At 30.5% G+C, this 115,343-nt stretch carries 96 protein-coding genes and 2 tRNA genes (1 of these 98 running past the window's edge); 39 read left to right on the top strand and 59 right to left on the bottom strand.

Annotated elements, in window-relative coordinates:
* From VJY32_RS05280 to VJY32_RS05260, 5 genes are all read right to left on the bottom strand, one after another.
* On the bottom strand, positions 1–512 hold the 5' portion of the coding sequence (locus VJY32_RS05280; RefSeq protein ID WP_353676852.1) for a hypothetical protein. 79 nt of this gene lie to the left of the window's left edge; the window shows 512 of its 591 coding nt (coding positions 1–512); it begins with the start codon at positions 510–512; its stop codon lies beyond the left edge, outside the window.
* Positions 513–578: 66 nt separating this feature from the next.
* Complete coding sequence (gene nosZ / locus VJY32_RS05275) at positions 579–2,477, bottom strand: Sec-dependent nitrous-oxide reductase (protein ID WP_353677063.1); 1,899 nt, start codon at positions 2,475–2,477, stop codon at positions 579–581.
* Between the two features lie 58 nt (positions 2,478–2,535).
* Positions 2,536–3,000, bottom strand: coding sequence for a c-type cytochrome (locus tag VJY32_RS05270; RefSeq protein ID WP_353676851.1), 465 nt, complete (start codon positions 2,998–3,000; stop codon positions 2,536–2,538).
* A gap of 11 nt (positions 3,001–3,011) precedes the next feature.
* Complete coding sequence (ric, locus tag VJY32_RS05265; protein ID WP_353676850.1) at positions 3,012–3,764, bottom strand: iron-sulfur cluster repair di-iron protein; 753 nt, start codon at positions 3,762–3,764, stop codon at positions 3,012–3,014.
* 49 nt (positions 3,765–3,813) lie between these two features.
* Positions 3,814–4,215, bottom strand: coding sequence for an RrF2 family transcriptional regulator (locus VJY32_RS05260; protein ID WP_353676849.1), 402 nt, complete (start codon positions 4,213–4,215; stop codon positions 3,814–3,816).
* Positions 4,216–4,409: 194 nt separating this feature from the next.
* On the opposite strand from VJY32_RS05260, the gene VJY32_RS05255 reads away from it, so the two are divergent.
* The 4 genes from VJY32_RS05255 (at position 4,410) to VJY32_RS05240 (ending at position 8,884) form a co-directional block, all read left to right on the top strand.
* Complete coding sequence (locus VJY32_RS05255) at positions 4,410–5,504, top strand: 4Fe-4S binding protein (RefSeq protein ID WP_353676848.1); 1,095 nt, start codon at positions 4,410–4,412, stop codon at positions 5,502–5,504.
* Positions 5,488–6,114, top strand: a complete 627-nt coding sequence (nrfH, locus tag VJY32_RS05250; protein ID WP_353676847.1) for a cytochrome c nitrite reductase small subunit — start codon at positions 5,488–5,490, stop codon at positions 6,112–6,114. The genes VJY32_RS05255 and nrfH overlap by 17 nt, the downstream gene beginning before the upstream one ends.
* Before the next feature lie 11 nt (positions 6,115–6,125).
* The gene (gene nrfA, locus VJY32_RS05245; protein WP_353676846.1) at positions 6,126–7,610 is read left to right on the top strand and encodes an ammonia-forming cytochrome c nitrite reductase; all 1,485 of its coding nucleotides are present in this window, start codon (positions 6,126–6,128) and stop codon (positions 7,608–7,610) included.
* 62 nt (positions 7,611–7,672) lie between these two features.
* Positions 7,673–8,884, top strand: a complete 1,212-nt coding sequence (locus tag VJY32_RS05240) for an alginate export family protein (protein WP_353676845.1) — start codon at positions 7,673–7,675, stop codon at positions 8,882–8,884.
* Positions 8,885–8,999: 115 nt separating this feature from the next.
* Here the strand turns inward: VJY32_RS05240 and VJY32_RS05235 are convergent, their stop codons facing one another.
* Together VJY32_RS05235 and VJY32_RS05230 are read right to left on the bottom strand one after the other, a co-directional pair.
* A complete protein-coding gene (locus tag VJY32_RS05235) occupies positions 9,000–10,253 on the bottom strand; it encodes an MgtC/SapB family protein (protein WP_353676844.1) in 1,254 nt (417 codons plus the stop codon).
* A gap of 82 nt (positions 10,254–10,335) precedes the next feature.
* A complete protein-coding gene (locus VJY32_RS05230; protein ID WP_353676843.1) occupies positions 10,336–10,845 on the bottom strand; it encodes a nitroreductase family protein in 510 nt (169 codons plus the stop codon).
* A 99-nt stretch (positions 10,846–10,944) separates the two neighbouring features.
* Here VJY32_RS05230 and VJY32_RS05225 point away from each other — a divergent pair, with 99 nt between their 5' ends.
* On the top strand, positions 10,945–11,367 hold the full coding sequence (locus tag VJY32_RS05225) for a secondary thiamine-phosphate synthase enzyme YjbQ (protein ID WP_353676842.1): 423 nt from the start codon (positions 10,945–10,947) through the stop codon (positions 11,365–11,367).
* Positions 11,368–11,382: 15 nt separating this feature from the next.
* Here the strand turns inward: VJY32_RS05225 and VJY32_RS05220 are convergent, their stop codons facing one another.
* Positions 11,383–12,771: an AGE family epimerase/isomerase gene (locus tag VJY32_RS05220; RefSeq protein WP_353676841.1), complete on the bottom strand. Its 1,389-nt coding sequence runs from the start codon at positions 12,769–12,771 to the stop codon at positions 11,383–11,385.
* Positions 12,772–13,051: 280 nt separating this feature from the next.
* On the opposite strand from VJY32_RS05220, the gene VJY32_RS05215 reads away from it, so the two are divergent.
* The 10 genes from VJY32_RS05215 (at position 13,052) to VJY32_RS05170 (ending at position 27,928) form a co-directional block, all read left to right on the top strand.
* Positions 13,052–14,869: a cellulase family glycosylhydrolase gene (locus VJY32_RS05215; RefSeq protein ID WP_353676840.1), complete on the top strand. Its 1,818-nt coding sequence runs from the start codon at positions 13,052–13,054 to the stop codon at positions 14,867–14,869.
* Between the two features lie 60 nt (positions 14,870–14,929).
* Positions 14,930–15,742, top strand: a complete 813-nt coding sequence (locus VJY32_RS05210) for an alpha/beta hydrolase (RefSeq protein WP_353676839.1) — start codon at positions 14,930–14,932, stop codon at positions 15,740–15,742.
* A gap of 30 nt (positions 15,743–15,772) precedes the next feature.
* The gene (locus VJY32_RS05205) at positions 15,773–17,791 is read left to right on the top strand and encodes a sialate O-acetylesterase (RefSeq protein WP_353676838.1); all 2,019 of its coding nucleotides are present in this window, start codon (positions 15,773–15,775) and stop codon (positions 17,789–17,791) included.
* A gap of 18 nt (positions 17,792–17,809) precedes the next feature.
* Positions 17,810–18,862 (top strand): glycoside hydrolase family 5 protein, encoded by a 1,053-nt coding sequence (locus VJY32_RS05200; protein WP_353676837.1) that lies wholly within the window; start codon positions 17,810–17,812, stop codon positions 18,860–18,862.
* 473 nt (positions 18,863–19,335) lie between these two features.
* A complete protein-coding gene (locus tag VJY32_RS05195; RefSeq protein WP_353676836.1) occupies positions 19,336–20,925 on the top strand; it encodes a glycoside hydrolase family 28 protein in 1,590 nt (529 codons plus the stop codon).
* A 62-nt stretch (positions 20,926–20,987) separates the two neighbouring features.
* Positions 20,988–22,298 carry an extracellular solute-binding protein gene (locus tag VJY32_RS05190; protein WP_353676835.1) on the top strand — a complete coding sequence of 437 codons (1,311 nt, stop codon included), beginning with the start codon at positions 20,988–20,990 and terminating at the stop codon, positions 22,296–22,298.
* 5 nt (positions 22,299–22,303) lie between these two features.
* Positions 22,304–23,803, top strand: a complete 1,500-nt coding sequence (locus tag VJY32_RS05185) for an ATP-binding protein (protein ID WP_353676834.1) — start codon at positions 22,304–22,306, stop codon at positions 23,801–23,803.
* Positions 23,796–25,253 (top strand): sigma-54-dependent transcriptional regulator, encoded by a 1,458-nt coding sequence (locus tag VJY32_RS05180; RefSeq protein WP_353676833.1) that lies wholly within the window; start codon positions 23,796–23,798, stop codon positions 25,251–25,253. The genes VJY32_RS05185 and VJY32_RS05180 overlap by 8 nt, the downstream gene beginning before the upstream one ends.
* A gap of 95 nt (positions 25,254–25,348) precedes the next feature.
* Positions 25,349–26,704: a glycoside hydrolase 5 family protein gene (locus VJY32_RS05175; RefSeq protein WP_353676832.1), complete on the top strand. Its 1,356-nt coding sequence runs from the start codon at positions 25,349–25,351 to the stop codon at positions 26,702–26,704.
* A 15-nt stretch (positions 26,705–26,719) separates the two neighbouring features.
* On the top strand, positions 26,720–27,928 hold the full coding sequence (locus VJY32_RS05170; RefSeq protein ID WP_353676831.1) for a glycoside hydrolase family 26 protein: 1,209 nt from the start codon (positions 26,720–26,722) through the stop codon (positions 27,926–27,928).
* An 849-nt stretch (positions 27,929–28,777) separates the two neighbouring features.
* Here VJY32_RS05170 and VJY32_RS05165 read toward each other — a convergent pair.
* The 6 genes from VJY32_RS05165 to VJY32_RS05140 all read right to left on the bottom strand — a co-directional run bounded on the left by VJY32_RS05165 (position 28,778) and on the right by VJY32_RS05140 (position 40,433).
* Positions 28,778–30,763 (bottom strand): M1 family aminopeptidase, encoded by a 1,986-nt coding sequence (locus tag VJY32_RS05165; RefSeq protein WP_353676830.1) that lies wholly within the window; start codon positions 30,761–30,763, stop codon positions 28,778–28,780.
* 97 nt (positions 30,764–30,860) lie between these two features.
* Positions 30,861–31,268, bottom strand: a complete 408-nt coding sequence (gene mce, locus VJY32_RS05160) for a methylmalonyl-CoA epimerase (RefSeq protein ID WP_353676829.1) — start codon at positions 31,266–31,268, stop codon at positions 30,861–30,863.
* Between the two features lie 165 nt (positions 31,269–31,433).
* Positions 31,434–32,000 (bottom strand): outer membrane protein, encoded by a 567-nt coding sequence (locus VJY32_RS05155; protein ID WP_353676828.1) that lies wholly within the window; start codon positions 31,998–32,000, stop codon positions 31,434–31,436.
* A gap of 69 nt (positions 32,001–32,069) precedes the next feature.
* Entirely contained in the window at positions 32,070–32,624 is a 555-nt protein-coding gene (locus VJY32_RS05150; protein WP_353676827.1) for a hypothetical protein, read from the bottom strand.
* A 27-nt stretch (positions 32,625–32,651) separates the two neighbouring features.
* Complete coding sequence (locus VJY32_RS05145; RefSeq protein ID WP_353676826.1) at positions 32,652–33,893, bottom strand: DUF6242 domain-containing protein; 1,242 nt, start codon at positions 33,891–33,893, stop codon at positions 32,652–32,654.
* A gap of 9 nt (positions 33,894–33,902) precedes the next feature.
* On the bottom strand, positions 33,903–40,433 hold the full coding sequence (locus VJY32_RS05140; protein ID WP_353676825.1) for a vWA domain-containing protein: 6,531 nt from the start codon (positions 40,431–40,433) through the stop codon (positions 33,903–33,905).
* 300 nt (positions 40,434–40,733) lie between these two features.
* On the opposite strand from VJY32_RS05140, the gene VJY32_RS05135 reads away from it, so the two are divergent.
* Positions 40,734–40,805, top strand: a tRNA-Asn gene (locus VJY32_RS05135).
* A 136-nt stretch (positions 40,806–40,941) separates the two neighbouring features.
* On the top strand, positions 40,942–41,154 hold the full coding sequence (locus VJY32_RS05130; protein ID WP_353676824.1) for a cold-shock protein: 213 nt from the start codon (positions 40,942–40,944) through the stop codon (positions 41,152–41,154).
* Between the two features lie 48 nt (positions 41,155–41,202).
* Here the strand turns inward: VJY32_RS05130 and msrA are convergent, their stop codons facing one another.
* On the bottom strand, positions 41,203–41,754 hold the full coding sequence (gene msrA, locus VJY32_RS05125) for a peptide-methionine (S)-S-oxide reductase MsrA (RefSeq protein ID WP_353676823.1): 552 nt from the start codon (positions 41,752–41,754) through the stop codon (positions 41,203–41,205).
* Positions 41,755–41,980: 226 nt separating this feature from the next.
* On the opposite strand from msrA, the gene VJY32_RS05120 reads away from it, so the two are divergent.
* Together VJY32_RS05120 and VJY32_RS05115 are read left to right on the top strand one after the other, a co-directional pair.
* Positions 41,981–43,177 (top strand): lamin tail domain-containing protein, encoded by a 1,197-nt coding sequence (locus tag VJY32_RS05120; protein ID WP_353676822.1) that lies wholly within the window; start codon positions 41,981–41,983, stop codon positions 43,175–43,177.
* Positions 43,178–43,232: 55 nt separating this feature from the next.
* Entirely contained in the window at positions 43,233–43,436 is a 204-nt protein-coding gene (locus tag VJY32_RS05115; protein WP_353676821.1) for a YgaP family membrane protein, read from the top strand.
* A 281-nt stretch (positions 43,437–43,717) separates the two neighbouring features.
* Here the strand turns inward: VJY32_RS05115 and VJY32_RS05110 are convergent, their stop codons facing one another.
* Genes VJY32_RS05110 through VJY32_RS05100 form a run of 3 tightly spaced genes read right to left on the bottom strand, consistent with a single transcriptional unit; the run spans position 43,718 to position 45,161 of the window.
* A complete protein-coding gene (locus tag VJY32_RS05110; RefSeq protein WP_353676820.1) occupies positions 43,718–43,951 on the bottom strand; it encodes a zf-HC2 domain-containing protein in 234 nt (77 codons plus the stop codon).
* Positions 43,944–44,522 carry an RNA polymerase sigma factor gene (locus tag VJY32_RS05105; protein ID WP_353676819.1) on the bottom strand — a complete coding sequence of 193 codons (579 nt, stop codon included), beginning with the start codon at positions 44,520–44,522 and terminating at the stop codon, positions 43,944–43,946. The genes VJY32_RS05110 and VJY32_RS05105 overlap by 8 nt, the downstream gene beginning before the upstream one ends.
* A gap of 15 nt (positions 44,523–44,537) precedes the next feature.
* The gene (locus tag VJY32_RS05100; protein ID WP_353676818.1) at positions 44,538–45,161 is read right to left on the bottom strand and encodes a DNA-3-methyladenine glycosylase family protein; all 624 of its coding nucleotides are present in this window, start codon (positions 45,159–45,161) and stop codon (positions 44,538–44,540) included.
* Between the two features lie 6 nt (positions 45,162–45,167).
* Here VJY32_RS05100 and VJY32_RS05095 point away from each other — a divergent pair, with 6 nt between their 5' ends.
* The 5 genes from VJY32_RS05095 to prfA all read left to right on the top strand — a co-directional run bounded on the left by VJY32_RS05095 (position 45,168) and on the right by prfA (position 51,569).
* Positions 45,168–47,477: an ATP-binding protein gene (locus VJY32_RS05095; protein WP_353676817.1), complete on the top strand. Its 2,310-nt coding sequence runs from the start codon at positions 45,168–45,170 to the stop codon at positions 47,475–47,477.
* 44 nt (positions 47,478–47,521) lie between these two features.
* Positions 47,522–48,427: a tRNA (adenosine(37)-N6)-dimethylallyltransferase MiaA gene (gene miaA, locus VJY32_RS05090; RefSeq protein ID WP_353676816.1), complete on the top strand. Its 906-nt coding sequence runs from the start codon at positions 47,522–47,524 to the stop codon at positions 48,425–48,427.
* Positions 48,424–49,773, top strand: coding sequence for a glycosyltransferase family 2 protein (locus tag VJY32_RS05085; protein WP_353676815.1), 1,350 nt, complete (start codon positions 48,424–48,426; stop codon positions 49,771–49,773). The genes miaA and VJY32_RS05085 overlap by 4 nt, the downstream gene beginning before the upstream one ends.
* 22 nt (positions 49,774–49,795) lie before the next feature.
* Positions 49,796–50,419 carry an SOS response-associated peptidase gene (locus VJY32_RS05080; RefSeq protein ID WP_353676814.1) on the top strand — a complete coding sequence of 208 codons (624 nt, stop codon included), beginning with the start codon at positions 49,796–49,798 and terminating at the stop codon, positions 50,417–50,419.
* Positions 50,420–50,498: 79 nt separating this feature from the next.
* Positions 50,499–51,569: a peptide chain release factor 1 gene (gene prfA / locus VJY32_RS05075; RefSeq protein ID WP_353676813.1), complete on the top strand. Its 1,071-nt coding sequence runs from the start codon at positions 50,499–50,501 to the stop codon at positions 51,567–51,569.
* A gap of 18 nt (positions 51,570–51,587) precedes the next feature.
* On the opposite strand, the gene VJY32_RS05070 is transcribed toward prfA, so the two are convergent.
* The 21 genes from VJY32_RS05070 to VJY32_RS04970 all read right to left on the bottom strand — a co-directional run bounded on the left by VJY32_RS05070 (position 51,588) and on the right by VJY32_RS04970 (position 71,610).
* Positions 51,588–52,352 (bottom strand): cytidylyltransferase domain-containing protein, encoded by a 765-nt coding sequence (locus VJY32_RS05070; protein ID WP_353676812.1) that lies wholly within the window; start codon positions 52,350–52,352, stop codon positions 51,588–51,590.
* Positions 52,353–52,655: 303 nt separating this feature from the next.
* Positions 52,656–52,955 carry a hypothetical protein gene (locus tag VJY32_RS05065; protein WP_353676811.1) on the bottom strand — a complete coding sequence of 100 codons (300 nt, stop codon included), beginning with the start codon at positions 52,953–52,955 and terminating at the stop codon, positions 52,656–52,658.
* Entirely contained in the window at positions 52,952–53,245 is a 294-nt protein-coding gene (locus VJY32_RS05060) for a nucleotidyltransferase family protein (RefSeq protein WP_353676810.1), read from the bottom strand. Before VJY32_RS05060 ends, VJY32_RS05065 begins: the two co-directional genes overlap by 4 nt.
* 97 nt (positions 53,246–53,342) lie before the next feature.
* Positions 53,343–54,377 carry a pseudaminic acid synthase gene (pseI, locus tag VJY32_RS05055; protein WP_353676809.1) on the bottom strand — a complete coding sequence of 345 codons (1,035 nt, stop codon included), beginning with the start codon at positions 54,375–54,377 and terminating at the stop codon, positions 53,343–53,345.
* A 1-nt stretch (position 54,378) separates the two neighbouring features.
* Positions 54,379–55,845, bottom strand: coding sequence for a UDP-2,4-diacetamido-2,4,6-trideoxy-beta-L-altropyranose hydrolase (gene pseG / locus VJY32_RS05050; protein WP_353676808.1), 1,467 nt, complete (start codon positions 55,843–55,845; stop codon positions 54,379–54,381).
* Complete coding sequence (gene pseC, locus VJY32_RS05045; RefSeq protein WP_353676807.1) at positions 55,842–57,020, bottom strand: UDP-4-amino-4,6-dideoxy-N-acetyl-beta-L-altrosamine transaminase; 1,179 nt, start codon at positions 57,018–57,020, stop codon at positions 55,842–55,844. Before pseC ends, pseG begins: the two co-directional genes overlap by 4 nt.
* Complete coding sequence (gene pseB, locus VJY32_RS05040; RefSeq protein ID WP_353676806.1) at positions 57,021–58,073, bottom strand: UDP-N-acetylglucosamine 4,6-dehydratase (inverting); 1,053 nt, start codon at positions 58,071–58,073, stop codon at positions 57,021–57,023.
* A 97-nt stretch (positions 58,074–58,170) separates the two neighbouring features.
* Positions 58,171–58,572, bottom strand: coding sequence for a type VII toxin-antitoxin system HepT family RNase toxin (gene hepT, locus VJY32_RS05035; protein ID WP_353676805.1), 402 nt, complete (start codon positions 58,570–58,572; stop codon positions 58,171–58,173).
* On the bottom strand, positions 58,573–58,983 hold the full coding sequence (mntA, locus tag VJY32_RS05030; protein WP_353676804.1) for a type VII toxin-antitoxin system MntA family adenylyltransferase antitoxin: 411 nt from the start codon (positions 58,981–58,983) through the stop codon (positions 58,573–58,575).
* A gap of 105 nt (positions 58,984–59,088) precedes the next feature.
* Positions 59,089–59,274, bottom strand: coding sequence for a hypothetical protein (locus VJY32_RS05025; RefSeq protein ID WP_353676803.1), 186 nt, complete (start codon positions 59,272–59,274; stop codon positions 59,089–59,091).
* The gene (locus VJY32_RS05020; protein ID WP_353676802.1) at positions 59,252–59,521 is read right to left on the bottom strand and encodes an ATP-binding protein; all 270 of its coding nucleotides are present in this window, start codon (positions 59,519–59,521) and stop codon (positions 59,252–59,254) included. Before VJY32_RS05020 ends, VJY32_RS05025 begins: the two co-directional genes overlap by 23 nt.
* 55 nt (positions 59,522–59,576) lie before the next feature.
* Positions 59,577–59,942 carry an ATP-binding protein gene (locus VJY32_RS05015; protein WP_353676801.1) on the bottom strand — a complete coding sequence of 122 codons (366 nt, stop codon included), beginning with the start codon at positions 59,940–59,942 and terminating at the stop codon, positions 59,577–59,579.
* A gap of 197 nt (positions 59,943–60,139) precedes the next feature.
* Entirely contained in the window at positions 60,140–60,211 is a 72-nt protein-coding gene (locus tag VJY32_RS05010) for a hypothetical protein (protein ID WP_353677062.1), read from the bottom strand.
* A gap of 341 nt (positions 60,212–60,552) precedes the next feature.
* Positions 60,553–61,800, bottom strand: coding sequence for a YCF48-related protein (locus VJY32_RS05005; protein WP_353676800.1), 1,248 nt, complete (start codon positions 61,798–61,800; stop codon positions 60,553–60,555).
* 112 nt (positions 61,801–61,912) lie between these two features.
* A complete protein-coding gene (locus tag VJY32_RS05000; protein WP_353676799.1) occupies positions 61,913–63,244 on the bottom strand; it encodes a BFO_1060 family glycosyltransferase in 1,332 nt (443 codons plus the stop codon).
* A 25-nt stretch (positions 63,245–63,269) separates the two neighbouring features.
* On the bottom strand, positions 63,270–64,634 hold the full coding sequence (locus tag VJY32_RS04995) for a glycosyltransferase family protein (protein WP_353676798.1): 1,365 nt from the start codon (positions 64,632–64,634) through the stop codon (positions 63,270–63,272).
* A complete protein-coding gene (locus tag VJY32_RS04990) occupies positions 64,624–66,105 on the bottom strand; it encodes a lipopolysaccharide biosynthesis protein (protein WP_353676797.1) in 1,482 nt (493 codons plus the stop codon). Before VJY32_RS04990 ends, VJY32_RS04995 begins: the two co-directional genes overlap by 11 nt.
* 4 nt (positions 66,106–66,109) lie before the next feature.
* The gene (locus tag VJY32_RS04985) at positions 66,110–68,626 is read right to left on the bottom strand and encodes a YfhO family protein (RefSeq protein ID WP_353676796.1); all 2,517 of its coding nucleotides are present in this window, start codon (positions 68,624–68,626) and stop codon (positions 66,110–66,112) included.
* Between the two features lie 349 nt (positions 68,627–68,975).
* Positions 68,976–70,259: a glycosyltransferase gene (locus tag VJY32_RS04980; RefSeq protein WP_353676795.1), complete on the bottom strand. Its 1,284-nt coding sequence runs from the start codon at positions 70,257–70,259 to the stop codon at positions 68,976–68,978.
* Between the two features lie 81 nt (positions 70,260–70,340).
* The gene (locus tag VJY32_RS04975) at positions 70,341–70,535 is read right to left on the bottom strand and encodes a hypothetical protein (protein WP_353676794.1); all 195 of its coding nucleotides are present in this window, start codon (positions 70,533–70,535) and stop codon (positions 70,341–70,343) included.
* 19 nt (positions 70,536–70,554) lie between these two features.
* On the bottom strand, positions 70,555–71,610 hold the full coding sequence (locus VJY32_RS04970; RefSeq protein WP_353676793.1) for an NAD-dependent epimerase/dehydratase family protein: 1,056 nt from the start codon (positions 71,608–71,610) through the stop codon (positions 70,555–70,557).
* A 228-nt stretch (positions 71,611–71,838) separates the two neighbouring features.
* Here VJY32_RS04970 and VJY32_RS04965 point away from each other — a divergent pair, with 228 nt between their 5' ends.
* On the top strand, positions 71,839–73,080 hold the full coding sequence (locus VJY32_RS04965) for a serpin family protein (protein ID WP_353676792.1): 1,242 nt from the start codon (positions 71,839–71,841) through the stop codon (positions 73,078–73,080).
* 289 nt (positions 73,081–73,369) lie between these two features.
* Here VJY32_RS04965 and VJY32_RS04960 read toward each other — a convergent pair whose 3' ends face one another.
* Positions 73,370–74,431, bottom strand: a complete 1,062-nt coding sequence (locus VJY32_RS04960; protein WP_353676791.1) for a glycosyltransferase family 2 protein — start codon at positions 74,429–74,431, stop codon at positions 73,370–73,372.
* A gap of 581 nt (positions 74,432–75,012) precedes the next feature.
* Here VJY32_RS04960 and VJY32_RS04955 point away from each other — a divergent pair.
* Positions 75,013–75,354 carry a hypothetical protein gene (locus tag VJY32_RS04955; protein WP_353676790.1) on the top strand — a complete coding sequence of 114 codons (342 nt, stop codon included), beginning with the start codon at positions 75,013–75,015 and terminating at the stop codon, positions 75,352–75,354.
* Positions 75,329–75,571, top strand: a complete 243-nt coding sequence (locus VJY32_RS04950; RefSeq protein WP_353676789.1) for a hypothetical protein — start codon at positions 75,329–75,331, stop codon at positions 75,569–75,571. Before VJY32_RS04955 ends, VJY32_RS04950 begins: the two co-directional genes overlap by 26 nt.
* Here the strand turns inward: VJY32_RS04950 and VJY32_RS04945 are convergent.
* Positions 75,534–76,439, bottom strand: coding sequence for an ABC transporter substrate-binding protein (locus VJY32_RS04945; RefSeq protein ID WP_353676788.1), 906 nt, complete (start codon positions 76,437–76,439; stop codon positions 75,534–75,536). The genes VJY32_RS04950 and VJY32_RS04945 overlap by 38 nt on opposite strands.
* A 90-nt stretch (positions 76,440–76,529) precedes the next feature.
* Between VJY32_RS04945 and VJY32_RS04940 the strand changes: the two genes are divergently transcribed.
* From VJY32_RS04940 to VJY32_RS04930, 3 genes are all read left to right on the top strand, one after another.
* A tRNA-Lys gene (locus VJY32_RS04940) sits at positions 76,530–76,605 on the top strand.
* A gap of 365 nt (positions 76,606–76,970) precedes the next feature.
* The gene (locus VJY32_RS04935) at positions 76,971–79,967 is read left to right on the top strand and encodes a TonB-dependent receptor (protein WP_353676787.1); all 2,997 of its coding nucleotides are present in this window, start codon (positions 76,971–76,973) and stop codon (positions 79,965–79,967) included.
* A 65-nt stretch (positions 79,968–80,032) separates the two neighbouring features.
* Positions 80,033–82,576 carry a T9SS type A sorting domain-containing protein gene (locus VJY32_RS04930; RefSeq protein WP_353676786.1) on the top strand — a complete coding sequence of 848 codons (2,544 nt, stop codon included), beginning with the start codon at positions 80,033–80,035 and terminating at the stop codon, positions 82,574–82,576.
* A gap of 73 nt (positions 82,577–82,649) precedes the next feature.
* Here VJY32_RS04930 and VJY32_RS04925 read toward each other — a convergent pair whose 3' ends face one another.
* The 7 genes from VJY32_RS04925 to VJY32_RS04895 form a co-directional block, all read right to left on the bottom strand.
* Entirely contained in the window at positions 82,650–83,852 is a 1,203-nt protein-coding gene (locus VJY32_RS04925) for a glycoside hydrolase family 27 protein (RefSeq protein WP_353676785.1), read from the bottom strand.
* Positions 83,853–83,869: 17 nt separating this feature from the next.
* Positions 83,870–85,228: an AGE family epimerase/isomerase gene (locus tag VJY32_RS04920; RefSeq protein WP_353676784.1), complete on the bottom strand. Its 1,359-nt coding sequence runs from the start codon at positions 85,226–85,228 to the stop codon at positions 83,870–83,872.
* 22 nt (positions 85,229–85,250) lie between these two features.
* Positions 85,251–86,102, bottom strand: coding sequence for an RraA family protein (locus tag VJY32_RS04915; RefSeq protein ID WP_353676783.1), 852 nt, complete (start codon positions 86,100–86,102; stop codon positions 85,251–85,253).
* A 385-nt stretch (positions 86,103–86,487) separates the two neighbouring features.
* Positions 86,488–86,610: a hypothetical protein gene (locus VJY32_RS04910; protein WP_353676782.1), complete on the bottom strand. Its 123-nt coding sequence runs from the start codon at positions 86,608–86,610 to the stop codon at positions 86,488–86,490.
* Positions 86,611–86,746: 136 nt separating this feature from the next.
* Positions 86,747–87,736, bottom strand: a complete 990-nt coding sequence (locus tag VJY32_RS04905) for an SDR family oxidoreductase (protein WP_353676781.1) — start codon at positions 87,734–87,736, stop codon at positions 86,747–86,749.
* 35 nt (positions 87,737–87,771) lie between these two features.
* On the bottom strand, positions 87,772–88,968 hold the full coding sequence (locus VJY32_RS04900; protein ID WP_353676780.1) for a hypothetical protein: 1,197 nt from the start codon (positions 88,966–88,968) through the stop codon (positions 87,772–87,774).
* A 123-nt stretch (positions 88,969–89,091) separates the two neighbouring features.
* Entirely contained in the window at positions 89,092–89,937 is an 846-nt protein-coding gene (locus tag VJY32_RS04895) for an energy transducer TonB (RefSeq protein WP_353676779.1), read from the bottom strand.
* Positions 89,938–90,631: 694 nt separating this feature from the next.
* On the opposite strand from VJY32_RS04895, the gene VJY32_RS04890 reads away from it, so the two are divergent.
* On the top strand, positions 90,632–91,471 hold the full coding sequence (locus VJY32_RS04890; protein ID WP_353676778.1) for a hypothetical protein: 840 nt from the start codon (positions 90,632–90,634) through the stop codon (positions 91,469–91,471).
* On the opposite strand, the gene VJY32_RS04885 is transcribed toward VJY32_RS04890, so the two are convergent.
* Positions 91,468–92,808: a PhoH family protein gene (locus tag VJY32_RS04885; protein WP_353676777.1), complete on the bottom strand. Its 1,341-nt coding sequence runs from the start codon at positions 92,806–92,808 to the stop codon at positions 91,468–91,470. The two genes, VJY32_RS04890 and VJY32_RS04885, sit on opposite strands and share 4 nt — an antisense overlap.
* A 149-nt stretch (positions 92,809–92,957) precedes the next feature.
* Between VJY32_RS04885 and VJY32_RS04880 the strand changes: the two genes are divergently transcribed.
* A complete protein-coding gene (locus VJY32_RS04880; RefSeq protein WP_353676776.1) occupies positions 92,958–94,322 on the top strand; it encodes an NAD-dependent succinate-semialdehyde dehydrogenase in 1,365 nt (454 codons plus the stop codon).
* A gap of 15 nt (positions 94,323–94,337) precedes the next feature.
* Here the strand turns inward: VJY32_RS04880 and VJY32_RS04875 are convergent, their stop codons facing one another.
* Positions 94,338–95,537, bottom strand: coding sequence for a pyridoxal phosphate-dependent aminotransferase (locus VJY32_RS04875; protein WP_353676775.1), 1,200 nt, complete (start codon positions 95,535–95,537; stop codon positions 94,338–94,340).
* Between the two features lie 55 nt (positions 95,538–95,592).
* Complete coding sequence (locus VJY32_RS04870) at positions 95,593–98,244, bottom strand: DUF5916 domain-containing protein (RefSeq protein ID WP_353676774.1); 2,652 nt, start codon at positions 98,242–98,244, stop codon at positions 95,593–95,595.
* Positions 98,245–98,790: 546 nt separating this feature from the next.
* Between VJY32_RS04870 and rpmH the strand changes: the two genes are divergently transcribed.
* From rpmH to VJY32_RS04845, 5 genes are read left to right on the top strand one after another with little or no spacing between them, the layout of a single operon-like run.
* Positions 98,791–98,937: a 50S ribosomal protein L34 gene (gene rpmH / locus VJY32_RS04865; RefSeq protein WP_353676773.1), complete on the top strand. Its 147-nt coding sequence runs from the start codon at positions 98,791–98,793 to the stop codon at positions 98,935–98,937.
* 35 nt (positions 98,938–98,972) lie between these two features.
* The gene (gene rnpA / locus VJY32_RS04860; RefSeq protein WP_353676772.1) at positions 98,973–99,371 is read left to right on the top strand and encodes a ribonuclease P protein component; all 399 of its coding nucleotides are present in this window, start codon (positions 98,973–98,975) and stop codon (positions 99,369–99,371) included.
* Positions 99,372–99,373: 2 nt separating this feature from the next.
* Complete coding sequence (gene yidD, locus VJY32_RS04855) at positions 99,374–99,583, top strand: membrane protein insertion efficiency factor YidD (RefSeq protein ID WP_353676771.1); 210 nt, start codon at positions 99,374–99,376, stop codon at positions 99,581–99,583.
* 14 nt (positions 99,584–99,597) lie between these two features.
* Positions 99,598–101,445, top strand: coding sequence for a membrane protein insertase YidC (gene yidC, locus VJY32_RS04850; protein ID WP_353676770.1), 1,848 nt, complete (start codon positions 99,598–99,600; stop codon positions 101,443–101,445).
* 20 nt (positions 101,446–101,465) lie between these two features.
* Positions 101,466–104,159 (top strand): BamA/TamA family outer membrane protein, encoded by a 2,694-nt coding sequence (locus VJY32_RS04845; RefSeq protein WP_353676769.1) that lies wholly within the window; start codon positions 101,466–101,468, stop codon positions 104,157–104,159.
* A gap of 37 nt (positions 104,160–104,196) precedes the next feature.
* On the opposite strand, the gene VJY32_RS04840 is transcribed toward VJY32_RS04845, so the two are convergent.
* The 6 genes from VJY32_RS04840 to alaS form a co-directional block, all read right to left on the bottom strand.
* Positions 104,197–104,748: a hypothetical protein gene (locus tag VJY32_RS04840; RefSeq protein WP_353676768.1), complete on the bottom strand. Its 552-nt coding sequence runs from the start codon at positions 104,746–104,748 to the stop codon at positions 104,197–104,199.
* 8 nt (positions 104,749–104,756) lie between these two features.
* Positions 104,757–106,202 carry a 23S rRNA (uracil(1939)-C(5))-methyltransferase RlmD gene (rlmD, locus tag VJY32_RS04835; RefSeq protein WP_353676767.1) on the bottom strand — a complete coding sequence of 482 codons (1,446 nt, stop codon included), beginning with the start codon at positions 106,200–106,202 and terminating at the stop codon, positions 104,757–104,759.
* Positions 106,199–106,906: a class I SAM-dependent methyltransferase gene (locus tag VJY32_RS04830; RefSeq protein ID WP_353676766.1), complete on the bottom strand. Its 708-nt coding sequence runs from the start codon at positions 106,904–106,906 to the stop codon at positions 106,199–106,201. Before VJY32_RS04830 ends, rlmD begins: the two co-directional genes overlap by 4 nt.
* 12 nt (positions 106,907–106,918) lie before the next feature.
* Positions 106,919–108,010, bottom strand: a complete 1,092-nt coding sequence (locus tag VJY32_RS04825) for an ATP-binding response regulator (RefSeq protein WP_353676765.1) — start codon at positions 108,008–108,010, stop codon at positions 106,919–106,921.
* The gene (locus VJY32_RS04820; RefSeq protein ID WP_353676764.1) at positions 108,011–109,351 is read right to left on the bottom strand and encodes a sigma-54-dependent transcriptional regulator; all 1,341 of its coding nucleotides are present in this window, start codon (positions 109,349–109,351) and stop codon (positions 108,011–108,013) included. It lies immediately after the preceding gene.
* Between the two features lie 110 nt (positions 109,352–109,461).
* On the bottom strand, positions 109,462–112,074 hold the full coding sequence (gene alaS, locus VJY32_RS04815; RefSeq protein ID WP_353676763.1) for an alanine--tRNA ligase: 2,613 nt from the start codon (positions 112,072–112,074) through the stop codon (positions 109,462–109,464).
* A gap of 351 nt (positions 112,075–112,425) precedes the next feature.
* Here alaS and VJY32_RS04810 point away from each other — a divergent pair, with 351 nt between their 5' ends.
* Positions 112,426–113,004, top strand: a complete 579-nt coding sequence (locus VJY32_RS04810; RefSeq protein WP_353676762.1) for an RNA polymerase sigma factor — start codon at positions 112,426–112,428, stop codon at positions 113,002–113,004.
* Positions 113,005–113,009: 5 nt separating this feature from the next.
* Positions 113,010–114,044 (top strand): anti-sigma factor, encoded by a 1,035-nt coding sequence (locus VJY32_RS04805; protein WP_353676761.1) that lies wholly within the window; start codon positions 113,010–113,012, stop codon positions 114,042–114,044.
* Here the strand turns inward: VJY32_RS04805 and VJY32_RS04800 are convergent, their stop codons facing one another.
* Positions 114,045–114,545 carry a hypothetical protein gene (locus VJY32_RS04800; RefSeq protein ID WP_353676760.1) on the bottom strand — a complete coding sequence of 167 codons (501 nt, stop codon included), beginning with the start codon at positions 114,543–114,545 and terminating at the stop codon, positions 114,045–114,047.
* Positions 114,529–115,212, bottom strand: coding sequence for a PspC domain-containing protein (locus tag VJY32_RS04795; protein WP_353676759.1), 684 nt, complete (start codon positions 115,210–115,212; stop codon positions 114,529–114,531). The genes VJY32_RS04800 and VJY32_RS04795 overlap by 17 nt, the downstream gene beginning before the upstream one ends.
* Positions 115,213–115,343: the final 131 nt, after the last annotated feature.

The raw sequence follows: 115,343 nt of genomic DNA, 5'->3' as shown, positions 1-115,343 counted from the left end.
TAACTTCCAATATCTGGAGAAGAAGTAGTTTGCATATTTAATAATTGTTTAGTCCCGATTAGCGGCGGTTGATATGACATCCCAGGTACTTTTATTGGTGCATTTGGATTTAGATTATGACCATAATCATATTCCCATAAGTAGAAATCATATAATCCAATAAAAAGTGTTATTAACAAAAAAGCCGACCAGGTTATTACTAAAAATTTTTTATTAACAATAGAAGTAATAATTCCAAATAAAATAAAGAACAAAATTATGTAAGGCATAATTTTCAGTTCTGGAATTGAATCTGGTTCAATTAATTTCATCCCGATGTAGTGGTTTAATTTATTAATATTATCAAGATCATATTCATTTACACCGGTAATTTTATCTATCCATATTCTTAACCCAATTCCTTCTGGATATTGAGGAGCGTTTAAATCGATTTTCCAAATTGGGAAAAAATAAGCCATTGCAATTAACACAACCGAGATTAACATTAAAATTCTTGATTTATTTGTTAACATTTTTTCCTCAGAATTTAGACCGCGGATTAATTTTCAACATTAATAAAATAATCCGCGGTCAATTTTTTAATTATAACTAATTTTTACATTACTGTTCGCAGGAGAAACTCTAACATAGCCTTGCATTTCCTGATGAAGAGCGGAGCAGAAATCTGTACAATAAAATGGATAAATACCAGGCTTTTGTGGTATCCACAATATTGATTTTGTTTGTCCAGGCATAATCAGCAACTCTGAATTATTTAATCCTTTCACTGTAAATCCATGCGGAATGTCCCAGTCTTGTTCAAGATTTGTAACATGAAAATATACTTTATCGCCAACTTTAATGCCTTCAATATTATCAGGCTTAAAATGTGTTCTTGATGCTGTCATATAAACATGTACTTCGTTTCCATTGCGCACAACTTTAGTTTCTTTTTCACTCTTTGTTTTGTATGGATTATTGTTCTTTTCGAGTTCATAAAATTTCTTGTTGTTTTTCATAAGAATTTCAGCTGGAATAGCTTGAGCATAATGCGGTTCGCCGACAGTAGGGAAATCAAGAAGTAATTTCATTTTGTCACCTGAAATATCAATCAATTGTGCTGATTGACATAGTTCTGGTCCGGTTGGTAAATATCTGTCTTTGGTAATTTTATTTAATGCCACAACATATTTACCCCAAGGTTTTTTGCTATCGCCGCCGGGAATCATTAAATGTCCAATTGAATAGTAAGTTGGAATTCTATCAACTACTTCCCATGTTCCTAATTTCCATTTTACTATTTCAGAAGAAATAAATGCAGAAGTATAAGCATATCCCTTTCCATCAAATTCAGTATGTAGCGGGCCTAAACCCGGATTTTCAACTTCGCCTGCGATTACAGATTCGTATCTTAAAATTGGTATGCCATCAATTTCACCAATGAAATCTTTATTCTCGATTGCCTTCAGCATTTTTGAAAATGAATGGACTGGAATAACAGTTGCAAGTTTTCCGCCAGCCACAATATATTCACCGCTTGGGTCTACATCGACACCGTGCGGAGATTTGGGAGTGGGCAAGTAATAAATTATACCGGGGCATTCTTTTGGATTAAGTATTAGCACTTTAGAATTTTTTTCTGAAAATGCATGTTGTTTTTCTTCATCGAAATAATTATGATAATATTCTGCATCAATCATTCTTGCTTTACCCGAAGCAACATATTTTTCTGCTTCCTTCCAATTTACAGCTGCAATAAAATCCTTATCATTTTTAGAAGCATTAATCTCGAGCAAAGTATTAGCCTGTTCACTATTGTATGAAGTAAAAAATGCCCATCCGTGTGAAGGGCCTTTGCCAGCATGAGCCAAATCATAATCAAAGCCCGGAACTAGTATTTGAAATGCTAAATTCATTTTACCGGAATTTTGATCAACTTTAATAAATGAAAGAGTACCCTTAAAATTTTCTTTATAAGAAGAAATCTCTACATCACGATTTGGAACTGGGATACTAAATCGAGTTGAAGCAACTACATATTCAGTATTCTCTGTAATGAAGGGAGAACCATGATTTCCAGCAGAATTTGGTATTTCAATAATTTCTGATGTTTCAAAAGTTCTCAAGTCAATTCTTGCAACTCTAGGAGTGTTGTTAGCATTAATAAATATCCAGCGTCCATCAGGCACACCATTAGTTTGAGATAACTCGGGGTGATGTGCGTCATCCCATGGAACAAAACCATAAGAAGTAATTAACATTGCTTTTGTTTCTTCAGAATAACCATAACCAGTTTCAGGGTTTTGTGAAAATACATTAATTATTTTGAACAAACGTCCTGATGGTAATCCATAAACAGAAATATTACCATTAAAGCCACCGGACATAAATGCATAAAATTCATCATATTTACCAGGAGCTACATAAACTTTTGATGCTGCGTCGGAGAAATTAGCGGATTCCTTCGACTGCGAACAATTATAAAGAAAAGCAATCAAGATGATTGATGGAATTAATAAATAAATGATTTTACGTGTTTTCACTTTGTACCTCCTTTTATTTAGCTTCGGAGCGTAAATATTCTAAGATTTTTCTTGCATCATCTTTTGTTACATTTTGAAATGTCATTTGTGTTGCAAACTGACCCAATAATTTTTTAGCCTCAGGATGTTTTTGTGTCATCTCCTGAGGATTAAGAATCATATTCATAATATATTCTGGAGTTCTTCTTTTTGTAACATCACGAAGTGCGGGACCGGTATATCTTTCGTCAAGCTTATGGCATTGGATGCATTTTTCTTCAAAAATTTTTTTGCCGCTTTCTGCCATAATTTGATCAATTGATGGAGGAATATTTAATTTTTCTTTAATGGGTCCTATACCATTTTCATATTCGAAAACAGTTAAACCAGCTTTAATTGCAAGTCTTTCTTTTTCAGGATCATTTGAATTTGATTCTCCTCCTCCGCAAGCTAAAGTAAATAATGTGATTAATAAAAATGCAATGATTTGTTTTTTCATTTTATCTCCTATTATTGATTGAGTAATTTGTCTTCTAATTCAATTGCTTTTGGAAAAAGAATATTATTTTCGAGATGAATGTGTTTGTGTATATCTTTTTCAAAATCATTCAATTCATCATAAGTTAAGGAAAATGTTGTGCAGGCGTCTTCAGGCAAACTATAATTATTAGTTATCTTACGAATAGTATGTATAATATTTCCAGCATTATCGTGTTCTAATTCCATTTGTCTTATTGGATTTTTAATTGAACCGTAACCCTGCGTTTTTGGTCTTTCATTAAATTTTTCTGTATCAACCAAATATTTGATAAGCGGAAAAAGTATTTTTTCTTCTTTTATCATATGATTCTCAAGTTCAAGTGATAACTGTTCAAATAATGATTTAACCTCAGATAAATAAAAATATTTTTGACCATGCTTTGATATAACTTTTTCAAGATGCATTTTTATCTTTGGAATTGAATTTCGGACGTATGAATGGTGAACATTAACAATATGATTTATTAAATCAATTAGATTCCATTCAATAAAATTTTCATTCGGTAGAACTTCTTGATCAAAAGTATTGATAAGCTCATTAAGAATTTCATCCGGTTCAATATTCTTCTCTGTTAAAACTTCTTGTAGCGTGAGTTTTCCATTGCAGCAAAAATCAATATTATATTTTTCAAAAATTTCTGCTGTTTTAATATTCAATGATACTAGCTCTTTCAGCTGCAAATTAATTAGTTCCTGTGGTTGGTTTATATTGACAGAATTCATATTGCCTCCTTTTATTAAGTATTTATAGTCTGATTTATTTATAAAAAAATTATTTCATCAAATTTCCGGTGAGAGAATAGTTTCTTAGAATATTATTAAATCTATCAGTGAATTCTTTCCAGCTATCACAAAAAGGACAGCCTTTATTTTCACAGAATTGAACCATATCAAACAAACATGAATTATAATTTTCATTATAACCTAATATTCTAAAAACATCTTCATATTTTATTTTGTCTGGTGAAACAGCCAAATAAAAACCTCCACCTTTGCCTTTTTTTGATTTAAGAATTCCATGATAAACTAATGACTGCATTATTTTTGAAATAAACTCTTTTGGCACACTTAATTCTGCTGCAATTTTAGCTGCCGATATAATTTCGTTACTATTTAATTTAGAGAAGTATAGCAGTGCTTTCACACCATGTTTTATTTTACTGTTGAGAAACATTAATATCAGAATTTTTATTCTGTAATAACTTAATTATATTTTTATAAGATGTCAAGTATTATTTTATTTATTTTGATAAACTATTATTTTTGAACTTTCATTACTTGCAACAAAAAATTTGACTAATTAAAAAATTGAATATATTTTAATAACAGATATTTTAATCTGTTTATAAATTGCTATTAAAGATTAATATGAAAATAATTAAGAACACCGAAAAGCCAATTCAAAAATATAGATTCCTAATCCAATCCTTATTTGCTTTATTGTGTGTATGGATTGGAATAGAGTTTACAATATTTGTTAAATCACTCGAAGCCGATAATGTAAATTCAATTGCATATCGTCCACCTGGTGTAGAAGGATTTTTACCAATTTCTTCATTAATGAGTGTTTACTATTTTCTTCTTACAGGAGAAATTCATTATGCTCATCCTGCTGGATTTTTTATTTTCATTGCAATTGTTATTGTATCATTTATTGCTGGGAAATCATTTTGCAGCTGGTTGTGCCCAATTGGATTTTTATCCGAAATGATCGGCGACTTTGGAGAAAGATTCTGGAAAAAATTATTCAAAAAAAGAGTAAAACTTCCTAATATTATTGATTTTCCGCTTCGTTCATTAAAATACCTTTTACTTGGATTTTTTATTTATGCTATTTTCTTTTCGATGACAGTTACAGCTTTGCGTGCATTTTTAGACAGCCCATACAATTTAGTGGCAGATATAAAAATGTATTATTTCTTTGCTAAGGTTAGTCGGTTTTCCCTCACTGTAATTTTAATTCTTTTTGTGTTATCAATTTTTATAAGAAATTTTTGGTGCAGATATTTATGTCCATATGGTGCTTTGCTCGGATTGATAGGCTTATTAAGTCCTATTAAAATTAAAAGAGAAACAAAAAGCTGTATCGATTGTGGGTTATGTGCAAAGGCGTGTCCATCATTTATTAAAGTTGATAAAGTAATAACAGTTCGTTCGGATGAATGCTCCATGTGCTTTAATTGTGTAGATGCCTGTCCTGTAGCAGATACCCTCGAAGTTAAAACCAAAATTTTTGAAAAAAAATTATCAAAAATATTTGTAGCACTAACTATTGTAATTACTTATATTGTAATTACTGGAATTGGAATACTGGCTGGGCAATGGCAAAATAAAATTTCAAAGAACGAATATTTAATACTCCACAAAAATATTGATAAATTGGGTCACCCGACGAGCATAAAAGATATTGAAGAACTTAACAGAACATCAGAATCTAAGGTGTTATATGAAAAATCAAAATAAATTTGGTTTAATAAGAAAATTAATTCATATTCTAACTCCACCAGAGAAATGGCAGTTTACTGTAATTATTTTGCTTGGGATATTATTTGGTCTGGGTCTTCATGTTATTTATATCTCCAATGCTATTTCATACATATCTGATGATCCAAAAGTTTGTGTAAATTGTCATATTATGGTTCCAGAATATGCTACATGGGAGCGGGGAAGTCATGGTAAGGTAACAACATGCAATGATTGTCATGTTCCACAGGATAATATTCTTAGAAAATATTGGTTTAAAGCCAATGATGGTTTAAGACACGCAACAATTTTTACATTAAGATTAGAACCACAAGTAATTCAAATTAAAGAAGCTGGCAAAAGAGCAGTTCAAGAAAATTGTATTAGATGCCATACAAATCAAATTCACCCAATCAGTTTAAGAGCAATAAATAACCGAAGCGTAGCAGATCAAACAGAAAAATACTGTTGGGATTGTCATCGAGAAACTCCGCACGGAAAAATTCACAGTCTTTCTTCTACTCCATATGCAAGGGTACCAAAGTTAGAACCAATTATGCCGGAATGGATTTCAAAATTTATCGAAGAAGAAAAAGATAAAAATAAATAAAGGGTATATTTATGAAACCAATTCAAGAAATTATAAAAAGCAGGCCATGGGTTGCATGGTTATTATTTTTTGCAACCGTAATTATTGTTTTCTTTATTGGTTTATTTGCTTCTTCAATTGTAGAAAGAAGGAGCGAAGCTTTTACACTTCAAGTTGTAAAACCAATTGCAGAATGGGAACCACGCAACGAAGTGTGGGGAGAAAATTATCCCCGCGAATATGAAACCTATCTTCGAACACTGGACACAACTTTTGCAAGTAAATATGCAGGCTCTGTTACAAGAGACTATTTAGAGATGTCACCCGAACTTGTTATCATGTGGGCAGGTTATCCATTTTCTAAAGATTATAAAACACCGCGAGGTCATGCATACGCAGTTAAAGATATTCGGTTAACATTAAGAACCGGCGGCAATAAAATCAGTCCAATGCCGGCAACATGCTGGACATGCAAGAGTACTGATGTTCCTCGTGTTATGGCAAGAGATGGCGTGGAAGAATTCTATAAAGGTAAATGGATTGAAAAGGGTCACGAATTTGTAAATCCAATTGGCTGCCAGGATTGTCACGACCCTAAAACAATGGATTTAAGAATTACACGTCCAGCTTTGATTGAAGCTTTCCAGAGATTAGGAAAAGACATAAAGAATTTTACACATAATGAAATGCGTTCATTGGTTTGTGCACAATGCCATGTTGAATATTATTTTAAAGGGGAGGGAAAATATTTAACATTTCCATGGGATAAAGGATTTAGTGCAGATGCAATGGAAAAATATTATGATGAATTAGAATTTTCAGATTGGACTCATGCTTTGAGCAAAGCTCCTATGTTGAAAGCTCAACATCCAGATTATGAATTATACATGACTGGAGTTCATGCTGATAGAGGAGTATCCTGTGCAGATTGTCATATGCCTTATAAAACAGAAGGCGGTGTTAAATTTACAGACCATCATATTCAAAGCCCATTAAACAACGTTGAAAATTCCTGCCAAGTGTGTCATCGTGAAAAAACACAAAAATTAATTCAAAATGTAAATGAACGACAGGACAAAATTAATGAGTTAAGAAAACTTGCAGAAAAATCAATAGCTGCAGCACATATCGAAGCAAAGATTGCGTGGGATAATGGTGCAACAGAATCAGAAATGAAAAATGCTTTGAAATTAATCAGACATGCACAATGGCGATGGGACTGGGTTGCAGCTGCCAATGGAATGGGTTTTCATTCGCCAGTTGAAGCTTTAAGAGTGCTCGGCACTGCAATTCAAAAAGCAGAAGAAGCACGCAAGGAAATTGCTCTGGTTCTTGTTAAACATGGTGTTAAATATCCTGTTGCATTGCCGGATATTTCAACAAAAGAAAAAGCTCAAAAATATATTGGACTTGATATGAAAGAACTTGAAGACGATAAAAATAATTTTCTAAAAACTACTGTGGTTGAATGGGATAAGAAAGCTAAAGAACGTCAAGGCTCTCTTAAAAGTTATTGAGTTTTACTAATCTAAAATTTTGTTAAAAAATGACTTTTAACAATTAAAATTGAGAGGCAATTATGAAAAGTTTTTTTGCAATAATCATTTTTATTTTTTCTTTTATGAATTTGTATTCTCAAGATAATTTAAAATTCTCTTTTCAAATTAGACCAAGATTTGAAATCGACAATAAAGATTTCAAATCATCATCAAATCCAAATACATTTACTCAATTAAGAACAAGATTGGGATTATCTTTCAAACCTGTAAAAAATCTTTATGGAGTTATTCAAGTTCAAGACTCAAGAACATTTGGAGAAGAACAATCAACCTTGTCTAATTCAAAAAATCTTGATGTGCATCAGGCTTACTTTTTAATTAATGATATTTTCAATCTTCCAATTGACATTAAAGTTGGGAGAATGGAATTATCATATGGTTCAGAAAAATTTATTGGTCCAGTAAGCTGGAGTAATATTGGAAGGGCTTTTGACGGAGGAATTATTACCCTCAAAAATAAAAGTTTCAAAGCAGAAATTTTTGCGATTCGTGAGTTTGAGAAATTTAATCCATCAGATTCAATGGACCAGAATATTTATGGATTATTTACAGATTTATACTTATCGAGTGCTTATAAAATTCAGCCTTTTGTTATCTGGCAAAGAGTTAATCCAACAAATTATCTCGACAGAGCAACAGCAGGATTATATGTCAAAGGCGACTTAGGAAGATTCCAGCATGAATTAGATTTTGGTTATCAGTTTGGGAAAGCATTTTTATTTAATAGAAAACAAGATGTAAATGCTTTAACTTTTTCCATTAACGGGAATTACACATTCAGAAGTAATTGTAAACCAACTGTTGGTTTGCAATTTGATTATGCAAGCGGTGATAATAATCCTGTTGATAATAATTATAAAACTTATACTTCACTATATCCAACAGGTCACAAATTTTATGGTTATATGGATTACTTTATTAATATTCAAAACGATACTTATGGATTAGGTATAATGGATTTTATTGGTAAATTTAACTTCACACCTTTTAATGGATTAACAATTCATTTCAATTATCATATCTTCAAATCTGCTCAGGATTATAAATTGATTTCCAATAAAACTGCAAATGATTTTGGTTCTGAATTCGATTTTCTAATTAACTATAAATATAATGAGTATGTAAACTTTGAAGGTGGAGCATCGTTATTTTTCCCTGGAGAAATTTTCAAAGAAAAAAGAGGTAAAGATAATTCAACATGGTTTTATCTAATGGCAGTTATTAATATTTAATTAACATAAAGAAAGGTTGACTAAAAAGTAAAATATTTAAAAAAGAATGCAGAAAAATGAATTGATTTTTGTGGATTGTTCTATTTGAAAATTACTTTTTAGTCGACCTTATTTTTTATAAAAGTGTAAATAATATGATTGGAATGTGAGATAAAGTCAAAAAACCAAATCGGTAAATAGATTCTTTTCTTGTATCCGTCGAGAGATAAGAAAAATAAATTCCTTTCATTATTGTATTGCTCATCATCGCAATTAATATTGCAGATACAAGAATATTAATCCCAAAGTTTGAAGAGCTAATCAAAGACAAAATAAATGGGTCAATATCTGTAACACCAACTACAGCGGAAAGCGTAAGAACCCCAGATTTGCCAAAATACATTTTTACCCATCCAGTTATAATAGATAATACAACAAATAACACAGCAAACATTAAAGCTGGTCTTATTTCAAATGGATTTTGTAAATTTTGTGATTCTTTATTGAAATAAGATTTACCTGAATGTGTTTTTAGTTTATAAAATGATAAGCCAAATCCAATCAAACTTAGTATAATCAATTGCCATCCGATGTAAATCAAAATAGATGGACTGATTATAAGAATCAAAATTAAAACTCTTAAATACATTACACTGGATGCAATTAATGAACCTTGAAGTGCATTTTTTGAAATAGTGTTATTTTTTTGTGCCATTCTACCATAAGCAATTGCAACAGCGGTGCTTGAAACTATTCCGCCTACTAAACCAGATAATCTAAATCCAATGTGGTCCCCAAATCTTTTAGATAAGAAATATCCAATAAATCCAAGAGAAGAGACAATTATTACAATTTTCCAGATTTTAGAAGGATTAAGATTGTAGATAGTATAATTTTTATCTGGCAGAACAGGAAGAATAATTAATGTAACAAGAAGAAATTTCAAAACGGCAAGAAATTCAACCCGGTCCAGTTTTTCGACCATTTCTTCCAGTCTTGATTTTTCAGAAAGTAGAATTGTGTTAATAATTCCAAGAGCCATTGAAGCCCAGATATCAACAAGAAATGCAAGCGCGCCTACGATGAATGTTACAAGTGCAGTTACTTCACTTGTAACACCAAGTCTTTCTGTCTGGACTTTTGTGAAATAAGAGATGGCAGTAAGACCAGAAACAGCAATCAACCCAATAGGCAGTATAGCTTGAACTCCAATGTGATAAAGCCATGCACATCCAAATCCGAGCATACTAATTATTGGATATGTTCTAATTCCACCAAGTACAATTTTCTTTTGCCTGGTTTTGCTGCTTTCACGTTCTAGACCTACCAGAAAACCAAGAGCTAATGCAACAATGAATCGTAATTGTTCAGTCCATTCAATAGAAAACATTTTCAATAATTTTATTTATTCGCAAATTGCTCAAAAATATTTGAATTGTAAAGTAAGCAAAGCCGTAACATCAGTTTTTAATTTACCATTTATTGTAATGAATTCTTTCTGGTTTAAATCTATCCGGTTTTTCTTTCGATTCATTAGGATAACCAATTGCAACAAGTGAAACAGGAATTATATTTTCTGGAAGCTCAAAAAATTTTGATAGAGCACTCATTCTTTCTTTGCGTGGATAGACACCTAACCAGACTGCACCTAAACCTAAATCGTGAGCTGCTAATAATAAGTTTTGAGTAGCTGCAGCGCAATTAATTGCAATATAGCCTTCTGTTTTTTCTAATGTTGAATCTCCGCATATCATAATTGCAAGCGGGGCTTCGTAACACATATCTGCATAAGGATGAAGACGAGGAATTTCATCAAGCTTATTTCTGTCGTTAATAACGATAAAATGCCACGGTTGAGTATTTCTTGCAGAAGGTGCATACATTGCTGCTTGAAGCATTTTAATTATCAGTTCTTCTGCAATTTCCTTGTTCTTAAATTTTCTTATACTTCTTCTTGTAAATATGGCTTCGAGAGTTTCCATATTTAACTTTTTTTTGATGCAAATTAATAAATTTTTTAATGTTGATTACATGATATTTAAATTGCTATCTTATAATTGAATAACTTAATAAGTGGAAATATGATAATTCAAAAAGAAATTACATTGAAAGCCAAGCCACGTGGATTTCATTTAATTACGAATGAAATTCTAAATTGCATTCCTGAAATTAGAAATATTAATACTGGCATTGCCCATATATTTATTAAACACACTTCTGCTTCTTTAACGATAAATGAAAATGCAGACCCTACTGTTCGTTCGGATATGGAAACATACTTTAATAAAATTGTTCCTGAAAATGTTAGCTATTTTGAACATACACTTGAAGGGTCTGATGATATGACTTCTCATATAAAAAGTACAATTATAGGCAGTTCATTAATTATTCCAATTACAAATGGCAAATTTAATATTGGAACTTGGCAGGGAATTTATTTATGTGAACATAGAAATTATGGCGGACCAAGAAAAATTGTAATAACACTTTTAGGTGAAAGTTGATTTAGTTAAAGACTGTCATAAATTTACTGCTATATTTTTCCAGTGATTGATAAAATTTTCATGTTCATATTTAATTTTTTTAAAACTATCTAATTTAAAAAGTTCACAATCGTCATCTGCAAGCATAGAAATACAATTCATAAGAGCTCTTCCATTGTGATATGTAGCTTTCCAGATATTTCCTTTTGGTTCAGTTTTGTAAAATGGTTCTTTTTCAAGACTGCCCCAGTACCAATCTCCATGTTCATAATCAATCAAATATTTTTTTATATACTCCCATTCTTTAAGAAAAAGTTTATAATATTTTTTTTCATTTGGAAAGATTTTTGAAAAAATTAATAAAACATTAAGAGCTTCAGCTTGCTGCCACCAGGTTTTTGTATCTTTTATAATTTTACATTTGCCATTTTCTGTAAAATAATAACCCTCGTCAAAAAATCCGCCGTTTACTTTGTCCCATCCATTTTCAATTGCATGGTCTAACATTTTTTTAGCAGTGCGTAATGTTTCGGTATCATCATTAAGTCCAAGAGCATAAGAAGCTTCGAGCATCAGATAAGCCGTTTCATAGTCATGTCCAAAAGAAACATGGTCTAATTTATAATTTGCTTCAAGAATTTCTTTTGATTTGTTCCTAAATGATAGAGGAGTCCAATCTCTTTCAAAAAATAGTTGAAGATAACCCTTGGGATTTACAATAACATCTCGAATTAATTTTAATAGTTCCAGTAATCGATTGTATAATTTCTCGTGTTTCCAGACATGATATAATTCTGTAAAAGCTTCAAGCAAGTGAATTGAAGAATTTTGATCTTTATAACCGACTTCTAATTCATCGGTAGCTTTTGATTTATAAGCACTTGATTTATCGAATGGGGTTCCTTCTCTTCTAAGAAATTGGAAATATCCTTTGTATTCCTCATCATATGCGTGTTTATCCAGCCATTCAAAAGCATCAATTGCTGCGTTGAGAACTTTTTTGTCCTTGGTAATATCATACAAAGCAGATAATGCATAAATTGCAAATGCATTTCCATAAGCTCGTTTTTCATCAAACCAACCTTCTATGTCAGTAGTGCTTCCATCACGACTTCTAATTTGATAAAATCCTCCATATTTATCGTCCCACATTTTTTCTGTGAGAAATTTAAATCCATGGAGGGAATATTCGTAATATTTATCGCTATTGAAAAACTTTGCTGCTTTTGCTGTAGTCCACATATGCCTGGCTTGTGTTACTACCATTTTTTCCTGCGATGGCATTAGTTTAAAGTCATATGAAATATTTGTAAAATAGCCTCCGTATTCTTTATCAATAGCTAATGGATACCACTTTTCTAATAAATTCTTTGTTAATTCTTCAAACATATCTTTACATACTTTTAAGTTGTTACCTTTTTCCATTATACTCTATATTCGTGATTGTTTTATTATGCAAATTTTATGCTAATAAAAAAGTATTATTATGATGAAATTTAATGAGGGTATTTTTTACAATATGATAATGATTTTATTAAAATAATAAAGAGATGGCTTCCCAGGGCTTGTTTTTTAGTGTACTAAATTGAAATTACTGCGGCATAGTTTTAGAAGTTAAAATTAGGTTGGTTCTTAAGAATTATTTAATGAGTGTAATTAAACTTTAAGAAGAAAATCACCACAATAAAAAATTCAAGGTGAAATTATGCGCAAGAAAATATTTATTCTATTAATTGTTGCTGTAAGCTTTTTATTCCCTCAATGTGCTTCAAGCCAATTTACTTCCTTTGTTGTAAGAAAAAATGATAAACTATATGATAATGATAAGGAACTAAGATTTATTTCTTTTAATATTCCTAATCTTCATTACATCGAAGATTATTTACCTTTTGATTCAACAAATCCATGGCGTCTTCCAGATGAATTTGAAATACGTGATGCATTAACCTCGATTAAGCATCTTGGTGGAAAAGTAGCAAGAATGTATGTGTTATCTGTTCGAAGAGATATTGATTCGCCCGATGTAATTCGACATGTTGAAGGACCTGGAAAATTTAACGAAGAAGCATTCAAAGCGCTTGATAAAGTCTTACAAGTAGCAAATGAAGTTGGGGTTAGAGTAATTATTCCTTTTGTTGATAACTGGCATTGGTGGGGTGGACCAAGAGAATATGCAGCTTTTCGAGGTAAAGATAGAGATGAGTTTTGGACGGATCCTGAAATTATTGCCGATTTTAAGAAAACCATAGAATTCACTATCAATAGAAAAAATACTTTTACAGGAATTTTATACAAGGACGACAAAGCAATTCTTGGCTGGGAAACTGGCAACGAATTAAATGCTCCAATCCAGTGGACAAAAGAAATTGCTGCTTATATAAAAAGTCTTGATAAAAATCATCTTGTAATTGAAGGAAGAAATTCACCTGATTTATCAGTAGAAGCAATTGAAGATACAAATATTGATGTAGTTACTACTCATCATTATAGAAATACAAAATCAAATCTTGAAAAAATTGTTGCTAATCAAAAATTAGCAAAAGGTAAAAAGCCTTATATTGTTGGTGAATATGGAATTGTACCTCCTCAAGAAATTCGCGCAATTTCAGATACAATTATAAATCAAGGTTTAGCTGGTGGAATGTTATGGAGTTTGAGATTTCATAATCGTGAAGGAGGCTTTTATCATCATTATGAATACAATAATGTTGCAGCATACCGCTGGCCTGGATTTAATGATGGGAATTGGTATGACGAAAAGTTAATATTAAACTTAATTCGTGAAAAAGCTTATCAAATTGATGGATTGTCAGTTCCACCTCTTCCAATTCCTGAAAAACCAAAACTTCTTGATATTAATGATGTATCTGAAATTTCATGGCAGGGTTCGGCAGGTGCTCAAGCTTATATTATTGAAAGAAAAGAAGAATATGTTGATGAATGGAAAGTAATTGCAGATAATATTGATGATGCAAGGTATCAATATCGACCATTATTTAATGATGAAACAGCAGAAATAGGGAAAAGATATTTTTATCGTATTGCAGCTAAAAATGAATCTGGTATTTCTGATTATTCAAATATTGTTGGGCCTGTGGAAGTAAAATTCAAAAAAATTGTTGACGAAATGGAAAATTTCGATAAAGTATTTCAAAAAGATGGTGAATTTCAATTGCTAACTTATCAGGATATACGCCGAGCAAAAGAAGATAGAAGCCGATTAACAGGCAGTACAGGAAGTTATATCATTTATAAATCGCCTATGAATATCACAGAAGTGAAAGTTGACTTCTTTTTATCAGATGAGGACGGAGACATTAGAGTTGCTGCTGGAAGTGACATTAATAATTTATCAGAAATTATTTACGAAAAACAAATTTTTAAATTCGGAAAAAATGACTACAATTTTTTTGATGCAGTAAGATATACTTCAGTTAATTTACCTGAAAATTCAAGATTTGTTAAAATCACATTAAATGATGGGGTTCAAATTAGCAGAGTAGAAATAAAATATCAGCCATAAGTTAAAATCATAAAAATCTTTATTCATAAAATAAATTAAATAATGACGAAAAAATTAAATATGTTATGCATTATTTTATCAATTGTGTTTTTATTTAACTATAAGGCAGACAGCAGCCCGGCAATATATAATCCTTCTGAAATTAAAAGTGTAAAAATATTTTCCGAGAATGTAAGGGATACTTTTGTTATCGATATTTCTTTACCTGAAAGCTATTTTGAACATAGGAATCAAAGTTTTCCTGTTTTATATATGACAGATGGTTACTGGAGACGAGGGCAACATAATCCAATTCATGAGATGGCTAAAAAGGAAAATATAAGAGAATTAATTATAGTTGGGATTGGATATCCTGATAGCTACAATCCTAACAGTATCAGAGTGCGCGACTTAATTGTGCGGGCAGATTTTTTTCTTGATTTTATAATAAAAGAATTAATTCCATACATCGATAAAAATTATCGGACAAATAGTGAAAGAACACTGTGGGGCTCTTCTTTTGGTGGTTTCTTTGGCATGTATGTTTTATTTAATTATGCTGAAAAAACAAAAGGAATATTTCAGAACTATATAATTGCAAGTCCAGCTGCAAAAGAAAAAACTTATTACAAAGGAGAATATCTTGATTTGTTTGCATTAGAAAAAATTCTTTATTCAAAAACAAAAGAAATAAAAGCAAATTTATACATAACAGTTGGAGGTAATGAGGAGCCAGTTCGATTTTTAAATCCATTTAAGGAGCTAATAAAAATTCTTGAAGAAAGAGATTACAAAAATTTTTATATGAAATCATTTATTAATCCGGGTAAAGATCATTACACTGTGTGGGAGCCTACACTATATGAAGGAATTAGGTTATTTTTGAGTAAGTAAAAATTATTACAACAAATCTGAGGAATGAATATGAGAATACTATTACTTCTTCTTGTCCTTTTTTCATTTACAAATGCTCAAACAGAAAAGAAAAGTCAAATTGAAATGCCTGCAATATTTTCTGACAATATGATACTTCAACAGAAATCACTTGTGCCAATATGGGGCAAAGCAGAACCTAAGTCCAGTGTAAAGATCACAACATCATGGAAACAAGCTGCTCAGGTTTTAGCAGATGAAAATGGCAACTGGATAATGAAAATTAAAACTCCTAGAGCAGGTGGACCTTATGAAATGAAAATTGAAATTGGTGATTCAACTATTGTTTACAGGAATATATTAATTGGTGAAGTTTGGTTATGTTCAGGGCAATCGAACATGGAAATGCCGCTTGCTGGCTGGCCTCCGAGAGATACAATATTCGGTTCGGCTAAAGAAATTCAAAATGCAGATAATTCGAACATTAGATTTTTTACTGTAGCCCGCACAGTATCTAACAAACCAGAATTTAACTGCAATGGGACCTGGGTGGAATCTAATCCTGAAACCGCAGCCCGATTTAGTGCAACAGCTTATTTCTTTGGAAAAAAACTTTATCAAGAATTAAAAGTTCCTATCGGGCTAATTCATTCAAGCTGGGGTGGAACTCCCGTAGAAGCATGGACAAGTGGAAAATATATCTCTAAGGTTGAACAATACAAAGATTTTATAGAAAAATTAAATAACAGTAGAGATGAAATTGAAAAACTTTATAAATGGCTTAATACAAAACCAATAGTTGATATTTCGAAAAGGGGGGCAGAAACCCGATGGCAAAACTTAGAATTTCAGGATTCTGCTTGTGCAGAAATCAATTTTGATGATTCACGCTGGAAAGAAATTATTCTTCCTCAAAATTGGGAAAGAACTGAAGTCGGAAGCTTCGATGGTGTAATCTGGTTTAGAAAAAAAATTGAAATACCCGAATCATGGGTGAATAAGGAATTAATTTTAGAATTGGGTCCAATTGATGATATGGATATTACATTTGTCAATGGAATTAAAATCGCTGGTTATGAAGCTGAAGGTTACTGGCAAATTGATAGAATTTATTCAATTCCATCAGAAATTGTAAAAGAAAAAAATTTGACAATTGCAGTGCGTGTAATTGATACTCAAGGAGGTGGCGGAATCTGGGGTGCTCCTGAAAAAATGAAAATTCATCCTAAAGATTCTGATGAAACAATTTCTCTTGCAGGTAATTGGAAATATTTACCCGTTGCAGAATATTTAAGCGGTAAATTTTATGTCATTGGTGCTGCTAACGAAGAATATTTCAACCGTCCTAAACTTTCTGTTGATTTATCATCAAATACTCCGACTACACTTTACAATGGTATGATTGCACCATTAATTCCTTATAGAATAAAAGGTGTAATCTGGTATCAGGGAGAATCAAACACTAACAATCCAGAACTTTATAAAACTTTGTTCCCATTAATGATAAAAAACTGGAGAGAAGATTGGAAGCAAGGAAATTTCCCATTCTATTATGTTCAGATAGCTCCTTATAATTATGGACAATGGACTCAATCACAAAAATTAAGAGAAGCACAACTTCAAACACTTTCTGTGCCTAAAACTGGAATGGTTGTAACACTTGATATTGGCAATCCTGATAATATTCATCCTGGTAATAAAAAAGATGTTGGAGAAAGACTTGCTTTATGGGCGCTTGCTAAAGATTATAGCAAAGATGTTGTTTATTCAGGACCAATTTATAGATCAATGAAAATTGTTAAAGACAAAATTGAATTAACATTTGATTATGTTGATGGTGGATTGGTATTAAAAGAAAGAAATGGGGAGAATAACTTTTTAATAGCTGGAGAAGATAAAGTATTCAAGAAAGCAACGGTTAAAATTTCCGGAAAAAAATTAATTGTGTTTAGTCCAGAAATAAAAAATCCTGTTGCAGTAAGATATTGCTGGGATAATACTTCAGAAGCAACTTTGTTTAATAAAGCAGGTTTACCGGCTTCTTCATTCAGAACAGATAATTGGGAATAAACATTAAAGGGATGTAATATGAAATCTATCTTTTTGAAAATATTCTTAATAATTTTATTGATGCAGATTCAATTTGCAAATGCACAGCAGCGTAAATATCGTGCTTGGTGGAATGAACAATACTTAAACAAACCTTATGAAAGTCCAAATAACAAAAAACTACCATTAATCAAAGTAGCAGGAAATAGATTTGTAAACGAAAAAGGGGATACAATTTTATTGCGGGGACTTTCCATTTCTGACCCTGACAAAATAGAAAATCAAGGTTACTGGAATAAAAAACTTTTTGAAAAGGTCAAAGAGTTAGGGACTCAATTAGTTCGAATTCCAATTCATCCAGTTGCTTGGAGGGAACGAACACCTGAAAAATATCTAAAATTAATTGATCAAGCTGTTGAATGGTGTACTGATTTAGAAATGTATATTATTATTGATTGGCATACAATCGGTAATCTTGAAATGGAATTGTTTCAAGACCCAATGTATGAAACAACTAAAAAAGAAACATATGAATTTTGGAGAACTATTGCGCGTAGATATAGCGGTAGCAATACAATTGCTTTTTATGAATTATTTAATGAACCAACACTTTATTTTAACCAGTTAGGGGTTGCATCATGGAGTGATTGGAAAAAAACAAATGAAAATATTATTAAACTTATTAGAGCTTATGATAAAGAAACAATTCCACTTGTCGCAGGTTTTGATTGGGCATATGATTTAACTCCACTCCTAATTGAGCCAATTAATGCAGAAAATATTGCTTATGTAACTCATCCATATCCACACAAAAGAAATAAACCATGGGAACCAAAGTGGGAAGAAAATTTTGGTTTTGCTGCAAGTCATTATCCAATTATTGCTACTGAAATTGGTTTTACTTTAGGAGATGAATCAATTAATGCAAATGGCGAATATGGAAATGCAATTATAAATTATCTTGAATCAAAAGGAATTAGCTGGGTTGCCTGGGTTTTTGACCCCGAATGGTATCCAAGCATGATAAAATCCTGGGAATCATTTGAATTAACAGAATGTGGTGAGTTCTTTAAACAAGCTATGAAAAAGTGAAAGTTTATTTTGAATTCATTCCCCGTTCTCTTGAGAAAAGGTAAAGGGAGGTTCGAAAAGAGTAACAGATGAACAAATAAAATTAAGTAAAAACAGAAGAGAATAATTTTTGAACAATCGACCTTCTCTTAAAAAGAGAAGGGGTGCGTTCCCTCTCTTTCTAAGAGAGGGATAAAGGGAGAGTTCAATAAGAATAAAGTGTTAAAAAAAACAACAAATTTTGTATATGTATGATAATTTTTAAATAATTAATACAAACATTGTTCTTTCTCATAATTAGTTAATGTAAAATTATTATTTCTAAAAGAGGGATAAAAGAGAAAGTTAAAAAAATAAATTAAGTAAAAATATTTCGAAAATTTTGTAGTAGAAAGAATTATGAATGAATTTGAATGAAAGCAGAAATTTTTAATAAAGTTAGTAGAAGGTAAAAATAATCCATGTAATTATAATTTTCATTTACCAATAAAATTATGAATAAATTATTCAAAATAATTTTATTAATTTTTTTTACAACTATTACAACATTATATTCACAACAGTATAATGTTCTTCACTACGGTGCTATTGGGGATGGAAAAACCTTAAACACTTCTGCAATTCAGAGGGCAATTGACGACTGTGCTTCAAATGGCGGTGGTACAGTTTATATCCCTGCAGGAATATTTGTGAGTGGTGCTATTCAATTAAAATCAAATGTTACGCTTTATCTTGAAAATGGCGCGGTACTTTTAGGTTCCTCAAATCTAAGCGACTATTATATTGACAGCATAAGAGTTGGATTAATCTTTACAAAAAATTCTGATAATGTGGTAATTACAGGTGATGGCATAATTGACGGAAATGGTGACTTATTTAACTATACCAATCAAAGAAAAAAATTTCTTCCTCCTGAACTTCGATTGTTTACTCGTCAAAAAGAAAATTATTGTCCCGACGATGCAGAAATTCAAGATGGTCCAGTTGAACCTCATCCGCAGAGACCATATCAAATGATTATATTTTCTAATTGCAATAATGTCAAAGTTCATGGTGTTACAATAAAAAATTCACCATTCTGGACTTTACATCTTGCAGATTGCAATGGAGTGATAATTAACAATGTAAGAATTCATAATAATGTTTTAATTGCAAATAGTGATGGAATTGATTGCACTTCCTGTAGTAATGTTGTGATTTCTAATTGTGAAATAATTGGAGGAGACGATGCAATTGTTCTAAATAGTTACAGCACTCATTTTGAATTGCCCGGTTTTCAGAATTTAAAACGACCATCTGAAAATATTGTCGTAAGTAATTGTATTCTGATGTCACGTTCCAGCGGTATAAGAATTGGAGGTATAGACCACAATTACATGAAGAATTATTCTTTCAATAACATTGTAATCTACAATTCAAATCGTGGAATTGGTTTATTTACCGGAATTGAAGGATGGATTGAAAATGTTTCTTTCTCTGATATAATTATTGAAACTCGTTTGCATACAGGCGACTGGTGGGGCAAAGCAGAACCAATTCATATTCAATCAGTTCCCACAACAAAAGGAAGAAAATCTGGAATAATTAAAGATGTTCGTTTTCATAACATCAAAGCTAATAGTGAAAATGGAATAATTCTTTATGCTTATGAAAAAGGCAGCATATCAAACATTACATTTGATGGATTAGAATTATTTATTAAAAATGGTCCTCTGCAAAAAAGTTATGGCGGAAATATTGATTTGCGCCCAACTGCTTTCCAAGATTTGAATTTATTCTGTCATGACATACCTGGAATTTACTTGAAAAATGTAAAAGACATTTTTATTTCAAACTCCACACTCGAATTTGAAAATAATATGGAAGATTTTTTCAAATATGGAATCTGGGCAGAAGGATTTGAAAATATTACAATTAATGGATTAAAAGGAACCCCTCCACCTGCAACAAGAGACATAATGTTTTATCTTGAAAATGGAAAAGATTTTAAGATATTCAACAGTATTATAAAAGCAACATCTGAAAAATTTATAAGAAAGAAGAATGTAACTAAAATTGCATTGAAAAATATTTTCTTTGAATAACAAATTTATAATGCATTATTTTAATTGTTTATATGAATGACGAATAATTATGGAAATCTGGTATGATTACTATTAAACAAAAATGGGGGTTCGCACTTTTACTGTTCCTTGCACTTATTTATCTGGGAATTTTTTATCTTCAAAGGAGTAGAGTTCAAAATAATCCTGTTACCGAAATTTATTTTGCAGATAGAATTACAGCAGCTCACCGTGTTTTAATTGATGAATACAATAAATTAATGGAAGGAAAAGTTAGAGTAATTCCTATTGATTTTCCTCATTTTGATTTTAGCACAAATGAAAGAAAAGAAGTCTTAGCAAGGTCTTTAAGAGGGACAGGAGATGGAATTGATATATTTGCTGTTGATATAATCTGGGTTCAAAGATTTGCAAAATGGTGTGAACCTCTCGATAAATATTTTTCTGAGGACGAAAAAAATAAAATTTTGCCATTAGCTTTAGAATCCTGCTATTCAAATGGTGAACTCGTTTCCGTTCCGCTTAATCGTGTACAGGGTGTTCTATATTATCGAGAAGATTTACTTAATAAACTGAAAAATGGAAAAGAAATAATTAAGAAGATTCATAATAATATAACATGGCAGGATTTTATTAAAATAAAAGAAAAAATAAAAATTGATTATCCATTTTACATTTTTCCAGCCGCAGATTATGAAGGGTTTATATGTATTTTTATGGAATTATTGTTAAGTCAAAATCCTGATTATTTCCATCAATATGGATTTAACCTTGACAGACCTGAAGCACAAAAAGCTTTACAACTGCTTGTTGATTTTATTTATAAATATAAAATTACTCCGCGTGATGTAATTAAATTTACAGAAATACCAAGTTATGCTTATTTTATAAAAAATGATGGATTGTTCATTAGAGGATGGCCAAGCTACGATAAAGATTTTAAAGAGTCCCCAATCGATTCGTCAAAAGAAAAGTATTTGAGAAAAGCTCCTCTGCCATACTTTCAAAATGGGAAACCTACATCAATAATGGGTGGCTGGAATTTGATGGTATCAAAATTCTCTGATAAAAAAGAAGCAGCTGTTGACTTTGTAAAATTTTTATTGAGTGAAAAATCTCAGGAAATATTTTATCGTTTAAGCGGTCATTATCCAGTAATTAAAAAATTTTATTATGATTCTTCATTTGTCAAAAAATATCCTGAGTTTAGAGAAATTCGTAAGTTAATTAAGTCTGCAATACATAGACCGGCTCACGAGGAATATACTCGTTATTCAAAAATTATGTCTTACTATTTTGAACAGGCATTAACAAAAAAAATAAGTGTTGAAGAAGCTCTGATTAAAGCAACAAATTCAATTCAGTATGAAAAAAATATAATTAAAGAATATTAACCATTATGGTTCGACAAAAAGTAAAAAGTAAATTTTCAAAGTATAGATTTGAAATTAAACATGTAACTGCCTTCCTGTTTATTTTAATTGTGTTTCAAATTATAATGGCTCTTGTTCAAAAATCTTCTCTTAATGATTTTCTGGTAGAAACTCAAGCCTGGTATCAAAAATATTCTGCTGAAAGACTTGCAATTATAACATCAACAAGTATGGAACTGCTTTATGAAAATTTATTCATGGAAAAACCTCAAAGTGAATATGATGAACGGCGAATAACTTATTCTTTCAATGTAATTTTTAAGCAACAACTGATTCAAAAAAGTGTGGAAGATATAAGTTTAATTTTGATAAAGAATCATAGATTATATGTAATTGACAGTGGTCAAAAACTTTATAAATTTTTAACAAATACATTATTACCCTATGATAGTCAAAAAGATGCACACATTGAAGCTGTAAATTTATTTTTAACTGTTAAAGATAAAATGAAAGCTTCTGAAATAATTTACAGCACACTGGAGAATAATAAAACTTTCAATATACTTGTGCCGTTTGTCCCCGATGGAGAATATCTTGGCGTGATGTATATGAAAATTACACCTGATTTTTCTTTCCTCACAAAAGAAGTAAGAGCAAACTATGATAAAGTTGCTTTGATTTATACTTCGCTGATTTTTATAGGCTTAATAATAATTTTTGTAATATCATCACAGGCAGTAAAAGAACGGAACGAAGCTCTTCAAAAATTTTATGAAGAACATCAAGAAAATATTGAAAAACAAATTAGACTTGAAAAAGAATCTCTATTTACAAAAAGAATTTATCATACACATCACAAAGCAGAAAAAATAATTGGATTTATAAAAGAAGATGTTCGTAAAATGAATGCACCAGGCATTGAAGAACTTAAAAACAAAGTGATTACTTATTCAAATTTTATTTCAAGAATAATTTATGATATGAAATGGTATGACCAGGATATTAACACAATTATTAATCCAATGTTCAGAACAAATATTAATGAAGTAATTAAATTTATTGTGGAAAATGTATTTCTTAGAATATCAAGCAAAAATGAGATGTTTACTTTTAAGCTTGACCTGGACGATAAACTTCCGCTTGTAAGTGTAAATGAATTTGTAATCTGGGAAATTCTTGAACCTCTTATTCAAAACAGCATTGACCATGGAAATAAAAGATTAATTACTATAAAAATTTCTACAAAGTATGACGCAGGTGAAAATTTATCTTATATAATTATTGAAGACGATGGCGTGGGAATAAAAGAAGAACTTTTAGAATTTAGTGAGAATGGAATAAAAAGAATATTTTTAGAAAATGAATCTACAAAAAAAGTAGAAGGTGCTAACTCAGGATATGGTTGTTATATTGCATATCAAATGGCAGTAGAAAAATGCGGCTGGGATATCGATGCATTTAATCTCAAAGAAGGCGGATGCAGATTTATATTAACAATAAAAAATCATGGTGGGCATTATGAGTAAGAATGAACAAATTAATGTTTTGTTAGTAGAAGATGAAGATTTCGATGTTAAGAGAGTAAAGAATACTCTCAATTATTACAACTCGATGATAAAATTGCAGGATGTTGTTTCAAATGGACTTGCTGCTCTGCAGCTCATAAAAGAGAACCCTGATAAATATGATGTTATTATTATGGACTATCAAATTTCCGGGGGACTTAAAGGCGAAGAATTAATTTCTAAAATGAAAGATTGTGACCCCCTGGTTCAAATAATTGTAATTACTAAAATGACCATAAATATTACCAATTATAATTTTGCCAATAATCTGCTGCGAGCAGGAGCATTCTGGTATTGTACAAAATATCCAGGTAATATTGAAGAATATATTTATCAGCCTACAGATTTTATACTGAGCATTTTTAATGCTTACGAAAAGAAAAAATTAGAAAAGCAAAAAATGAAATCTGATAAACGATTAAAACAAAGCATAGAAAAAATGCTCGAGTCAAAAAAAATTATTGGCGAATCAAAACCGATGCTTCAGTTGAAAGAAAATATTGAAAAGTATGCAAAAAGTGATGTCAATATTTTAATTAATGGTCCTTCTGGAACAGGCAAAGAATTAGTTGCCTGGAATATTCATTTAAAAAGTAAAAGAAAATATGAAAACTTTATTCCAATTAATTGTGGTAGTATACCATCAGAATTAATCGAAAGCGAATTATTCGGATTCGAAAAGGGCGCGTTTACTGGTGCAAATGGAAGTAAAGCAGGACTTTTTGAAATTGCGAACAATGGAACAATTTTCCTCGACGAAGTAGCAGAACTGCCGCCTTCAGCGCAGGTAAAATTACTTAGAGTAATTCAAGATGGTGAAATTGAAAAAATTGGAAGAACAGAAAAAATTTCGGTTAATGTTAGAATTATTGCTGCTACAAATAAGAACCTGGCAAATGAGGTAAATAACAATCGTTTTAGAGAAGATTTGTATTATCGTTTGAATGTTGTTCCAATTGATATTGTCCCGCTTAAAGATAGAGGTGATGATATAATCTTGCTGTTCGATTATTTTCTGGATTATTTCAGTAATGATATGGAAATTCCTAAACCTACTTATGATGAAAAAGTAAAAGAAATTTTATTAAACTATAAATGGCCGGGCAATGTAAGAGAACTCAGAAATGTAGTTCAAAGATTAATGTTAAATTGTACAAACGGAGTTATTACTGCAAAAGATATTAGCAGTCCATTAATTCTTGGAAATCAAATTATTGCTAAAGAAGAAACAAATTTTGAAGATATTTACAATGGACAAGTATTGCCACTTAAAGAAGTTGAAAAACTCTTTCGTATAAAATATTTCAAGTATGTTAGAAGCATATCAAGTTCAGATTCTGCAGCTGCCGAACGTCTTGGACTGGCACCTTCAAATTTCTATAGAATGTGTAAAGAATTGGGTCTGAAATAATGCTGATGTTATTCAATTTTGATGAATCCTCGAAATTGTAAATGAGATTGAACTTATCAGTATTGCAAAATTATATTAAATAAAAAAGAGGTTGTATGAAAAAAATTTATTTACAGCTAATTGTGATTTTATTTTTAACAGAAGGGTGTGCATCAACACTTGTTAAAGATACAGTTGATTTTATTAAAGTAAGAGGAACTCAATTCGAATTAAATGGAAAACCGTATTACTTTGTTGGCACAAATTTCTGGTATGGATGTTATCTGGGTTCTCCTGGGATAACAGGCGATAGAGAAAGACTTAAAAGAGAACTTGATTTATTGAAAGAGTATGGAATTACAAATCTTAGAATATTAGCAGCATCAGAAAAATCATACATTAAAACATCTCTTAATCCTGCGGTTCAACCCGAACCAGGAGTTTTAGATGAAGATTTACTTGAAGGTTTGGATTACCTTTTATTTGAAATGAAAAAAAGAAATATGCATGCAGTTGTGTTTTTAAATAATTACTGGGAATGGTCGGGTGGTTTTGTTGTTTATAATAAATGGTATGGTTCAGGCAAAGAAGTAGACCCAAATCAACCTCCATATACATGGCCTGACTTTATGAATTACTCGGCAGAATTTTACAGGAATGAAAAAGCTAATCAGTATTTTAGAGAGTTCATTAAAAAGATAATTACAAGAAAAAATAAATTTACAAATCAATTTTACTTTGAAGACCCAACAATCATGGCATGGCAGTTAGCAAACGAACCCAGACCGGGCTGGGGAGATGCTGCAATTCCTTATCTCGATTATTTTTATAAATGGATAGATGAAACAGCAGCTTATATTCATTCACTCGACCCAAATCATCTTGTTACAACAGGAAATGAAGGTTTAAGAGGTAGTCTTGATTCAGAAGAAATTTATTTAAAAGCACACCAAAGCAAAAATATAGATTATATGACTTTTCATCTGTGGCCCAAAAACTGGGGATGGTTTGATGCAAAAAGAATTGAAGAAACACTTCCTTCTACAATTGAAAAAGCAGTTAACTATATCAATCAACATTTGATTTATGCAAGACAATTAAATAAGCCCATTACTCTGGAAGAATTTGGTTTGTCACGAGATTTTGAAATTTGTTCGCCTGGAACTCCAACAACTGCAAGAGATAAATATTACAAAATAATATTTGATATTGTATATGACAGTGCTTCTGCAGGGGCGCCAATTGCAGGAACAAATTTTTGGTCGTGGGGAGGAGTTGGCAGAGGTAAAAATAAAGATAATATCTGGCGTGTCGGAGATCCATTTGTAGGTGACCCTCCTCAAGAACCCCAAGGTTTTAATTCAATTTATGATACTGACTTGTCTACTCTTTCAATAATTAAGGAACATTCCGAAAAAATGAATTCTTTGATTCAAAAAGGATTTATTCAAAAAATTTTATCAGAAAAATAATCCCGGATTTTTTATATGAAATTAATATTACCTTTTTTCTTTTCAGTAGTAGTTTTATTTACTTCTTGTATACCTGAGTATAACAGCATTGAATTTCAAAAAAAATTAAATGTAAAACTAACAGATACACTTGCAAGTAAAGAAACTGTTCTGCTTTTTCATAATCTAAAAAAAATATCTAAAGAAAAAATAATATTTGGCCATCACGATGATACTGCCTATGGAGTTGGCTGGTTTGGAAAAGATAGTTCCGATGTGAAAGCTATAGTAAATTCTTACCCTGGTTTGTACGGATGGGATTTTAGTTATTTCACAAATAATGACAATCATCCATTAAAAAATGTTATCCCTAGATTAGTAAGAGAAGCATACTACCGTAATGGGGTAAATACTTTCTGCTGGCATTACAGTAATCCTGTTACAGACAAAGGATTTTATGACACAACAATTGCTGTAAGAAAAATTTTGCCCGGCGGCGGATTCTACTTGAAGTATCTTAGAACCCTCGATTCAATAGCAGACTTTGCAAATAATTTAAGAGACTCTACAGGTAAATTAATCCCAATTATTTTCAGACCATTTCATGAATTCGATGGAAGCTGGTTCTGGTGGGGAAAAAATTTCTGCACAAAAGATGAATTTATTGAATTATGGAGAACTACTGTTAATTATTTACGTAATAAGAAAGGTGTGAAAAATTTTCTTTATGCTTATTCACCCGACCGAAATTTTTATTCAGAAGAAGATTATCTTGAAAGATATCCTGGCGACGAATATGTTGATGTACTTGGTATAGACAATTATTATGATTTTGTACCTGACGGCGACGGCTTAGAATGGATTAAAAGAAAATTAAAAATTGTATCGAAACTTGCTCAAAAGAAAAATAAAATCGCTGCTTTTACGGAAACGGGTCTGGAAGGAATAATAAATCATAAATGGTGGACGGAAAGATTATTAAAATCCTTTGATGATGATTCAATTAATATTGCTTATGTTATGGTATGGCGCAATGCAAATGAAAAACATCATTATGCACCATATAAAGGTCATCCAAGTGCAGAAAATTTTGTTGAGTTTGTATTTAGTCCAAAAATTTTATTGGAAAAACATTTACCAGAAATTTATAGTAAACCCATTGATGATAATATTCTAAAAAAAATTGATTTAGATAAAAAGCTTGATATTATAAAAACACTTGGACTTTACCCAAAAGTATTCTGAAATATTTTCGTATTTAAGCAAAGACCATTTTATCATGTGCGAATATCTGCGACAATCCGCGTTATCACTCTGCGTGAAGTTTATTTTATCGTTCTGAGGAATCCCACCGAAAGGTGGATGACGAAGAATCTAATCATAGTTTTTTGTTTTTAAGAGATTCTTCGTCCGCCTAAATGGCGGACTCAGAATGACAATACTACTTTCTCTGTTGTTTTAAGGAGACCACTGCTACTCTTTTCCCTGTCATTCTGAGGAGGCTGCCGTTATGTGGACGACGAAGAATCTAATCACAGTTTTTTGTTTTTAAGAGATTCTTCATTTCGCTTCACTCCATTCAGAATGACTTTTTATATTACTGCATCATTTTGTAAAAACATGCAAAAAATCATAATACCAATATTACATTTCAAAGAGATTCTTCGATTTTAGACTTTATCACAATTAATCATTATAAAGAACTCTCCCTAACTCCCTCTCTTAAAAAGAGAGGGACTTTAAGCCTCAGAATCTTTACTTCCTGAATATTTTCTTTAATTTTTTTAATAACATAAAATAATTCATCAAAATGATATATATTTTTCTGTCATTCTGAGGAGACCACCAATAGGTGGTCGACGAAGAATCTAATCACAGTTTTTTGTTTTTAAAAGATTCTTCATTTAGCTTCGCACCATTCAGAATGACTGTATTATTCTTTTTTGTTGAGATACTTCGTCCGCCTGCAGCAGACTTAGTATGACTGTTATTATGTTATTTCCTTATCAGAATTTTTTGTTATAATTTTTGTCTTCTCCTCACGAAGCTATGTTTCGTTTTACGATTCTTATAATCTTGGTAATATTGACAGAATCATTTCGCCAGCATCATCTTTTTAACTATATAATTCTTCCCTGCTTTTAATGTGTAAAAATATATTCCACTGGATAGCTCATATTTATCAGCTGAAAATTCTACTTTATAAGTTCCTGCATCTTTGTATTCATTTATTAAAGTTGCTACTTCTCTGCCTAATATGTCATATACTTTTAATTTAGTAAAAGAATCAGAAGGTAATTGATAGGTTATTGTAGTAGATGCATTAAAAGGATTAGGATAATTTTGAAAGAGAATAAATGAACGGAGGGATTCAAATTCAATCGAAGTTAAATTTTCGATAACATCTTTTAAAATCCAGTTATCAGGGTCGAGTTCTACTTTTATCGGTTCACCATCAACTTCGAGCTGCCACTGTTGAGTTTGTGAATTGTTGAACAAATTAAATGTGTATGTATTTGCAAATGTTGTTACTCTTATTTGAATTGGCATTGTAAAAAATTGCGGCTTCGTATTTTGTTTTTGAGTAATAGTAAGATTTAAAATAAATTTATTGTTGTCTGATTCAATATAATCCCAATTATAAAAGTATTGAGGGTAACCTTCGCCGTAAATCCACTCATCAAAAAAATATTTTAAATCAAATCCCGAAACTCTTTCAGCAATTTTCTGAAAATCTTCTGTCGTAGCAACAGAATACGCTAAATTAGGTTCAGATAAATATTCTTGTAAAGTTTGGAAAAATTTTTCATCACCAAGAATTCCTCTCAGCATATGAAGTACAGCAGCCCCCTTATTGTAAGACCGATTATGATTAAAAATTTCTGAAACACTGTTAATATTCTGAACATAAATTGAACCAATAGCTTTTTTAGCAGAACTCATCATTGAATTGATTCTATCCATAAAAATTTCTTTGCCATATTTATCTTCATAATAAATATTTGTTGCATATGTAGCAAAACCTTCGTTGAGCCATATATGATGCCAGTCTTTGCAAGTAACTTTATCACCAAACCATTGATGAGCTAATTCATGAGCAATTATATCTTCAACAAAAGCACCTAATGATGTGCAAGTTTGATGTTCCATTCCGCCACCAAATCCAAATTCAGCATGTCCATATTTTTCTCTTAAAAATGGATACTGCCCAAATTTTTCAGAAAAGATGCGAAGCATATCATTTGTTAAGTCTAATTTGCTTTTATAGTTCAATAAATTTTGCGGATAAATATAATGGTCTACTGGCAGAAATTTTCCACTTTCATATTCATAAGGAGTTTCATATTTGTAATAATTTGTCATTGCTAAAGAAATCAAATAATTAGCTATCGGGTAGCTGTTTTTCCATTTGTATGTTTTAGTTCCATCATGATTATTTACAATCTCGATAAGTTTGCCATTAGAAACAGAAACAAAGAATGAATCAGCTGTAATCCACACCTCAGAGGAATCTGCTTTATCAGCCGGGGTATCTTTGCATGGAAACCAATCTTTAGCTCCATAAGGCTGGCTCAATGTCCAGATAACGGGTTGTTCGTAAGGAGTTTTATCGAAAACAAAACTTCCTCCTATTCCTCCACTTATATCTGGAATTCCTTCATAGGATATTTCAATATCAATTTCTTCATTTAAAGAATAGTTTTTATCTAAATAGATTATTAATTGATTAAAGGAGGTCAACAAATAATTCAAATTATTTCCTTTGCTGACGACCCGGTTAATTTTAAAATTAGAATAAAAATCCAGATAAAAGCTGCTTAAATTTTCTTTTAATGATTTTGCTTTTACTGTAACTATTCCTTGAATATTCTTTGTGTTGTAGTCGATAGATAAATTTAATTTGTAATAAGTGACATCAATAGTAGTATCGCTGTAATAATTAGTTTTTAATAACGAAAGAGTTTTTTCATAATATTTTATTTTTGATTTAGCACAGTATTCTGCATCAACCTGTGCAATGGAATTTGTGAATAAAAATAAAAGAAAGATCGGGATGAATCTTAAAATTTTTCTGGGCATAAGTGTTTTAGATATCACTTTTTATTTGTTTGATGCAGCAATATAAAATGTATAAACAGAAATGCAAAAGTAAATTTCAGGATGATGTTTTAATCATTTATTTTGGCAATTCACATAGCTGTGTTAAAACTCCATGTGTAGATTTTGGATGTAAAAATGCATATCTATAACCTTCAGGACTTAATTTAGGTTCGGTATCAATTAATTGAACTCCTTTTGATGCAGCTTCCTTTAGTGCACCAACTAAATCTTTAACAGCAAACGATATATGATGAATACCTTCGCCCTTGTTTTCTATAAATCTTCCGATTGGTCCAAAAGGTTCTGTCGATTCAATCAGATAAATTTTAGTTTGGCCAATTGTGAAGTAAGCAGTTCTTGTCTTCTGCGTTCTTGATTCATCAATTGAATCGCATTTTAAGCCAAGTACACTTTCATAATATTTAATTTTTTCATCTAAATGTTTAACTGCTATTGCTATATGCTCAATATGTGTAATTTCCATGATATTGATTCCTTTTTTGTTAAATTAAAATTACGAATAGTAACACATTAACAAAAGGGAAAATTCAAAAAATTTTTATTTAGTGATAAAAATAACACTGATGACCTTTCAAATATTCGGAACAAGGCCATCAGTGTTATATAGTCTAAAATTAATTACTAAAAATTACTTGCCAAGGCAATAAACTACCCCAGCAAAGATTCCTAAAAAGTCAGCTCCGTCTGTATGATAAAATACTTCAGCAAAAGCATTTAATTGAGGAGATAATTTATAATCTACTCCACCTAAAACTCTGAAACCTATATTTGTTTCCGATTCACTTTCAGAACCAGAACCAATGTAAGGTATATTATATTCGAAGGATGTTCTGCCAATAACAAATCCAATCCCAGCCCCAGCATAAGGCTTTAAAGAAGAACTTTCTAATGGGAAGTAATATTTTCCTAATGCTGCAATAGTAATTTCAGTAAAAGTAAAATCTGCTTTACCATATGGACTTAAATCACCATAAGTTTTTGACCAAAAGTCTACAACCGCATCTAAATGAATGTTTGAAGTAATTGTACCAAGATTTGCAGCTGCACCAAATCCAATTGTATTTTCTATTGGGTCTTCAGGGGCAACATAACCAAGTTTCACTCCAACACCTTTCAATCCAATATCAGTTTGTGCAGTTACACCAAAATTGAATAAGAAAATAAATACCAAAATAGTTTTGATTATACGACTCATAGCTTACTCCTGTAATTAATTTGTGATTTAGTTTATTTATTAATCTATCATTTATTGATAGAGTTTTAATTATTGTTTAACGAAAACAATTGGACTAAAGAAGTAAGCACTTTCATAAATTCCATTTATGTTAATTTCCCAATCGAATGAGATAGTTACAGGCGATATCCCCTTTGTTCCTAAATTTGTAGTAGTTAGTTTAATATAATTATTGCCATTTTTTTTAACTTCAAGATAAAGATTTTCAATGTCATAAGCTTTATCATAAATCCATTCAATGTAATTTGCAGGCTGCTCAGCAGGGGATTTCAAATTAAATGTAACAGCATTAGGTGAACCATCATCAAAAATTAACTGACCCTCGTACCAGTAACCAATATTTAGAGTATGTTCTTTTGTTAAAACCAATTTAATTTTTTTACCTGCAAAAGCTGATTCAACTCCACCTTGAAGATAACGGTTCATAGTTGCTGTCCATGTGCCGAGTAACCACCCCTTAGGCCGCGGCATAGTAACTGTAAGTTCTTCTTCTTGATTTGATGATATTAAATCGTCTTTTTTATCACAGCTGCTAATTAAAAAACAAAGTAAAATCAAAATGAAAAAAAACAAGTGTTTCTTCATTTGCATTACCCCCTGCTTTTATTAACATTACTTTAAAAGAATCATTTGTTTTGATTCATTATAATTTTCTGTTTCAATTCTGTAATAATAAACACCACTCGATAGATTGTACGCATTGAAACTGACTTTATATGTGCCTGCATCTTGAATCTTGTTGACAAGATTGGCAATTAGTTTTCCTAAGAAATCGTATACACTTAACTTAACATACGCTCTTTTCCCAATTGTGTATTCAATCGTTGTATTTGGGTTAAATGGATTAGGATAATTTTGTTTGAGAGAGTATGAATTGGTGATATATTTTTCTTTAACAAGAGCTGTTGGATTTACAGAACGATATACATAACCATTTTTTGCTCCAGCATAAATATATCCTTTAGAATCAACTGCAAGAGAATAAACTGGAATGTCTGTCAAACCTGATTTAAGTTGAGTCCACTTATTGCCATCATCCGTAGAAATATAAACGCCACTTAAAGATGTCCAGAAATCTCCGCCATCTGCTGCAGCAAATAAATTACCACTCGAATTAATTGCAAACGAACGAGTAACTGTAGCCATAAGATTCAAATCGAAAACACGGTTCCAGGTATCACCATTATCAGTTGAATAGTAAATGCCTTCAGCGGTTCCTGCAAAAATTTTATTGCTACGACTGATAATAAAAGAATATATTTTAGCTCCAGTCCAGCCAATTTTTGTCCATGTAACTCCATTATCCTTCGAACGATAAATACTATGTCCATCAGTACCAATGAAAATATCTCCATTAGAATTAAAGATTATTGATGTTATAGTTGCACTTTGTAAATTAATATTAATTGGGTTCCAGTTATCGCCATTGTCGGTTGAATAATATAATCCTCCCATAATAGTTCCAACATAAATGTGACCACTCGAATTGAATGCAAAGGAACAAATCCATGTCCAGGCAATATTCTTATTTACAGTAGTCCAAGTTGTACCATTATCAGTTGAACGATAAATTCCAGCATTATCAGTTCCTACAAAAATGCTTCCATTTGGACTAATGACCATGCAATTTACCCATTTGTCAGATAAACTTGTCTGCAGCCAGCTATTACCGTTATCTGTTGAAAGAAACACTCCTTTCCCATAAGTTCCAGCGAATATATATCCATTCGAATTAACTATGAGCGAGCTTATTGGTTCAGAAGCAGGACCATTTGATTTCAGCCAATAATCCTGACTAAATACTTGACTCAATAAGCTGAAAAATAAAGCAAGTGATAAAATATTTTTTTTCATTTTGCACCTTTATCTAATAAGTAACATCTTTTTCACAACATTATATTTTTCAGTTTTTAACTGATAGAAATAAATTCCGCTTGCTACATTGTATCCAAGATTGTTCGTTCCATTCCATTCAACATTATGATATCCAGCTTCTAATTCACCTTTAAATAAATTTCTAATTAATCTTCCCCTTACATCATAAATGTTTAGTTCAACATTACATTTTTCTGCAAGAGAAAATTTTATTTGAGTTGCTGGATTAAATGGATTGGGATAATTTTGATAAAGTTTATACTCGTATGAGTGTGTTTCTTCAGTTAAAGATGTAATTATTGCCCTGAAATCAAAATTTATTTTTGTATAGTTACCTGCAAAATCATAAACAATAATTTCTACATAATTTGTAGCATTATTTTGAATGTCATCCTTTGTTGCTTTATAAAATATTTTTGAAGTTGATGGATCATACATTAATTCTTTTTCTTTACCGTTAATCAATATTTTCGAATTTGCTATATCTAAACCAGAGCCAAATTTATTTTCTTTAACAACTGCATAAATTTCAGGATATACATCAACTATAGAATTTTGTTTTGGTCCATAATCAATTACTTGAGGTGCTTCTTTATCTGATATACTTGTTAATTCAATTCCTAATGCAAATTCTCCCAGTTTATTTGTGCTTACAATTACAGTATCACTTTTAAGTTCACCTCCAAGATAAACCCAGTTGAGAAGTTTTTTATCATAATAATATATTTTAATATTTGATGAATCTTCCATACTCAAATTAAATTTCTGTAATTGTTCAGGATGAATAATCATCTTAATAGTATAAGGTGATTTCATTGTATCCTGCAATACTGTTTCTCCGCTTTTCTTAAATGCAATACTCATTATATTACTAATTAAAACGAGATTGCTTTCATATAATTCATATTTATTCTTTGTTGAAAAATGATAAACTGTGGCAGATCTATTCATCCTAATTACTTTAGGTGATTGAAAAGGTTCTGCTTGATAAAAAGAAGGAAGATATGAACCGATAGTTGTAATTATCATTTCCCCTGTATCGACTGCAGTGCCTACGACAGTCCCAATTACATCTCCAACATCAGAAGCAACATCAATAATAAACTCCTGACCGGCTACAATAATTTTTTCAACTGTATTGATTATGTTTAGAAATGATTGTTTAACTAAGGGAATGACACCTGAGAACAAATCATAAAGAATTGAAGAAAAGCTGTCGCTTTCCATTTCGTCTGAATATTCATTTGTATAGATTAAATAATTTTCTCCGTTTGAATAAGCTTTAGAAAATTTTCTCGGGAAAGTGATTTCATCATAATATTTTCCATTAATTCCAAATGATAATCCTACACCAACACCAAGAGCTGCATCAAGGTCAATGCCAAGATTAAGAGCATATCCATTCCCTCTGATTTCTGAGGTTGTAATATCAATTGGAATGGTCGGATTATAAGAATTCCTAATAGCTTTTGTAACCTCAGAAAGAATATCAGAACCAAAAGGGACACTCGTATTTTTAGTAAACAATCCTAAAATCTTACTGCCTGTTTGTAATAAACTTGGATAAAGCTCTTTTGGGACATCGAATGTAGTGCTGTAATATTTATTTCTTGAAGCATTAAAAAGATTTAAGCCTCCTCCTCCTTTGAGCGCAAGACTCAATCCATTAAAATTCAGAGATGGATTAATTTTTGTTTCAACTGTTACTTCGGCTCCTATTCCTGCATCAAAAAAGCTGAAGTTTCCTCCACTTAAATCAAAATTGTCTTGAGATTTCAAACCGAAATCAAGAGCAGAAAAATTAAAATTAAATGCCTGACTAAGTTCAACAGAACCAGCAGAATTATCGGTAATTGATGGATGAGACCGATTGAAATTATTTAATTTGAGTCCTACTGCAATTCCCACAGATGGATTTAAAGCATTTAACTCGATGCCCTGTATTTTTGATTGCAAACCTACCCCAATTGAACCCTCTATTCCTAAACCGAAGTAAGTTTTTATTAAGGCATCATTAAATATCGGGAAGACTCCTGCTGTAGCATTTAATGTTTCAATTAATGCTGAAAGAATCGCACCAACACCTGGAGAAAGTCCAATTCCTGCAAAAGACATTGTTTCCAATAAGAAACCAGCTTGAGCCATTTTAATTTCTTCGGTGCTTAAGTTCAATTGAGTAAATCCAAATTTTTGTCCAAAGAAAGTTTTTACAGTAGATGAAGTAGTAGATACTGTAGCAGAGCCTACTGCTATATTTGCTTCGGGAACTTTTACTTCGGCAGTAAGACTTGCTTCCAATCTTCTATCGAGGGAAATATTTTTATCTTGATTTAATTGAATTTCCAATCCACCTCCAGCTTCCCCTTTAACTGATAACTTAGCAGCAGAAGCAGAGACACCGGCACCAATTGAACCTGCAGATCCACTAACACCTGCACTTCCACTTGCAAAAACTGTCCATGTTCTTTGAAAAGGTGACGGAATTCTTTTTATTCTAAGTTCATATTGTGATGAGTTGAATGAATAGAATGTGTCGCTTACAGTAATTCCATTGCCTAAAGTAAAAGTCATAACAGAATCTACAAACAAATATCCTGGCAAATCCAGTCGAAAAACTCCTCTCTTCAAAAACATTCCTTCAACATTAATATTTCTGTTAGAAGAAATTAAAAGTGCTTTTACTTTTGAATTAGAAAATACTTGATTGCCATTTGAAGTTAATTTGAAATAACAATAGCCTGCTCCATTTTTAGGAACTTGAATATTTTTTATAGAAGGACCAGGCAGAAGAGTATCAATTTGAGCATTAATATTTAATGCAACAATTGAAATTTTATGAGGCAAATCAATTGTTCCATGATAAGAACTTAATCCAAAATCGTCTGTTGCTTTAATGTAATATTCAATATCATTATTACCAACAAATTGCTGAGGAATTGTTGCTGAATAAGAATTGGGTGGACTAAAATTCATTTGTAAAGTTTGATATGTAATTTGTCCTAATTTTCTGTAATAAAGTTTAGCTTCAGAAACATTATTTGTACTGTCTGTAATTATTGCAGTAATATTTATTGCCGTATTCTTTGATGATGCTTCAACAATATTGTGTTGAATTTTGGGTGCAACATTTGGAAGTATTGCTAATTGATATGGATTTTGTGCGGGATTAGTCTTTGGCTCAGAAACTGTAACATTGCCATCAGTTGCTGTAATGTAATAATCAATTCCGGGAGATTTAACCACCGGCGAAGGGATAATTGCATAGTATTTATCTTCACCATATTTAATCATTTGAACACTGCTGTAATAGTTCTGATTAGTTTTTTTATAAAAAAGTTTGACAGAAACAACAAATGGTTCTATTTCATCTGTAATCACTGCACTAATTTTGAATGATGTTCCTTCTGTCCATGCTTTTCTATGAAGAGCTAATGATGAATCTGTAAGTTGTATTTTTGGCATAGATGCAGGATTGTAATAAATTGTATCTGAACTTATGTGAGTGTTAAAATTAACAGTGACTACAATTTCTCTTTTTTCATTTTTTGCAATAGGGTCAGAAGATTTGTATTGAACAAGATAGTTGCTCGAGATATTGTTTGAAATATAATTTAATATCTGGCTGAAGTCTGAATGGATATCAAATATACTACCATTTGTAACATTAGTAATAGGAATAAATTTTGAATAAAGATTTAAGTTAGTTAAAACAAAAAGAGTAATATTATTTTCAAGACAGGAGTTAACAGCTTCATCAATAGTAGCACCACCTTGATTGGGGTCTTCATCTGTAATAATTATCAAAATTTTTTGTGAACCTGGTCTAAATGAAAATGACGAAGCTGATTGTTTGATTGCAAAATATCCGGGTTCTTTTCCACCCTCGGTTTTATTTAATGTCCACAAATTATTTTTAAAGTATTCAGGGTCACTTACAAGTATTCCATTATTTTCAATTATAGGATTACCAGAATTTGCTGAAGCACCATATCTGCACAATCCAAGTGCATAATCAACGCTAGAAGCAGCAAGATTATTTACAAAGTTTATAACATTATTTGAAACCGCTGATTGCTCATCGCCCATACTTCCGCTGTTATCCATAATGAAAATAATATCAGCTAATCTTGCATTACCTGATTGTCCGGGCTGAATAATATTAAAATTTTCTGTTTGAAGTATTCCATCTTCATAAACTTGAAAGTTTGGCAGTGATAATGTACTAATGGCATTATAGAAAGTATCTACAGATACATTCAATTGTAAATTCGGAAAGTTTTGAATATCCAGATTTATAATCTTTGCTGAAAGTGGTGCAGCATAACCTTCACCGCTTAATTCAACTTCATAGATTTGATTAGAATTGTAATAAATTTTCAATTTACCTTTATCAATTCCTCGTGTTGAAGGTTTGTAAGTAACGAGCAGTTCCTTAGATTTATTAGGTGAAAGATAAAATAGAGATGCTAATTCTTTTGAAGTTCTTATTGAGAAATCAGGAGTTAAATTTATTGTTTCATCATATGAAAGAATTAATTGATTTGCCCCTAAAATATAAGTGAAATGATTATTTGTAATTTTTATTGAGTCAATTGTAACACTTTGCAATGACCTGTTTGTAATAATTAAAGGAATTGTTTTGCTGTCTTTCAAATCAACAAGACCAAAGGATAAAGTTTCGGGTGTAGTAGTAATTTTTGATAATACTTTTCCTTTCAAAGGAATAGATATAGGTGAATTGTCTTGTATGTTATTATAAATCAGTAAGTTGCCTTGTACATTAGTTGCAGATTGCGGATTGAATTTTAATTTGACTGAAATAGTCTCAGCTTTTGTAACCCATTTGTTTTTAGGTGGTGAGGTGCTGAAAGTAAATAAGTTATTATCTGTTTCAATTTTGTTTATAAATAAATCAATTGAACCCGTGCTCGTAATAATCTTCACAATTTTTTCAATGTAAGAACCAAGCACTGCTTCACCAAAGTCAATTTCGCTTTCTGACAGTGAAAATGAAATGCTTCCATTATATGGTGTTGTTGAAAAAGGTTGATAATCAACTAATCCATCAATTTTTTGCCCAATTCCATTTGGATTGTTTGAATGAGTTGGTCCAGTAGGATCTCCCCAGAAATTATTTTTTGCAATCAATGTTGTTGAACTGTAATTTTTTATTGCATAAGTGTTATTATAAAAATCATTATTTAGAATGATTGGATTGGCATTATTTCTTGTAACAATTGCATAGTTTGATTTTGTAAATCTGCAATTTTTTATTTCCGGTGATGAGTTATCAATGTTTTGATAAACATTATTAAAAAGACAATTACTAAACTGTGCAGCAGAATTATAACTTATTTGAATTTGTGCATCACTGCTTGATAGTCCAACAAAATCTACATTATCAGCAATAAGATTGCCTTTAGAACTAGTACTGTAGCCAATTGTAATTCCAGAACTGGTTGGGAAATAAATTTTTGTGTTTGGTTCGATTGTAAGTGTAGCATTATCTCTAATTAATAGTGAATTAATGTAATAAGGTGAATTTTCGCTTTTAATGATTACATTTTTATTAATAGTGCCTTGATAACAAATTCCTGGATAAGAAACATTTGTATCATATATTAAATCTTTTACAGTTATTATGGCTCCATCTTCAAGAATTATCGGATAATTAACAGCTTTAAATATACAGCTGAATACTGATGCATTTGTATTTTCAATCAGCAAATATGAATTATCGAAAGCGCAATTTGATAAATTACCTGTGCCACATTGATTCTTAAAATAAATTTTAGAATCACTCGAAATAGTGCCTTTAAAATAAACATTACTTGCATTGAGAGTCCCTTTTGAAGAAGAAGATGAACCCACTGTAATTGGAGTTGATGATGTGAAATAAATTTCATTACCTGATTCGATTTGTAAAGTTGAATTATTTTTAATTGTTAAGTAATCAATGAAATAAGGAATGTTATAATTTTTTAGATTATAATCTGCATTAATTTCTCCATGAAATAAAATTCCATAATTATTATTGTTTGATAATAAATGTAGATTAGAAGGAGTTACTTTTCCTCCATTTTTTAATTCGATTGGAAAAACACAATTGCCAAAATTTGTGTTATTGATTAAAACATCACAATTCTCGATTTGGAGATAGGTATTATCGAAAGTACAATTATCAAATGTTCCGCTTGCTGAAGCATCTTTGAAGTAAATTTTTGCATCACTTGACTGCGTTCCTTTAAAAATAACACCATTAGCAATCAATGCCCCTTTTGAAGATTGACTGTAACCAACAGTTATATAAGATGATGTAGTAAATCTAACTTCAACGCCATTTTCAATTGTAAGTGTTGCACCATCACGAATAGTTATTGAACCTGTAACATTGTAAGGGCTGTTGCTGATTGTCCAGTTAGTGTTTGTATTAATTGTGCCCTGTACATTGGTTTGAGAGAAACTTAGAGTAACAACCAAGAAATAAAAGAAAACAAAATACCTAAGATTTGTTTTCATTTATTATAATTCAATTGTTGCCTCTCAAACCGGAAAGGAAAAATCTTTGAATCTTCAGAGACAGGAAAATTTATTCATTAAATATTTTTCTATGATAAAGTATTTTGTTTTCAGAATATTTAGTTGTCTATTATAAAATTAATAAGAAGAAATAATATTGCAAATGAAAAATTTTTTAATGTTGTTGAAATCACAAAAAATGGCGAGAATTGATTAAAAGAAAATTTGTAATAATTACTTGACAAAGCGAGTGATAAACTATATTTTTTGACACAAAATTTGTGAATTTATTTATTGTATTCCGCGTTAGCTCAATGGTAGAGCATGCGGCTGTTAACCGCAGGGTTGCAGGTTCGAGTCCTGCACGCGGAGCGAAGGGACTTGTGGTTAATCTCCAAGTCCCTTTTTTTATGAACTTGAGCAGTAGAAAATTGTTTTTTGGTAAAACAATTCAGGTGCTCTGTTCGCAATTAATTTATTTATTAACATTTTTAGGAGCATCTTTAAGATGGCAGAAAAAGTAAGAGGAACCGTTAAGTGGTTCAACAGTTCTAAAGGTTACGGATTTATTTCACGCAAAGATGGAGATGACGTTTTTGTTCATTTCCAGGCAATCGTTGGCGAAGGCTACCGCAGTCTTCAAGAAGGTCAACAGGTTGAATTCACTATTGCTCAAGGACAAAAAGGTCCGCAAGCTCAGGAAGTAAAAGTTATAAAATAATTCATTTGCAGAATTTAACTTAGCTTCAATTAAAGCCCAATTAAATTTTTAGTTGGGCTTTTTTAATTTGTTCTTAAAATACTTTTTCAGCTTTTCTAATTTTGGTGAGATAACAAAACTGCAGTATGGCTGATATGAATTGTTGTTGTAATAATTTTGGTGATAATCTTCAGCTTTATAAAAATTTTTGAATGGACTAATTTCTGTTACAATTGGATTTTCCCAAATTTTACTTTTATTTAATTCTTCTTTTAATTTTTCTGCAATTTTTCTTTGTTCATCATTGTGATAAAAAATAACTGAACGATATTGAGTGCCTACATCTGCACCCTGTCTGTTTAATGTTGTAGGGTCATGTGTGCTGAAAAATATTTCTAATAATTCTTTGTAAGAAATTATTGATGGGTCGAATGTAATTTGAACAACTTCTGCATGACCTGTTTTACCAGTGCAAACATCCTCATAAGAAGGATTGGGGAAATTTCCTCCTGAGTAACCGCTTTCTACTTTTATTACCCCTTTTATTCTTTGAAAAATTGCCTCACTGCACCAGAAACATCCTTCTCCCAAAGTTGCAATTTCATATTTACTGTAACTCATTTTAACTTCTGATTGAATTTTAATTTCACTATGCTTATTCATTATTAGCAGAATGATAAAGAAAAGTTTGATGTATATCATTGTGTTAAGAATTTTTATTAAAGACAAAAAATTTACCCGAATAGTTCATAAAAAATTTTTTTGATGTATTTATAAATAGAAATAATTAAATTCACATAGCTTCTATTTCTGTTCCTTTCTAAAAAGAAATACAATGGGGGTAAACATGAAAAAATTCCTTCTTGCGTTCATATTTTTGAAACATTTAATTATTTATGCACAAGTAGCTAATCATATTGTTATAGCAGAAATTTATGGAAATGGGGGCAATAGTGGAGCTATTTATAAATATGATTACGTTGTTTTGTATAATCCAACACAAAGTGATGTTAACATAACGGGCTGGTCTTTGCAATATTCACCAGCTACAAATTATAATTACAGTAATAATTTATTAACCTTAAATGGAACAATAAAATCTAATAGTTACTATCTAATTCAACTTTACAGCGGAGGAGATATAGGTAATTCATTACCGACAACTCCAAATATTACTGGCAATATCAATCTATCTGGAACTGCTGGGAAAATAGCTTTAGTAAGTAATTCTGAGGCAATAACTAATAAATCAGATGTAGATGTTGTTGATTTTGTGGGATATGGAAGTTCAGCAAATGAATATGAAGGAAGTAACTATGCAGTTTATCCAAGTTCTTCTGCTAAAAGTCTTTGTAGAAAAGATAACAATGGTAATGAAACATATGGAATCAATGGAAATGGTTGGGATTCCGATGATAATAGAAATGATTTTTTCTCCAACGCTATTCCATCACCTCTTCCGGTTGAACTAATATCATTTACTGCAATGCCATTTAGAAATAAAGTTCAATTAAACTGGTTAACAGCAACTGAAGTAAATAATTATGGATTCGAATTGCTACGATTAAATAAATCATCCCATGCAAATAATCAATGGCAAAAAGTTGATTTTATTCCGGGAAACGGAAATAGTAATTCACCTAAATTTTATTCATATGTGGATGAACCCTCAGGGGGATATGAATTTTTGTATAAACTAAAACAAATTGATTATGACGGCACATTTGAATACTCAGATGAAATTTCTGTAAAACTTGAGTTGCCAAATCAAGTTAAATTACATCAAAATTTCCCCAATCCATTTAATCCAATTACAAAAGTTAAATACTCAATTCCTGATGATGATAGTCATTCAGGTAAAAAAATCATCATTAAAGTATTTGATGTGCTTGGAAAAGAAATAAAAACCCTTGTTAATGATTTTTATTATCCTGGGAATTATGAAATTGAATTTGATGGAAGTAATTTATCGGCAGGTATTTATTATATTGTGCTTATGACGGAAAATCAAAAATATATTAATAAATGTTTATTAATAAAGTGAATCTTATTCTGGTTTATTACATCAAATAGTCAAACAAAATACTTCAGGAGGAAATATGAAGAAAAATATTGGAACAACAGACAAAATAATTAGAATAATTATAGGTCTCGCAATAATAGTCATTGGAATTTTTTCTCAAAGTTTATGGGGATTAATTGGATTAATACCAATACTTACAGCATTAACTGGTCGATGCCTATTGTATGTTCCATTTGGTATCTCGACATGTAAAACCGATCAATCAGAAAATACTAAATAAATTAAATTACCGAAATTGAATAGCTATTGATAATATTTAAGCTGTTTTAAGGATTAGAATTTAGCGAAAGCATATTGTATCCTTATATAAATTGCTTTTGAGTAAAGCTGATTAGATTGTAATATTATTTTGTATACTTTGAAGCATAGAATTTTATTTCAATTTTATTAATGCTTCATTTATTGAAGGATTATTATCGTAACTTCTTATTTGTCAATTTTTGACTTATATTATTCTAAGCAGGAATCTCACAAAATTTTTATAATAAAAGAAAAACAAGATTATTGTTCTTTTAACCCTAAAAACTCAAGTAATCTATTATGTGCATCTTCTGATAATTGCACATTGTATTTTTTGTAAAATTGAATTGTATCTTCTACCGATTTGAAGAAGTGCTGACAATTTTCACAGCTTTCGAGGTGAGCTTTAATTTCAATGCACATTGGTGAATTAAGTTCTTCACCAAGATTATCACAAATGTGCATCATTACATCTTTGCAAGTTGGTTTATTCATAAGCTAATCTTTTATTTAATTCGTTTCTCAAAAAAGCTCTTGCGCGATGAAGTCTTGACTTTACAGCTGGTATGGAAAGGTCAACAATTTTTGCTGTTTCTTCGGTAGACAATCCTTCTACATCTCTTAACATAAATACAATTCTATATTCTGGCGAAAGTTTTTGAATTGCTTCATCGAGAATTCTTTTGAGCTCATTATTTTCTGTTACATGTTCTGGAGTTACTTTCCATTCAGCTATGTGTTTTTCATCAATTAAAGCATCGTCATCATCAAGAGAGGTAAACCCATATTTGTTCTCACTACGGGCAAGCATCAAACAATGATTTGCTACTACACGATAAAGCCATGTAGATAATTTTGAGTCCCCGCTAAACTGATGTAAATTTTTTATCATGCTTAAAAAAGTTTCCTGCATTGTATGTTCTGCTCTTTCTTTATTTCGACAGATTTTAAAGGAAAAATTGTATACAGTTTGTTCGTATATTTTCACAAGTTCTGTTAAAGCTTTTCTGTCACCTTTTTGTGCTTTTTCAATTAATTCTTTTTCATTCATTGAGTATGATGCCATTATTTTAATTAAGATTCATCTATTTGGTTGATTATTCAAACTTTTCCATAAATAAATACTTGCTATTGAACAATATGGATGCCAGTTGTTCTTTTTTGCAATATTTATAATTTTATTGCTGTCAGGTAAATTTTTCAATCCGTAATTTAACATTACAGCTTTTCTAATTCCAAAATCTGAGTAAGGAAGAACATTCATTCTTCCTAATGTAAAAATTAAAAACATGTGAACAGACCAGATTCCAATACCCTTTACTTTTGTTAACTCGTTTATAATTTCTTCGTCGGTCATAGTAGAAATTCCCCGCAGTGTAATTTTGTTATTTATAATTTTTTCAGATAAATCTTTTATGTATTTTACTTTTGCGTTTGACAAGCCTAATGCACGTAAATTTTCATCGCTTGTTTGTAAAATTAATTCTGGTGTGGGTTTGTTATTGTAATTTGACATAAATTTTTTCTCAATTGCTGCGGCAGCATTCATAGAAAGCTGTTGCCCGATTATTGCTCTTAATAAAGCAAAAAAGTATTTTTTGTGTGGTTCTATTTTGCATGTGCCGTAGTTTTTTATTAATCTTGATAGAACAATATCATTCTTTGAAAGATGTTTTATGGCTTTAGTAATTTCATTATTAAGCATAATTTTATGAATAAAATGGAAAATCAATTAATAATTACATTAAGTAAAAACAAATTACTGAAAAATATTGAGATTTCTAAAATCGATTTCAGTAAGATTAAAGGAAAATTATTAACTCTAAACGAAGGACAAATAATTTACCGCGAAGGTGATGCTGTAAATGAAATTTACTTGGTAATAAATGGCGAGGTAAATGTACTTAAAAAACGATTGCTTGGCAAAAGTAAATCATATATCTATTCTGACAATTCATTTTTTGGACATGAAGAATATTTGGAACAAACATCACGAACATCAACTGCTGTTGTTTTGCGGGATACCTATTTAATTGTTTTATCGAAAGATGAAATTGATGATTTAATTAAACAGGATGAGAAAATTAAATTAAATATGCTCGAACCAGTTTCTGAGCATGAAGATATTTACGAAGATAAAGAAACGAAGCATCCAACATTTGAAGAAATTTCAGAAACAGAAAATGAACATACGGAAAAATCAGTTGAAAATTTCTTTAAGTCTATTGCAGATGTATCTTCTGAAAACAAAGTAGTAGAACCTTTGATTGATAATTCTATAAATGAAATTAAGAAAGATGAAGAAGTGTCTGATGTAGAAAAAGTATTGTTTAATGATGATGGAATTCCGAAACCAGAAGTAGATTTGTCAAAACCATCTGAAGAATTTAAAGAAGATTTTTTAGAATCAATGCTAAATGAAAATGGAATTCCAAAACCGGAGTTTGAACTGCCTGAACAAAAAGAAGAAAAAGAAATTCAATCCAGTTTTAATGATAATATTGATGATACATTTTTCCAGATTTTAAGCGGAGCAGATCAAAGTACTTCAAGTTCATTAAGTGATGAAACTTTGGAAAAAACAGAGGAAAAGATAAAAGCAGATTTCGATGAATTTTATGATTCACCTGAACATGTTGAAAATGAAGAAGAAATTATTCAAGAAGAGCAAGCTCAGAAAATTGAGCCAGCAAAAGAAGAATTGGAAATAAAAGAAAACATTACCTGGCAGGATTATGAGACTGAAGAAATATTTAAAGAAGTTGATGAAAAATTAATAAACATTAATGAAAAAAAAGAGATTAAAGAAATCAAAAAAGATATAGAGCAAGAGGAAATAAAAATGAAAATTGATCAACTTCAAATGATAATCAAAGCTGCCGAGCTTGTAAACTCAACTATTAAAATAGATGAAGTTTTGAAAAATATAGTTGAGGTTGCAACAGAATTAACAGATGCCGATAGAGGTACATTGTACCTCATAGATAAGGAGAAAAATGAACTCTGGTCTTTGATAGCAATGGGTTCGGAAATTAAAGAGATAAGATTAAAAATTGGCGAAGGTATGGCGGGCTATGTTGCCAGAACTGGAGAAATACTGAATATAAAAGATGTATCTAAAGATTCAAGGTATCGTTCCGATTTTGACAAAGCAAGTGGTTACGAAACTAAAAATGCTTTGACATTCCCTATTAAAAATAAAAAGGGAGAAATAATTGGTGTTCTTCAGTTATTAAACAGCAAGAAAGGCGAATTCTCTAAGTATGATGAAGAACTTCTAAATGCAATGTCAATACATTCTGCAATTGCTCTTCAAAATGCAGAACTTGTAGAAAAATTATTGCAGGCTGAAAGAGTTCAATCACTTGGCAAGATGGCTAATTTTTTAATCCAGGATATTAAAAAACCGATTCTTGTAAGCAAGCGTTATGCAGAACATTTGAAGAATAAAAATTTATCTCCCGATAATGTTCAAATTGTTGATATGCTGCTCGAACAATTAAATCATGTAGCTGATTTAGTTCAAACTACTTCAAGCTATTCAGAAGGAAAAACAATTTTAAGAACCATTACTGTAAGTCTTAATAAAACATTGACAGACTATTCAACACGAATTGAAACTTATGTGGAATCGCGCAATTGTAAAATTGTTAATGAATTTGATAAAGATGTAAATGTAAAACTTGATGTCAAAGAATTTTATCAGTGTTATATGCACTTAATTAAAAATGCTTGTGATGCAATGCCCGATGGCGGAACAATTACAATTTCTACAAAAAAAGAAGAAAAAGATAAGAAAGTAAAAATACTTTTTAGCGATACAGGTCTCGGCATTGCTGAAAGCCTTAAAGAAAAAATTTTTGAACCATTTTTCACTCAAGGGAAAAAAGAAGGAACAGGTTTGGGATTATCTATTACAAAACAAATTGTTGAAGCACACGGTGGGAAAATTGAAGTCCAGAGTTCACTTGGTGAAGGAGCAACTTTTGTTATTACTCTTCCGACTGTAACTGTTTTATAAAATGATTTTGTGATTGAAGATTTTGATTGAGTTAATTTCATTTTATGAATTATAATTTAATTACAATTTTAGGTCCAACTGCTGTTGGAAAAACAAGATTAGCTGCATTATTGGCCAACAGGTTTGATGGAGAAATAATTTCTGCAGATTCCCGCCAGGTTTATAAAAGAATGAATATTGGCACAGGAAAAGATTTAGATGATTACATAGTTGACGGGAAAAAAATTCCATACCACTTAATAGATATTGTTGAACCTTCAGAAGAATTTAATCTTTTCCTTTTTACACAACATTTTTATAAAACTTTTCAAGAAATTAATTCAAGAAATAAAATACCGTTTCTTGTTGGAGGAACTGGTTTATATCTTCATGCAATTTTAAAAGGATATAAACTGAACAAGGTAGAATTCAATAAACAAAAATATGATGAGCTCAATAAATTGAGTATCGAACAATTAAGAGAGAGACTTAAAAAGGTTAATCCAAAACTTCATAATACAACTGATTTAATTATAAAAGATAGGATAATAAAAGCAATAATTATTGCAGAAGAGAAGATGGGCTCTCTAACGGAGAACCCTAAAATAAATTCATTAACAATAGGAATTTATCTCGATAGAGAAAAAGTTAAAGAAAGAATTACAAGCAGACTTAAACACAGACTTGAAAATGGAATGATTGAAGAAGTCGAAAAACTTGTTGCAGATGGTATCACATTCGACAAATTAGAATTTTTTGGACTCGAATATAAATATATTGGCATGTATCTTAAATGCGAACTTAATTACAACGATATGTTTCAGAAACTTAACAGTGCAATTCATCAGTTTGCAAAAAGACAAATGACATGGTTTAGAAAGATGGAAAGAGAAGGAATTAAAATTCACTGGATTGATGGTGCAGATTACAAAGCTGCTGAAAAAATAATTTCAGAAAATTATTTCTCATGAATAAACCATTTGAAAAAAAATTACCAACCTTTGTTTTATCTTACTTGGGAAAACATTCATCCGATAAATGGAGTATTGAAGCTGAAGATTTGAAAAATATTAATAATGTAGTTGTTATTCCTGCAATAAAAGAATATGAAAATATCATAAATTTATTAAACTCAATATCGGAAAACGATACGATTTATTTTAATGAAACACTATTTCTTTTTGTAATCAATAATCCTGAAAATTGCAATCAGGACATTAAGGAAGATAATAGAAAAACCATTGTGTTTCTTAGAAATTTAATCAACAAAAGAAGTAATGATGATTTTACAAAAAAAATTTACGAGAAAGGAATTAAAATTGGCATTGTTGATGCTTCAAGTGAAAATAAAGCACTTTTAGATAAAGAAGCTGGCGTAGGTCTGGCAAGAAAAATCGGGATGGATTTAGCATTAGAAGTTTTTAATTATAAAAGTAATCGAAAAAAAATATTGATATGCCTTGATGCAGACTGTATTGTTGGTAAAAATTATTTAGATGCAATTATTAATACTTTCAATCAAAAAAGCTATAACGCAGCTTATGTTTATTATGAGCATATTTTACCGGAAAATAAAAAAGAAAAACTTGCAATAATTTGTTATGAATTGTTTTTGAGATATTATGTAACAGGATTGAAATATGCAGGCTCACGTTATGCTTATCAAACAATTGGATCAACAATTGTGTGCGATGTCGAAAGTTATTGCAAAGCAGGAGGAATGAATAAAAGAAAAGCAGGCGAAGATTTTTACTTTCTTGAAAAATTGGCAAAGATAACTTCAATTCATCAAATCAATACAACAACAGTATATCCTTCAAGCAGAATTTCTTTGCGTGTTCCATTTGGAACAGGTAAGCGGATAAGTAAATTCTTGCAAGGTTCTGAGAATGAATATTATTTATATCATCCCGAAAGCTTTAACATTCTGAAAAAATGGCTTGATATTTTTCATTCTGAAAATTTAATGGACGAAAATTACTATTTGAATCAAGCAGAAAAAATTCATATTCGATTGAAAGAATTTCTAAATATAAATTCTTTTGATAAAGCAATGAAAAACATTTTTAAGAATTCAAAGAATGATGAACAAATTCAGAAACAAAAGCTTTACTGGTTTGATGCATTTAGAACATTGAAATTAATTCATTACCTTCGTGATACAGATTTTTATATGATTAATATGTTTGATGCAATAGATAAATTGATGAAAATGCTTTCTCAAGAAATTAATTTTAAGAGAAACGAAATCATACCATCTCTCGAAGTGCAGCTTGAATATTTAAATTATATGAGAGAACTTAATAAAACTTTCTAATTTTTAGCTGTAGGATAAAATTATGTGTTATGGATTTGAATCAAAGGTTGAAGCCGCAATATTAATTCAGAAAATACTGGAAAGAAAATATGATGTTGATGCATCTTCACTTACCGAAACATTTAAGAAGGAAAATATTCGTCCAAATGATAAAATTCTTTGTATCTATAGAGAAGGAAATAAATTGCAAATTAGTCTAATCAACTGGGGCATTAAATTTTCAAAGGACAAACCTACAATTGTCAATTCAAGAATGGAAACAATAAAAGAAAAGAAATTCTGGAACGATTTATTTATGAACAATAGATGTCTTGTGCCTATGACAAGTTTTTATGAGTGGATTGAAGTCAATGGGAAAAAGGTGCAACACAGAATTTATATTTATAACGAAGAATATTTCTTTGTCCCTGGAATTATTTATAAAGATAAAGAGGATAATCTTTCGGTTTCAATCATAACAACAACTCCAAATAAATTTATTGAACCTTTTCATAATCGAATGCCTGTGCTTTTAGATATTGACGAAGCATTGAATTTGTTGTTTGATACATCTCAAGAAAGCATTGATAAATTAAAACCATATCCGAAATATTTTGATATGAGAAAAGAGATAGCGGTTCTGCCTCTTAGAAAGAAAAAAACTTAATAAAGAATGAAATTTTATAAGTAAGTAATTAAAGCATTCAAAACTTTTTGTATATTTGAATAGTTTTTCTCAGGGTTTTATGGAACTTTACGAAAAATTAAAATCAATAAAAGAAAAATACAGCGAAATTAATGAACAACTTGCTGACCCGAATATTATTTCGGATCAGTCACGAATGATTTCATTAAATAAAGAAAGACGAGAACTCGAAGAGATTGTAAGAGCATTTAATGAATACGAAGAATTAATGAGGCATATTGTTGGCAATCAGGAAATTATTAACACATCTGATGATAAAGAACTTGTTGAATTAGCAGAAAGTGAATTAAAAGATTTATACAGAAAATTAGCAGAACTCGAAGAAAAGATAAAAATACTTTTGGTTCCCAAAGACCCTGATGATGATAAAAATGTAATAGTTGAAATTAGAGCTGGAACAGGAGGAGAAGAAGCAGGATTGTTTGCTGCAGACCTTTATCGAATGTATTCGAGATATGCAGAAAAACGAAACTGGAAAAAAGAATTAATTGATTTAAGTGAAACTGGACTTGGTGGAATTAAGGAAGTTGTTTTCTCACTTTCTGGAGATGGTGTTTATGGTGATATGAAGTATGAAAGCGGTGTTCACCGTGTTCAAAGAGTTCCTGTAACAGAGGCAAGCGGCCGTATTCATACATCTGCTGCATCAGTTGTTATTCTTCCTGAAGTAGAAGATATTGAAATTGATATAGACCCGAATGATTTGAGAATTGATGTTTATAGAAGCGGTGGTGCAGGAGGTCAGAATGTAAATAAAGTTGAAACTGCAATACGAATTACTCACATACCTACTGGAATTGTAGTTCAATGTCAGGATGAACGCTCACAGTTAAAAAATCGCCAGAAAGCAATGAAAGTTCTCAAAGCTCGATTATATGATTTGAAAATGGCAGAACAAATGAATGAAATTGCAGCACAAAGAAAATCAATGGTTAGGAAAGGTGATAGAAGTGATAAAATTCGCACTTATAATTTCCCCCAAAATAGAGTTACAGACCATCGCATCGGCTTAACTCTTTATAATCTTGACAATATCCTCGACGGAGAATTAGATGAATTGATTGAGAAATTAAAGATTGCTGATAAAACAGAAAAGTTAAAAGAAGTCTAACATTCAAGATTAATATTTTTAATCATTCAGCTGCTTTTGTTTTATATCTTTATTTATGTTTACTAAGTCAGGATATTTTTCGAACAATTTTAATATATCCTCGAAATAAAAAATATCATTTTCTTTGTAAAGAGATTCATAAATTTTTTCAATCAGTTCAAAATCTTCAATTGTATCAACTGTCCATCTGTGAAATGAATAATCTTTTTCACATGCAAAGTTTTTTATCTTAAAAATTTCAGGATGTTGATAGATATAAGGAGTAACATGTTCTCGTTCGTAATTTTGTTTTGCTTCGAGATGAGTTTTTTCTAAGACATTAAAAGGAAAAATTTCAGCATCGAGTCCGCGCGGGAATGTTCTAATAATTGTATTGCTCATGTAATCAATTTTTTCTTTATCATAAAAATCAAAAAAGTTATTTATCATCTTATCAATTATTTGTGGGTCAATTACAGGACAATCAGAAGTAATTCTAATTATGATTTCTGCGTTAAATTTCTTTGCAGTTTCATAATATCGTGATAAAACATCATCAGAGCTCCCGCGATAGAAAAGAATATTATTTATTTTACAAAACTCTTCAATCGTATCATCTTCGGGTAGAATAGTTGTGGCAATAATAATTTGGCTAATAAGTTTAGAATATGAAAGTCTATTTATAACATGCCATAAAATTGGCTTACCACAAAGTTCCTTAAAAATTTTGTTTGGCAGACGTGTTGACCCAGTTCGTGCCTGAACTATGGCAGAAATATTACAAGGATAGTTCTGTTTGTTCATTATAAGCTATTTTCTAATGTTTTGTAAAAATAATAGTAAACCATTTTATTATTCTTTATGAGTTTTCATAATCTTATTTTTGATTAATAAGTGCATTTTAATTATTAATATTTCTTTTGTCTTTATTAACGATAAAATCCTTTATAGTTGAGGTAATTTACAATATCAATTAAATAACTTTCTAGCTCAGGTATTTTAGTAAACAACAAATTTAATTTTTCCACCGTTTCACTATCATTTTCGCCGTACTCATGTGTTAACTCATTTCTTAAGTCCCTTAAACTTTTCCATCTATCATAGTCATTAATAATTTTCAAGTTGTTCCAATCTGTTAAATATGTCAATTTGGGATTTATTAATTACATCTTCATCTAGCATAATTAATACACACTTAAAAAGCTTATTACTTATGACATCTTGAAGTTTTGTAAATCTGTATATTAATTGGTCTAAGAGAGCAATTTCGTTATCAGTAAGTTTGGATAACTTATCAGTTGTAAAAGGGAGCAATAATTTCAGTTTATTAAATGCAAATTGCATTCTTCTTTGGTGTCTATAGCATTCTGTTATTACGGAATTTAAAATATACTCATTCTTTTTCATAGAGGGATACCCTCTTCTTTCGCAATCTGATATATAATTTTATTATGAGTAAAATTATTTATTACAATATCAATTTTTTGTTCTCCTAATTCCTTATGAAGTTCTCCTATTAACTTAATTTTTTTTTCGATGATATTATCTTTAACATCAGTCTCTATGTATAAGTCTATATCCCCACCCTTTTTATTATCATCTATACGAGAACCAAATAAGTATACTTTAGCATCCTCACCAAAATATTTTTTCGCAAGTGTTTTTATAATTTCAATATTTTCTTTTTTTAAGCGCATAATATTTATAAATACATATAAATATGTTTTATTTATAACTAAATTAATAAAAATAGTTTAGTAAATATCTCTAATAAATTTTCTCTTAAACTAATATTTACTCAATTAAATCCCAGTTTAATGGTGTTCCTTTTTTAATATCGGTTCTTGCCTTTTTACCTAAAATATCTTTGAGATACTTTGGTGGTAATCCATAAGAAGGTCGAATTGATTTAATATTTTCTTCTGTTAATTGCTCTCCTGCTTTAATATCCTTTACTGCAAATAAAGACCTTGCAAATGTTCTGCTCTTTTTAATTTTATCATTAAGTTCAAAGGATGATTTTCCAAGAGCTTTTTCAACCTGTCTGATTTCATCAACCATTTTTTTGAATTCATGAGGTTCTAAAGAAAATGAAGCATCTGGTCCGCCAAGATTTTTATCAAGTATAAAATGTTTCTCAATAATTTTTGCACCAAGAGCTACAGCAGCAACCGGCACAACTGTTCCTAATGTATGGTCTGATAATCCAACAACTGTATTAAATTTTTCTTTCAATAAAGGAATTGTGTTCAAATTAGCATCTTCAATTGGAGCTGGATATTCAGATGTGCATTTCAATAAGGCAATCTGGTTATTATTCATTCTTTTGCAAGCATCAACAGCTTCTTTAATTTCTTCTTCTGTAGCAATTCCAGTTGAAATTATAATTGGTTTCCCTTTTGAAGCAGCGTATTCAATTAATGGTATATCAACAATTTCAAAGGAAGCAATTTTGTATGCGGGAACATCCATCTCTTCAAGAAAATCAACTGCAGTTTTATCAAAAGGTGTTGAAAAACAAATTAAACCAAGTTCTTCTGCAATCTTTTTTAATTTAGGCTGCCAGTCCCATGGTGTATAAGCTTTTTGATAAAGTTGATAAAGAGTAGTTCCATCCCAGATAGTTCCCTGCTTTATTTGGAAATATTCATTATCGCAGTTTATAGTTATTGTATCAGGAGTGTAAGTTTGCAGTTTTACAGCATCAGCACCGCATTCTTTAATTGTTTTGATTGATTCAACTGCAATATCAAAGTTTTGTTGATGATTTGCAGAGAGTTCAGCAATTATAAAAACTTTTTCTGTTAAGTTGATGTTTGCAATTTTCATATCAATCTTTTTCTAAAATGAATTTTAAATATTTTTCGTTATTAATCATTTCTTCCTTTACGAATTTAAAACCAGCAGATTTAAATCCATTTATTGAAGCTATATTCTCTGGCAAAATATATGCAAAAATTTTTTTAATGTTATTAAACTCATTAAAAACTTTTTTACATCCTTCGATAATTATTTTTTTTGATAAACCTTTTCCTCTGAATTTTTCTGTAATACTTATGCTTACAGTAGCTGAGTCGTCTTCAATTTGAAATCTAATTTGACCAATAAAATTATCACTTTTATCGAAAGCAAGAAGGAATAAATAATTTTTGTCGTTTATTTTATTCTCGAACCATTTTAAATGTTCATCCCAAGGTATAAAATTTTTATTAATTGATTGACTGCGAACAATTGGGTCGTTTGATAATTCAAAGACTATTTTAGAATCATTAAATGTTGCTTTTCTTAAATAAAATTCTTCCAGTTGACAATATTTTTCGATCAAATAATTTACCACTCTTCTACTTCCTTGTCCATCAACTTTAGTTTTTCCAATACTGCTTATTTTTTTTCTTACTCTTATTGATTTTAGTTTTTCAATCTGGTCAATAATCTTTTTTGTGAAATTTATATCGCTATAAGAAATTGGTTCGATAATAAAACCGGCTTTGTGCCATCCTAAAATATTGTTCTTTTGATTTTCAGCTACTTCTACTGCGATGGTTGGAGTGCCTGTTGCAGCAAGTTCATAAAGTGTTTGTCCTGCTGCGGCAATTGCAATATCACAATTCATCATCAATTCTTTCATTTCATTTGCAGATAATGAATGATAAAACTCTGCAAATCTAAATTTATCTTTTAGCTTATTAATTTCATCTTCATCTTTATTGCCAAATACAACTTTTAAATTAATCTCAGAACTAAAATCATATATGGCTTTTAATGTTGGTATAGTTAAATTACGAATATCCTGACCGCCATAGGTTATCAAAATTGATTTTAATTCCCGGTTAAATTTTCTTTGACTGACATTCCAGAATTCTTTTCGTATTGGAATGAACTTAGTACCAAGTAAGTATTCTAAATTTGATTTATGTGGATATGGAAATGATTCTGCATTTATTGTTCCATTTAAAATTATTCCGCTTGAATAATCGACTCTCATATAATCATCGATTATTAAAATTATCTTGCAAAATTTTGAAAGGTTATCGTAAAATTCTTTACTTGCAAGATATGAATCAACAATAAGTATGTCGCTGTTAATTATTTCTTTTATTAATGCTGCAGGATGACTAAGCCAGTTAATCAATTTATAATTTGTGTTTGCTAAAAAATTTTTTGCCTTCTCATCGCCATTAATGTATAGAGTTGGATAAATATTTTTTTCTTCAAAAGCTTGATAAAGAGAGAGGCATCTTGTTATATGACCATATCCAGTATTCTGAAAACCTTCTGTGATTATGGAAATTTTCATTTCAATTCATTAAGAGTTTTTAGAATTGATTCCGAAATATAATTCAAATCCGATTCGTTCAATGATGGATAAATGGGGATAGAAACTTCTCTTTTATAAAATTTTTCTGCAATCGGAAAATCTCCTTCTTTGAATCCAAAATTTTTTCTATAAAAAGGTTGTAAGTGCACAGGAATATAATGAACCTGTAGAAGAATATTTTTTTCTTTCATTTTAAGAAAGAAATCCTTTTTAGAAATTTTCAGTTCATCAAATTTTATTTGAAGTGGATAAAGATGATATGCGTGTTTAACTTTTTTAGAAATTTCTGGAATTATAAATCTATCATCATGAGAAAAAAAATCATCATAATACTTTGCAATATTTCTTCTCTTTTCGACAAATAAATCGAGTTTTTTTAATTGACTTATTCCAAGTGCACATTGAAAATCAGTAATTCGATAATTAAAACCAATTTCGTGCATTTCGTAATACCAAGGTCCGTCATTTTTTTCTAATATTGATTCATCTTTTGTCATTCCATGAGTTCTTAATGTTTTAATTTGTTTGTCTAATTCTTCATTGTTAGTCAAAACTGCGCCGCCTTCGCCAGTAGTAATATGTTTTACGGGGTGAAAGCTTAAGTTAACTGCATCAGCATATTTAACTGCATATTTAAAATCGTTTTTATATTCTGCTCCGAGAGCATGACAAAAATCATTCACGAGTTGAAAATCATATTTTTCTTTTAGCGTTTTTAGTGCTCCCCAATCACATGGATGCCCAGCATAATCAACAGCAACGACGGCTTTTACATTTTTATTTTGTGATAAATAGAATTTTATTTTGTCTTCTAATTTGTTTGGGTCTATTGTGTATGAAGAATAATCTATATCTGCAAAGTCAACTTTTGCCCCAGTGTAAACTGCACAATTTGCACTTGCAAGAAATGTAATGGGGGATGTAATTACAATATCATCTTTATTCCATCCTAATGATAAAGCAATTAAATGTAAACCTGCAGTGCCATTAGCACAAGCAGAAGCATATTTACTTCCAAATTTTGAAGAGAGCTCATTTTCAAATTTTTTAACAGTCGGTCCTTGAGTCAACCAGTCAGATTTGAGTATTTCGACTACAGCCTGAATGTCTTCTTCAGCAATAGTTTGTTTGCCGTATGAATAAATATTTTTCATTTAATCTCCATAAATGATTTCTTTTGCGCCATCCACATTTTTTATAATTAGCTCTCTTAATTCTTCAACAGATAAGAAGTGAGGGTTTGCTCCGCTATTATATGAAAATCCGTATTCACAAAATTTTCCCGGCTTGCTATTGCTTTTAGTTCTGAATTCTTCTGTATCCCAGAGTTTCAAATGTTTATTATTACCAAGCTGAACTGAAGGAAGTATTACAAAATATTTTTCAAATTCAATTGTATTAAGTGCATCAGCTTGAGTTATCATTTCTTCATGAATTTTTTCTCCGGGTCTTATTCCCACAATTTCAATTTTGCATTCTGGTGCAATTGCTTTTGCAAGGTCAAGAATTTTATATGAAGGAATTTTAGGAACAAACAATTCGCCACCCCACATTTTATCCAGACAAAATAAAACGAAGTCAACGCCTTCCTGCAAAGTAATATTAAATCTTGTCATTCGTTCATCAGTAATTGGCAGAATGCCGGTTTTCTTTTTTTCTAAGAAGAATGGAATTACAGAACCGCGGCTTCCCATTACATTGCCATATCTAACAACTGAGAATTTAATATCATGAGTGCCTTTATAATTATTTGCTGCGATAAATAGTTTATCGGAAGTTAATTTTGTGGCACCATAAAGATTAACTGGTGCAGCTGCTTTATCTGTGCTCAGCGCAATAACTTTTTTTACACTTGATGCAAGACATGCATCAATTACATTTTGGCCCCCAATAATATTTGTCTTAACGGCTTCGAAAGGATTATATTCTGCTGCAGGAACCTGCTTTAATGCAGCTGCATGAATTACAATATCGACTCCCTCCATTGCTCGTTTTAATCTATCGAGTTCTCGAACATCACCAATAAAATAACGCATCAATACACCTTCTTTTTGAAAACGCGGGTCATTCTGCATTTCAAATTGTTTTAATTCATCACGGCTGTAAATAATAATCTTTTTGGGATTATAACTTTTAAGAACTGTTTCGACAAATTTTTTCCCGAATGAGCCAGTGCCCCCTGTAATTAAAATTGTTTTGCCATCCATGTTTATCCAAAATTTATTCAAAACAAATTTATGAAATTTTTTTTGTATTGGTTACTATGAAGAAGTAAAATGGGAGACAAAAGTGAAGAAGCTTAATTTATGCAACAATTTCTTTTATAGTGTTAACAAAATCTCGAATATCTTCTAATGAATTTAGATATTCATATAACTTTTTTATATCTATTATTCCATATTCATGAACAAGCAAATTCCTAAGTCCAATCATTTTAATTAATTTTCTTCCTAATTCATTTTCAATATAATTATTTGAGACAAACAATGTAACCGCTTCTGAATAATTTTTAGGTGTCCCTAAATTTTTCTCGGCAACAATACTGCTTGCAATATCAATTATTATTTGAATGTTTTCAAAAATTCCATACCTAAGTCCCCATTCATCAACTTTATCTTTAAGAAAATCATCGGGTTTATAAGTGTTCTTAATTTTGTTGAGAATTTTTAGATTCTCTTCTAATGTCTTTAATTTGTCTATTATCATTTATAAAGCAAATTTATTTTTAGATAATCTTTCTAAAAATAGGTTATGAAATTTATCGCGTAGTGGTTTGAAGTCAAGGTATCTCAGTATCGCATTTTTTTTAAACTCATTTGCAATGTTAATATTCCTGTGAAAAATTAATATTCCATCTTTAATAATATTATAAGCTAATTCTGGATTAGTATCATAAAGATTGTTCAATTTAATTAAATCTATTTCACAACTGGTTAATATCTCAAGCTCAGATGAAAGTTTACCTATTTCATCAAGTGACGGTTCATTTTCAAAATAAACTGCTATATCAAGGTCGCTGCCCAATCTGATATTGTTATTTGCTCTTGACCCAAATAAATATGCAAAGCTGATATTATTATTTTCTTTTATTATTTCACTTATGAAATTATAGTCCATTGTAATAAAAATATTTTTATATGCTTTATATAAAAATAACAAATACTTATTTAAGATGATAAAAACAATTTGTTGTTTTATAAAAAACAAAGCAATGATAGTTTATCAATTATACCATTCATCTGGGGGAGTTAATAAAAATTCTTCAATAGAAATTCCTCCTAAACCAATTGATAATTTTCTTTTAGGATTATATTGTTTACAAAATATATCAAAACCTCTTAAACTTTCTTTTAATCTTCCGCTTTTAACTTCTATAGCTATTAAATTAGATCCGTTTTTGTAAAACAAAATCCACCTTGTAAGAACCTTCTCTCCAGTACATTAATTTTAGTTTTGTACCAATTGTAGCCGAGTATAAATGTGAACCAATTGCATTTTCAATCAAACGTCCCCAGAAGTCAGTGTTTAGCTTTGCTTCTTTAAAGTTATATTGAGATTGTGATGAAATTAAAGCATTGTTTAATGATAAAAATTTTGGACTGGAAGAGCGCTGTCGAATTTCTGAACCTAAGTACTTTTGAAGACCTGTTAGCATCCCAGCATTTGAGAGTAATTGCAGATAATGAGTTAAGGTAATAGTATTGCCTGCATTATGAAGTTGCCCTAATAATTTTTGATAATAAACAATTTGACAGGAGTATGAAGTGCCTGATTTGAATAATTGTCGGAATAAAGGCTGCTATCAATTCTAGTAGAAGAAAAATATCTCTCGAAATAGTAGTTTCAATCAATGAATCTCTGATGTAACTTGCCCATCTCTCCTCGTCATTTATCAGTTTGGCTGAACCAGGATAACCTCCCAAATAAATAAACTTGTCTAAATTCCAGCCAAAAGTCTCTTTCATTTCTCTATAATTCCAATGATAAAGAGGAATTAGTTCAAATCTGCCAGCTAAGCTTTCTGTAAGTCCTTTTTGGATTAATAATGGAGAACTGCCAAGAATCATTACTTTCAAATTTTATTTTACTAGCTTTATCTTCATCCTATAATTTTTTTACTACTTCAGACCAGCCATGAATTTTTTGAATTTAATCTAAGATTAAAAGTGCACCTTTAGAAAATTTTTTTAGATAACAATTTTGCCGCTTCCCTCTGTTGCTCAAGCTAAATTGGTGTAAGAGGAGTGGGAGAATCAGCCGATATATAATGAGTTTATATATTAATTGATGATGCTACTTGTTGTGCTAATGTGGTTTTGCCGCATTGTCTTGGTCCTATAATCACCTGAATAAAATTACTTTTTTCTTTAAGTCATTTTGATATTATATCGTGCTGTTTTCGTTTATACACATAATTTGTGTTTATAAAAATACTCAATATGTTAAGTAAATTTACTTAAATGCTGAGTAAAAATACTCAATAGATAAAACTTATCAAATTTGAAAGCCAAAGAAATTATTATGATAATAAAGTGTATGGCAGTTATTTAATTAAGATTCTTTCAAAGGCATCAATATAACTTTTTGAGCTGGCATTGTAGATATTGGCATTAAGAAAAATTTATTTGTAACGAACAAATATTATTAGTAAGAAAGTATTTTATTAAAGAGTATTAATGATATATTTTATTTAACTAAAATCATTTTTTTTATAATATTAACTCCTTCAAATGTTAATTTGTAGAAATATACACCGCTTTGCAAAGCACTATTGCCTGCTACACTTTTACCATTAAACTTTATTTTATAGGTGCCCGCGGATTTATACTCATTAACAAGTGAGATAACTTCACACCCAAGAATATCATAAACTTTTAGTAACACATATCCGTTCTTAGGCAATGAATAGTTAATCACTGTTTCTATATTAAATGGATTAGGATAGTTCTGGCTAAGTAAAAATTGGTGCGGGACATCATTGTTTGTAATATCTGTAATTTGAGGACTGTATCTTAAGATAATCCCATCAAATCCGACGGCATAAGCTCTCTTTAATGAAGGGAATGCAACGGAATATAATTTCGGCCAAGATTCAATCTGTGTCAATGTCCAGTTAGTACCTCCATCATCTGTTTCCATTATAATTGAACTGTAAGAATAATACCCGCTTCCCGATCCGCCAACTATTATTCCTTTATTACCATTAAATCTAATTTTAAATAGATGATTATCTGTTATTTTAGCGAAGGATGTCCATGAATACCCTTTATCGGTTGATTTTAATATAATCCCGTGATCTCCAACAAGCCAGATATCATCACCATTGCATATCACATCTTGGAATACAAAATTAAAAATGTTATTAACTGACCAAGAATAATCAGAATTATTAAACTTGAGGAAAGTACCATTTCTTCCTATAACATAGCTATGATTAGATGAACAAACATATATCCCCAATAGCTCGACTGGCAAATCAGTAATTACAGGTATCCATGTAGTACCAGCGTCTGTCGTTTTTAACAGAATACCAGTACCCTCAGGTGTACCGCCTACAATCCACCCTTTGTTTCTATCAGAAAAAAATATTTGATGAAAATTGACATTATATGGTAAATATTGATATTCCCAGCTTGTACCTCCATCAACTGTCGATATTATGATGGAGTTTGTTCCTACTATAAAACCGTGATCTTTATCGAAGAAATATACAGAAAGTAACCACTCGGGTATGTTAATACTAACATTAGACCAATTATCTCCACCGTCAATTGTTTTAATAATTGTACCATTGGTACCAACGGCATAACCGATAAAATCATCAATAAAATATACATCTGTTAACCATTCTGATGTGTTTGATTTCAGTTTTTCCCAACCTGCAAAAAGGGAAATATTGATAAAAAATATTAGCATGATAATTTTCTTTTTCATTTGAGTACTCCAGTAGAAAAGAATCTATTATTTTATGGATCCCTAATGATAAAAATTAAAGAAACTATAATATATTATCAAAGCTCAAACGAATTAAATAATGCCAGCATATTCAAAAAATGTTTTTAAATAGCTCCCCTGAAAAGAATTTTCTTTCAATATTATTATCATTATAAAACTTATCTAAATAATTTTTATAACTTTCGTATAACCTGTGGAGTTTTTCCATTTTATAATTTTCAAACACCCATAAATGCTTTTTAAATTTATATAAACGAGAATAAATTTTGCGATTATAAAATGGTCCTGCTATGCGTATTAATATATAAACTAACCAATGCCAGAAATGAAATTTATATTTAGGTTTATATTTACCACTAATAAAATTTTCTATCGTTTTTTTAAAATAGTAAGAAGCACGAATATGATTCATGCCATCTCCATAGCCAATTATATCTTTTATTAATTGATTTCTTACAATTGTTTTTTCTGTATTATAAAAACTCTCTATTTTACCATAGCTATAAAATTCATTTATCATTTTCTGTAATTCTTTATAATTAGTTGCAAGAGCAGAACCTTTATATAGCGCATCTCTGTTAAAATTAGGGTCTGGATTAATAAAAATTGTTTGTTTCCCCATAAGCCAGCTTTCAAGTGCTGTTGTGGATTCAAAGCAAGTCCATATATCAGATACTGAAATTAAATCGTGAATTGATTCTTCATTGCATAAGTATATCACATTATTGTAATGAACCAGTTCACTCATTTCATTGGTAACAGGTTCTGGCCTTTCAGGAGCGTTTTCTTGAGGATGTTGTTTTAATATAAAAAGTATATCAGAATTATTTTCAATTGTATTTTTGAGAATATCACGGACTTTCTTTCTTTGTTCTTCTACCCATGCAAGTTTAGATTCATCACCTTTGAAGTAGGCAATTAGTTCTTCTATTCCTCTTTTATGGTCTTTTTTGCCAAATGCCCAACCGGCATACCCAATTATTTTCGAAAAATTTTGTTTATTATACTTTTTAAGAAATTCTTCCTTATTCATAAATTCATAAATAGAATATCTATCAAAACCAGTGCCTCCTGTAACAACAATTTTATCTTTAGCTTCAGGTACTTCTTTTTTTAAATACTCAGCAGTTCTTTCACTCCAACAACATACATATTCCTGATAAAATTTTTTATCCCGATTAAAACCCCAAATATTAAATGAACCATCTGTTCTGAAATTTCCTTCCGAAATAAGAGCAAATAAGGGAATCGACTGTTCGTGTGCAATTTTAGATATTTCAAAATATAAATTTGAGCCAATTGTATTTGCTGATAATATTATATCCGGTTTTTGTTTATATATTTGATGAATATCAATATTCAAAGCATGATAGAATTCACAGTTAAAAAATCGTTCAGCAAAATACCTAATTGGTAATATCATCTCTACATCTCTACCTATAGAGTTGTCAGTAAAGCATAATACTTTTATTTTTTTCTCCATAAGTCTGAACAAATTTTTGTTTCGTCTTAGAAATATGATTTAAATATTCAGCTAATTTTTGTGTTAGGTTTCTGTTTGAATACTGAGAAATGTCTGTTCGATTTGGAAATAATTCACGAGCTTTGAATTTATTAAACAAGTTAACAATTATTTCGTAAGTTTTTTCATAGTCATTGAAATCACATGTATAACCAGCATTAACGCCATGAACAATTTTTGATGCATCACTTTTTTCGGGACCAATTACTAAAATGGGTCTCCGTGAAGCTAAATACTCGAAAAGTTTTCCAGGCAATCTTCCGTTCACATTCGGCATATTATTTAATATTAATAAAAGGACTTGGGAACGATGCATCCTTTTTATAGTTTCTGAGCGTGTAAGATGAGGATAGAGTTTCAAATTTTTTTTCAATCCTAAATTTTCTATCTCATCAATTACTGAATGACCAATAAAACCAGCTAATTCAATTTCTAAAGCATCTGAAAATTCATCGTTCTTTTTCGATAAATCTGATAGCACTTTCCATAGAGTTTTGGCATTTCTATCAGGTCCAAGACTTCCATAATGGCTCAAAGTAAATTTATCTGATAACCTTTCATTTATATCCTTAAAATCATCTTCATCATATCCCCATACAATGACTCCTACATCATTTGCTCCTATTGATTCAAGATCTTTTTTCCATGTTTCGCTACATATTGTGATTTTATCTGCATACTTAAAAACTCGTTGTTCCATAGCTTCATGAATTTTTCTTGATATTGGATTTAACATTAGCTGTGGGAAGTAATCCACTTGTGTCCAAGGATCTTGAAAATCGGCATGCCATGGAATATTTAATTTTCTTTTTATTTTATAAGCAATCATGTGATTTGTATGGGGGGGACCATTTGTAAATAAAACATCTACATGATTTTCACTTAAATATTTTATTAGGTAATTGGCAGTGGGTTTTATCCAAAATTTTCGAGCATCTGGTATAAATATATTTCCTCTAATCCAAATTCCAATTTTATGTGCTAAAGTATGCTTTTCTTCTTCTAAAAATACATTGTGGATTCGTTCTTCTTTCTTTTTACCCGTAATAAATTTAAATAAATTATATGGCTCCCAAATTCTTGTTTTTAATACTGTTATTCCCTTCGGAACATCTTTAAAATTAGATTCATCCAATACAGGGTATTCTGGATTTTCAGCTGTGCATATAATTGGTTCCCAGCCAAATTCTCTAAGATATTTGGCAAATTTTAAACAACGGTGTACAGCTATACCACCTGCAGGTGGCCAATAATAACTAATGATCAATACTTTTTTTGTATTATTTTTCATTTCTTGTTATTGTATTGTTAAATTGTAACAATAATAACTTGGGATTTCTAATATATTCAAGTTCACGAGTTTCATAAAATTTTAGCACATACAAAATCACTGGAAACAACACTATCAAAACCACCTTCACAAAAATATATTCAATTCTTTCGGGTAACAAATACACAAAGGAGGATAATACAGAACCAACAACTATTAGCAAAATTATTTTTCTTTTTTCATAAGGGATTTTATAATATCTATTCGAAATTATATGTGTAATAATATAAAACAAAACAAATGCAATTAATGTGTTAAAAGCTGCTGCCATTATTCCAAAATAAGGAATGAAAATAAAATTAAGTATTATGTTTAATACTGCAGCTCCCAAAGTTATAGTGGCAATGTGTTTTGTATTTTTTGTTAACATCATTCCCAATGATGCTGTAAGCCGCATTCCACTAAATGCATATGAAATTAAAATAACCGGCACTACTAAATATGCATCATAATATTCCGATTTCTCAGAAAATATTTTTACAATTTCCTTGCTGAACAACGAAATTGCAATACAACCCCAGATAAATAAAAAAGTTGAGTATGTCATAATCTTGCTAAAAAATCTTTTATCATCAGGTTGTCCATAATACTTGTAAGCAATAGGCATTAAACTTAATCCAAATGGCATTATCAGAACCATATTCAGTATGCCTGCAATTCTATATCCTAATCCGTAGAGTGCATTTGCTTCAGTGCCAATTAAGTATGTTATAATATATCTATCACTTAAATTCAGTAACATTATACCCAAAGATGCAAATGTAAGCGGAACACCAAATTTTATCGAAAATCTTAATATTTCCATATCAAATTCTAATTTGAAATGACCGAGTAATTTTATTATTAGAAATATCGCTACAACTGCTTCGCCAATTAATGCAGAGAAAAATATTCCTTCGATTCCTTTATTTAATTTAATGAGAAAGTATAATGTGAGAGCAGCTATTATTAAAAGTTTTACAATGCTGACCGAAGAAAAAAATAGTGCTTTTTCATCAGCACGATATTTTGATAAAAATAAATTGTTCAATGTTCTAAAAAGAACAATCCATACAATAATGCGCAGGTAAATTGGTTTTATAACCGGGTTATCAAAGATATTTCCAAATGTTGTAATGAAAAATTCTGAGAACAAAATCAGCAGAATGCAGACAGATAAAAGAAAAAGTGTGAGTGTAAAAAGTGCAGTTTGTTTTTTGTCTTTATATTCATTTGAGTTATTAATAAAAATGATAGATGCTGCCTGACCTAAAAGAAAAATTTCTGCAAGTATATTTGTAGTTACATCTAATAAATCCCAGCTTCCGAATTCGGCTCTGCTTAAATATGCAGTGTAAATTGGAAGCAGAACAACGCCAATTATCTTAGGTGCAATGTTGCTTAAACTGTAAATGAACGCATCTCTTAATGTATCTTTAAGTCGCTCAATCATATTATCATTTATTTTTCTTACGACTCATAACAACAATTGCAATTATTCCTGCATACAAAATTATATTTAAAATTAGTGAAAGATTTTTCCCAATTTTGAATGCTTTAGGTTCATAAATGAATTCAACCTTGTGATTTCCTTTAGGGACTACAATTCCCATAAATCCATAATTTGTTTTATAAATTTTTATTTGGTTACCATCGATATAAGCTTTCCATGCCGGCAAATATGTTGTTCCGAAGAATAAGAAATTATTTCTATTTGATTTGGTTTCAACAGTTATGTGCTCGTCCTGATATTTTGTAATCACAGCGTTTGTTGTTGTATCTTTCGGTTCAATTTTAAAATCAACATTCTCTAAATAAGCTTTATTTTGTGGGTCAAATGAATCATTTTTGATTGCATTTAAAATTTCTAATGGTTTTTCAGCAAGCACACTGTCTACGAAATACACACGCGGCAGTGCCTTTTCATTTTTGTAAACAAAAGTATTTGCTGATTGATAAACAGGCACAAAACCGTCAGGATTGTAAGGTTGATTTGTGACAATGTATTTGACATTTAACATTCTCCATAAAGTAACATTTACAGGAGAAACAACATCAACAATATCTTGATATGTGCGTGGTTTGACAGCAGAGTAACCAAAAAAATCCTCAAGCAAAAAATAGACATTGTAATTCGCATTGTTTCTTAGAGAACCAAGAGAACCATCTTGTTTTAGATTAAGTATTCTAAATGGCTCTTTATCATTTTGTTGTTTAATTGCAGTTACATAATCTGGTTCATTGAAAAGTTCATCAATTTGTTTTGCATCAACATAACTTGCACCGCGATTACCAATTCTGAATAAATCAAACAATATAAAAAATGCTAAAGCTGTAAGTAATAATTGTTTGTTTATTTTTACATTTAGATAAGCATAAATCAATCCAAATGTAATTGATAACAAAGCCATTGCTATTTGTAAATCACCTCTGAACATATCTGCCATATAATCTGACAGTGCAATAAACATTTGCGATTCTTGTTGATTTGCCAAATTAGATGCATATGCTTTAACTCTATTTACAAACCAATCGGAAATAGTTCCACTTAGGAGAATCGACAAAACAAATAGTATAGAAAATATTAATGCTGTGTTCTTAATGTTTTTCAATATCTTTGAATTTTTTTCTTCTCTTAAAGAAATTATTCTCATTACCCCGAAGCCTGCAAGAATTGGGAATAAGATTTGCAGAACATGCAATATCATTGATGGAGTTCTGAACTTATCAAAAAATGGGAAGTAATAATACATAAGATTATAAATGAGCGGGAAAGTTCTTCCAAATGAAATAAGGAGAAAGAAAACTACAACAATTCCGAAAAATTGAATTATTGGTTCTTTCCATCTAATAATTAAAGTGAAAATTGCAAGAGCAAAAATTATTACTCCCATATACATTGCAGTATCTACAAAAGGCATTTGACCGAAGTAAGTATTTACTTCAACGGGTTGATTGTTTGTAAGCGGCCCTTGATAAGTAGATTTTCCAAATCCATAATAAGATGGTATAATGAATGTCAACACTTCACCTGGAGAGAATGACCAGTTTGTTGCATATTCATATGAATCACTTGCTGAACCTGCCAATTGATTTTGTTTTTCCAGTATACTTTTCGTTCCTCTTGTTGAGTATGGATTGTACTCATAAATTTGACCATAAGTATCGTAAGACATTATTACAGCAATGGCTGCTGCAAAAATTGAAATCAGAAGTGATTTTAATAATTGCTTTTGTAAGAATTTATCTTTTTTAATAAATGAATAAGCAAAGAAGTAAATAAAATATACTAACCCAACTAAACCAAAATAAAATACAATTTGAACATGAGCACCAAAGACTAAATAGTGAAGTCCAATTACAAACAATAAAATATCAATCAATTTAATTTCTTTTTGAAACTTGAAGAGCATCATTAATATAAAAGGGAAAATAGAAAGAGACATAAGTTTGGTTGTATGACCAATAAAAAATAAAACAATAATTCCTGTGCTGAATGCAGTTGCCGTAGCTACTAGAAAACTTATACCTCTTGAAGCACCAAAACTTCTCATAAAGAAAAAAGCAGTAAAAGCGAGAATTAATAAATTAAATGTGTAAACAGCATTATAATTTTTGAAAGCAGCAGAATAAATTCTTGAAGCATAAGAGTAAAGCATTGCTGTTAAATCATAATATCTTGGTGACATTGAAGTAACCACAGCCGGCATGCCGCAGAAAATATGTGGATTCCAGAGCGACACTCCTTCCCTGTCTTTCAATGCATATTGACGCATGCTTTTTACCTGTATTAAATCACCTGAAGATGTGGTTTTATCTCCAAACATAATTGGCGAAAAAAAGATGAGCATCAAAAGTACAATTATTAATAAGAGCAATGCAGTGTGATATTTTTCCGGAATTAAATTTTCAATGGAAAAGCCTAATTCCTTTTTTTGAGACTGAGCCAAAGTTCCCTTTTTGTACTTACTCATTTATGCACCATTTTTTATAATAATTTTTAATGAATTTAATTTATTTAATAGTTTTTGATATTAAAAACCAAAAAAACTTTGTGTGAAATAATTTTACCACAAAGTTCACTAAGTTTTTCATAAAGTTGCACAAAGGATAAAGCTTTGTGTCTCTTTGTGCTGTACTATGTGTCCTTCGTGGTTAAACAATATCAAAAATTTATAATATTTTTTCTTTGCGGTTCTCTGTGTAAATTTTTCTAACACGGAGTTCCACAGAGGTTTTCACGTAGAACCACGGAGATATACTAAATTTTATTTCTCGCATAAACTTTAAAATATTTTTATATTTTTTAAAATAGTGCAGTTATTACTCGTTCAAAATTGCTTTGGCATAATTTTCCCAGCTTAATTTTTTTGCCTGCTCTTCAATTCTTCCACGAGGAATTGGATTATTTAAGAAGTCTTTCATTGTCTGATACATCGATTCAACATTATTTGGCTCGGCAAGATAACCATTGTAACCGTGTTTTATTGTTTCCGGGAAATGGCCAACTGCAGTTGCAATAGTTGGCAATTTGAAATTATAAGCCATTGATTCAACACCTGATGGAGTCGCAACTTCATAAAACAAAACATTGCAATCAGCAACTTGAAAATATTTATGCACTTCTTCATTTGGGACATAACGATTGATAACAACAACTTTATCACGAATTCCTAATTCATCTATTAAATCAAGAGGTCGATAGTCACTTTCATCTTCTGTTTCTTTTGTTAATAATTTTTTAATAAATCCAAAAATTGATTTTTTAATTTTGGTGGACAATTTTTTATTATCCAATGTTTGCCAGAAGGATTCTCCAACAATTAAAAGTGAAACATCATCTCTTTCTTTTGCTAATTTTGCAAAAGCTCGAATTACATTATGTAATCCTTTATATTTTCTTATAAATCCAAAGAACAAGAAAACATATTTTCTTAATCCCAACTCCTGTCTGACTTTTTCCCTATCTACATTCATATTCGGTGTAAACATATCATAAACTGGATGATAGAGTTTAATGACCTGTTTTTCACCCGAAGAAGAAATTTTTTTATAGTCTTCTCTAATTTGATTTTCGTACAAAATAAATTTTTGCTTTGGAAATACTTCCTTTAATTCCTCAAAGGTTTTGAATGAATGGACTATAAAAGTATGAGGTTTTGACAATGCATATTTTAAAAATATTGAATCAATTATACTTCTTTCTTTTTGTGACACAACATGTAAATCAAAAATAATTTCACATGAACAACATTTCTTCAGTCTTTTAGCAATATAACCCATTGGCAAACCTTGAATGGCAATAGCCCATTGAAAAACAACAATATCGGGATTAAAATCTTTAATTACACGAACAGTATTTCTCCATGAAAATGGATTATTATAATTAGTTACATAATGAACTTTTACTGGAGTGCCTTCAAGAAAGTTTTTTTGGCTTGAGTGGTCAATAAAATCTCTTGGAATAATTGATGGATATTGATTAGTCCATGATACTATATGAACCTCTGCTTCTAATTTGCTCAGTGCTCTTGCAAGTGACGATGTGTAATTTGCAATTCCACCTTTAAATTGCGGACCTGGACCAAAGATTACAATTTTTTTCATGATTTTTCTTCAATTAAAAATTATTTTTTTTGTCAATGATGTATTTTACATTGTATTTATAAAGTAAATAAAGGAATTCAGTTATGTCTTGTGAAAAATATAAATTTTTTTGCATACTCTAACTTCTCTTACATCTTTAGTATTAGGACCGTAAGCTTTAATTTTTAATTCGTAGGCAATTTTTTGGCGTTCTTCTGGAGTAAGCGAAATTTGTTGAATTATATCCCATTCCTCAGCTTCTTTAAAAGATTTTGCTTTGTTTACAATTCTTTCCATAGACATTAAAATAAATATATCATGAATTACTTTTTAGACTAGTCACAGCAGCATCATAAACGCGGCGCATTCCTTCTTCGAGAGAAATTTTTGGCTGCCAGCCTAATTTTTCTTTTACATAACTCATATCAGCATATCGAGAATGGACTCCCATTGGTTTATCAATAAGTGGTTTTATTTCTGGATTGTAATTAGCAAAACTTGAGAACAATTTAATTAATTCGATGAACGTAGTTAATTTGCCGGAGCCAATGTTAATTGCACTTCCATCATGAATTTTGTCCATTGCAAGAAACATACAATCCATAACATCATCAATATGAACAAAATCTCTGCCTTGTTGACCGGTTCCCCAAACTTCAAATGGATTTTCTTTGCGTGCTGCACGATATGCAATTGCTGGAACTGGATAACTTAAATCCTGATCCTCACCATAGCCGGAAAATGGACGAATACAAACTATAGAAATTCCATAATGTTGTGCTGCAATTTTTGCTAAATATTCTCCTGTTAATTTAGTCCATCCATAAGTCATATCCGGTTTACCGAGAGTATAATCGTCAATATTTATATAAGATTCTTTAAGAGCAATTGCATTGTCCTCTGTTTGTAAATTAATTGGATAAGCTGCAGAAGAACTTGGATACAGAACACGTTCAGGTTTTGATTTTGCAATCCAATTAAAAAATTCAGCATCAATTGATAAATCTAATGCCACAGCCATCGGGTCGCCTTCAATCTTTGCACGTCCCCCTACAATTGCAGCAAAATGAAATACATCACCAAATCTTTCGATGTTTAATCCGTATTCATCTTTTAACCAGTTTGAATTTTCATTCAGATGATTCAAAAATTTTCTGATATCCATTTTCCAAAAAAATAATCGTTCATCTTTCCCGAATATTTCAATATCCTTAAATTTTTTTGTGACAGAATCATTTAACCAGGTTGAAGGATGAGTGCCCACAGACAAATCATCAACCATTAGAATTATATCATTTGTTCTTTTAAGTAATTGTTTAACAGTATTTCTGCCTACAAATCCGCAGGCACCAGTAACAAGATGATATTTCATAAATTTTTCCTTATTCTTTAAAAGAAAAATAAGAATTTTTATTTAGAATATTTGAAAAGAAATTTTGACCTCAAAAAAGATTTTGCTTTAGAAATGTAGCTGTATCCCAGTAATTGATACTACATTTAGAATCCCTGTTATCTAAATAATAAATTCTATAAATTTCTTAAGAATCTTTGCTTTTTTATTCGAAATGCAAAATTAATTACAATGTCCGGGGAAAATATCATGAAACCCTACTTTAAATATAATTTTTCTAAAGTCATTTCATTCCTTTTATTATTATCATTTGTCAAATGTGAAATTACGTATTCTGATTTTCAATACATTCATATAAGACCTCTCTCAAAAACAGAAAAAGATATAGTCAATTCTTCTACACAATTTGGATTTAATCTCATAAAAGAAATTTCAAAAAATGAAATCAATAAAAATATAATTATTTCTCCTTTGAGTGTTTCAACAGCATTGGGCATGGTTTTGAATGGAGCAAGTGATGAAACTTATGACCAGATGAAAACAGCACTTGGCTTTTCCGATTTTAAATTCGATGACATTAATAAATCATACCAAAGTTTGGATTCATTGCTCAAGTATATTGATGAAAATGTAATTTTCAATTCTGCTAATTCAATTTGGCATCATAATGAATTTAGCGTAGAGCAAAACTTTATAGAGATAAATAAAAAATATTTTAATGCTGAAGTAAACAAAATAGATTTTTCAAATCCCGTTGCGAAGGATATAATTAATAATTGGGTAAAAGAAGCAACTAATTCTAAGATTCCCCAAATAATTGATAAAATAAATCCAGAAATTGTAATGTTTCTTATCAATACAATTTACTTTAAGGGGAACTGGCAATATCGGTTTGACAAAAATTCAACGAGAGAAGATATATTTTATATTGATGAAAATAATACTGTGACCTGCCAGATGATGAGTCAAAAAAATCAATTCAATTTTTATCACGATGAAAACATAGAAGCAGTTGAATTGCCATATGGAAACAGTTCTTTTAACATGATGATAATTTTGCCTTCATTAAATAAAAAAGTAGACGATGTTATTTCAATGATGAATACAGATAATTTTGATTTTATCAAAAATAAATTTGTTAAAAAAGAAATTACAATTATGCTACCGAAGTTCAAACTTGAATACACTAAAACATTAAATGATGCTTTGATGAACCTTGGAATGAAAGATGCTTTTATGCCGGAGAGGGCAAACTTCAGCAAGATTAGTAGATTAAAAAATTTGTTCATAAGTGAGGTAATACATAAAACATTTATAGAAGTTAACGAAGAAGGAACGGAAGCCGCAGCAGTGACTTCAATTGGTGTTGGAGTTACTTCAATTGGCAATTATTTTAAGGTCGATAGACCATTTTTATTCCTAATTTATGAAAAGAATACGAATACAATTTTGTTTATAGGAAAAGTGATAAATCCTGCTGAAGGGAGCTAATAAAAATCAAAAGAGCTTGCACTGATAGAAAATTAAAAATTACTTAGAACTAAATTGATAAGTAACATACGAAAAATTTTTTAATCACACTTAATTTTAAAGAGAGATTCTTCCCCGTCTATAGCGGGGCAGAATGACTATACTATTTTTCCTTGTCATAGTGAGATGTGGTGCAACGAAGCAATTTAAATACTAATGCAATAACAACAGAAAAAGCAATTTGAGAATCAAATTAACAAAAAATCTTATAACTAGATTTGTTTTAATATTTGTAAAAAATTTCTATTCATCATTTCTTTTCTTTAATTACATACTCCTTGTCATTTTGAAAATTGTGAACGAAAAGTTCACCGAGCAAACCGATTGCAAAGAATTGTATCCCGACTATTATTAATAAAATTCCCAGGAAAAATATTGGACGATTGTTAATTCCTCTGTTTAGAAAAATTTTTTCATAAGTTAACCATAGACTTATAAAACCACCAAGCAAAGCAGTAAGCAAACCAAAAAACCCAAACAAATGCATTGGTCTTTTAATATATCTTGTTGTAAATAATACTGTTATCAAATCAATAAATCCTTTAAAGAAACGAGATATTCCAAATTTAGTCTTTCCATAACGGCGAGGATGATGTTTAACAACAATTTCAGTAACTGAAAAACCTTTCCAGCCTGCAAGAACCGGGATATAGCGATGCAGTTCGCCATAAACATTTATGCTCTGAACTACTGCTCTTCGATAAGCTTTTAGACCACAGTTAAAGTCGTGTATTTTTACTTTTGAAAAGAAGCGAGTAACAAAATTGAAAAAGCGAGATGAATATTTTTTTATGAATGGGTCATATCTTTTCTTTTTCCATCCCGAAACGAGGTCGTAACCTTCTTCAAGTTTTCTTAAAAGATTTGGTATTTCTTCGGGGTCATCTTGAAGGTCTGCGTCCATAGTAATTATTACATCACCGGAAGAATATTTAAATCCCATCTGAAGTGCTGCAGATTTTCCATAATTTGTTCTAAAACTTAAGTAGTGAACATGATTATCATGTCGAGCTAATTCTTTTATTATGCTCAGGGATTTATCGATACTTCCATCATCAACAAAAATTATTTCATGTTCGCAGGAAATATTTTTTAATGACTTTTTTAATTCATTATAAAGTGGTTTTAATGATTCTTCTTCGTTATAAAGAGGAATTACTACTGAAATTTTCTTAAAGCTAAAGCTCTGTATTTCTTTATAATCATGTCTAATTGTAATTGGTTGAACTTTTTTTCTGAAATAAAACCTTCTTTGTTTTTTTCTTGGAGGAAATTGAGAATTATGAGATTCGTGTTTTTGATTATCACTCAAGATATTATCCATTGCTGTTAGTAAATAAAGTATTAATCACAATGATAAGTTAAATTTTGTTAATTCTAAAATCAACTTGCAAATGAAAAAGAAATAAGATGATGTTATTTATACTTCAGTGATGCAATGCTGTCATTTTGAACGAAGTAAAAATTTTTTTAGAAATCATTAATGGGTTAATAGATTCTTCTTTCGTTTCTTGGTGCACTCAGAAAGGCAATGGGAAAAGATAATACAGTCATTCTGAATGGAGCGAAGCGGAATGAAGAATCTCTCAAAAAATGAAGGAATGGTTTTTAGATTCTTCGTCGCCCACCTTTGGCGGTCTCCTCAGAATGACAGAAAAAAGCAGAATTGTAATTCTTACTCGCCGAAGGCGAGGAAGAATTATAAAACCAATTTAATAGTAATCACAATAAAATTTTTATTTATAGAATTGACTTTCAAACCGAGAAATTATTCTCTATCATTTACACTTATTCCAATGCTATAATTACCAGCAAATAAAAAATTGATACTTCAAAAAGTAAATCATATTTTTTGACTGGATAATTTATTATGCTCATAACAGAAAGGAAATTATGGGCGCTATTATTTTTTGGGGAATCATTAGAACGGCAATATTAATTCCAGTGCTGTGGCTTTTATATGGTGTGATTGAATATCGATACTGGTGGTGGCTTGTTATACTTTCAATTTATGGAGTGATAATTTATCCGGCTACTATTCAATACAGAATATTTCAAGAAGAAAATGAAGAACTTATTAGTAATACTTTGTGTTCTTCATGTAAATACTTTGATAAATCAGCAGTAATCTGTATGAAATATGATAAACATCCAACTTTAAAATATCTTCCATGTGATGGATTAGATTGGGAATTAAAGGATTATGAATATGAAGAAAAAACATTACACGATTGAAAAAGAAGATGCTCTCAAAAATAATATTATATTCTGTTCAGAGTGTGGCGAGGCTTTAACCTTTTTTGGAATTGAACCAGGTGAAATTGATTTGCAAAAAATCAAAGAACGCCACGAAAACTGCAAACGCACCGGAAAATTTAAAGGTGATAAATGCGCCATGCTTTTTATTGCAGAATCTAATGAAGAAATTTTTCCTGAGGATGAAGTAAAATAAACAATTCTTTTAATGCTTCAGTATATCTTGGTCCGGGTCTTACAAAAAGGTCAGCATTTACAGTAATTACATTGTTATTTTTGAATGCACTTAAATTTTTCCATTCAGGATAAATCTCCAAAATTCTTTTTGGTGTAAAGTAACCATTACTTGGGACAATGATATAATCAGGATTTTGTTTTAAGATTTCTTCACGACTAAAAACAGGATAATTAAGTTTTGAATCACTAGCAATATTGCTTAAAGCACATACTTCCAAATATTCATTAATAAAAGTGTTTTTACCAGCAAGCATAATAGGTTTCAGTTCTATAATAAACATTGCCTTTTTTCTTTTATATTTTTTAGAAGAGTTAATAATATGATTTGTAATTGAGTCCCAAGTTGAAATTCTATTTTTTGCAAAAGATTCAACACCGAATATTTTTGCTATATCTAAGTAAGTTTTTTTAATCCCATATATATTTCTTGGATTGGATACAAAAATTTTTAGTCTTAGCTCTTTGAACTTATCATAAGCTTCCTTAGTATTGCCTTCAACAGTAATGAAAATTAAATCTGGTTTTAGAGTTAAAATTTTTTCGAAGTCATAACTTAACATATCACCAACTTTATGAATTTTTCTTGCTTCTTCGGGATAATTGCAATATAAGGTATTCCCGATTAGATATTTTTCAAGTTTAAGGTCAAAAATCATTTCAGTAAGATTTGGGGCAAGTGTAATTATTTTACGAGGAGGTTTTTCTATGACTATAGTATTTCCAATATCATCTTTAATTGAATTTTCTATATAAAAATTCCTTTCATCTTTACCGCAGGAAAAAAGGACTATAACAAGCACAAAAAGAATTTTTATTGATTTCATCATAACTCACCCAAAATTTTCAATCATGTAATAAAAATTAGAAAGAAATTTACTGATTTTGATGATGGAAAAATTTTTGATTATTTTTGCAACGCTTCCTTAGCTCAGTTGGTAGAGCAGTAGACTCTTAATCTATTGGTCGGGGGTTCGAGTCCCCCAGGAAGCACCAAACTTAAATTTTAAGTCTTATATTGCAGAAAACATTCCAAATCATCACATCAAATAATTCAATTTTTTACTTTTATATCAATAGCCCATCTAAATAGCTTTTTATTATAAACATAATTTTTTATTAAAATAATAAATAAATCTTTATTCAAACCACACTATTTTAATTATTTTAATACAATACATAAATGGCATAGTTTATGAGAAAATTATTATTACTTTAATTAGGAGATACAAAAATTTTATTATTGGATTTACTATTAGGATACGTTAATTTTTACGTAGAATCTAAAAATTAAATCAGGGCAATAAGAAATATAAATCTACTAGGGAATTTGATAACATAAATTTTTCAAGGAGGTAAGAATGATAAATTTTTACAGAATTATTAAATACCTCAGTTTTATTTTCCTTTGTTTTTTCTTTATTAACGAATCTTTATATGCACAAGGTTCAGGAACAATTCGAGGTCGTGTTTTCGAAAAAGAAACAGGTGAACCTCTTATAGGGGCAAATGTATTAATTAAAAATACTAGTTTAGGGGCCGCAACTGATATAGAAGGGAAATATGTTATTCGAGGAATTCCAGCAGGAACACATGTGCTTAATGTATCTTATATTGGATATTCCACTGTATCTATGGAAATTACTGTAGTTCCAAACAAAACAATTGAGCAAGATTTTTATCTTGAAGCAAAAACTATAACTGGCGAAACAATTATAATCACGGCACAAGCAGAGGGCCAGCTTTCTGCAATAAATCAGCAATTATCCTCTAATACAATTTCTAATGTCGTATCTAAAGACCGCATTAAAGAATTACCTGATGTAAATGCAGCCGAATCAATTGGTAGATTGCCCGGTGTATCAATTGAAAGATATGGTGGTGAAGCCACCAAGGTTTCTATTCGTGGCTTAGAACCAAAATATAACACTATAACAGTAAATGGGGTTAGATTACCATCTACAAGCAGTTATGATAGAAGTGTTGATTTGTCTTTAATATCATCTAATATGCTCGATGGTATAGTTCTGAAAAAAGCAAATACCCCTGATATGGATGCAGATGCTTTGGGTGGTACTGTTGATTTAAGACTTAAAGAAGCACCAGAAGGTTTGAAAATTAGTCTAACTGCTCAGGGTGGTTATAATCAACTCCAGAATTATTATGGTAATTACAATTTCAATGGAACAGCAAGTAATAGATTTTTACAGAATAAATTAGGCGTAATTTTCAACTTTAATTTAGATAATTATGATAGAAGTGCGGATAAGTTTCAGGGTAATTATATACAAACTGGTTCGGGAGAAAATATAATTGTAAAACCACAAACTATTACTTTAAGAAATGAAAATGTAAGACGAGGAAGAACAGGTGCCAGTATTTTACTAGATTATAAATTGCCATTAGGCAAAATATCCGCTAATGCATTTTATAACAACTTACATTCAAAAGGGCTTTTTAGAATCAATGATATGAATATAGAACATAATAGTCATTATTATAATCTTGAATTAAGGGAAGGTAATACTTCTATTTTCACCGGGGCTTTAGGATTTCAACAGGACTTAGGTTTATTAAATTTTGATATAACATTATCAAGGTCATCATCACTTACTGATAATCCTGAAGATAAAGTATTTGGATTTGTTCAAGAAAATGGTGCTTTCAATACTACAAAAGTAGAACCAGGAATGGACCCCCATCTAATTCCTTCTTTACAATTAATTGATACACTAAAAACAGGTTTTAGAAATGCATTTACTTACAACACAAAATTAAAAGAAAATGAAACAGCATTACAGATGAATGTACAGCTGCCATTTAATATAGGAAAAGATTTTAAAGGATATATAAAAGCAGGAGGTAAGTTCAGATGGTTAGATAAAAATAATGACCAAGAACAATACGGAAGAGACAATATTCAATACGGTGGTGTTGGATTAAATAGTATTGTTCAGCCTGTTTTAAGATATTTAAGTCAAAAGTATCCAGATGATTGGGATTGGTTAAAGGATTCAGCATTAGCCCGTTCTAATGCAGTATTTCCAATTTCAAGATTTTTAACAAATGAAAAACCACCACATTTTCTTAATGGTGAATATGACCTGGGATTTATGGTTGATCAACGATTATTAAAACAATTTCTCGAAGCACTTCAGGAAACATCAAAACAAACCCCAAGTAACTGGTTATATTATTCAATGGGCTCAATTGGCTATGACTATGATGGAATTGAAAGATATCAGGCAGGATATATTATGACTGAGATTAGCTACAAAAATTTAATTACATTGATCCCGGGGGTAAGATATGAAGCAGATTATTCAAAATATCATGGACAACGTTTTAAAGAAGTCGAACAGGCAGGTACACAATTACCACCAGCAGATTTCGAAAGATTAGAAAATGTGCGTGATAATAAGTTTTGGTTACCCATGGTTCATGTTATTGTAAATCCATTCAGCTGGCTTAAAATTAGATTAGCAAGAACTGAAACATTAACAAGACCAGATTATATGCAGTATGCTCCTATTACTACAATAGACAGATTCAATGGTTATGTAAGAGCTAACAATGCAGCATTGAAGCCTGCAAAATCAACAAACTATGATGCCTCAATTCAGATTTATCAAAATTATGTAGGATTTCTTACATTTTCTGGCTTTTATAAGAAAATTAATGACTTGATTTTCCAATCTGGTTATCAGCTGCAACCCGGGGTTGAAATACCTGCAGGATTAAATATTCCAACGTCCTGGCTAAGAGATAAAGATGGAAGAGTAGTAGCAACACCATATATGGATACTTACTTAAATAATCCATATCCTGCTTATTATAAAGGATTCGAAGTAGAGTGGCAGACACACTTCTGGTACTTACCTTCATTTCTTAGAGGTTTGATTTTTAATGTAAACTATTCAAGAATTTTCTCAGAAGTTGATAAACAACGTTTTGTAGTAAATAGAGTTGTTGAAGGTAAACCACCAAGAGTAACGATTAAATATGTAGTTCAGGATACAATTAGAACAGGAAGAATGCCTTATCAACCTTCTCATATTTTTAATTTTACACTCGGTTATGATGTTAAAGACTTTTCTGCAAGATTATCATTCTTATATCAAACAGACAAACTAACATACTTGGCTAATTATCCAGGGTTAGATCAATCCACTGGTACTTATTATAGATGGGATTTAACTCTTCAACAAAAACTACCATGGAATATTCAGGTATTCGTCAATCTGAATAATCTTAATAAAAGGGCAGATAGAAGTTATAGAGGAAATGTCGAAACAAATGCTGCCTATACTGAATACTATGGATTTACTATGGATGTAGGTATTAGGTATAATTTTTAACAAATAAGGAGTGTTTCTTTCACTTAATTAAATTATTTCATCAAAATATATGGAGGATGGTTCTTATGAAACATTTTTTCAAAATACTATTTCTTTTGCTAATTGTAGGATTGATAATTTTACCGACTAAAAAAGTCAGCGCACAACAGGGCGATACTCTTGTTGTAGAGTATCTTGATAATCAGGGTAATTTTGTTGTTGATGCTTTAACAAACGCAATTAATAATGATGTAAATAGACCTGAAGGAAGAGTATACAAATTACGAGCTGGAGGAATTTACTGGGTTACAGAAGAAATTAAAAATGATGGTTGGCATTTAAGAATAGTTGGCGAGCCACCAGATCCCAAAAATCCAGATAAATTTCCAGCAGTAATTCAAAGAGTATCCAGACCTGATGGTTCTGTTACAGCGCGTTTAATTACAGGCGGTGGTAGCATTACATTTAAGAACATTTATTTTATTGGTTGTGACGATGCGGGGGTTCAAACAGCATACCAGCCAATTCAGGTAGATGCCAGCGATTCTCGTTTTGTTTTTGACCATTGCATTTTTGAAAGAACCAATTTTGCTCTTGTTGCATGGACAGGTAAAAATAATGATATTATAATTACTAACTGCGTTTATAGAAATTTACTGGAATCACCTCCAACACAAATTTGGACAGGCCGTGGTATTTCAATATGGAATGATGCTGATACAGTAATTATCGAAAACAATACATTCTTTAACATTGGTTTTACTTCTTTGCAGATTGAAAGTGGTACAGCAAAATATTTGAGATTCAATCACAATACAATAGTATTTAATGGCAGAAGTATTAATACAACACCATGGCTCTATGAAGCATACTTTGCAAATAATTTACTTATAAATCCATTCTGGCATGGAGAAGCTCACAATCAAACTGAATTGGATAGCCCAAATAGAGACCCACGTGCAACAACATCTGGCATATTTGCTTTTGGAGCATTACCGACTAAATACGGACCTGAACAAAGCCGTAGAATTTTATTTGCCAATACTGCTGCTTGGTTAGATCCGCAGTTTATTACATTCTTTAATGCAAATAACATTAGAAAGCAACCATTTGTTGGACCTGTACTCAAAGAAGATTTCTTAAGCAAGTATGAAAACATGGTAGTAAAAGATACATTCTGGTTAGATCAAAGACCGAATTTCCCTGTATATCCATCTGAAATTATTCCTAATATGATTGAAAATGTTACTGGCATAAGAGCAGGGGCTTCATCAATACCTACATATTTTTATAATCTGCCCCAAAATCCTGATGGAACAATTTGTAATACTTGCCCAAGCTGGCCATTACCAGAAAACTTTTCTTATACTGAACCAGCTTTCCTGTTGACTGCTGGAACCGATGGATTGCCATTAGGTGATTTGAACTGGTTCCCTGATAAAAAAGCTGTTTTCGAAAAGAATAAGGAACAATATGTCGAACAATTAAGAAAACTTGCTGGACCAATTTATCAGTATGATATTATTTCTTCCTATGAAGCTGAAAAAACCACACTTGGCGGTGCTGCACAAGTTAAATCAGTATCTGGATTTGTTTATTTTGTAATGGATGCAGGTGGGTATATTGAATGGACATTTGATTTACCTGAAGAGGGAGAATATGATTTGGGTATTTATCAGCATATGCGTGGTAATGGTATGAGAGGTCAACATACATATGTAAATGGTGTAGAAATTCATGATGCTGCTCATGGCTGGGGGGAATTGATTTTTGACCCTGCTTCAGGTCCTGCAGCTGGTATTGATATTAACAGCTGGCAATGGGTTGTAGTAAAACAATCAGATATTATTGAAGCTGGAGCACTAACATTCAAGAAGGGTACAAATACTGTAAGAATCGAAAAATCCTGGGGTTGGCAAAATTTTGCTGGTATTAGAATATTAAAAGATGGACAGATAATTAAGGAATTAACAGGTGCCGATGTAACAGATTATGACCTCGTTCAACCTCAAGTAGAAGGTGCTATATGGGTTCCAAGCTGGTTTAAGGCAGTTGCTCTTAATACAGGTGGTTCAGTTTCATTTGATGTAAATGCACCTGCAAGTGGTACTTATGCATTGAATATTCTTTATCAAAATTATAGTGGTCCACAAGCACTTAGTGTTAAAATAGATGGTACCGAGAAACTAACAGCTACACTTGAAAGCAAATCTGATTCAACAGGGCTGTCATATCTCACTGATAAATTTTCTCTTAATGAAGGTAAACATACAGTTACTTTAACAGGCTCTAATGTTAATCTTGATGTTATTCAATTTATAAAAGTTACTGTTGTAAGTTCATTGAAAGACCTCAATCAAATTCCAAATGGTTATGCACTTGAACAGAACTATCCTAATCCATTCAACCCAACAACAACAATTAATTTCTCAATTGCTAAACCTTCAAATGTTAAATTGACAGTCTACAATATTCTTGGTCAAAAAGTAGTTACACTTGTTGATAAATTTATGGGGGCTGGAGTTTATTCTGTTGAATTTAATGCAAGAGGTTTAGCATCCGGTGTTTATTTCTATGGAATTGAAGCAGGTGATTTTAAGACTTATAAGAAAATGATTTTGCTCAAGTAATTAGTTGCTAATTTAATAAAAAGGCTGACTCAAATAGGGTCAGCCTTTTTGTTTTTAAAATTACAATTAGAAATTATTTTTTAATTGGTTTTAATCTAAGCATAATAACATCGTGTGAAGGTATAACTGAATGAAAATTTTTTTCGGTTGTTCCTATATCTTTCTTTAACCACAAATCTCGTATTTGATAAATATTATTTCTGAAGTTAGCTTCTTTATTAAATAGTGAATCAATAACAATATAATTATTCCATTGAAAATTAAGTTCTATCGGTTTTGTTGAACGATTTAAGAAGCACACAGCCCAGTTATCATGCATCAGTGGCTTGAACCAAATTTCAAGTCCATCATTTTCAAAATATTTAAAACCTTGAATTCCAAGTGAATCTTGATTAACTGCAATTACTTCTTTATTTGTCAAAATTTCTTTTGTTTCATTTGTCATGTTTGATAAATCATTACCAGCAATTAATGGAGCTGCAAGCATACACCACATAGAAAAATGGGCTCTATCTTCATTGACAGACATACCATTTCCAACTTCAAGCATATCAGGGTCATTCCAGTGGTCTGGACCTGCGTAAGCACGTAATCCTTTTTGCATATCAAGTATTTGCATAACTCCCCATGATTTCCATGTTCCATGGTCTACAACGCAATCAAAGCAAGCAGTTATATCGCCAGTAGTTCTCCATAAATGACCAATATTTTTTGCCCATAACCATGGTCTGTTATTTCCCCATTCACAGATGCTAAAAACAATTGGTCTTTTAGCTGCATATAGTGCGTTTCGCATGGTCAAATAAGCACCTTCAGCATTTAATCCTTCTGTATAGCACCAATCATATTTCAGATAGTCAACTCCCCATTCAGCATATTTTTTTGCATCTTGAAATTCATAGCCACGACTGCCTGGTCTGCCTCCACAAGTATACCAACCTGCATCAGAATAAATTCCAAATTTTAAGCCTTTTGAATGAATATAATCAGCCAAAGCTTTCATACCAGATGGAAATCTTTCCGGGTCAGGTTGAATAAATCCAAGACTATCACGTTGTCCCTGCCAGCAATCATCAATTATGATATATTGATAACCAGCATCTTTCATTCCACTTTCAACCATTGCATCAGCCATTTTCTTAATTATCTCTTCATTGATATTGCAGCCAAATTTATTCCAGCTGTTCCATCCCATTGGAGGGGTTAAAGCTAATTTCTCAAATTTTTGAGCAAAAATTGAAGTTGCAATTAGAATTATGGTAAAAAATTTTTTCATTGTTTACTCCTTTAATATTATTTTGCTTTGAGCAACTTTATGCAATTAATTAAAGCTCGGGTTGTATGATAATTTCCTTTCCAGATGGTTCCTTTAGGCATTTTTTTGTTCTCAGGCATTATATCAGTACCTCCAATAAACCAGCCGCCATGTTCATTATCGATAAGATAATTCTTGATGTAATGCCACTGCATTTCAAAATAATAATAATAATTTATTTCATTATCATGAAATAATTTTGACATTAATAATGCAGAATTTAGTGCTTCTGCCTGTGCCCACCATTCTTTTGTATTTTTTATTATTGTAATTTTATTTTGATTTTTGAAATAATAACCTGCATCAAAAATTCCTCCAGTTGAATAATCCCAGCCATTAATTAAAGTGTGATTGACCATTGACTTAGCTTTATTAATTGTAACAGAATCTTTTATATCTAAAACCTCTGCAGCTTCTAAAAGCAGATATGCAGTTTCGATATCATGACCGAATGATATATGTTCTAAAAAGAATTTTTTGTTTTTATCTGAACTTGAATATTTGTATTCAATTGGAGTCCAGTCTCTTTCAAAATACAATTTCAAGTAACCTTTATTTGATGCAACTTTATCTCTGATTAAATAAAAAAGTGATAATAATCTTTCTCTTAGTTTATCATTTTTCCATACTTTGTATAATTCAGTATAAGCTTCGAGAACGTGAATCATTGAGTTGTAATCTTTTGGTGGTGTATTGTCATATCCATAGATAAACGGAATGCCTTCTTCAGATATAAATTGAAAATAACCATCATACAAAGAATCGTGACTATGTTTATCTATCCATTTGAAAGTTTCTATTGCTAATTTTAATGCAGCAGAATCACGGCTTGCATTGAAATAAGCAGCTAATCCATAAATTGCAAATGAATTTCCATAAACTCTTTTAATTATTTTTCCTTTTTCTTTAATTGGTTTTCCTTCTCTTGTTACAAGGTCAAAAAAGCCTCCATATTTTTTATCCCACATTAGATTTCTGAGAAAATGAAAACCATGTCTTGCAATTTTTATGTAGTTGGTGTCACTATAAAATTCTGCTAATTGTGAACAAGTCCAAATGTGTCGTGCCTGTGTTACAATAAATTTATTTTGTTTTCCATTTAATTCCCATTTATAATTTATATCGCTAAAAAATCCTCCATAAATTGTATCAATTGATAAAGGATACCATTTTTCAATATCGGATTTCAATAAATCTCTAAGTTCTTTAAGAATTATTTTATGTTTATCATTTACTTTTGTTATCGAAAAATTTTTTGGTGTTACTAAAAATATAGTTTGAGCATAGCAAAGATTTAATACAATTACTTTGAATAAATATACTCTTATAAAGTTCATATGAAAATTTTTGTTTGTGAATTTACTTTACAGTTTTATCTAATTTCATTTTCATGCTTTCATAAAGTTTTCTTCTTCCTTCTTTATCTTTGTTTAAGATATCTCTGGCATAATTTGCCACCTGTTCGGCAACATATCTTGGGACAACACAAACACCATCTTTATCTGCAACAATAACGTCCCCTGGGCAAACAAGAACTCCTCCAATTACGATTGGGCGGTTGACAGATTCAAGTTCATTTCGACCGGGCCTTATTCCTCGTCCTGGTTTTCTGAAATAAAGAGGGACTTTTTCGATTGCAATTTCATCAAGGTCTCTTGCAGAAGCATCTGTGACCACACCAACAGCACCTCTTCGATGCCATTCAAGTATATTGTATGATCCTATTGAACCGATATCTTTTTCTTCAACATCATCAATTACTACTACAGTGCCTGGCTTAATTAATTTAGTGAATGCTTCGCTTGAATAAGCATTATAAAAATTACTTTCCCATTCAGAAAATTCTTCTCCGGGTTGAGGTCTATCTGATTTTTGAGTAGGGACATATCTTGCTGTTATTGCAATACCTCTGAATTGATGAGTTAAATCGACAGGGTCAATCCATGCGGGATGAATTGAGGGGTCAACAAGTCCTTTCCCTGGTAGACCAACTATGTCCATTCCATCAGAAACATCAGCAACTCTTAATCCTTCAAAGAGCTTTAATATTCTTGCATCTTCTTCTTCGGAATATACTTTTGTTTCAATGAAATTAATTCCTTTTCTTTCTGTTGCAAACTGATGAGTTTTTTGGTCATTCTCTGTTTTTGTTTCTTGAGGAATTATTTGTGATGAGATTATTAAGTATAAAATAAATACTTTTAGTTTCATAAAATACTCCTATTATTTTTGGGTTTGCAGGAAAACTTAATTAAATATTAATTAAAAAGTATGCCATGAAAATATGGTTGGTTAAAGTGAGTTTGACTAATGAATATTAATATTTTTTATGAAAATACTTTACAGAAGTTTTTTTTCATTTAATTGTTTTTATCAAAAGAATAAATATTTATCACAATAATAAAATTGTAAGTTGAAGCGACGGCTTCGACAAAAAAGGAGAAATTTCACAAAGCTTGGGCTTAGTGTCAAAATATTTATAAATTAAATAAGATTCTTCGCTTCGTTCAGGATGACTTTGTTATTTTTCTTGTATGTCATTCTGAGGAACTCACCTTTGGATGGATGACGAAGAATCTTATTCCAATTTTTTGTTTTAAAGAGATTCTTCACTTCGTTCAGAATGACATTGTAGTTTTTTCCCCATTGTTATTATAAGTCCGCTAAAAGGTGGATGAAGAATCTTATTCCATTTTTTTGTTTTTAAGAGATTCTTCATTCCGCTTCGCTCCATTCAGAATGACTGAATTATTTTTTCACTGTCATTCTGAGTCCGCCGAGAAAGGCGGACGAAGAATCTTAAAACACATCAAAAATTTTTAAAGAGATTCTTTGTTTTGTTCAGAATGATTATTTTAAATGTTTTTTTCATACAAACGAATAATTCTATCCATCATCTCATCGGTTTCTTTTCGGATAATTTTTCTTTCAGGTTTTGCTTCAAACCAATCAATTGTTCTTTTGATTCCTTCTTTAAAAGATATTGTTGCTGTAAAACCAGGCACATATTTTTTGATTTTAGAATTATCAAAAATTACACTGTAAGATTTATCACCAAGCAAACTTCCCATTAAAGAAATTTCATGTTTAACAATAAAATCTGAAGGTATGTGAATAATATTTGGTTCAACACTTATAGTTTCTGCTATCGTTTCATAAATTTGATTCCAAGTCAATACTTCATCTGTTGTTATGTGAAAAGCATTTCCAATTGCATATTGATTTCCAAGAATACCAACAAAACCTTTTGCAAAATCTTCAGTGTGAGTAACAACCCAAAGTGAAGTTCCATCACCATGAACAATTATATTTTTTCCCTTTTTCATTCTATCGATAATTGTGTATTCGTTCCATCCACCAATTGCAACAGGAATAACAGTATCATAAGTTAATGATGGGCGAACAATTGTGATTGGGAAATCCTCTTCGCGATAAGCTTTGTTTAATATTTCTTCACAAGCAATTTTATTTCTTGAATAATCCCAAAAAGGATTTTTCAAAGGTGTTGATTCAGTTATGATTGGATTTAACGGTGGTTTTTGATAAGCTGATGCCGAGCTGATAAAAATATATTGCTTTGTTTTATTTTTAAAAAGTTCAATATCCCTTTCAATATCTTTTTCATTGAATGCTATCCAGTTAACCACTACATCCCATTGATGGTCTTTCAAAATTTCTTTTATTTCAGATAGATTATTTATATCACCATTAATTGCCTTAGCTTTTTCAATGGTATTTTCACGTAAGCCGCGATTAAGCAAATAAAGGTCAATACCTTTTTCGATGCATAATTTACTTACAGAAGTGCTGATGTTCCCTGTGCCGCCAATAAATAGAACTTTCATTTAATCCTCATTTAATTTTTGTAAATATAATTAATCTATTCTTTTATATTAAAGTGAAGTTTTGGTCCAAATGCAAGATTCTCTGATGAATAAAATGAAGCAACAACAGCTCCAAGCGGTTTTATTGCAATTCCTTTTGTTTTTCCATCCAGGATTCTTTGTAAAACCGGCTGTGATACTGTGATATAATTTTTCCCACCAGAAATTTTATTTACTTCAACATCAATTATCATTTGACTGTTCAAGACTTTATTCAAAGGTTTTCCTTTACAAAAACTTTCTAAAGTTACATTGTTTTGATTCCAATTACTATCCCCATCAAGAATTTCAGTAACTCGTATCATGCCAAAATCTTTTTTATAGTCTGTAGAATTTTGAAGAGAAAAGGTGGTTAATTCAAGAAGTGCAGAACCTTTAGCGGTTTTGTTTTTGAATTTATCAAAATCCCATTTCAATAATATATACTGATTTCCACTTACGGTTAACAAATTAATTTTCTTACCATTTTCGTCATAAGTGAACCAGTTATTAAAATTCATATCTGAATAATACAAATCAATAATACAATCTTCTTTGACAGGCAGATGATAATAAAATGTTGATGTGTCAGGAATAGGAGGATGATAAGGTATAGGTTCACCTAAGTCTGGTCCAACTGAATCGATATTTACTATGTCAACTTTATAATAATCAATATCAACTCGATATTTTTCAAATCCCCAATCCATTAAAGCCAATTGAGCATAAACTGTATCGTCGGGACGTGCATCAAAATTGTGTGTTGTCATACTAATTGTATGCCAATTTGTTGTATCTGGAATATCATACTCCATCAAGTGAGAATGGAAATCAGTAGTTCTTTGAGTATTGAGATGAAGATTAATTCTTTTTGGGGCGTCACTTACTCTAACTCTTGCTTCTATTCTGAATTCATATTTTGGATTTTTAATTAATGAAAGATTCATTTTTTCAGAAACTCTTCTTCTAATCAAAGCCCACCAAATTCCTCTTTTATCATTGGTTGCATCGACAAAAATAGAAGCATAACCTTTTTTAGAACTTATAAATTTCATAGTTGCATTTCCGTCTCCAGTTCTATAAGTCCAGCCGTTTAATCCAGCAGAATCTACTTTGAGTTCCGTTTCAAAGTTATCTATGAACTGAGCAAAATTATCTTCAAAAATTAAAATGAAAGAAAACAGCAGAATGATTAGCAATGACTTGATTTTCATATATACCTGCCTTCTGTATATTAAAGGGAATTAATGACTTATTATGCGTCATAAATTGAAAAACAATTTCTGAAGTAATATCATATTGAGTAATAAGATATTCAGTTTTAAATAAAAAATAATTTATTTTTTTGAAATAAATTTTGAATAAAAATTAAAGCCCAAATTCAGTTCATTTAAATTAATCTCAGGATAATTCTTTGAAATAAATGTTCTAATTTTATTCAAAATTTTTTCCTTTTCGTTTTCCATTTTGACATTTAACGAAGGTGTATTTTTGATATACTGAATATCAGTTTTAAGAGAATTAATCATCATCGTTTTGACTTTTGGTAAACTGTCATAATCACTAAATCGAATCATAAAATCATGATAAAGTAAGAATGAAAGTGGCCATCCATCCCAATCTTTTTCCCATTCTTTAGTTATTTGAGGAGAAATAATTTGCTTTAAAATTTTATTGAAGTTCAACGCATCACTAAAATTTTGAACAAATTCATTATGCTTATTTAAAATTTCTCTTTCAATTTCAATTCTGTATTCTGAATCAAGTCGCTGAACTTTTTCATATAATCTTGATAACTCGAGTAAATAGTTGTCTACCTTCCAGTTTTGGTCGGTGATATTAAATTTAATTACCCATTCAATTTTTGAATTGACAGGTTTGCCGTTTCTTTTAGCAGGTTTGAATAAAAGATTTTTACAATAATTAATAGCAGTGCTATCAAGAATGTCGTGTCCAGATGATTTTACTATATAAACATCATCAACTATTCCATCTTTATTGATTGAAAGGATTAATTTAGTGTTGCCCCAGATGGCATTTTCCTGAGCGGTTTTTGGGTAATATAATCTCGGTTGTTTTACCAAAGTTGGTGGTTCGAAACCAGTTGCCGTACTTTTTTCTACTTTGCTGCTGCAAGCTGAAAATAAAAATAATATCAAAATGAGAATAAAAATCTTATTCATAACCTCACCTCACTCAATTATTAAAACAAATTTTATTTACCAGACACAAAGAACAATTTGCTTATTAGAAATATTAAAAATTTCTATAAAGCGCAAGACATATTGAAATAACTTCAATTTACTTTTTGTGATTTTATTAAAAAATTAAATCTCTATAACAGCTTCCATCATTATGAAAAATGCCTGACCTTCTGCTGCTGTTCCCGGGTGATCAAATTCTGGTGAGCCACATACACCTTGAACCAATCAAATTTGTCAACTTTAGAATGTGCTGCAATTCTCATTTTATCAGCGTGAATTTTATAGCTTTTATTGAGCCAGCCACTTTTTATGACGCGATAAATAGCATAAACAAGCGTATATAGAAATTTTTTTCTAAAAATGAATTTGAATCATCAATAATATTATGGAATAATCCACCCTCACGAATTGATTTGTTAAAATGTTAAATCACTTTGTAAATCTAAAATTTATACAAGCAAGCAATATGGTTTTAAAAATAATCTTTTCTTTAATTTTATTTCCCCTTTAAGAAGTAAAAACTTATTCAAAAAATCATTAATAAATCTAATGAGATCCTCATCTTTAATCCCTTCAACAAAAGATTTTATAAATATTTATCAGATAAAATAGGATGCAGTTAAACCATGAAATCAAATTGATTTGTCTATTATTAAAAATTTTTGGTGAGATTATGTTTATAAAAAATTATTTGAAAGGAATTAAACGACCTAAGCAATTGATTGGTAATTTTTTGCTGAATATAATTTTTGTCGCATCAATAATAATTATTGTAAATGGATGCAGCACTACACATCAAATAGTTAGCAAATGGAAATCAGATGATTTAGTTGTCGATGGAGATTATTCTGATTGGCAAAACAGACTTGAATATATTGAAGATGAAGATGCATCAGTTGGTTTTCAAAATGACAAAGATTATTTGTATTTGTGTTTGATTGTCAACGAGCCATTTAAAGCAATGCAAATGCTCAGAGCAGGATTTATTGTATGGTTTATTCCTGATGATGAATCAAAAATTATTGGATTAAAGTTTCCACTTGGAATAAGTAATATTGGTTTTGATAGAAAAGAAAGAAGAAATTTTGAAAAGAATGATGAAAGAGGAAATCTAGAAAAGATTATTGAACGATTATTTGAAAAAGAAAAGGATTTTGAAATTGTAGATAAATCCAAATATCCACTTTGGATGTATCCTCTTGAAAATAATAAAGGAATAAAAATTAAAATCTCAGAAAAATCAAATAAACTTGTATATGAATTGCAGATTCCAATTTCAAAACAACAGGAAAATAATTTTTATGTTCCTGTGACTGCTGGAGAGAATCTTAAAATTACTTTTGAAACATTAGAGTTAGAATTCCCATCAGATAAACGAGAAAATATGGGCAATATTCCACAAGGCGGATTTCAAAGGCCAGCAGGTGGAATGAGAAGAAATATGCCTGCTTTTACAAAAATAGAACCATTAAATTTTAGTGTAAGAGTAACATTAGTTAAGAGTGATTATTAAAGCAAATTACTTGCAAGTTCAGCAAGAATTGAACGTTCTCCTTTTTCAAGATTTACATGAGCATAAAGTTTTTGTCCTTTGAAATGTTCAATTAAATAAGATAGTCCATTTGACTGAGCATCGAGATATGGATGGTCAATTTGATAAATATCTCCTGTGAGAACAATTTTAGCACCTTCACCTGCGCGGGTAATAATTGTTTTAACTTCATGTGGTGTTAGATTTTGTGCTTCATCTACAATGAAATAAATTCTCTGTAAACTTCTTCCTCGAATATAACTTAATGGTTCAATCACAAGTTTTTCTTCTTTTATTAGTGAATTAATCAACTGATAATTTTTATCTGTTTCAGGAAATTGATCCTGAATAACTTTAAGATTATCCCACAAAGGCTGCATGTATGGAGCTAATTTACTTTCAACATCTCCGGGCAAATAGCCAATATCTTTATTGCTTAAGGGAACAATGGGACGTGCGACATAAATTTGTCTATAATTTTTTCTAACATGAAGTGAACATGCCAGAGCAAGAAGTGTTTTTCCTGTCCCGGCTTTTCCTGTTAATGTAACAAGCGGGATATCGGGATTGCACAGTGCATTTACAGCAAAAGTTTGTTCTGCATTGCGAGGTTTAATTCCATAAACAACTTCTTTATCAATCCTTTTAAATTTTTCCATTTCTCTATCAAGAACAGCAAGTATAGAACGATTTGAATTTCTCATTATAAAAAATTTATTAGGCACAGCTTCTGTTTTAATCTTTTTTAATATTTGTTTTGCAGGAACTTCGTATGGAGGTTGATATAGTTTTTGTAAAATGTCATCATCAAAATTTTCAATTACAGCTTTGCCACTGTATAACTCTTCTATATTTGGGATACGGTCGGTAGTGTAATCCTCGGCAGGAATTCCAATGGCTTTTGCTTTCATTCTGAGATTTACATCTTTGCTTACAAGAATTACTTTTCCTTTCTCTTTATTTTGTTTAGATGCTTCATAAGCAGCACTTAGAACACGATGGTCAACATTGTCCTCTCTAAAAATATCCTGAATTTCTTTATTTAATCCTTTTGTTATAACAATTCTTACTTTTCCTTTACCGCGCCCAAGCGAAACCCCACCGTTAAAAATTTCATTGCCTGTAATTGAATCAAGTGTTCTCGCAAATTCGCGTGCGTTTAAATTAATTACTTGATTTCCTCTTTTGAAGTGGTCTAACTCCTCAATTACAACAAGAGGAATTATGATATTGTTTTCTTCAAAGTGATGAATGCAGGTCGGATCATGCAAAATAACATTTGTATCAAGAACAAAGGTTTTAGGATTAGATTTTTTCATACAGTATATGAATTTTCAAATGTCATTAAACTATGATTAAAATATTATTTAATTCTTAGTCTAAATTCTTGATAACAACTTACAAAATTTTTTTACTAAAATCGAAATTCACTAAATTATATTTGAATTAAATTTCTTTGGGGGAGAAAATGGCTATTCAAACTATCAATCCCGCAACTAATCAAATAGAAAAAACTTTCGAAGAGTTTTCTTTGGAAAGTGTATTTAACATTATTGAAAATGTTTATAATACTTTCCAGAACTGGAAGCAAACAACTTTTACTGAAAGAAATTTATTGATGAAAAATGTTGCAGAAGTATTGAAAAACAATAAATATGAATATGCAAAAATTATTGTCACTGAAATGGGGAAGCCAATAACACAAGCAATTTCTGAAATAGAAAAATGTGCATGGGTATGTGAATATTATGCAGAGAATGCAGAAGAATTTTTGCAGAAAGAATTTATTTCAACAGATGCTTCTGAAAGTTATATTCAATTTGACCCACTTGGAATTGTCTTTGCAATTATGCCATGGAATTTTCCTTTCTGGCAGGTATTTAGATTTGCAGCCCCAGCAATTATGGCAGGAAATGCATGTATTCTTAAACATGCATCGAATGTTCCAATGTGTGCTTTAACTATTGAAGAAATTTTTGAAAAAGCAAATTTTCCTAAAAATTTATTTAGAGCAATTTTAATTGGTTCTTCAGAAGTAGAAGAAGTAATTAATCATCCAAAAGTAAAAGCAGTTACTTTAACAGGAAGTGAATTTGCAGGCAGACAGGTGGCTAAATATTGTGGAAAATTATTAAAAAAATCTGTAATGGAACTTGGAGGCAGCGACCCATTTATTGTACTTGAAGATGCTGATATTGAATTGGCAGTAAAAACAGGCGTAACCGCAAGACTTATAAATAATGGGCAGAGTTGCATAGCAGCAAAAAGATTTATTGTTGTAGAAAAAATTTATGATGATTTTGAAAAAAGGTTTGTTGAGCTGATGTCAAAAGTAAAAATTGGAAATCCAATGGATGAATCTACACAACTTGGACCAATAGCAAGAGAAGATTTACTAAATGAACTTGAATTTCAAGTAAGGTATTCAGTTGAATGTGGAGCAGTAATTTTATGCGGTGGAAAGAGAGTTAACAGCGAAGGTTTGTATTTTGAACCTACTGTTTTGTCAAATGTTAAAAAAGGTATGCCTGCTTACGATGAAGAAATTTTCGGCCCTGTAGCTTCATTAATAAAAGTAAAAGATGAAGAGGAAGCAATTGAAGTGGCAAATGATACAAAGTTTGGTCTTGGGGCATCGTTGTGGACTCAAAATATTGACAAAGCAAAATATTATGCAGGAAAGATTGAAGCAGGTTCTGTGTTTATTAATGGCATGGTAAAAAGTGACCCGCGCTTGCCATTTGGGGGAATAAAAAATTCTGGTTATGGACGAGAATTATCTCACTATGGAATAAAAGAATTTGTAAATATTAAAACTGTATGGATAAAATAAATTTACAATAAAATATTATTCTAATTTTGATATTGCATTTTTAATTCTGCGAGCACCTTCCATTAAATTTTCCTGAGATGTTGAATAAGATAATCTTATATATCCTTCTGCACCAAATACACTCCCAGGAACAACTACAACTTTTTCGCTCTGTAATAAATAAAGTGCAAAATCAAATGATGTTTGAATAATTCCAGTGTCTGTTTTTTTACCAAAGAAGTGAGAAATGTTGGGGAACAAATAAAATGCACCTTGAGGTTTGTAGCATTTTATTCCTTTGATTGATATTAATTCATCATAAAGAAGATTTCTCCTTTTCTCAAATTCTTTTCTTGAGTATTCTAAAAAATCCTGTTGGCCTGTTAATGCTTCCAGTGCAGCTTTTTGAGAAATTGAAGAAGCATTTGATGTGCAATGACTTTGAATTTTATTCATAGCATTAATTACTTCGGGAGGTCCAGCTGCATAACCAATTCTCCATCCAGTCATTGAATACGATTTTGAATGTCCATTAATTGTAATTGTTTTTTGTTTTATTTTTTCACTTAATGATGCAATGCTTACAAATTCATAATCATCATAAATCAATTTTTCATAAATCTCATCTGATAAAATATAAAATTCACTTTCTTCAAGTATCGGGACGAGTTTTTCAAGGTCTACTCTTGAATATATACTTCCAGTTGGATTGGAAGGATTACATAGAATTAATAACTTTGTTTTATTAGTAATTGCGCTTTTTAATTGTTCTGGAGTGATTTTAAAATCTGATTGTTCATCAGTGTGAATAAAAACTGATTTTCCGTTTGAAAGTGCAACAATGTGTGGATAAGAAACATAGTATGGTGAGGGAATTATTACTTCGTCATCATCTTCGACAATTGACATAATTGCATTGAAAATACTGTGTTTTGCTCCTGATGATACAATTATTTCTTCTGGGTTGTATTCAAGTTTATTTTCTTTCCTGAGTTTTTCAGAAATTGCTTTTCGAAGTTCAAATATACCAGAGTTAATTGTGTATTTTGTAAAATTATTTTCAATAGATTTAATAGCAGCTTCTTTAATGTTTTGTGGAGTGGGAAAGTCAGGTTCTCCAACACTTAAGTCAATTAAATTTTCTCCCCTTGCTTTCATTTCGATTGCTTGTTGAGTAATTTTTATTGTTGGGGAAATAGTAATTTTATTTACTCTTTTAGAAAGATTTAGAGCCATATTTTATTTAATAATTAATTGGAATAAAATTTTTAGTAAATCAATTTAATGTAAATTATAGATTAAACCAATATGAGAACTTAATCATGAAAATATTATTTCCTGTTGTCTGCCATAAATTTTTTATATCACGCTTGAAATCAAATTCTCCTGGATTATCTTCATTAAACTGGTCATGAGACCATACAAAATATAAAATTGAACCGGGTTTTACTTCCCATCTTAATACTGCAGTACCTCTTAAGGATTTGAAATTGAAATCAGGATTTCCGAATGAAAAGGGTATTGCAGGGCCATTTCCATCCGGGTCAACAATATATTCATTATTGTCTTCATTATATTTTATGGTGGAATTATTTTGACCATAAATCAAATATGACATGCTCTTGGGTTTGCTGAGTTCTTTAAATTCCTGATAATCTCCTACAGCAAAAAATGGCTGCAGATAAACCTGAAAAGTTAATGATGGAGTAAAAGCCCAATTGAGCCTTATGTTTGCCGATAAAGTATGTTGAATTATCTTGCCAAAAACATATCTTTTATAATAAGTATTTACTGCATAAGAGTCTTCAAATTTATCAATCCATTGAGTTGGATTGATAGAATATGAGAACGAAGGACCAATGCTGAATTTTATTTGTGAATTTGGTTTCCAATCTAAATCAATTCTTATTCCTTCGTATACTCCGCCAAGTTTATCTTTTCCAAATTCATTTTCAAATTCCAGTATAATTTTTTTTCTTTCATCAGTTTCTACATTGAACCATATTCCCCATTCTGCTGGATTTTTAGCTAATGGACCACCTCTTGTAAGTGAAGGACTAAAAGCTTCGAATTGGTAACTTCCACCAATTGCAATGCTGTAATAATTTGTAAATGTTCCTTGAAATCTTCCCCAGATAAAATTGCTAATAATATTTCCATCATAATTATAAGATCTTGCGTGAGCCATAAAAATAAATTTTGACCTGAATATTTTCTCGGGTTCGAACCATCTGTATCCCAAAACAATATGTGTATTAATTTTATCGGCATTCCATTGGAAACCTAAATCGTTATGTTCAAATCCTGGTGAAACAGCTCCAACAGCTGCATTTATGTAAAAATTTCCTTCTTGCTTGTTTAGCATAAGTCTGCCATAATAGCCTGAAAGAGAAGTTCTTGAAGAATCAAGTTTTAAAAAGGTTGCATCAGGTCTTTGAAGATATCGATAAGGTCTTTGCTGAAGATCAAGTAAATATTCTTTGCTTCCTTCTACATAACTGCCGGCAAAAGCTCCTGTTAATACATAAACTTTTGATTCATCTAAAAAAGTCCATCCATCTATTCCAAATGTATATGCATTTTTTGATAAAATATTTTTTAATGAATTTGTGTGTAAATCCCTGTTAACTGTAGTGAACATGAAGCCAATTGCTTGTTTCCCATCATTAAATTCTTTTTTTGTTCTAAGAATTCCATAATGAGATAAAGGTTCTATTTCTTCATCATGGTTTATTCCATTATTAAAAATTGTTGCATAAGTTCTTTCTGTAATAGCGCTGATAACCCCAATTGAAGTTGTTTCATTTAATTTGCCAGTAAGTTTTGCAGCACCTAATATTCTGGTTTCTGAAGGATATTTTACAAATTCATTATCAGAAACATCTCCATGTGGATGGGCTCCAATTCTTCTTGAGTAAAAAAGCTCCGGCCAACCAAAATTAAATCCCCAGTTATGATTTGCACCGCCAATTCCAAAGTAAAAAATATTTGAGCCTTCTATAAAGAATGGTCTTTTTTCTTCAAAGTAAGATTCAAATGCTGTTAAATTAATTACAGCTGGGTCAACTTCGACCTGACCAAAATCGGGATTAATAGTTCCATCAATATTTAAGTTGCTTCCTACTCCTATCTTAAAATCTGTACCAAGTGAGGTTTTATATTGATTACTTTTATAAAATGGGTCGTTAGCATCATGCACAAGATATTGAGCTTTTTGAACAATGTAAGGAAGAATTTCAATTCTTTGTTTTGGCTTTATTCCGTTTAGTCCATCAAGAATAGCAAAACGAGAGACAAAGCCGCTTTCTTTTTTAGGAACCATAACATAATAGGCTCTTTCATTTTTTCTTTTTATCTCTCTTGCAAAATTTATTCCCCATTTCATTTTATCAGATTCCTTAAAACGAAGTTGTGAAAAAGGGATTTTCATTTCAACCGTCCAGCCTTTGTCGTCAATTTTAGTTTTAGCTTCCCAAATTCCATCCCACGAATTATCGTCCCAGCTGTCGTTAAACAATACTCCATCGATTATAGAGCCACCTGCATTTACTATAAAAAAGTAACCGCTCTTTTTATCATTATACGGGTCAACATAAAAAGCAAACCAATCTGAAAGCATATAGTTATCACGCCTTGTTAAGCTTGCATCTATTAGTTCTGGATGAGAATCGAAACATCTTGCAGCCACATAGATATTTTCTTCATCATAAGCTATCCAGACATGAGTTTCTTCAGATGCAGGCATCCCTTCATTAGGGTCTCTTTGTGTAAAATCTTTAATTGGAGGATTTTGCCAGATAGGTTCATTTAGATTGCCATCCAGAACAATTTTAATATTTTCTGTTTTCAAAGCAGAAACAACTTTATCGTTGTTAGTTTTTCCTGCAGAAAAGAATAATGATGGTATAAATAAAAATGTCAGAATTTGTAATGTTTTTTTCATATTTATCTCTTTTTACTCAATATTTTGCATTCTTCTAACATTTAGACTTAGCGCCTCAAAAAAAGTTACTATTTCTGGAAAATTTATTGTATTCATAAAGATTCTTATTACCGAAAAAATTTTTTAATGATATAAATCAAACTAATTCATTAATTAAATTATTAGCTTCACTATGTAGAAAATTTGAACAACAAAGATAATAAGTTAATTCTACTTTATTAATGTTCTTTTTTGATAATGAATGTCTAAATGAGACATACTAAATGGTTAATGAGCAAGATTTGCGAAGAAATAAGAAGAACTTTTGCTGGCACATTCATTGACTTAATTTATAATGTATTGATAATAATTGTTTGAAAAGCTTGAAAAAGAATTAAAGGCGGCGGTTATTCTGGTGGACAGTAAATCGGCTGGGCTGTTCGCCGGGATTTCCGCTCTCCTTTTTTATATTCAAAATCATTACCACTTCAAAATTCCCACTAAGTTTTGGTTATTAAACATAATTTGAGTAATTTTGCGCACTTTCAAATGAAAATTAGGTAGAAAATGAAAAGAACATATCAACCGCACAATAGAAAAAGAAAAAATACCCACGGCTTTCGTGAAAGAATGTCAACAAAAAATGGTAGAAAAGTACTTGCAAGAAGAAGAGCAAAAGGCAGAAAAAAATTAACTGTTAGTGACGAACGCTGATTAAATTACCTCGCATCAAAAGCGAGGAGGTTCATTTGAAAATATTTGGTCTTTCTTCAAAAGAAAGAATCAAAAAGAAAAAAGAATTTGAACTGGTCTATACAAAAGGCGAAGTTGTTTATTCTTCTAATTTTAATTTGAAAGCAGTTTTTTATATCGATAAAAAACCAGATTTCACAGGTGTAAAAATTGCTTTTGCTATTTCAAGAAAAAGTGGTAAGGCGGTCTGGAGAAATAGGTTAAAAAGACTTTTACGCGAGTCATACCGCCTTAACAAGCAAATTTTAAAAACTTATTGCGAAGAAAAAAAAATTTGCCTGTATATAATTTTTGCTTCAAATACATTAAATGAAGTAAAGAATAAGAAAATTAAATTATGCAATATTATGCCCGATGTTGTAGATTTGATGAACAAGATTAAGTTAAGAATTTAGAAATGCGATTTATCTTTATATATTTAATTAAAATCTATCAAAAAATAATATCACCGCTCTTCCCTTCATCCTGCCGGTTTTATCCAACTTGCTCGCAGTATGCTGTAGAAGCTCTGTCAAAATACGGCGTGCTGAAGGGAGGAACTAAAGCTGTATGGAGAATTTTAAGATGTAATCCATTCAGCAAAGGCGGATATGATCCACTTGAATAATTATAGGGATTCTAATGGATAAACAATCAACAATTGGATTTATTCTAATCGGAATAATTTTAATTCTCTGGCTCTACTGGAATACTCCCACACCACCCCCACCACAACAACAACAAACTGATACTACACTTGTTCAAAAAGAGATTATAAATGAAAAAGAAAAAAAGATTAATGAAGCTCATGATGAAAGTTCAACTAAAACAGATACAACTTTTAGCGGAGTAATAAAACCTGAGCGAATAATTACAATAGAAACAGACCTTGCAAAAATTGAATTAACAACTCGCGGTGCTAAAATTAGGAAATATTATTTGAAAAAATATGAAACATGGTATCATAAGGAATTTGATAAATCTGATTTTTATAACCGCCATGTTCAGCTTGTTAATACTCAGCAGGGTGGTGATTTCAATATAATTTTTGTTACAAAAGATGGTAAATTGGTTAACACTTCTAATTTTGACTTCGATTTTAACGCAGATAATTATTATTACAAATTAAGCGACAAAGATTCTCTCGTATTAACTTATAATTTTACTACATCTGATAATAGAACTATAAAAAAGAATTTTACTTTTTATGGCAACAATTATGCGGCTGATGTTGATATTGAATTTGATAATTTTGATGATATTATAAGCAGCTACAGATATGATGTTGTATGGAATAATGGAATCAATTTTACTGAAAAAAATTCAGTTGACGAAGCAAATCACTCAAATGCAAGTGTTTATGCTGGTGATGAGCAAACAATTATAGATGCTACACACGAAGACGAAAAATACACAAAAGATATTAATGGAAAAGTTGACTGGGTTTCCGTAAGAAATAAATATTTTACCGTTATTCTCTCACCTGAAAATCCAAGTGATGATGGCGGTGCATATATTGAAGGATATCATAAACAAAGTCTTCTTGGTGTTCGTGAATATTACAGCATGAGTCTGAAAGTTCCTTTCAAAAATCAGAAGTATCAAAAAGATTCTTTCAAATTATATTTGGGACCAATCGATTACGATGTTCTTAAAAGTTACGGGAAAAATTTTGAAGTTATAGTTGATTTCGGAAGTTTCTTCGGTTTGAAATTTATAATTCGTCCAATTTCTGAATATGTTCTTTTACCATTGCTTCAATTTCTTCATAAGTTCATCCCAAATTATGGTCTAGTAATAATTGTACTTTCAATAATTATAAAATTTGCACTGCATCCATTAACCCGCCAGAGTATGAAGTCAATGAAAAAGATGCAGATGCTTCAGCCAAAGATAAATGAAATCAAAGAAAAATATAAAGATGATCCGCAGAGAATTCAAAAAGAAACAATGAAACTTTATTCAACTTATGGGATTAATCCAATGGGTGGATGTTTGCCTATGCTTTTGCAAATGCCAATATTAATTGCTCTGTGGAGTCTGTTTAATAATGTTATTGATATAAGACAGCAGCCTTTTGTATTATGGATAGATAATTTATCTGCTCCGGATAAAATTTATAAACTACCTTTTAAGATTCCTTTATTTAATATTGATATCATAAGTGGACTTGCACTTTTACTTGGAATAACAATGTTCATCCAGCAAAAGCAAAGTATTAAGGACCCGTCTCAAAAAGCTCTTGTTTACATTATGCCAATAATGTTTACACTGATGTTTATGGGATTTCCATCAGGATTGAATCTTTATTATTTTATGTTCAATCTACTCTCAATTGTTCAGCAATATTATATAAATAAAAGGAAAGATGATGTTGAACTTGTACCTGTAGCAGACCCAAAGAAAAAGAAAGGGTTCATGGCTCGGATGATGGAAGCAGCAGAAAAGCAGGCTCAAGCACAAAAGAAAACAGCTCATAAAAGAAAATAAACTACGGTCTGGTAACCGGTGTGAATAAAGCATATAAATTTTTCATAATTATTGCTTTAACTGCTTCTATGTTTGCGCAGCCAAAAGATACGCTGCGGTTAAATCTGATAGATAAAAATTTACCATTTGGGTTAACTAAAAAAATACCTGCTAATCTTCCCAAAATTGGGATTGCATTAAGTGGTGGGGGGGCACGTGCAATTTCTCAACTCGGAATATTAAAAGCTTTTGAAGAAAAAAATCTTCCAGTAGAAATTATTGTTGGAACAAGCATGGGAAGTATAATTGGCGGACTTTATTCTTCTGGTTACAATTTGAATGAACTTGATTCAATTGTTGTATCAACTAATTGGGGAGATTTTTTCTCAATTGAACAGACAAATAGAAATGAATTATTTGTAGAACAGAAAATTACACAGGATAAAGCTGTTGTAACATTTAGACTGGAAGGACTCAAGCCATTAATTCCGAAATCTATACTCTCAGGGCAGCGCGGTGCCAATTATCTAAATTTACTTGCGTTGAGTGCACCTATAAAATCAAAAAATAATTTTGATGAACTGCTTTATAAGTTTAGAGCAATATCAACAGATTTAGTTTCAGGCAAGGAAATTATTCTTTCAGAACCTCCACTTGGACTTGCGTTGCAGGCAAGTTCAAGTGTTACTCTTCTTTTGCCTCCAGTCAAAAAAGATTCTTATAATTTGGTTGATGGTGGACTTGTAGCTAATATACCCGTAAAAGAAACGCGAAAACTTGGAGCTGATATTGTAATAGCTGCAAATACAGTAAGTCCGCTTTATCAGGAAAGTGAATTAAATTATCCATGGGTAATTGCAGACCAGTTAGTTAGTATCCCGATGCAAATCTTAAATGAACAACAACTTGAAGAAGCTGATTTTATAATTCAACCCGATTTGCAAGGAAGAAAAAATACTGATTTCGATAGCTTAAATGAACTGGTCGCGAAAGGTTATGAAGCAGCAAAAAAAGTTGTTGATAATATTGAGAAGAAATTCGAATTACAATTTAAAAATAATTTACAATTTCAAAATGAATATTTGACAAATGTTTTTATTGTTAACAATTCTTTCAGAATAGATACAATAATAAATACAGAACATTATGATTTAATAAGCAAGAAAGATCTGTTGTACAAACTTTATCTCTTGCAGCGAACTGGTAATTTTAAAGATTTATTCTATGAAATAGTTAAAGATAATAATAAAACACTTGTTACTCTGCATGCCATTTATAATTCTAAAATAGAAAGTTATGAATTGAGTGGTGATTCATTATTAACAGCAAAAGATTTTACAGACATTTTAAATCCTCTTCTTGGCAAACCATTTAATCCCGATTCGGTATTGAAAGCACTTCTTCAAATTTTGCATCTCTATCGCTCAAAAGGTTATGTTCTAACACAGATAGAAGAAGTAGATTTCTACGAAGATTCTAATAAACTTCTAATAAAAATTAATGAAGGAAAAATTAATAAAGTTTTTGTAGAAGGAAATGAAAAAACAAATGAAAGAATTGTAACAAGGGAATTTCCACTTAAACAGGGCGATTATTTTAAATATGAAGATGCAAAAAAGGGTTTATCAAATCTTCGCAGTACAAATTTATTTGAACAGGTTGAATTATTAACAGAAAATAATTCTGGAAAAAATGATATCAAGATACGATTGATAGAAAAACCATCAAGTGTTTTGCGTTTAGGTTTTAGAGTTGATAATGAAAATTATTCACAAATGTCAGTTGATATTCGTGACGAAAATTTTAATGGGACAGGAACTGAAGTTGGAGCAATATTATCCGGTGGAATCAGAACACGTTCATATATTTTAGAACATAAGGCCAACCGTGTATTTGATACATATTTAACCTATAAACTAAGAGCATTTTATGAATTCAATGATGTGAATGTTTATAGCAACGATACGACTGCAGCATTCAACAGATTTATTCGAAATAAAATTGGAGAATATAGACAAATATTTTATGGTGGGTCATTTGGTGTTGGAACTCAAGTTCAAAGGTTTGGTAATTTACTAATTGAAGCAAGATTTCAACAGGACCAAATTAAAAATAAGTCTAACTATTCTATCCCAACTTATAAATCAATGATATCAAGTATTAGATTTACACTTTTTATTGATTCTCAAAACGATTATCCTTTTCCAAGTGAGGGATTTCTTGTAAGAACCTTTTATGAAACTGCTCAAGCAGCATTGGGCGGTGATGTAAGTTATACAAAATTTTACTTTGATTATAAAAACACTTTTAGCATAATTAAAAATCATACAATGATTTTCAAAACAATTTTTGGTTTTGCAGATAAAACTTTGCCACTGAGCCAGCAATTTTCACTTGGTGGACAAAATTCTTTCTTCGGGATGAGAGAATATGAATATCGAGGGAGACAAATTTTTCTTACTTCACTCGGCTATCGATATAAATTACCTGTGAAACTTTTTTTTACAACATATGTTAGTCTTCGTTACGATTTAGGCTCAATATGGAATCAGAAAGAAGAAATTCGATTTAAAGATTTACGACATGGAATTGGAGGAACAATTTCTTTCCAAACTCCAGTAGGACCAGCTGATTTTTCGTTCGGGAAAAGTTTTTATATTAAAAATACGCTTCCGAAAAATATTGTCGTTTGGAGCCCAACATTTTTTTACTTTACGATAGGATATTATTATTAAAAAGAAGACGAACATTTTACAAATATTAAATAAAAAGCTAATCTTTTATATCGCGTTCTTGTTCCATTGATTTTTCACCAAGTGCAGCATACTTAGCTTCTTTTTGATGGTCGCCAAGTTTTTTATATAAGTTTGCAAGTGCAAAGTAAACTTTACTTTTTATTTCTACCTGCTTCAAATTTTCTTCAATTATTTTTAATATTTTTTGATTGGTTGGAAGCTCTAAATCATAGTTGTAAAGTTTAAGAAGTCCCAATAAAGGTTCATAAGAAGAAGGATTAATTTGAATTGATTTAATGTAATAGTTAATAGCACTTTCAAGATAATCGAAATTACTCTGAAGATTTTCAAAAACTTTGGCTGTCCACATTGATATTTGAAATCTATGTTCAGTAAGTTCACGTAATAGTTTTTCTGTATACATTTTTATTTCGTCGAGCGATAAGGCTGGATTGGCAAGCAAAATTTTATAAATTTCTACATCATTTATTTTGAGTTTTATTGCTTCATCAAATGCATCGAATAATTCATCTGATGAATTAGAATTCCTGAAAATATTTTCAATTCTTTTTTTTACCTCTTCATTCATTTTTTATATCAGCTTATTTTTTTTAGCAAAGCTACATTTTCAATATGATAGGTATGAGGAAACATATCAATAGGCTGAATTTTTATCAATTTATATTTTTCGTTACAAAGAAGTTTTATATCTCTTGCTTGCGTTGCTGGATTGCAGCTAATGTAAATTATTTTTTCGGGATTTAATTGCAAAATATCATTTATAGTTTTGGGATTCATTCCATTTCTTGGCGGGTCTGCAATTATAATGTCCGGAGGGGGTAATTTTTTTTGTTTGATGAATGGCAGTAATGATTTATTTAAATCCCAGAGCAATGGTTCAAAATTAGAAACATTATTTATTTCAATGTTGATGTTTGCATCAGCTACAGCAGAAGAAACACTTTCAAATCCATAAATTTCTTTAGCATTTTTTGAAATAAAAATTGGAATTGTACCTGCGCCCGAGTATAAATCATAAATAACTTCATCACCTTTTAATAAAGCGAAATTCATTGCAGTTTTATAAAGTTTTTCTGCTTGGAGTGTATTCGTTTGAAAAAATGAATTAGCACTTATTCTGAATTTATAATTTCCAATATAATCATAAATGTAACCTGAACCATGATAAACTATTTCATAATCACCAGTAGCCACTTGTGATTTTTTTTTGTTAATATTGTTCACAAAAGTAGTTATCTCTGGAAAATTATTTAATAGTTCATCACGAAATTCTATCATTAATTTTTCGTTTTCTTCCGAAGTAACAAGGTTTACCATTACATCATTAGAATGAGCTGATTGTCGAATAACAAGATTTCTCAAAAAACCAGAATGTGTTTGTGTTGAATAAATTGAAGAATTGCGTTGCTTAAAAAATTTTCTTGAGAAGTTTAGAATTTTATTACTTAATTCTGATTGCAAAAAACACTCATCAATATCAAGAACTTTGTCAAAGAAATTGGGAATGTGTAAACCAAGTGCAAAGTCTTTGTCTTTTACTTCCTGCATTGAAGCAATCTCATTTTCCGTAATCCATCTTTTTGTAGCAAAAGAAAATTCCATTTTATTTCTGTAAAAGAAAATTTTTTCTGAAGGAATTATGGAATTAATTTCAAAGCTTGATAAGCCGCCGATTCTTTCGAATATGTCTATTACTTGTTCTTCTTTGTATTTTAATTGAATTTTGTAATCGAGATTCTGTTGTTTGCAACCGCCGCATGTTCCAAAATATTTGCACCTGGGTTCAACACGATAAGGAGATTTTTCGATAAATTCTTTTATCTTTCCTTCTGCATAAGTTTTTTTAATTTTTGTTAGCTGAGCTATGATTTTATCTCCGGGATAAGAGTTATCAATAAAAACAACAAATTTTTTTGGATTAACTTCCTCATGCTTATGTACTTCTTTTATAATTTTTGCTATTCCTTTCCCTTCAAAGGCATAATCAATAATTTCGAGTTCGATTAAGTCTCCCTTTTTCAATTTTCACCCTTTTGTAATAATAAAACGAAAAATCCAAGATATTTATTTCCACCTAATTTTAGATAAGCATTTGATTCGTGACTGAATCTGTTTATTACTTTTTTATAATATGCTTTTTCTTTATCATCTAATTTATCTTTGGCACTTTTTAATTTTTCGATTGCTGTTGAATAATAATCTCTTAGAGTATTAGACAAATCAATTTTGTTAATTACCTTAAAATTTCTTTCTATGTAGTATTTTTCTAAATCATCAATAAACAATGGCAGCAAAGCGGACGAATCATAAATATCTTTCATAAATTTTGGTGTTTCTTTTTTGAGTGAAATAAGTTCTCCTGCACAAAAATATCCATTCGGTTTTAAAATTCTTTTTATTTCTTTAATGATTTTATTTCTATTAGTTAGAGAAATTGAAGCCTGAGCATAAATTAAATCAAAATAGTTATCGTCGAAATCTGTTTTTTCATATTCCATAATGATTGCATTTATATCCTGGTTATTCCTTAATTCAAGTCTTGAAATTATGAATGATTCGTAATCATCTACAATTAAATTTACTTTTGAGTTATAATGCTTTGAGATTTCGATGGCAATATTCTCATGTCCAGCGCCAATTATTAATATTTGTTCTAATTTTGTCTTTATATTTTCAAATAGAAATTTAACTTGATGAGTTGTTCCGGGTAACAAAATTGTTTTCATAAATTATTTTAATTAACCGATAAGTTCTCTTATAATTGAAACCATTTCTTCGATGTTATAGGGTTTGTTAATAACTCTATTTACGATGCTTGTTAAATTTGTGTCCTCCAAAAAATCACTTTGTGAACCGGTTGCAAGTATAACAGGTAAATCTTCATATATTTCTTTGATTTTCTTAATACAGGTGATTCCATCTAAATCCGGCATTTTCTGGTCAATTATTAAAATGTCAGGAATCAGTTTGGAATTTATCTTTGATATAACATCTTTACCATCAGAAGCAGTTACAACATTATAACCATAAGATTCGAGCAACTCTGACAATAATTCTCTAAGAATAATTTCGTCTTCTGCAATTAAGATGGTTTTTTTGCCATTATGATTTTTCTTTTTACGTGATTTAATTGCAGGTAGAACAATAGTAAATTCAGTCCCTTTGCCTGCTTCACTTTTAACTTTGATTAAGCCGTTATAACTTTTGATAATTTTATTGACAATAGTTAAACCTATACCGCGATTCTTCATTTTGCTTTTTGTAGAAAATTTTTCATCAAAAATATAAGGGAGTGCTGAAGAATCGATGCCAATTCCAGTATCAGCAACTTTGATTTGAATGAACGATTGATTTTCAAAAAGTTTTAGTTCGTCAACATTTGTGCTGCTTGATTCTATATTCGAAGTAGAAATTGTAATAGTTCCTTTATTTTGAATTGCTTCGGATGCATTAACAATAAGATTTAACATTACTCTGTAAAAATCTGAATATTTTCCTTCAATCAAATTAAGGTCAGGTTCAAGTTTTAAAACGAAATTAATTTTTTCTTTAAGTTGAATTGCTATTGTATTTGCAAGGTCGTTAATAAGAATATTGATATTTATTCTTTTTTTCCTTGGTGCTTTGTTAATTGTTTCGGTAATAACATCTTCAATTATTTCTGAAACCATATAAGTGCCATTTTCAATACTGTTTAGTATTGAACTTACATCATCATAATTGTTTACTTTTTTCTTCAGAAGTTCAACACTATTTAAAATTCGAGTAAGAATGTTATTGATATCATGAGCAAGATGTTTTAATGGAAGACTTTTATCTTCTGTTTGCATCTATTTCAGTTTATACTTAATAATTTTTGTATACAAAGTTTTCTGGCTTATTCCCAGTGCTCGAGCTGTATTTTCTCTGTTCCAGTTGAATGCATCGAGAGCTTTTTTAATATGAATTTTTTCAACCTCTTCCAGAGACATTATAGTTCCGTCATCTTTTACAAAGTTTGTGAAATCGAAATCATCTTTTGGAATATTAAGGTCTTTAGGATAAATAGTATCTCCGTCAGAAAAAATTATTGCTCTTTCAATCATATGTTCAAGTTCTCTTACATTGCCGGGAAAATTGTACTTCATTAATTCTTTTTTAGCTTCTTCGGATAATTTTTTTGTTGCCCTAATAGGAGATTTCTTTTGAAGAAAATATTCAGCTAAAAGCAGAACATCATTTTGTCGTTCCCGCAAAGGTGGAATTTTAAGTGTGATTACATTCAGTCTAAAAAGAAGGTCGCGTCTAAAGTTTTTCTTTTCTGCCTCTTCCATTAAATTCTTGTTTGTAGCACCAATAACTCTAACAGAAGAACTTAGATTTGTAATTCCGCCAATTCTTCTGAATTCGCCATTTTCAAGAAATCTTAAAAGTTTTGGCTGAAGTGTTAAACTCAATTCTCCAATTTCATCGAGGAATAATGTTCCACCGTTAGCAATTTCTACCAGACCTTGTTTGGAAGTTTTGGCATCAGTAAAAGCTCCCTTTTCATAACCGAATAATTCGCTTTCGATTAGCTGATCGGGCAGAGAAGCACAATTTATTGCAACGAAAGGTTTATCTGCTCTGTTTGAATTTTTGTGTATAAATTCGGCAAAAAGTTCTTTGCCAGTTCCTGTTTCTCCTTCAAGTAAAATATTTGAATCTGATTTTGCAGCTCTTTCCGCAAGACGAATTACTTCTTTTATACTGTCACTTTCACCAATAATATTTGATTGAAATGTTTGGACCTTTGAACTAAGAATTTTATTTCGAAGAATTAAATCACGATGTTCAATGGCTCTTTCAATTGTTACGCACAATTGTCCAAATTCATAAGGTTTTGTAATAAAATCGTATGCGCCCTGTTTAATGCAGTCAATTGCAGTTCGAATATCTGACTTTGCTGTTAATACTATTACTTGTGTTGAAGGAAAATTTTCCTGTACAAAATTTAATACTTTCTCGCCATGGACTTCTCTCATTTCCAGGTCAAGAAGCAATACATCATATTGTTTTCTTTTTAGATTTTCGATTGCATCTTTGCCATCATAAACAACATCGACACGGTAGCCTTCATTAACAAGTTCTTCTTTTAGCAGGTAACAGAGTGTTTCGTCGTCATCGGCAATTAATATTTTGTAGCCATTCATAAGAAGCTGTTATAATTATTCTAAATCAATATAAAAAAAATTGGCAATAAAATCGTTGAGGTAATTATCAGATTAAAAGTAAAAGATGAAAAAAGAATTTGAGTAATATTTTATAAACTGCTTACTATTTTTTCAAAGTTGCTTAATGCTTCATCAATTTTACTTATATCTTTGCCGCCTGCAGTAGCTAAATGAGGCCTTCCACCACCGCCACCACCTAAAATTTTTGCTACATCTCCTACAATCTTGCCGGCAGAGATTTTTTTGTCCTTAATTAAATCATCTGTAACTATGCACACAATTCCAACTTTTTTATCAATTTCAGAAATTAATAAACCAATTCCGCTTTTTATTTTATTTCTTAGTTCGTCGCCCATTAATTTTAACTCGTCCATATTATCTGCAGTAACTTTTCCTTTAAAAATTTTTATTCCATTTACATCAACAGAATTTTTAATTATGGAATCTATTACATTTAATTTTTCCTTAAACTTTAGTTCCGATAACTCTTTTTCGAGTTTTTTCTTTTCTTCAAGCAGTTTTTCATAAAGTTCTTCTTTGTGTTTAATTTTTGTTTCCTGTTCTTTAATAAATTTTTCCACACCAGCACCCGTAACTGCTTCAATTCTTCTTATTCCACTTGCAATTGAAGATTCACTTATTATTTTTAGTAAACCTATTTGAGAGCTGTTTTTAACATGCGTTCCGCCACAAAATTCCATTGTATAATTTCCAAATTGAACTACATTTACTTTATCGCCATACTTATCACCAAAGAACATTAATGCACCCATTTTTTTTGCTTCTTCAAAAGGCACATCCCGATGATGGAAAAGTGGCAAATTTTCTCTAAGTTTTTCATTAATTAATGACTCAATTGCTTCGAGTTCAGATTCTGTTAATTTTTGAAAGTGACTGAAATCAAAACGAAGTCTATCTGGACCAACATAAGACCCTGATTGCTGAACATGACTGCCTAAAATTTCTCTCAATGCTTTGTGAAGAAAATGAGTTGCCGAGTGATTTCTCATTATATCCCATCTTCTTTTTTCGTCAACTGATGCAGTAACTTTATCACCAGGATTAATTTTTATTCCTGATTCATTTTCAACTATGTGAATAATCTGATTGTTGATTTTTAATAAGTTTATAACAGAAAGATGAGTGTCGTTAATAATAATGCTGCCTGTATCGCTTACCTGTCCGCCTGCTTCAACATAGAATGGTGATTTATTCAAAATAACAAATGATTTCCCATTTTCATTTTTAATTCCGATTACCTCAGCATCTGTCTTAAGTTCATCATAGCCAGTAAATTCAGTTGGAATAGTTGAAGAGATTTCAAAATCATCTGTTGAATTAATAATTACATTTACCCCGCTTAATTTTTCTTTTGTTGATTTTCTTGCTCTTTCTTTTTGTTCATCCATTAGTTGATTAAATCTATTTTCATCAATTGTAAAACCGTTTTCTCTTGCCATCACATTCGTTAAATCAACTGGAAATCCATAAGTATCATACAGCTTAAATACTTCTTCTCCGGGAATTACCTTTTGATTATTTTCTTTCAATTTCACAATTAAATTTTCAAATAATTCTATTCCTCTATCAAGAGTCAAATTAAAACTTTCTTCTTCTACTTTTATAATTTTTTCAATCTTAGTTTGATTTTCTTTTATTTCAGGAAAAACATTTGAAAAATTTTTCACAACTACTTCTACTAGTTTATAGAGGAATGGTTCTTTAAGATTAATTTTTCTGCCATATCTTGAAGCTCTTCTTAATAATCTTCTAAGCACATAACCTCTTCCATCATTACTTGGTACTGCTCCATCAGCAATTGCAAATGTAAGAGTTCTGATATGGTCTGCAATTACTCTCATTGCAATATTGTTCTGGCCTTCAGCAGATTTATCTTCAGCAGGCAAATTATAATTATATTTTAATCCGGATAGATTTTCTATTGAATTTATTATTGGAGTAAAAATGTCTGTATCATAATTTGATTTTTTTCCCTGAAGAACTGCAGTAATTCTTTCAAAGCCCATTCCAGTGTCGACATGTTTTGCAGGCAGTTCGTGAAGGATACCATTTTCATCACGATTATATTGAATAAAAACAAGATTCCATATTTCAATGCATTCGGGTTTTCCTGCATTGACCCATGCTGGATTTTCATAATCATTACTCAAATTAATGTGAATTTCTGAACAAGGACCGCAGGGACCTGTTTCGCCCATTTCCCAGAAATTATCTTTTTCATCGAATCTTAAAATATGTGCTGGATTAATATCTGTAACCTCTTTCCACAAATTATAAGCTTCATCATCTGTTCTAAATACTGTTGCCCATAGTCTTTCTTTAGGAAGTTTCCATACTTCAGTTAATAATTCCCAAGCCCATTGAATTGCTTCTTTTTTGTAATAATCTCCAAAAGACCAGTTCCCGAGCATTTCAAAAAAAGTGTGGTGATAAGTATCGTATCCAACTTCTTCGAGGTCGTTATGTTTACCTGAAACCCTTATGCATTTTTGTGTATCAACAGCTCTTTTATAATCTCGTGTACCAATCCCAAGAAATACATCTTTAAATTGATTCATACCGGCATTTGTAAAAAGTAAAGTTGGATCACCCTGAGGAACTACTGGTGCACTTGGTACAAGTTTGTGACCTTTATTAACAAAGAAATCTAAAAATTGTTGTCTAATTTCGTTTGATGTCATAGTGAATGCAGAGATTTTTTATAAAATGTGAGCAAATATAATAAAAAATGGAAGGAATGTGTGATGATGTAATTTTTATTAAGTGAAAATTTGAATCTATAGAGGTTTCTCGAAATTTCAATGTCTCATTTCTGTGTAAACAGGAAACTATTGATTATTAAATAAATTTTCGCTTTGTTCCATCAGAATGCTTGTGTAGTTTGAATTACAGTCAATACGAAATCTTTTTCAGAAGTTACATATAATTATTCGGATTGCTGATATAAAATAATGCAGTTTTTAATAAATATATTGTAATTTTGTAATAGTAATAATAGTTTTGATTATAAATATTCTGAAGGTGTAAAATATTTGAACAGCTTCAAAGAGTTAACAGATTTAGAATTGATGAGAGAGATTGCGAATTTTGAATCGCGTGCTCTCGAAGAATTATATGACAGATATTCACCACTTCTTTATACTTTAATAAAAAAAATTACGCCCGATGAAGAGACTGCTGAAAAAGTGCTTGTAGATGTTTTTGTAATAGTTTGGCGAAAGACTTTTAGGTTCAATTTTAATAACGGTAATGTTTATAGCTGGCTTATAACATTAGCACGAAATAAAGCAGTTGATACTCTTCGAAGAAGCAGGAACTCTCTTTCAACTTCTCAAATCTACGATGATGAATATGAGGATTATTTTATTATTCCTACTTTTCCAGATGATATGGATAGTCTTGATTTGAATACTGCAATGAGTTTGGTGCCAAAAGTTGAACGTGCTTTATCAAAACTTACAGATACACAAAAATATGTTCTTCATCTTGCATATTATGAAGGGTATACAATTGACGAAATTGCGGATAAATTGAATGTGCCAATTGAAACTGTTAGAAGCAAAGTTATGAATGCTTTACATAATTTTAGAGATAACCTGACGAAGGAGTAATAGAAATGTCCGATGATGCAATTCACGAGATGATGGCTGCTTTTGCAATTGGGTGCATGGATAGAAAGAATTTTATCCAATTCAAAGATTATGTCGATGCCGGAGGTGAATTACCCGAAGGGGCATTGGGGGAATTGCAAAATATTGTGTCATTAATTCCGATTATTCTTGAGATAGAACAACCAAAAGAGTCACTTAAGGATGAGGTCGCAAAAAGGTTAATCGGTCTGCAGGATGAAATTAAAACAAGAATTAGAGAAGAAAAAAGAAAAACTTTGCTTGGAAAAACATTTCAAACTGCTCAAAAAGAAATTAGCAAACCAACATTTCAACTTTCTAATCTTACAAAATCTACAATTGTGAAAGAAACAAAAGAAGAAAAAACAGCTAAAACAAAAACAAAATATGAGGGTTCTATAATTCCTGAAAAACCTGTGCAGTATATGACTCCACAACCATCAATAACTCAACCAAGAGAAAAATCAAGTGGAGCAATTATTGGCTGGTTTGCTCTTCTAATTTCCGTTGTATTGTTCTCGGTGTTGGGGTACTATTCTTTTACTTCAATTGAATCATTGAACAAACAAATTGAAGAATTAAATCACGATATAACTCTCTTTCGAAGCGAATTGAGCCGAACAAATAATTTTATGAACAATTATCTTTCTTTTATTGAGTTCTTCAATTACAAAGATGTTATGATTATAAATCTCACAAGTGTAGACCCTAATGAAAAAGCAAGTGCACGTGTATTCCTTTCATTTGATGTTAAGGAAGGATTAATTCAATTTAAAAATGTAAAACCGCTTCAACCCAATCAGGGTTATCAATTATGGGCAGTCAGTAAAGGTATTGCATATTCAATGGGTGTTTATACTCCAAGCAGTAATGAGTATATTCATATTAGTTCATTCCCATTTATTCCAAAGGAAAATATAGAAATGCTTAAAATTACTATTGAATCAAGTTCTGGTTCGCCAACACCTTCAGTTCAAAGTTATCTTGTTGGTAATTTCCCTCAGCAAACAAAATTAAGATAGTTAATCATTCCTTTTAAGGAATAAACTAATTCCTAATAAAATAAAAATTATCGGCAGAATAATATTTCCAATTTTTAAGTAATGATAAATAAAATAACTGCTTTCAATTTTCTGAATTATTTTTACTGCTGGATATAAGATTAGCAAAAGAAATATGCTTGTGTATAGATAATACTTTTTTTTTGTCTCTTCAATGAATAATAGAAAAAATATGGCACTGCAAACAAAAATAATGAATAGAACTAATGTTGTATATGAATAAACTTTATAGTAAACATTTAATACTAAAAATATTCCTGTGAAAAAAGTAATTGAGGAAAACACAATCATATTTCTTTTATGATAATTAAAAGAGATGTAGACAGCTGGAATACCATAAAGCATTAAAGCAATACCTAAGATTGCATTAGCAGGGATGTGAATTAATTTCCCATTTAATATTGATAAGATTCCATAAACAATAATTGAGAATCCAAGCAGTGTTTTATAATTCATTTTCATCTGTCAATCCTGATTCACTTTTTCTAGGCTGAATTATTTGAAGAAAAATATAAAGCAATAAAATTGCTCCTGATGTTATTAATGTGCCAATTATAAAAAATGCTCTTATAAGATTTATATCAATACCTGTATCATCACTTAAATTTTTGCACACACCAAACATAATCCTTTTGCTTTTAGAGACTTGTTCAAAATCTTTAGTAACTTCTTCAGAAGAATTTTTATCAAATAAATAAATTCCAATAATTAAATACATAAAATTGGTTAATAAAGAATTTTGATTTAATAAATTATCTCTGTGAATCAATTCTGTACTTTTAAATAACCATAAAATTCCTGCAAGAATTAAAGCCCCGCTTAAAACTGTGTAAGAATTTTTTCTTCTAATTCGAAATTTCTCAAGATCACTTAGTGTTGTAGATTCTTTTTCGAGCGGGAAAATAAAAGAAGCTAATAAATAAATGTAAATAAACCAGCTGCTTAAGGCTAAACTAAGTATTGAGATTAATCTTATAAATGAAATATCGACATTGTAATATTTACCCAAGCCAGCACAAAGTCCTGAAATAACAAAATCATTTCCCGAACGCTCTAATCTTTTTATTCTTTTGATTTGTTGAGTGCTATCGGGTTCTTCAAATATATCGGGAATATTATTTTCGTTCATGGAAATATCTAATCTATTATTCCTTTGTTAAATTAAGAAAATTTTATTTGATTAATAATTTGTAAGAAAATTTTAATCTAAAATCCGATATAGGACATTAAAAAGTAGATTTTTTCTATAATGTGGTCAAT

The organism is Rosettibacter primus, assembly GCF_036860675.1.
Taxonomy (GTDB): domain Bacteria; phylum Bacteroidota; class Ignavibacteria; order Ignavibacteriales; family Melioribacteraceae; genus Rosettibacter; species Rosettibacter primus.
Note: the sequence above shows the minus strand (reverse complement) of the source record. Positions and strands in the feature narration are given on the sequence as shown.

Excerpts from the sequence above, each read along its gene's own strand:
- VJY32_RS05140 (WP_353676825.1), bottom strand. The coding sequence starts at position 40,433 with ATGAAAACAAATCTTAGGTATTTTGTTTTCTTTTATTTCTTGGTTGTT.
- VJY32_RS04990 (WP_353676797.1), bottom strand. The coding sequence starts at position 66,105 with ATGATTGAGCGACTTAAAGATACATTAAGAGATGCGTTCATTTACAGT.
- prfA (WP_353676813.1), top strand. The coding sequence starts at position 50,499 with ATGGAACTTTACGAAAAATTAAAATCAATAAAAGAAAAATACAGCGAA.
- VJY32_RS05085 (WP_353676815.1), top strand. The coding sequence starts at position 48,424 with ATGAATAAACCATTTGAAAAAAAATTACCAACCTTTGTTTTATCTTAC.
- VJY32_RS05175 (WP_353676832.1), top strand. The coding sequence starts at position 25,349 with ATGAAAAAAATTTATTTACAGCTAATTGTGATTTTATTTTTAACAGAA.
- VJY32_RS05230 (WP_353676843.1), bottom strand. The coding sequence starts at position 10,845 with ATGGAAACTCTCGAAGCCATATTTACAAGAAGAAGTATAAGAAAATTT.
- VJY32_RS05190 (WP_353676835.1), top strand. The coding sequence starts at position 20,988 with ATGATTACTATTAAACAAAAATGGGGGTTCGCACTTTTACTGTTCCTT.
- VJY32_RS04800 (WP_353676760.1), bottom strand. The coding sequence starts at position 114,545 with ATGAAAATGAATTATAAAACACTGCTTGGATTCTCAATTATTGTTTAT.
- VJY32_RS04820 (WP_353676764.1), bottom strand. The coding sequence starts at position 109,351 with ATGAATGGCTACAAAATATTAATTGCCGATGACGACGAAACACTCTGT.
- VJY32_RS05220 (WP_353676841.1), bottom strand. The coding sequence starts at position 12,771 with ATGGAAAAAGGTAACAACTTAAAAGTATGTAAAGATATGTTTGAAGAA.
- mntA (WP_353676804.1), bottom strand. The coding sequence starts at position 58,983 with ATGGACTATAATTTCATAAGTGAAATAATAAAAGAAAATAATAATATC.
- VJY32_RS05235 (WP_353676844.1), bottom strand. The coding sequence starts at position 10,253 with ATGTTTTCTATTGAATGGACTGAACAATTACGATTCATTGTTGCATTA.
- VJY32_RS04955 (WP_353676790.1), top strand. The coding sequence starts at position 75,013 with ATGGGCGCTATTATTTTTTGGGGAATCATTAGAACGGCAATATTAATT.
- msrA (WP_353676823.1), bottom strand. The coding sequence starts at position 41,754 with ATGAGTTACAGTAAATATGAAATTGCAACTTTGGGAGAAGGATGTTTC.
- VJY32_RS04910 (WP_353676782.1), bottom strand. The coding sequence starts at position 86,610 with ATGAAGAATCTCTTAAAAACAAAAAAATGGAATAAGATTCTTCATCCA.
- VJY32_RS04985 (WP_353676796.1), bottom strand. The coding sequence starts at position 68,626 with ATGAGTAAGTACAAAAAGGGAACTTTGGCTCAGTCTCAAAAAAAGGAA.
- VJY32_RS05080 (WP_353676814.1), top strand. The coding sequence starts at position 49,796 with ATGTGTTATGGATTTGAATCAAAGGTTGAAGCCGCAATATTAATTCAG.
- pseB (WP_353676806.1), bottom strand. The coding sequence starts at position 58,073 with ATGGATGGCAAAACAATTTTAATTACAGGGGGCACTGGCTCATTCGGG.
- VJY32_RS05005 (WP_353676800.1), bottom strand. The coding sequence starts at position 61,800 with ATGAAAAAGAAAATTATCATGCTAATATTTTTTATCAATATTTCCCTT.
- VJY32_RS04915 (WP_353676783.1), bottom strand. The coding sequence starts at position 86,102 with ATGAAACTAAAAGTATTTATTTTATACTTAATAATCTCATCACAAATA.
- VJY32_RS05210 (WP_353676839.1), top strand. The coding sequence starts at position 14,930 with ATGTTATGCATTATTTTATCAATTGTGTTTTTATTTAACTATAAGGCA.
- VJY32_RS04795 (WP_353676759.1), bottom strand. The coding sequence starts at position 115,212 with ATGAACGAAAATAATATTCCCGATATATTTGAAGAACCCGATAGCACT.
- VJY32_RS04880 (WP_353676776.1), top strand. The coding sequence starts at position 92,958 with ATGGCTATTCAAACTATCAATCCCGCAACTAATCAAATAGAAAAAACT.
- VJY32_RS05020 (WP_353676802.1), bottom strand. The coding sequence starts at position 59,521 with ATGCTAACAGGTCTTCAAAAGTACTTAGGTTCAGAAATTCGACAGCGC.
- VJY32_RS05115 (WP_353676821.1), top strand. The coding sequence starts at position 43,233 with ATGAAGAAAAATATTGGAACAACAGACAAAATAATTAGAATAATTATA.
- VJY32_RS05165 (WP_353676830.1), bottom strand. The coding sequence starts at position 30,763 with ATGCCCAGAAAAATTTTAAGATTCATCCCGATCTTTCTTTTATTTTTA.
- VJY32_RS05195 (WP_353676836.1), top strand. The coding sequence starts at position 19,336 with ATGAATAAATTATTCAAAATAATTTTATTAATTTTTTTTACAACTATT.
- VJY32_RS04970 (WP_353676793.1), bottom strand. The coding sequence starts at position 71,610 with ATGAAATATCATCTTGTTACTGGTGCCTGCGGATTTGTAGGCAGAAAT.
- VJY32_RS04965 (WP_353676792.1), top strand. The coding sequence starts at position 71,839 with ATGAAACCCTACTTTAAATATAATTTTTCTAAAGTCATTTCATTCCTT.
- VJY32_RS05255 (WP_353676848.1), top strand. The coding sequence starts at position 4,410 with ATGAAAATAATTAAGAACACCGAAAAGCCAATTCAAAAATATAGATTC.
- VJY32_RS04895 (WP_353676779.1), bottom strand. The coding sequence starts at position 89,937 with ATGAATAAGATTTTTATTCTCATTTTGATATTATTTTTATTTTCAGCT.
- VJY32_RS05180 (WP_353676833.1), top strand. The coding sequence starts at position 23,796 with ATGAGTAAGAATGAACAAATTAATGTTTTGTTAGTAGAAGATGAAGAT.
- VJY32_RS04920 (WP_353676784.1), bottom strand. The coding sequence starts at position 85,228 with ATGAACTTTATAAGAGTATATTTATTCAAAGTAATTGTATTAAATCTT.
- VJY32_RS05270 (WP_353676851.1), bottom strand. The coding sequence starts at position 3,000 with ATGAAAAAACAAATCATTGCATTTTTATTAATCACATTATTTACTTTA.
- rpmH (WP_353676773.1), top strand. The coding sequence starts at position 98,791 with ATGAAAAGAACATATCAACCGCACAATAGAAAAAGAAAAAATACCCAC.
- VJY32_RS04870 (WP_353676774.1), bottom strand. The coding sequence starts at position 98,244 with ATGAAAAAAACATTACAAATTCTGACATTTTTATTTATACCATCATTA.
- VJY32_RS04875 (WP_353676775.1), bottom strand. The coding sequence starts at position 95,537 with ATGGCTCTAAATCTTTCTAAAAGAGTAAATAAAATTACTATTTCCCCA.
- VJY32_RS04930 (WP_353676786.1), top strand. The coding sequence starts at position 80,033 with ATGAAACATTTTTTCAAAATACTATTTCTTTTGCTAATTGTAGGATTG.
- miaA (WP_353676816.1), top strand. The coding sequence starts at position 47,522 with ATGAATTATAATTTAATTACAATTTTAGGTCCAACTGCTGTTGGAAAA.
- VJY32_RS04825 (WP_353676765.1), bottom strand. The coding sequence starts at position 108,010 with ATGCAAACAGAAGATAAAAGTCTTCCATTAAAACATCTTGCTCATGAT.
- VJY32_RS05000 (WP_353676799.1), bottom strand. The coding sequence starts at position 63,244 with ATGATATTACCAATTAGGTATTTTGCTGAACGATTTTTTAACTGTGAA.
- VJY32_RS04905 (WP_353676781.1), bottom strand. The coding sequence starts at position 87,736 with ATGAAAGTTCTATTTATTGGCGGCACAGGGAACATCAGCACTTCTGTA.
- VJY32_RS05105 (WP_353676819.1), bottom strand. The coding sequence starts at position 44,522 with ATGGCATCATACTCAATGAATGAAAAAGAATTAATTGAAAAAGCACAA.
- VJY32_RS05215 (WP_353676840.1), top strand. The coding sequence starts at position 13,052 with ATGCGCAAGAAAATATTTATTCTATTAATTGTTGCTGTAAGCTTTTTA.
- hepT (WP_353676805.1), bottom strand. The coding sequence starts at position 58,572 with ATGATAATAGACAAATTAAAGACATTAGAAGAGAATCTAAAAATTCTC.
- VJY32_RS05225 (WP_353676842.1), top strand. The coding sequence starts at position 10,945 with ATGATAATTCAAAAAGAAATTACATTGAAAGCCAAGCCACGTGGATTT.
- VJY32_RS04945 (WP_353676788.1), bottom strand. The coding sequence starts at position 76,439 with ATGATGAAATCAATAAAAATTCTTTTTGTGCTTGTTATAGTCCTTTTT.
- VJY32_RS04840 (WP_353676768.1), bottom strand. The coding sequence starts at position 104,748 with ATGAATGAAGAGGTAAAAAAAAGAATTGAAAATATTTTCAGGAATTCT.
- VJY32_RS04980 (WP_353676795.1), bottom strand. The coding sequence starts at position 70,259 with ATGAAAAAAATTGTAATCTTTGGTCCAGGTCCGCAATTTAAAGGTGGA.
- VJY32_RS04890 (WP_353676778.1), top strand. The coding sequence starts at position 90,632 with ATGTTTATAAAAAATTATTTGAAAGGAATTAAACGACCTAAGCAATTG.
- VJY32_RS04805 (WP_353676761.1), top strand. The coding sequence starts at position 113,010 with ATGTCCGATGATGCAATTCACGAGATGATGGCTGCTTTTGCAATTGGG.
- nrfH (WP_353676847.1), top strand. The coding sequence starts at position 5,488 with ATGAAAAATCAAAATAAATTTGGTTTAATAAGAAAATTAATTCATATT.
- VJY32_RS04950 (WP_353676789.1), top strand. The coding sequence starts at position 75,329 with ATGAAGAAAAAACATTACACGATTGAAAAAGAAGATGCTCTCAAAAAT.
- VJY32_RS05100 (WP_353676818.1), bottom strand. The coding sequence starts at position 45,161 with ATGCTTAATAATGAAATTACTAAAGCCATAAAACATCTTTCAAAGAAT.
- VJY32_RS05065 (WP_353676811.1), bottom strand. The coding sequence starts at position 52,955 with ATGAAAAAGAATGAGTATATTTTAAATTCCGTAATAACAGAATGCTAT.
- VJY32_RS05120 (WP_353676822.1), top strand. The coding sequence starts at position 41,981 with ATGAAAAAATTCCTTCTTGCGTTCATATTTTTGAAACATTTAATTATT.
- VJY32_RS04925 (WP_353676785.1), bottom strand. The coding sequence starts at position 83,852 with ATGAAAAAATTTTTTACCATAATTCTAATTGCAACTTCAATTTTTGCT.
- VJY32_RS05170 (WP_353676831.1), top strand. The coding sequence starts at position 26,720 with ATGAAATTAATATTACCTTTTTTCTTTTCAGTAGTAGTTTTATTTACT.
- VJY32_RS05060 (WP_353676810.1), bottom strand. The coding sequence starts at position 53,245 with ATGCGCTTAAAAAAAGAAAATATTGAAATTATAAAAACACTTGCGAAA.
- pseC (WP_353676807.1), bottom strand. The coding sequence starts at position 57,020 with ATGAAAAATATTTATTCATACGGCAAACAAACTATTGCTGAAGAAGAC.
- VJY32_RS05205 (WP_353676838.1), top strand. The coding sequence starts at position 15,773 with ATGAGAATACTATTACTTCTTCTTGTCCTTTTTTCATTTACAAATGCT.
- pseI (WP_353676809.1), bottom strand. The coding sequence starts at position 54,377 with ATGAAAATTGCAAACATCAACTTAACAGAAAAAGTTTTTATAATTGCT.
- VJY32_RS05260 (WP_353676849.1), bottom strand. The coding sequence starts at position 4,215 with ATGTTTCTCAACAGTAAAATAAAACATGGTGTGAAAGCACTGCTATAC.
- VJY32_RS05095 (WP_353676817.1), top strand. The coding sequence starts at position 45,168 with ATGAATAAAATGGAAAATCAATTAATAATTACATTAAGTAAAAACAAA.
- yidC (WP_353676770.1), top strand. The coding sequence starts at position 99,598 with ATGGATAAACAATCAACAATTGGATTTATTCTAATCGGAATAATTTTA.
- VJY32_RS04935 (WP_353676787.1), top strand. The coding sequence starts at position 76,971 with ATGATAAATTTTTACAGAATTATTAAATACCTCAGTTTTATTTTCCTT.
- VJY32_RS04830 (WP_353676766.1), bottom strand. The coding sequence starts at position 106,906 with ATGAAAACAATTTTGTTACCCGGAACAACTCATCAAGTTAAATTTCTA.
- alaS (WP_353676763.1), bottom strand. The coding sequence starts at position 112,074 with ATGACATCAAACGAAATTAGACAACAATTTTTAGATTTCTTTGTTAAT.
- VJY32_RS05150 (WP_353676827.1), bottom strand. The coding sequence starts at position 32,624 with ATGAAGAAACACTTGTTTTTTTTCATTTTGATTTTACTTTGTTTTTTA.
- VJY32_RS05240 (WP_353676845.1), top strand. The coding sequence starts at position 7,673 with ATGAAAAGTTTTTTTGCAATAATCATTTTTATTTTTTCTTTTATGAAT.
- VJY32_RS05070 (WP_353676812.1), bottom strand. The coding sequence starts at position 52,352 with ATGAACAAACAGAACTATCCTTGTAATATTTCTGCCATAGTTCAGGCA.
- yidD (WP_353676771.1), top strand. The coding sequence starts at position 99,374 with ATGCGATTTATCTTTATATATTTAATTAAAATCTATCAAAAAATAATA.
- VJY32_RS05145 (WP_353676826.1), bottom strand. The coding sequence starts at position 33,893 with ATGAAAAAAAATATTTTATCACTTGCTTTATTTTTCAGCTTATTGAGT.
- mce (WP_353676829.1), bottom strand. The coding sequence starts at position 31,268 with ATGGAAATTACACATATTGAGCATATAGCAATAGCAGTTAAACATTTA.
- VJY32_RS05200 (WP_353676837.1), top strand. The coding sequence starts at position 17,810 with ATGAAATCTATCTTTTTGAAAATATTCTTAATAATTTTATTGATGCAG.
- nrfA (WP_353676846.1), top strand. The coding sequence starts at position 6,126 with ATGAAACCAATTCAAGAAATTATAAAAAGCAGGCCATGGGTTGCATGG.
- VJY32_RS04975 (WP_353676794.1), bottom strand. The coding sequence starts at position 70,535 with ATGGAAAGAATTGTAAACAAAGCAAAATCTTTTAAAGAAGCTGAGGAA.
- VJY32_RS04885 (WP_353676777.1), bottom strand. The coding sequence starts at position 92,808 with ATGAAAAAATCTAATCCTAAAACCTTTGTTCTTGATACAAATGTTATT.
- pseG (WP_353676808.1), bottom strand. The coding sequence starts at position 55,845 with ATGAAAATTTCCATAATCACAGAAGGTTTTCAGAATACTGGATATGGT.
- VJY32_RS05130 (WP_353676824.1), top strand. The coding sequence starts at position 40,942 with ATGGCAGAAAAAGTAAGAGGAACCGTTAAGTGGTTCAACAGTTCTAAA.
- VJY32_RS04900 (WP_353676780.1), bottom strand. The coding sequence starts at position 88,968 with ATGAAAATCAAGTCATTGCTAATCATTCTGCTGTTTTCTTTCATTTTA.
- VJY32_RS05185 (WP_353676834.1), top strand. The coding sequence starts at position 22,304 with ATGGTTCGACAAAAAGTAAAAAGTAAATTTTCAAAGTATAGATTTGAA.
- VJY32_RS05155 (WP_353676828.1), bottom strand. The coding sequence starts at position 32,000 with ATGAGTCGTATAATCAAAACTATTTTGGTATTTATTTTCTTATTCAAT.
- ric (WP_353676850.1), bottom strand. The coding sequence starts at position 3,764 with ATGAATTCTGTCAATATAAACCAACCACAGGAACTAATTAATTTGCAG.
- VJY32_RS05110 (WP_353676820.1), bottom strand. The coding sequence starts at position 43,951 with ATGAATAAACCAACTTGCAAAGATGTAATGATGCACATTTGTGATAAT.
- VJY32_RS04995 (WP_353676798.1), bottom strand. The coding sequence starts at position 64,634 with ATGAAAAATAATACAAAAAAAGTATTGATCATTAGTTATTATTGGCCA.